Origin of the sequence: Azospirillum sp. TSO35-2, assembly GCF_003116095.1 — a bacterium.
Lineage (GTDB): Bacteria > Pseudomonadota > Alphaproteobacteria > Azospirillales > Azospirillaceae > Azospirillum.
In genome coordinates this window covers 1,017,740-1,133,082 of record NZ_LGRA01000018.1, presented here as the reverse complement: position 1 = coordinate 1,133,082, position 115,343 = coordinate 1,017,740, and the positions used below count along the sequence as shown (strand labels likewise).

Annotated in this window: 91 protein-coding genes and 5 pseudogenes (1 of these 96 cut by a window edge); 43 read left to right on the top strand and 53 right to left on the bottom strand. The window is 68.1% G+C overall.

Annotated features, from left to right (window positions below):
• Positions 1 to 1,043, bottom strand: the 5' portion of a protein-coding gene (treS, locus tag TSO352_RS16060; protein ID WP_109108267.1) for a maltose alpha-D-glucosyltransferase. Its footprint begins 2,314 nt before the window's first position; only the first 1,043 of its 3,357 coding nucleotides appear in the window; its start codon is at positions 1,041 to 1,043; its stop codon lies off the left edge, out of view.
• A gap of 293 nt (positions 1,044 to 1,336) precedes the next feature.
• Here treS and TSO352_RS16055 point away from each other — a divergent pair, with 293 nt between their 5' ends.
• The gene (locus tag TSO352_RS16055) at positions 1,337 to 2,272 is read left to right on the top strand and encodes a glycosyl transferase (RefSeq protein ID WP_109108365.1); all 936 of its coding nucleotides are present in this window, start codon (positions 1,337 to 1,339) and stop codon (positions 2,270 to 2,272) included.
• Here TSO352_RS16055 and TSO352_RS16050 read toward each other — a convergent pair.
• The gene (locus tag TSO352_RS16050; protein ID WP_109108266.1) at positions 2,218 to 3,744 is read right to left on the bottom strand and encodes a PLP-dependent aminotransferase family protein; all 1,527 of its coding nucleotides are present in this window, start codon (positions 3,742 to 3,744) and stop codon (positions 2,218 to 2,220) included. The two genes, TSO352_RS16055 and TSO352_RS16050, sit on opposite strands and share 55 nt — an antisense overlap.
• 142 nt (positions 3,745 to 3,886) lie before the next feature.
• On the opposite strand from TSO352_RS16050, the gene TSO352_RS16045 reads away from it, so the two are divergent.
• On the top strand, positions 3,887 to 4,543 hold the full coding sequence (locus TSO352_RS16045; protein WP_109108265.1) for a pyridoxamine 5'-phosphate oxidase family protein: 657 nt from the start codon (positions 3,887 to 3,889) through the stop codon (positions 4,541 to 4,543).
• Between the two features lie 122 nt (positions 4,544 to 4,665).
• Here TSO352_RS16045 and TSO352_RS16040 read toward each other — a convergent pair whose 3' ends face one another.
• From TSO352_RS16040 to TSO352_RS16010, 7 genes are all read right to left on the bottom strand, one after another.
• Complete coding sequence (locus TSO352_RS16040; protein ID WP_109108264.1) at positions 4,666 to 5,262, bottom strand: OmpA family protein; 597 nt, start codon at positions 5,260 to 5,262, stop codon at positions 4,666 to 4,668.
• A 187-nt stretch (positions 5,263 to 5,449) separates the two neighbouring features.
• On the bottom strand, positions 5,450 to 5,968 hold the full coding sequence (locus TSO352_RS16035) for a gamma carbonic anhydrase family protein (RefSeq protein WP_109108263.1): 519 nt from the start codon (positions 5,966 to 5,968) through the stop codon (positions 5,450 to 5,452).
• 183 nt (positions 5,969 to 6,151) lie between these two features.
• Entirely contained in the window at positions 6,152 to 7,213 is a 1,062-nt protein-coding gene (gene argC, locus TSO352_RS16030) for an N-acetyl-gamma-glutamyl-phosphate reductase (protein ID WP_109108262.1), read from the bottom strand.
• A gap of 120 nt (positions 7,214 to 7,333) precedes the next feature.
• Positions 7,334 to 7,822, bottom strand: a complete 489-nt coding sequence (rpsI, locus tag TSO352_RS16025; RefSeq protein ID WP_109108261.1) for a 30S ribosomal protein S9 — start codon at positions 7,820 to 7,822, stop codon at positions 7,334 to 7,336.
• A 2-nt stretch (positions 7,823 to 7,824) separates the two neighbouring features.
• Positions 7,825 to 8,289, bottom strand: coding sequence for a 50S ribosomal protein L13 (gene rplM, locus TSO352_RS16020; protein WP_109108260.1), 465 nt, complete (start codon positions 8,287 to 8,289; stop codon positions 7,825 to 7,827).
• Between the two features lie 182 nt (positions 8,290 to 8,471).
• Positions 8,472 to 8,966, bottom strand: coding sequence for a PaaI family thioesterase (locus TSO352_RS16015; RefSeq protein ID WP_247872146.1), 495 nt, complete (start codon positions 8,964 to 8,966; stop codon positions 8,472 to 8,474).
• Between the two features lie 74 nt (positions 8,967 to 9,040).
• Entirely contained in the window at positions 9,041 to 9,823 is a 783-nt protein-coding gene (locus tag TSO352_RS16010) for a hypothetical protein (protein ID WP_109108259.1), read from the bottom strand.
• A gap of 186 nt (positions 9,824 to 10,009) precedes the next feature.
• On the opposite strand from TSO352_RS16010, the gene TSO352_RS33535 reads away from it, so the two are divergent.
• On the top strand, positions 10,010 to 10,186 hold the full coding sequence (locus TSO352_RS33535; protein ID WP_199231611.1) for a hypothetical protein: 177 nt from the start codon (positions 10,010 to 10,012) through the stop codon (positions 10,184 to 10,186).
• Between the two features lie 134 nt (positions 10,187 to 10,320).
• Complete coding sequence (locus TSO352_RS16005) at positions 10,321 to 11,463, top strand: formylglycine-generating enzyme family protein (protein WP_109108258.1); 1,143 nt, start codon at positions 10,321 to 10,323, stop codon at positions 11,461 to 11,463.
• A 6-nt stretch (positions 11,464 to 11,469) separates the two neighbouring features.
• Here TSO352_RS16005 and TSO352_RS16000 read toward each other — a convergent pair whose 3' ends face one another.
• Both TSO352_RS16000 and TSO352_RS15995 read right to left on the bottom strand, forming a co-directional pair.
• Complete coding sequence (locus tag TSO352_RS16000) at positions 11,470 to 12,246, bottom strand: transporter substrate-binding domain-containing protein (RefSeq protein ID WP_109108257.1); 777 nt, start codon at positions 12,244 to 12,246, stop codon at positions 11,470 to 11,472.
• A gap of 195 nt (positions 12,247 to 12,441) precedes the next feature.
• A complete protein-coding gene (locus TSO352_RS15995; protein ID WP_109108256.1) occupies positions 12,442 to 13,341 on the bottom strand; it encodes a LysR family transcriptional regulator in 900 nt (299 codons plus the stop codon).
• Between the two features lie 111 nt (positions 13,342 to 13,452).
• On the opposite strand from TSO352_RS15995, the gene TSO352_RS15990 reads away from it, so the two are divergent.
• Entirely contained in the window at positions 13,453 to 14,085 is a 633-nt protein-coding gene (locus TSO352_RS15990; RefSeq protein WP_109108255.1) for a glutathione S-transferase, read from the top strand.
• Positions 14,086 to 14,252: 167 nt separating this feature from the next.
• A complete protein-coding gene (locus TSO352_RS15985; protein WP_109108254.1) occupies positions 14,253 to 15,119 on the top strand; it encodes a 5'-nucleotidase, lipoprotein e(P4) family in 867 nt (288 codons plus the stop codon).
• Positions 15,120 to 15,148: 29 nt separating this feature from the next.
• Here TSO352_RS15985 and TSO352_RS33530 read toward each other — a convergent pair whose 3' ends face one another.
• The 6 genes from TSO352_RS33530 to urtA all read right to left on the bottom strand — a co-directional run bounded on the left by TSO352_RS33530 (position 15,149) and on the right by urtA (position 21,131).
• On the bottom strand, positions 15,149 to 15,298 hold the full coding sequence (locus tag TSO352_RS33530; RefSeq protein WP_199231610.1) for a hypothetical protein: 150 nt from the start codon (positions 15,296 to 15,298) through the stop codon (positions 15,149 to 15,151).
• Positions 15,299 to 15,487: 189 nt separating this feature from the next.
• Positions 15,488 to 16,183, bottom strand: coding sequence for an urea ABC transporter ATP-binding subunit UrtE (urtE, locus tag TSO352_RS15980; RefSeq protein WP_109108253.1), 696 nt, complete (start codon positions 16,181 to 16,183; stop codon positions 15,488 to 15,490).
• 13 nt (positions 16,184 to 16,196) lie between these two features.
• Entirely contained in the window at positions 16,197 to 16,943 is a 747-nt protein-coding gene (gene urtD / locus TSO352_RS15975; protein WP_109108252.1) for an urea ABC transporter ATP-binding protein UrtD, read from the bottom strand.
• 3 nt (positions 16,944 to 16,946) lie between these two features.
• Positions 16,947 to 18,095, bottom strand: a complete 1,149-nt coding sequence (gene urtC, locus TSO352_RS15970; RefSeq protein WP_109108251.1) for an urea ABC transporter permease subunit UrtC — start codon at positions 18,093 to 18,095, stop codon at positions 16,947 to 16,949.
• 3 nt (positions 18,096 to 18,098) lie between these two features.
• Entirely contained in the window at positions 18,099 to 19,712 is a 1,614-nt protein-coding gene (gene urtB / locus TSO352_RS15965; protein WP_109108250.1) for an urea ABC transporter permease subunit UrtB, read from the bottom strand.
• A gap of 165 nt (positions 19,713 to 19,877) precedes the next feature.
• A complete protein-coding gene (gene urtA, locus TSO352_RS15960; RefSeq protein WP_247872194.1) occupies positions 19,878 to 21,131 on the bottom strand; it encodes an urea ABC transporter substrate-binding protein in 1,254 nt (417 codons plus the stop codon).
• Between the two features lie 411 nt (positions 21,132 to 21,542).
• Here urtA and TSO352_RS15955 point away from each other — a divergent pair, with 411 nt between their 5' ends.
• Positions 21,543 to 23,039: a L,D-transpeptidase family protein gene (locus tag TSO352_RS15955; RefSeq protein WP_247872144.1), complete on the top strand. Its 1,497-nt coding sequence runs from the start codon at positions 21,543 to 21,545 to the stop codon at positions 23,037 to 23,039.
• A 7-nt stretch (positions 23,040 to 23,046) separates the two neighbouring features.
• A complete protein-coding gene (locus TSO352_RS15950; RefSeq protein WP_109108247.1) occupies positions 23,047 to 23,427 on the top strand; it encodes a VOC family protein in 381 nt (126 codons plus the stop codon).
• Between the two features lie 3 nt (positions 23,428 to 23,430).
• Here the strand turns inward: TSO352_RS15950 and TSO352_RS15945 are convergent, their stop codons facing one another.
• Together TSO352_RS15945 and TSO352_RS15940 are read right to left on the bottom strand one after the other, a co-directional pair.
• Positions 23,431 to 24,324, bottom strand: a complete 894-nt coding sequence (locus TSO352_RS15945; RefSeq protein WP_109108246.1) for an SMP-30/gluconolactonase/LRE family protein — start codon at positions 24,322 to 24,324, stop codon at positions 23,431 to 23,433.
• 77 nt (positions 24,325 to 24,401) lie between these two features.
• Positions 24,402 to 27,428 (bottom strand): response regulator, encoded by a 3,027-nt coding sequence (locus tag TSO352_RS15940; RefSeq protein WP_109108245.1) that lies wholly within the window; start codon positions 27,426 to 27,428, stop codon positions 24,402 to 24,404.
• A gap of 330 nt (positions 27,429 to 27,758) precedes the next feature.
• Between TSO352_RS15940 and TSO352_RS15935 the strand changes: the two genes are divergently transcribed.
• Together TSO352_RS15935 and TSO352_RS15930 are read left to right on the top strand one after the other, a co-directional pair.
• A complete protein-coding gene (locus TSO352_RS15935) occupies positions 27,759 to 29,666 on the top strand; it encodes a hybrid sensor histidine kinase/response regulator (RefSeq protein ID WP_247872137.1) in 1,908 nt (635 codons plus the stop codon).
• Between the two features lie 91 nt (positions 29,667 to 29,757).
• Positions 29,758 to 30,453 (top strand): hypothetical protein, encoded by a 696-nt coding sequence (locus TSO352_RS15930; RefSeq protein ID WP_247872135.1) that lies wholly within the window; start codon positions 29,758 to 29,760, stop codon positions 30,451 to 30,453.
• A gap of 93 nt (positions 30,454 to 30,546) precedes the next feature.
• On the opposite strand, the gene TSO352_RS15925 is transcribed toward TSO352_RS15930, so the two are convergent.
• From TSO352_RS15925 to TSO352_RS15910, 4 genes are all read right to left on the bottom strand, one after another.
• The gene (locus TSO352_RS15925) at positions 30,547 to 32,043 is read right to left on the bottom strand and encodes an ABC transporter substrate-binding protein (protein ID WP_247872133.1); all 1,497 of its coding nucleotides are present in this window, start codon (positions 32,041 to 32,043) and stop codon (positions 30,547 to 30,549) included.
• 213 nt (positions 32,044 to 32,256) lie between these two features.
• A complete protein-coding gene (locus TSO352_RS15920; protein ID WP_109108241.1) occupies positions 32,257 to 33,111 on the bottom strand; it encodes a ParB/RepB/Spo0J family partition protein in 855 nt (284 codons plus the stop codon).
• Entirely contained in the window at positions 33,101 to 34,123 is a 1,023-nt protein-coding gene (locus TSO352_RS15915; protein WP_109108240.1) for an AAA family ATPase, read from the bottom strand. Before TSO352_RS15915 ends, TSO352_RS15920 begins: the two co-directional genes overlap by 11 nt.
• 104 nt (positions 34,124 to 34,227) lie before the next feature.
• A complete protein-coding gene (locus tag TSO352_RS15910; protein ID WP_109108239.1) occupies positions 34,228 to 35,175 on the bottom strand; it encodes a replication initiator protein A in 948 nt (315 codons plus the stop codon).
• A 1,121-nt stretch (positions 35,176 to 36,296) separates the two neighbouring features.
• Here TSO352_RS15910 and TSO352_RS15905 point away from each other — a divergent pair.
• From TSO352_RS15905 to TSO352_RS15895, 3 genes are all read left to right on the top strand, one after another.
• Positions 36,297 to 37,118 carry a MarR family transcriptional regulator gene (locus TSO352_RS15905; RefSeq protein ID WP_199231609.1) on the top strand — a complete coding sequence of 274 codons (822 nt, stop codon included), beginning with the start codon at positions 36,297 to 36,299 and terminating at the stop codon, positions 37,116 to 37,118.
• 557 nt (positions 37,119 to 37,675) lie between these two features.
• Entirely contained in the window at positions 37,676 to 40,336 is a 2,661-nt protein-coding gene (locus TSO352_RS34280) for a tetratricopeptide repeat protein (RefSeq protein ID WP_282183869.1), read from the top strand.
• Entirely contained in the window at positions 40,333 to 41,355 is a 1,023-nt protein-coding gene (locus TSO352_RS15895) for a hypothetical protein (protein WP_109108237.1), read from the top strand. The genes TSO352_RS34280 and TSO352_RS15895 overlap by 4 nt, the downstream gene beginning before the upstream one ends.
• 219 nt (positions 41,356 to 41,574) lie before the next feature.
• Here TSO352_RS15895 and TSO352_RS15890 read toward each other — a convergent pair whose 3' ends face one another.
• The 3 genes from TSO352_RS15890 to TSO352_RS15880 form a co-directional block, all read right to left on the bottom strand.
• Positions 41,575 to 46,404, bottom strand: coding sequence for an NAD-glutamate dehydrogenase (locus TSO352_RS15890; RefSeq protein ID WP_109108236.1), 4,830 nt, complete (start codon positions 46,402 to 46,404; stop codon positions 41,575 to 41,577).
• Between the two features lie 362 nt (positions 46,405 to 46,766).
• The gene (locus TSO352_RS15885) at positions 46,767 to 47,000 is read right to left on the bottom strand and encodes a LysR substrate-binding domain-containing protein (protein ID WP_282183872.1); all 234 of its coding nucleotides are present in this window, start codon (positions 46,998 to 47,000) and stop codon (positions 46,767 to 46,769) included.
• Positions 47,001 to 47,028: 28 nt separating this feature from the next.
• A complete protein-coding gene (locus TSO352_RS15880) occupies positions 47,029 to 47,595 on the bottom strand; it encodes a helix-turn-helix domain-containing protein (protein ID WP_282183871.1) in 567 nt (188 codons plus the stop codon).
• Positions 47,596 to 47,657: 62 nt separating this feature from the next.
• On the opposite strand from TSO352_RS15880, the pseudogene TSO352_RS15875 reads away from it, so the two are divergent.
• Positions 47,658 to 48,494, top strand: a pseudogene (locus TSO352_RS15875) (IS481 family transposase); the annotation flags it as partial.
• Between the two features lie 62 nt (positions 48,495 to 48,556).
• Here TSO352_RS15875 and TSO352_RS15870 read toward each other — a convergent pair.
• Positions 48,557 to 48,856 (bottom strand): annotated as a pseudogene (locus tag TSO352_RS15870) (integrase core domain-containing protein); the annotation flags it as partial.
• A gap of 77 nt (positions 48,857 to 48,933) precedes the next feature.
• On the opposite strand from TSO352_RS15870, the gene TSO352_RS15865 reads away from it, so the two are divergent.
• The 14 genes and pseudogenes from TSO352_RS15865 to TSO352_RS15805 all read left to right on the top strand — a co-directional run bounded on the left by TSO352_RS15865 (position 48,934) and on the right by TSO352_RS15805 (position 61,701).
• Entirely contained in the window at positions 48,934 to 50,109 is a 1,176-nt protein-coding gene (locus TSO352_RS15865; RefSeq protein WP_109108235.1) for a TRAP transporter small permease subunit, read from the top strand.
• 3 nt (positions 50,110 to 50,112) lie between these two features.
• On the top strand, positions 50,113 to 50,616 hold the full coding sequence (locus tag TSO352_RS15860; RefSeq protein WP_247872129.1) for a TRAP transporter large permease subunit: 504 nt from the start codon (positions 50,113 to 50,115) through the stop codon (positions 50,614 to 50,616).
• Positions 50,571 to 50,759: a hypothetical protein gene (locus TSO352_RS34000; RefSeq protein WP_247872127.1), complete on the top strand. Its 189-nt coding sequence runs from the start codon at positions 50,571 to 50,573 to the stop codon at positions 50,757 to 50,759. Before TSO352_RS15860 ends, TSO352_RS34000 begins: the two co-directional genes overlap by 46 nt.
• 35 nt (positions 50,760 to 50,794) lie before the next feature.
• Positions 50,795 to 51,214: pseudogene (locus TSO352_RS15855) on the top strand (recombinase family protein); the annotation flags it as partial.
• Positions 51,208 to 51,627 (top strand): annotated as a pseudogene (locus TSO352_RS33995) (DDE-type integrase/transposase/recombinase); the annotation flags it as partial. The pseudogenes TSO352_RS15855 and TSO352_RS33995, both read left to right, overlap by 7 nt.
• Before the next feature lie 472 nt (positions 51,628 to 52,099).
• The gene (locus TSO352_RS15845) at positions 52,100 to 52,621 is read left to right on the top strand and encodes a MarR family winged helix-turn-helix transcriptional regulator (protein ID WP_247872126.1); all 522 of its coding nucleotides are present in this window, start codon (positions 52,100 to 52,102) and stop codon (positions 52,619 to 52,621) included.
• Between the two features lie 37 nt (positions 52,622 to 52,658).
• On the top strand, positions 52,659 to 54,371 hold the full coding sequence (locus TSO352_RS15840; protein ID WP_109108234.1) for a thiamine pyrophosphate-requiring protein: 1,713 nt from the start codon (positions 52,659 to 52,661) through the stop codon (positions 54,369 to 54,371).
• A gap of 21 nt (positions 54,372 to 54,392) precedes the next feature.
• Positions 54,393 to 55,865: a benzaldehyde dehydrogenase gene (locus tag TSO352_RS15835; RefSeq protein WP_109108233.1), complete on the top strand. Its 1,473-nt coding sequence runs from the start codon at positions 54,393 to 54,395 to the stop codon at positions 55,863 to 55,865.
• Positions 55,866 to 55,879: 14 nt separating this feature from the next.
• On the top strand, positions 55,880 to 57,286 hold the full coding sequence (locus TSO352_RS15830; protein WP_109108232.1) for an FAD-binding oxidoreductase: 1,407 nt from the start codon (positions 55,880 to 55,882) through the stop codon (positions 57,284 to 57,286).
• Between the two features lie 42 nt (positions 57,287 to 57,328).
• Positions 57,329 to 58,351: a TRAP transporter substrate-binding protein gene (locus tag TSO352_RS15825; RefSeq protein WP_109108231.1), complete on the top strand. Its 1,023-nt coding sequence runs from the start codon at positions 57,329 to 57,331 to the stop codon at positions 58,349 to 58,351.
• A 22-nt stretch (positions 58,352 to 58,373) separates the two neighbouring features.
• Complete coding sequence (locus TSO352_RS15820; RefSeq protein WP_199231608.1) at positions 58,374 to 58,889, top strand: TRAP transporter small permease; 516 nt, start codon at positions 58,374 to 58,376, stop codon at positions 58,887 to 58,889.
• Positions 58,890 to 58,897: 8 nt separating this feature from the next.
• Positions 58,898 to 60,199: a TRAP transporter large permease gene (locus TSO352_RS15815; protein WP_109108230.1), complete on the top strand. Its 1,302-nt coding sequence runs from the start codon at positions 58,898 to 58,900 to the stop codon at positions 60,197 to 60,199.
• A 28-nt stretch (positions 60,200 to 60,227) separates the two neighbouring features.
• Positions 60,228 to 60,557 carry an alpha-hydroxy-acid oxidizing protein gene (locus tag TSO352_RS33245; RefSeq protein ID WP_109108229.1) on the top strand — a complete coding sequence of 110 codons (330 nt, stop codon included), beginning with the start codon at positions 60,228 to 60,230 and terminating at the stop codon, positions 60,555 to 60,557.
• Between the two features lie 310 nt (positions 60,558 to 60,867).
• Positions 60,868 to 61,701: a Crp/Fnr family transcriptional regulator gene (locus TSO352_RS15805; RefSeq protein WP_348770626.1), complete on the top strand. Its 834-nt coding sequence runs from the start codon at positions 60,868 to 60,870 to the stop codon at positions 61,699 to 61,701.
• Between the two features lie 20 nt (positions 61,702 to 61,721).
• On the opposite strand, the gene cydC is transcribed toward TSO352_RS15805, so the two are convergent.
• From cydC to TSO352_RS15780, 5 genes are read right to left on the bottom strand one after another with little or no spacing between them, the layout of a single operon-like run.
• Positions 61,722 to 63,449 carry a thiol reductant ABC exporter subunit CydC gene (cydC, locus tag TSO352_RS15800; protein WP_109108227.1) on the bottom strand — a complete coding sequence of 576 codons (1,728 nt, stop codon included), beginning with the start codon at positions 63,447 to 63,449 and terminating at the stop codon, positions 61,722 to 61,724.
• Positions 63,446 to 65,233 carry a thiol reductant ABC exporter subunit CydD gene (cydD, locus tag TSO352_RS15795; protein ID WP_109108226.1) on the bottom strand — a complete coding sequence of 596 codons (1,788 nt, stop codon included), beginning with the start codon at positions 65,231 to 65,233 and terminating at the stop codon, positions 63,446 to 63,448. The genes cydC and cydD overlap by 4 nt, the downstream gene beginning before the upstream one ends.
• Before the next feature lie 16 nt (positions 65,234 to 65,249).
• The gene (cydX, locus tag TSO352_RS15790) at positions 65,250 to 65,369 is read right to left on the bottom strand and encodes a cytochrome bd-I oxidase subunit CydX (protein WP_109108225.1); all 120 of its coding nucleotides are present in this window, start codon (positions 65,367 to 65,369) and stop codon (positions 65,250 to 65,252) included.
• A gap of 23 nt (positions 65,370 to 65,392) precedes the next feature.
• A complete protein-coding gene (gene cydB / locus TSO352_RS15785) occupies positions 65,393 to 66,544 on the bottom strand; it encodes a cytochrome d ubiquinol oxidase subunit II (RefSeq protein ID WP_348770632.1) in 1,152 nt (383 codons plus the stop codon).
• Positions 66,545 to 66,572: 28 nt separating this feature from the next.
• Positions 66,573 to 67,721, bottom strand: a complete 1,149-nt coding sequence (locus TSO352_RS15780; protein WP_247872125.1) for a cytochrome ubiquinol oxidase subunit I — start codon at positions 67,719 to 67,721, stop codon at positions 66,573 to 66,575.
• A 391-nt stretch (positions 67,722 to 68,112) separates the two neighbouring features.
• On the opposite strand from TSO352_RS15780, the gene TSO352_RS15775 reads away from it, so the two are divergent.
• Positions 68,113 to 68,607 carry a GNAT family N-acetyltransferase gene (locus TSO352_RS15775; RefSeq protein ID WP_109108223.1) on the top strand — a complete coding sequence of 165 codons (495 nt, stop codon included), beginning with the start codon at positions 68,113 to 68,115 and terminating at the stop codon, positions 68,605 to 68,607.
• Positions 68,608 to 68,850: 243 nt separating this feature from the next.
• On the opposite strand, the gene TSO352_RS15770 is transcribed toward TSO352_RS15775, so the two are convergent.
• The 6 genes from TSO352_RS15770 to kdpF all read right to left on the bottom strand — a co-directional run bounded on the left by TSO352_RS15770 (position 68,851) and on the right by kdpF (position 76,938).
• Complete coding sequence (locus tag TSO352_RS15770; protein ID WP_109108222.1) at positions 68,851 to 69,540, bottom strand: response regulator; 690 nt, start codon at positions 69,538 to 69,540, stop codon at positions 68,851 to 68,853.
• Complete coding sequence (locus tag TSO352_RS15765) at positions 69,541 to 72,273, bottom strand: sensor histidine kinase KdpD (RefSeq protein ID WP_109108221.1); 2,733 nt, start codon at positions 72,271 to 72,273, stop codon at positions 69,541 to 69,543.
• A 30-nt stretch (positions 72,274 to 72,303) separates the two neighbouring features.
• Positions 72,304 to 72,885 (bottom strand): potassium-transporting ATPase subunit KdpC, encoded by a 582-nt coding sequence (gene kdpC, locus TSO352_RS15760; RefSeq protein WP_109108359.1) that lies wholly within the window; start codon positions 72,883 to 72,885, stop codon positions 72,304 to 72,306.
• A 15-nt stretch (positions 72,886 to 72,900) separates the two neighbouring features.
• The gene (gene kdpB, locus TSO352_RS15755; RefSeq protein WP_109108220.1) at positions 72,901 to 74,985 is read right to left on the bottom strand and encodes a potassium-transporting ATPase subunit KdpB; all 2,085 of its coding nucleotides are present in this window, start codon (positions 74,983 to 74,985) and stop codon (positions 72,901 to 72,903) included.
• 141 nt (positions 74,986 to 75,126) lie between these two features.
• Positions 75,127 to 76,836: a potassium-transporting ATPase subunit KdpA gene (gene kdpA, locus TSO352_RS15750; RefSeq protein ID WP_109108219.1), complete on the bottom strand. Its 1,710-nt coding sequence runs from the start codon at positions 76,834 to 76,836 to the stop codon at positions 75,127 to 75,129.
• A gap of 12 nt (positions 76,837 to 76,848) precedes the next feature.
• Entirely contained in the window at positions 76,849 to 76,938 is a 90-nt protein-coding gene (kdpF, locus tag TSO352_RS15745) for a K(+)-transporting ATPase subunit F (protein ID WP_109108218.1), read from the bottom strand.
• Positions 76,939 to 77,385: 447 nt separating this feature from the next.
• Between kdpF and TSO352_RS15740 the strand changes: the two genes are divergently transcribed.
• A complete protein-coding gene (locus TSO352_RS15740) occupies positions 77,386 to 77,574 on the top strand; it encodes a hypothetical protein (protein ID WP_109108217.1) in 189 nt (62 codons plus the stop codon).
• A 401-nt stretch (positions 77,575 to 77,975) separates the two neighbouring features.
• Here TSO352_RS15740 and TSO352_RS15735 read toward each other — a convergent pair whose 3' ends face one another.
• Complete coding sequence (locus TSO352_RS15735) at positions 77,976 to 78,857, bottom strand: alpha/beta hydrolase (RefSeq protein ID WP_282183868.1); 882 nt, start codon at positions 78,855 to 78,857, stop codon at positions 77,976 to 77,978.
• Positions 78,858 to 79,023: 166 nt separating this feature from the next.
• Here TSO352_RS15735 and leuC point away from each other — a divergent pair, with 166 nt between their 5' ends.
• The 4 genes from leuC to TSO352_RS15715 all read left to right on the top strand — a co-directional run bounded on the left by leuC (position 79,024) and on the right by TSO352_RS15715 (position 83,473).
• A complete protein-coding gene (gene leuC, locus TSO352_RS15730; RefSeq protein WP_109108216.1) occupies positions 79,024 to 80,472 on the top strand; it encodes a 3-isopropylmalate dehydratase large subunit in 1,449 nt (482 codons plus the stop codon).
• Between the two features lie 34 nt (positions 80,473 to 80,506).
• On the top strand, positions 80,507 to 81,115 hold the full coding sequence (gene leuD / locus TSO352_RS15725) for a 3-isopropylmalate dehydratase small subunit (RefSeq protein ID WP_109108215.1): 609 nt from the start codon (positions 80,507 to 80,509) through the stop codon (positions 81,113 to 81,115).
• 87 nt (positions 81,116 to 81,202) lie between these two features.
• On the top strand, positions 81,203 to 82,525 hold the full coding sequence (dctA, locus tag TSO352_RS15720; protein WP_247872124.1) for a C4-dicarboxylate transporter DctA: 1,323 nt from the start codon (positions 81,203 to 81,205) through the stop codon (positions 82,523 to 82,525).
• Positions 82,526 to 82,588: 63 nt separating this feature from the next.
• Positions 82,589 to 83,473 carry a LysR substrate-binding domain-containing protein gene (locus TSO352_RS15715; protein ID WP_158284595.1) on the top strand — a complete coding sequence of 295 codons (885 nt, stop codon included), beginning with the start codon at positions 82,589 to 82,591 and terminating at the stop codon, positions 83,471 to 83,473.
• A gap of 364 nt (positions 83,474 to 83,837) precedes the next feature.
• On the opposite strand, the gene TSO352_RS15710 is transcribed toward TSO352_RS15715, so the two are convergent.
• The 3 genes from TSO352_RS15710 to TSO352_RS15700 all read right to left on the bottom strand — a co-directional run bounded on the left by TSO352_RS15710 (position 83,838) and on the right by TSO352_RS15700 (position 87,517).
• A complete protein-coding gene (locus TSO352_RS15710; protein WP_109108213.1) occupies positions 83,838 to 84,416 on the bottom strand; it encodes an NAD(P)H-dependent oxidoreductase in 579 nt (192 codons plus the stop codon).
• The gene (gene ppsA / locus TSO352_RS15705; protein ID WP_109108212.1) at positions 84,413 to 86,836 is read right to left on the bottom strand and encodes a phosphoenolpyruvate synthase; all 2,424 of its coding nucleotides are present in this window, start codon (positions 86,834 to 86,836) and stop codon (positions 84,413 to 84,415) included. Before ppsA ends, TSO352_RS15710 begins: the two co-directional genes overlap by 4 nt.
• Positions 86,837 to 86,923: 87 nt before the next feature.
• Positions 86,924 to 87,517, bottom strand: a complete 594-nt coding sequence (locus TSO352_RS15700) for an HPF/RaiA family ribosome-associated protein (RefSeq protein WP_109108211.1) — start codon at positions 87,515 to 87,517, stop codon at positions 86,924 to 86,926.
• Between the two features lie 307 nt (positions 87,518 to 87,824).
• On the opposite strand from TSO352_RS15700, the gene TSO352_RS15695 reads away from it, so the two are divergent.
• Positions 87,825 to 88,019: a hypothetical protein gene (locus TSO352_RS15695; RefSeq protein ID WP_109108210.1), complete on the top strand. Its 195-nt coding sequence runs from the start codon at positions 87,825 to 87,827 to the stop codon at positions 88,017 to 88,019.
• A gap of 55 nt (positions 88,020 to 88,074) precedes the next feature.
• Here the strand turns inward: TSO352_RS15695 and TSO352_RS15690 are convergent, their stop codons facing one another.
• The 7 genes from TSO352_RS15690 to TSO352_RS15655 form a co-directional block, all read right to left on the bottom strand.
• Positions 88,075 to 88,602 carry a BCAM0308 family protein gene (locus TSO352_RS15690; RefSeq protein WP_199231607.1) on the bottom strand — a complete coding sequence of 176 codons (528 nt, stop codon included), beginning with the start codon at positions 88,600 to 88,602 and terminating at the stop codon, positions 88,075 to 88,077.
• Positions 88,603 to 89,205: 603 nt separating this feature from the next.
• Positions 89,206 to 94,590 (bottom strand): PAS domain S-box protein, encoded by a 5,385-nt coding sequence (locus tag TSO352_RS15680; protein WP_109108207.1) that lies wholly within the window; start codon positions 94,588 to 94,590, stop codon positions 89,206 to 89,208.
• A gap of 8 nt (positions 94,591 to 94,598) precedes the next feature.
• Positions 94,599 to 95,303 (bottom strand): histidine phosphatase family protein, encoded by a 705-nt coding sequence (locus TSO352_RS15675; RefSeq protein ID WP_199231606.1) that lies wholly within the window; start codon positions 95,301 to 95,303, stop codon positions 94,599 to 94,601.
• Entirely contained in the window at positions 95,300 to 96,514 is a 1,215-nt protein-coding gene (locus tag TSO352_RS15670) for a two-component system response regulator (RefSeq protein WP_109108206.1), read from the bottom strand. The genes TSO352_RS15675 and TSO352_RS15670 overlap by 4 nt, the downstream gene beginning before the upstream one ends.
• 19 nt (positions 96,515 to 96,533) lie before the next feature.
• Complete coding sequence (locus TSO352_RS15665) at positions 96,534 to 97,592, bottom strand: ATP-binding protein (RefSeq protein ID WP_109108205.1); 1,059 nt, start codon at positions 97,590 to 97,592, stop codon at positions 96,534 to 96,536.
• Positions 97,589 to 97,987 carry a response regulator gene (locus TSO352_RS15660; protein WP_109108204.1) on the bottom strand — a complete coding sequence of 133 codons (399 nt, stop codon included), beginning with the start codon at positions 97,985 to 97,987 and terminating at the stop codon, positions 97,589 to 97,591. The genes TSO352_RS15665 and TSO352_RS15660 overlap by 4 nt, the downstream gene beginning before the upstream one ends.
• Positions 97,984 to 99,381, bottom strand: a complete 1,398-nt coding sequence (locus TSO352_RS15655; RefSeq protein ID WP_146210766.1) for an EAL domain-containing protein — start codon at positions 99,379 to 99,381, stop codon at positions 97,984 to 97,986. The genes TSO352_RS15660 and TSO352_RS15655 overlap by 4 nt, the downstream gene beginning before the upstream one ends.
• A gap of 311 nt (positions 99,382 to 99,692) precedes the next feature.
• On the opposite strand from TSO352_RS15655, the gene TSO352_RS15650 reads away from it, so the two are divergent.
• From TSO352_RS15650 to TSO352_RS15640, 3 genes are all read left to right on the top strand, one after another.
• The gene (locus TSO352_RS15650) at positions 99,693 to 100,160 is read left to right on the top strand and encodes a DUF1203 domain-containing protein (protein WP_109108202.1); all 468 of its coding nucleotides are present in this window, start codon (positions 99,693 to 99,695) and stop codon (positions 100,158 to 100,160) included.
• Positions 100,147 to 100,392, top strand: a complete 246-nt coding sequence (locus TSO352_RS15645; RefSeq protein WP_146210765.1) for a hypothetical protein — start codon at positions 100,147 to 100,149, stop codon at positions 100,390 to 100,392. Before TSO352_RS15650 ends, TSO352_RS15645 begins: the two co-directional genes overlap by 14 nt.
• A 299-nt stretch (positions 100,393 to 100,691) precedes the next feature.
• Complete coding sequence (locus tag TSO352_RS15640; RefSeq protein WP_109108200.1) at positions 100,692 to 101,444, top strand: glucose 1-dehydrogenase; 753 nt, start codon at positions 100,692 to 100,694, stop codon at positions 101,442 to 101,444.
• 279 nt (positions 101,445 to 101,723) lie between these two features.
• Here TSO352_RS15640 and torA read toward each other — a convergent pair whose 3' ends face one another.
• Positions 101,724 to 104,192 (bottom strand): trimethylamine-N-oxide reductase TorA, encoded by a 2,469-nt coding sequence (gene torA, locus TSO352_RS15635; protein ID WP_109108199.1) that lies wholly within the window; start codon positions 104,190 to 104,192, stop codon positions 101,724 to 101,726.
• Between the two features lie 93 nt (positions 104,193 to 104,285).
• Positions 104,286 to 105,449 (bottom strand): NapC/NirT family cytochrome c, encoded by a 1,164-nt coding sequence (locus TSO352_RS15630; RefSeq protein ID WP_109108198.1) that lies wholly within the window; start codon positions 105,447 to 105,449, stop codon positions 104,286 to 104,288.
• A gap of 644 nt (positions 105,450 to 106,093) precedes the next feature.
• Here TSO352_RS15630 and TSO352_RS15625 point away from each other — a divergent pair.
• The 3 genes and pseudogenes from TSO352_RS15625 to TSO352_RS15615 all read left to right on the top strand — a co-directional run.
• Positions 106,094 to 107,794, top strand: coding sequence for a cache domain-containing protein (locus tag TSO352_RS15625; protein WP_109108197.1), 1,701 nt, complete (start codon positions 106,094 to 106,096; stop codon positions 107,792 to 107,794).
• A 315-nt stretch (positions 107,795 to 108,109) separates the two neighbouring features.
• Positions 108,110 to 108,949, top strand: a complete 840-nt coding sequence (locus tag TSO352_RS15620) for a transporter substrate-binding domain-containing protein (RefSeq protein WP_109108196.1) — start codon at positions 108,110 to 108,112, stop codon at positions 108,947 to 108,949.
• Positions 108,950 to 109,105: 156 nt separating this feature from the next.
• Positions 109,106 to 109,239: pseudogene (locus tag TSO352_RS15615) on the top strand (transposase); the annotation flags it as partial.
• Between the two features lie 90 nt (positions 109,240 to 109,329).
• Here the strand turns inward: TSO352_RS15615 and TSO352_RS15610 are convergent.
• Positions 109,330 to 110,283 carry a LysR substrate-binding domain-containing protein gene (locus TSO352_RS15610; RefSeq protein WP_109108195.1) on the bottom strand — a complete coding sequence of 318 codons (954 nt, stop codon included), beginning with the start codon at positions 110,281 to 110,283 and terminating at the stop codon, positions 109,330 to 109,332.
• Between the two features lie 111 nt (positions 110,284 to 110,394).
• Between TSO352_RS15610 and betC the strand changes: the two genes are divergently transcribed.
• Complete coding sequence (gene betC / locus TSO352_RS15605) at positions 110,395 to 111,936, top strand: choline-sulfatase (RefSeq protein ID WP_109108194.1); 1,542 nt, start codon at positions 110,395 to 110,397, stop codon at positions 111,934 to 111,936.
• 58 nt (positions 111,937 to 111,994) lie between these two features.
• Positions 111,995 to 112,996: a choline ABC transporter substrate-binding protein gene (choX, locus tag TSO352_RS15600; protein WP_247872123.1), complete on the top strand. Its 1,002-nt coding sequence runs from the start codon at positions 111,995 to 111,997 to the stop codon at positions 112,994 to 112,996.
• A gap of 228 nt (positions 112,997 to 113,224) precedes the next feature.
• Here the strand turns inward: choX and TSO352_RS15595 are convergent, their stop codons facing one another.
• Complete coding sequence (locus tag TSO352_RS15595) at positions 113,225 to 114,547, bottom strand: MFS transporter (protein ID WP_247872122.1); 1,323 nt, start codon at positions 114,545 to 114,547, stop codon at positions 113,225 to 113,227.
• Positions 114,548 to 115,343: the final 796 nt, after the last annotated feature.

The following is a 115,343-nucleotide window of genomic DNA, read 5'->3' as shown; positions in this document are numbered from 1 at the left end:
ATGCCCAGGTTGATCCGCATGCGGCGGTCGGCGGCGTAGAAGTTCCAGAGATAGTCGCGCTCGCTGTCGGTGACCATCTCCAGCGTCAGCTCGTCATGGTTGCGCAGGAAGATGGCCCACTGGCAATCGGCCGGGATGTCCGGGGTCTGGCGCATGATGTCGGCGATCGGGTGCCGGTCCTCCATCGCCACCGCCATGTAGATGCGCGGCATCAGCGGAAAGTGGAAGGACATGTGGCATTCGTCGCCACCCTTCTCCGGGTCGCCGAAATAGGGCAGCACGTCTTCCGGCCATTGGTTCGCCTCGGCCAGCAGCATGCGGTCGGGATACTCCGCGTCCAGCGCGGCGCGGATCGCCTTCAGGACGTCGTGCGTCTCCGGCAGATTCTCGTTGTTGGTGCCCTCGCGCTCCTTCAGGTAGGGGATGGCGTCGAGCCGCAGCCCGTCTACCCCCATGTCCAGCCAGAAGCGCATCACCTTCAGCACCTCTTCCAGGACTTCGGGGTTGTCGAAGTTCAGGTCGGGCTGGTGCGAATAGAAGCGGTGCCAGTAATAGGCGTTGGCGACCGGGTCCCAGGTCCAGTTGGATTTCTCCGTGTCGCAGAAGATGATCCGGGTGCCCTGGTATTTCTGGTCGCTGTCGGACCAGACGTAGTAATCGCGGTGGTTGGAGCCGGGAGGCGCCTCACGGGCGCGCTGGAACCACGGGTGCTGGTCGGAGGTGTGGTTGATCACCAGCTCCGTGATGACGCGCAGGCCGCGGTTGTGGCACTCCTCCAGCAGGCGCCGGAAATCCTCCAGATCGCCGTAGGTCGGGTTGACCGAGGTGTAGTCGGCGATGTCGTAGCCGTCGTCGCGCAACGGCGAGGGGTAGAAGGGCAGCAGCCAGATCGCCGTTACCCCCAGGTCCTGGATGTAGTCCAGCTTCTGGGTCAGGCCGGCGAGATCGCCGATGCCGTCGTTGTCGGCGTCGAAATACGCCTTCACGTGAAGCTGATAGATGACGGCATCCTTGTACCAGAGCCGGTCCTGCCGATCGATCATGGGTCCAGCACTTTCGCAAGCGTTTGATGGAACACGTGTCGCGGGAACACGGGACGGAAACAAGCCAACGGGTCGAAGGTTTCACCCCCAAGGCCGCCAGACAACCCCTGACTTCCGGACAGGCGGGGCCCCGGCGGCCGGCCGTTCCACGCGATGGGGTTGGTCCGATTGGACCATTTCGGGACCGTGCCCGTCCGCAGCTATTCCGGAGTGATGGGCGGATTGACGGGGAGAGGTAATACCGGCAGGGTGGCCGCCCTATCACCATGCGCCTGGGACGCGTCGGACGGATCATGCTTGGCTCCTTCATCGTCGTCACCGGTGGCGACTCCCGCTATTACCCGATGATCCGCGAACTGATCGCGTCGCTGCGCGCGCTGAAGCCGGCGGCCGCCTGCCCGATCGGGGTGATCGACGCCGGGCTGACCGCGGAGCAGCTCGCCGAACTGGCGGCCGAGGAGGGTGTGACGGTGGTGACGCCGCCCTGGCCGGTCAGCATCCCGGCACACCGGCTGCGCAACCGCATCCACCTGAAGGCCAATCTGGCCAAGCTGCATCTGCCGACCTACTTCCCCGGCCATGACACGCTGATCTGGATCGACGCCGACGCCTGGGTGCAGGACTGGGAGGCGGTGGAGTTGCTGCGCCGCGGCGCCGCACTGAACCGCTTCGCCATCGTCGCCCAGTTCGGCCGCTTTTCCGAGACGGAGCTGCGGCTCGACTGGCTGTTCGGCCGCTTCGCGCGGGTGCGGTCCATCCTGTTCAAGAACGCCAGCCGCGCCGGGCTGACCGCGGCGGAATGCCGGGCGCTCGCCACCCGGCCGACGCTGAACGCCGGCGCCTACGCGCTGAAGGCCGACGCCCCGCATTGGGCGGCGTTCCAGCGCTGGCAGACGCGGGTGCTGCGCAAGGGGCGCCTGTTCACCTCCGACCAGTTGGCGATGGCCGGGGCGATCTACCTCGACGGGCTGCCGGTCGAGCTGCTGCCGGAATGGTGCAACTACATCGGCCCCTGGCGTTTCGACCCGGACCGGGCCGAGCTGGTCGAATATTACCTGCCGAACCGGCGGCTCGGCATCGTCCACATGGCCGGCGAGGACGCGATGCGGGCCGACCCGACGGTGCTGCGGCCGGTGCTGGACATGCGGGACGGCACGCACCAGCTCAGCCTGCGCTACCCGGCCTGGGCCGTGGCGGGACCGACGCCGGTGCGAGAGCCGGCGGAGTAAGCCTCCGCCAGCCGCGCGAGATCGCGCACGGCGCGGTCGAGCGCCGCCGGGTCATGCGCGGCAAAGCCCAGCAGCAGGCCGTTGCCGCCCTCTCCAGCGCCGCCATAGCCGGACAGCGCCGGGGTGGTCAGGCCGATGGCGGCGGCACGCTCGGACAGCCCGTGGTCGGGGCAGCGCGGCGGCAGGCGCAGCAGGACGTGCATCCCGGCCTCGCCCGCCGCGGCTTCACCGAAACCGGCGAAGGCGCGGCCGATGGAGTCGAGGATCGCGGCGCGCTTGCCGGCGTAGAGCGCCCGCATCGTCCGCAGGTGCGAGGCGAAATGGCCGTCGGCCAGGAAGCGGTGCAGCGCCGCCTGCGGCACGGTGCTGGTCCCGCCGTCGAAATGCCGCCGCGCCGCCCGCACCGGCGCCACCAGATCGGGCGGCACCACGACGTAGCCCAGCCGCAGCGACGGGAACATCACCTTGCTGAAGCTGCCGACATAGATCACCCGCCCGGCGCCGTCCAACCCCTGCAGCGCCGCCAGCGGCGGGCCGGCGTAGCGGAATTCGCTGTCGTAGTCATCCTCGACGATCCAGGCGTCGCGGGCCGCCGCCCAGTCGAGCAGCCGCAGCCGGCGCGTCAGGCTCATCGTCACCCCCAACGGGAACTGGTGCGACGGGGTGACCAGCGCCAGCCGGGCGTCGGGTCCACGCGCCACCCCGGCGGCGACGTCGATGCCCTCGCCGTCCACCGGCACCGGCACCAGCCGCGCCCCCGCCCCCAGCAGCGCCGCGCGGTTGCCCGGCCAGCCCGGCTCCTCCACCCAGGCCGAATCGCCGGGATCGAGCAGCAGTTGCGCCACCAGCGCCAAGCCCTGCTGCGCGCCGGAGACGATGACGACCTGCTCCGGTTCGCAGCGCACGGCGCGGACCGCGCGCAGGTAGCCGGCGATCTCGGCCCGCAGCGGCGGATGGCCCAGCGGGTCGGCCTCCGCCGCCAGACCGCGCCCGCCCTGGCGCCAGCAGCGCCCCAGCAACTGCGCCCACAGCGCGAAGGGGAAGGCGCCGAGGTCGGGGGTGCCGAGCGCGAAGGGCCGGCCGACGCCGTCGCGCGCCAGGGCGGGCGCCTCCGCCAGCGTCCGGCCGCGCAACGACAGGCCGACGCCGCGCCGCGCCTCCGCCCGCGGTGAGGCGCCGCCCGGCGCCGCATCGGGAAGGGAGGACGCGACGAAGGTGCCGGCACCGACCCGGCCGGTGACGTAGCCCTCCGCCAGCAGCGTGTCGTAGGCGGTGACCACCGTGTTGCGCGACAGCCCCCACTCCGTCGCCAGCGCCCGGCTGGGCGGCAGCCGCTCCCCCGGCCGCAGCCGGCCGTCGAGCACCGCCTGGCGCAGGGCACGGTAGAGCTGCCGGTGCAGCGGTTCGGCGCCGGCGCGATCGAGCGCCAGCGGTCCCAGGCTGGACAACACCGGGCGGGCGGGCCGGGCCATCGCGATCCCTCGGCGGCTGGAGAGTAATTGGTCCCAACGGAATCGACATTCCGGACCTTTCGAAGGAGCCATTCTGCCGGCAAAGCTGGGGCCTCGCAACAGCATCGGCCTTCGCGGGCTTTCCATCGACGGGATCAGGACCATGACCATCGACCACACCGACGCCCCCACCCTGCCCCAGACGCCGCGCACCCGCACGGTGCGGCTGGGCGACCGCGGCAGCCACGACGTCACCCTGATCCACGCCATCATCGACGAGGCGCCGATCTGCCACATCGGCTTCGTCGATGACGGGATCCGGGGCCAGGATGCGCCGTCGCCCATCGTCATCCCGACGATCCCCTGGCGGGTCGGCGACGAGTTGCTGATCCACGGCGCCTCGTCCAGCCGGATGATCCGCCGCTTGCAGGAGGGGGGCGAGGCCTGCATCACCGTCTCGCTGATCGACGGCTGGGTGCTGGCCCGCTCGGCCTTCCACCACTCCGTCAACTACCGCTCGGTCATGCTGTTCGGCCGGCCGCGTCTGGTCGCCGACGAGGCGGAGAAGCGTGCGGCGCTGGACGCGCTGATGGAGAAGATCGAGCCGGGCCGCAGCGCCAAGGTGCGGGCGCCCAACGTCCAGGAGCTGAAGGCGACCAGCGTGCTGGCCTTCCCGATCGCCGAGGCATCGGCCAAGCGGCGCTGCGGCCCGCCGGCCGACGATGCGGAGGACATGGCCCACCCGGTGTGGGCGGGCGTCGTGCCGTTGCGGATCGTCGCCGGCGAACCGGTGCGCGACCCGGCCCAGGCGGAGGGCTGACGCCGCCCCACCGGCACAGCACGCACGAAAAAGGCCGCGACCGGTTTCCCGGTCGCGGCCTTTTTCGTGTGGGCGTCCGGCCGTTCCGAAACCCCCGGAACGGCCCCTGCCCAAACCCGTCCTTAGGACGACGGAGCGTTCAGCAGACGCGGCAGGATCTGCGCGCGACGGTTGGACGGCTCGCGGACGTTCGGGCCGGTCTTGACCAGCAGCTGGCTCTCGCCCTTGCCTTCGGTCGTGATGTTGGCGGCCTGGATGCCCTTGGCGACCAGAGCCTTCTTGACCGCGTCGGCGCGACGGATCGAGAGCTTCTGGTTGTAGGCCGGCGACCCGGACGTGTCGGTGTGGCCGACGACGTTGATCTTGGCGCCACCGTTCTTCAGGATGGCCGACACGGCGTCACCGATCACACGATCGGCGGCCGGGGTGATGGTCGACTTATCCCAGTCGAAGAACACCAGGTATTCGCTCTGGACCGCGGCAACAGCGGCCGGGGCCGGGGCGGCGGCGGCCGGCGGGCACGGGTAGCTGCCCTGATGGATCACGTAACCGCCGTCAGCGGTGCGGGCGGCGACGTTGCCCCAACCGATGACCGGGTTGCACCATTCGGTGCCCTTGCCGACCAGGCTCGCGTCCTGGGCGTTGGCGGCCACCGACAGACCGAAAGCGACGATGGCGGCCGGAACAACCGCCAGGCCCGCGCGAACAAAAGTCTTCATGTCTTCACTCCCTTCCAGAACCCTTCCCCATCAGAGTGCCTGCGGGGGATGAACCTTGCAATCGAAGCATCCGCCCACGTGCAAGCGCGGCAGCGACCTTCCCAACATGTGGTGCGCGGTGATGTTCCGACACCTCAGCCGTTCGGCCGAACCGTACCCGTTCCTGGACCTATGCTCCACTTCCATATCAGTTTTTCCGGTAGGTTTCCGCCAAATCCGCATAGCGGTGGCTGAGAACCGGAAAAACGCCGAGATCACGCTCCGTCAGCTCGCGAACCGGCCGCGCCGGGCTCCCGGCCCACAGGAATCCGGACGTCACCCGCTTTCCGGGAGTCACCAGAGCACCGGCCGCGACCATCGCCCGCGACTCGACATAGGCCCCATCCAGGATGCAGGCCTTCATGCCGATGAAGCAGCCGTCTTCCAGCGTGCAGGCGTGCAGCAACGCCATGTGGCCGACGGTGATGTCGTCGCCGATGTAGGTGCCCTGCCCTTCGGAGGCCACGTGAATCACGGTGCCGTCCTGGATGTTGGTGCGAGCGCCGATTCGGATCTCGTTGACGTCTCCACGCAGGGTGCAGCCGTACCAGATGCTGCTGTTCGCCCCGATCACGACATCACCGATCACCGCCGCCGTTTCCGCGATGAACGCGGTCGGGTCGACGGTGGGCAGTATGCCGTTGAAGGCGCGAAGCAGGCCGGACATCAAGTCGTACCGATAAGTCATGCGTGACGGGCGGGATTGAAGCACCGTAAGGCGGATGGCACCACCCGATTTCGTAGTGACCGGCCAAAGCAGATCCCGATTGGTGCCTCTATGCAACAGTGCGGACAGGGGGCCACAACACCGTCGCGGCCCCATCCCGCCGCATCGACGACGCCTGTCCTCTTACGGGAACAGCGGCGCCTGGTCGATGCCGGTGGTCTCGCCCAGGCCCATCATGACGTTCATGTTCTGGATCGCCTGGCCCGACGCGCCCTTCACCAGATTGTCGATGACCGACACGATGATGGCGCCGCGCGGCGTGCGGTCGGCGACCACCCCCATCAGGCAATGGTTGGAGGCGCGGACGTGCCGCGTCGCCGGAACCACGCCGGCCGGGGTCACGCCGACGAAATACTCGTCGGCGTAGCGGGCGGCCAGCGTCGCCCGCAGGTCGTCGGCGGTGACGCCGTCGGCCATGCGGACGTAGATGGTCGCCATCATGCCGCGGTTCATCGGCACCAGATGCGGGGTGAAGGACACGGTGACCGGACGGCCGGCGGCCAGCCGCAGCTCCTGCTCGATCTCCGGCATGTGGCGGTGGTGGCCGACGCCGTAGGCGTTGAAGCCTTCCGACACCTCGGTGAACAGGTTGGCCTGCTTGGCGTCGCGGCCGGCGCCGGACACGCCGGACTTGGCGTCGATGATGATGCCGCCCGGCTCGATCTGGTTTTCCATCAGCAGCGGCAGCAGCGGCAGCAGCGAACTGGTCGGGTAGCAGCCCGGATTCGCCACCACCCGCGCCTTGCGCACGCCCTGGCGGTTGAACTCGGTCAGGCCGTAGGCGACCTCCTTCTGGAGGCTGACGGCGCGGTGCTCATGGCCGTACCAGGTGGCGTATTCGGCCGGGTCGGTCAGGCGGAAATCGGCCGACAGGTCGACCACCTTCAGCCCGCTCGGCAGGCCGGCGATCACCTCCTGCGTCGTGCCGTGCGGCAGGGCGCAGAAGACGAAGTCGAGCTTGTCCCACGTCAGCTCGTCGATCTTCACGAGGTTCGGCAGGCCATAGCCGCCCAGATGGGGGAACACCTCCGCCATCGGCTTGCCGGCCTGTCGCTCGGCGGTCAGGGCCGTGATCTCGACGTTGGGGTGGCGCAGCAACATGCGCACCAGTTCGGCGCCGGTGTAGCCGGACGCGCCCAGGATGCCGACGCGGATCTTCGAGCCGCTGGTGGTGATCGAGGCCATGGAACCGATGTCCTTCGCTTGACGGGAGGAGCGTGTGAGGGAAAAGCGGGCAAAAAGAAAGGGGCGCCCCGTCCGGGACGCCCCTCGCTTGTACCGTAAAGCCGCGGGCCCGTGTAGGGTTTAGCGCTTCGAGAACTGGAAGCTGCGGCGGGCCTTGGCGCGGCCGTACTTCTTACGCTCGACCGTACGGGCGTCGCGGGTCAGGAAGCCGGCGGCCTTCAACGGCGGGCGCAGGCCTGGCTCGAAGTAGGTCAGCGCCTTGGAGATGCCGTGACGGACGGCACCGGCCTGGCCCGACAGACCACCACCGGCGACGGTGGCGACCACGTCGAACTGGTCGACGCGCTCGGCGATGCCGAACGGCTGGGCGATCATCATGCGCAGCACCGGACGGGCGAAGTAGACCGACTGGTCGCGGCCGTTCACGGTGACCTTGCCGGAACCCGGCTTGATCCACACGCGGGCGACGGCGTCCTTGCGCTTGCCGGTGGCGTAGGCGCGGCCCTGGGCGTCCAGCTTCGGAGCGGCCAGCTCTTCGGTGACGGTCGCGGTCGCGGCGGCGCCCGTCAGATCCTTCAGGCTGGAGAGGGTGGTGGTGACCTGAGCCATGATTACGCGCTCCGCTTATTCTTCGGGTTCATGGCGCCGACGTCGAGGGCGACCGGCTGCTGCGCATCGTGCGGATGCGTGGCGCCCTTGTAGACCTTGAGGTGGGTCATCTGCTGGCGGCCGAGCGGACCGCGCGGAACCATGCGCTCCACGGCCTTCTCGATCACGCGCTCCGGATACTTGCCGTCCAGGATCTGGCCCTTGGAACGGCCCTTGATCCCGCCCGGATAACCGGTGTGCCAGTAGAAGAAGTCGGCATCGCGCTTGTTGCCGGTCAGCTTCACCTTTTCCGCGTTGATCACGACGACATGGTCGCCGCAATCCATGTGCGGGGTGTAGGTCGGCTTGGTCTTGCCGCGCAGGATGTTCGCCAGGATGCTGGCAAGCCGGCCGAGAACGAGGCCGTCGGCGTCGACGACGTACCACTTCTTCTCGATCTCGGTCGGCTTCAGATTGAAGGTCTTCATCGCCACACTCGTTTCTTCGAATACGGATCGGCAGGCCGCCGAATCCGGGGCGCCGAAGCGGACGGCTTTCTACGTTTCGCGCAGCCCCTCTGTCAACCGAAAAATTCCTGTTGTGGAACAAGGGGTTGCAAACGCGGTATCATAATACCAAGACCGCAAACCCATTGATCCACAACGATTTTTCAGGACGCTCCGTCTGTACGGTAGTGGGATACCGCAACGGTAACCGGGTCGTGGGGCGGGATCGAATAGGTGCCGGTGGCGTGGGCGACCGGCTCCGGATCGCCTTCGGAGAAGATCAGGATCTCGCCGTAGGCCAGCCGCTTGCCCAGCTTCAGGACGCGGGCCTCGGCGATGATGGCGACCGGCGGCGGCCGGCGCAGGAAGTTGATGGTCATGCTGGTGGTCACCGCCAGCTCGACCCGGCCGATCAGGCTCAGCACCGCGCCGTAGAGCGCCACATCGGCCAGCCCGAACATCGCCGGTCCGGTCACCGTGCCGCCGGGACGGACGAAATCGTCCTTGTAGGGCAGGCGAAGGCGGATCGTGCCGGCGCCCAGGCTGTCGATGACCACCCCGAAGCTGCCGACCAGGGGAACCCCCTCGCGGATCAGGGCGTCCAACTCGTCCTTGGACATGGCGGGGGTGGCGGCAGGGGTGCGGTCGTCGGTCGACATGGGTCCTCGAACGGTGGGCTGACGGTTGCGTCACCGGACAGTGCGCCAACTCCACCATTCGGGCAAGTATGGAGCTACTCGGCGGGCTTGCCCTCGGCCGGGGCGGCGGCGGGCGCCGCCGGAGCGCTGGCTTCCGGGGCCGGAGCGGGAGTCGGGGCCGGGGCCGCACTCTCCGTCGGCGCGCTCAGGCGGACCGGCCCGCCCCCGGTGGCCGGCGGCGTGGTCGAGGCCGATTCAGCCGGCGGGTCGAGCGGCACCGCCTTGATGTCCGATTTCGGCGCCTCAGGCTTCGGCGGCTCGGATTTCGAGGGCTCGGGCTTCTGCGGTTCCGCTTTGGCCGTCTGCGGCTTGGCCGCCTCCGCCTTGGCGGCCTCGGCCGCGGCCGGGTCGAGCGGCGTGGAATAGTCCGGCACGATGCGCGCCTGGCTGCCGGTGATGACCAGCACCTTCTGGCCGATCGGCAGCGGCGTCGGTTCCTTCTGGGTCAGCGACAGCAGCTCGCCGTTGGATTTGCGGACGATGTATTCCCAGCCGTTGGTGTCGCCGGCGATGTGCTCCATCGCCGTGCCCAGCAGGCTGCCGACGGCGGTGCCGCCGACGGTGCCCAGCGCCGAGTTGATGCCGCCCGTCCCGACCTGCGCGCCGAGGATGCCGCCGGCGGCCCCGCCGCTGACCGCACCGACGGTGCCGTTGGCGCTGATCGCCACCTGGCGGAATCCGACGACCACCGCCGGCTCGACCTTGTTGGCCTGCTGGACGGCGCTGGAGGCGTAGGTGTTGGGGGAATAGTCGGACGTGCAGCCCGCAAGGGCGCCGGCCGCAGCGACGAGCAGGCAGAAGGAAACCGATCGGAACACGGGGGGACCATCCGTAATGAAACCCGTCCCCTGTCTTACGGCAAAGCGACCCGGTCCGTCACCGGGCAAAATCCGGACGGGGCGGGATGGCTGGCTTGCGATGCCGGATTGCGGGGAGGGCCGCGGGCGGGATCATGGCGCCGCCGCGCTGTTGAGGGTGCATCGTCACAACCGGGAGACACCGCGATGAACGACGCGTCCAAGCAGCAGAAGCCGGGGCAGCAGAAGCCGGGACAGGACAAGGCCAGCCGAAGCCCGAAGCCCGGCACCGGCCAGGACCGTGACAAGACCCTGACCGAAAAGTCGGAGGAGGAGGCCGGCGGCGCCAACAGGAACACCCCCGGCCCGATCTACGACGTGTGACCACCGGGAGGGCCGGCCGGGTGCGCGGGGGGTGCTCCCACCAGGACACGGACGCGCGGTTGCGGGGTGGTCGTTGCCGGCCGGTAATGGCGCGGCCGGTCCGCTGAAACCTCCGCATCACGAGAGCCCCCGTCATGAAGCCTGCCCTGCCGCGATCGCTGAGCGTCGTCGTGGCCCTGACCGTCGCGCTCGGCGGGGTGGCGGCGTGGCGGCGGGCGGAGCCGGTCGACCTGACCGGCTGGCGGGCGGCGCGGCTGGCCGTCTTCCAGGCGTGGCAGGAGCAACCGGGCTCGCCCGATCCGGCCGGACACCGCGCTCCCCCCGCCGCGCCGGGGCCCGCCGTTCACCCGGTGTCCGGCCTGCCGCTGCGCGAGACGGTGCGCGAGATCTGGGACCACCCCGACGCGCCGGTGCTGGTGGTCGTGCCGGCCGGCGACTATGTCCAGGGCTCCCCCGACGGCGAGGCCGGGCATTTCCCCGAGGAATCGCCGCAACGCCGGGTGACGGTCCGCCAGCCGCTGGCCGTCGGCAAGTACCCGGTGACCCGCGGCGAGTACGCCCGCTTCATCGAGGACAGCGGCTACACACCGAAGACCGCCTGCTACGGCTATGCCGGGGAAACCGAGCTGCGGAAGCGCTGGCGCTTTTCCTGGCGCCAGCCCGGCTTCGACCAGACCAACCAGGACCCGGCCGTCTGCGTCGGCTGGTACGACGCCCAGGCCTACGTCGCGTGGCTCGGCCGGCGGACCGGCCAGGGCTATCGCTTGCTGTCCGAGGCGGAGTGGGAATACGCCGCCCGCGCCGGCACCCGCTCGGCCCGCTGGTGGGGCGAGGCCGCGGAGGCCGGCTGCGACGCCGCCAACGGCGCCGACCTGACCGCGAAGGACCGCTTCACCGACTGGGAGGTCGCCAACTGCCGCGACAACGCCCTGTTCACCGCCCCCGTCGGGTCGTACCGGCCGAACGGCTTCGGCCTCTACGACATGCTGGGCAACGTCTGGCAGTGGGTGGAGGATTGCGCCGGCGACGGCTACCCGGCCGATGCGGCGGCATCGGCGGCGCCGCGCCTGACCGGCGACTGCACGCGGCGGATGATGCGGGGCGGATCCTGGCACAGCAACCCGCGCTTCGTGCGCTCCGCCGTTCGCCGCGCCGACCGTGCCGACACCGGCTACGCCGCCTACGGCATCCGCGTCGCCCGCGAGCTGTCGAGCGCGACCGGCGGCGCCTCGGCGGGCCGCTCGGCCGCGCTCGGCGCCGTCGGGACGCCTCCTTGACCGGGTTTACTGCATGGCCGCGTCGAGCTTGGCCTTCCACAGGCCGCTGGCCAACGCCTTGGTCATCCACTGGTCGACCGACGCCTTCAGCTCCGGATCCTTGCGCAGCAGATAGGCGTTGTCGAAGTGGGTGAAGGGGGCCGCCACCGGCACGGCGCAGAGGACGCCGGGGTTCAGCTTGGCCTGCATGTCCGCCTCGATCCCGTCGGTGACCATGACGTCGGCCTTGTCCGCGGCGATCTGGGCGAAGATGGTCTTGTTGTCCGGCCACACCTCGATCGGCGCCTTGGTGAAGGTCGCGCGGGCGAACTTCTCGTTGGTGCCGCCGGGGTTGACCACCACGCGGGTGGTCGGCTGGTCGATCCCCTCGACGGTGGTGAACTTCTCCTTGTCGGCGCAGCGCGCGATCGGGCGCTTGCCGTCGCTGACATTCGGGACGGAGAAGTCGCCGACCGCCGCGCGGTCGGGATTGACCGTGATGCCGCCGAGCGCCACGTCGAACTTCTCGGCCTTGAAGTCCTCCATCAGCGTCTTCCAGGTGGTCGGCACGAACTCCACCCGCACCCCCAGCGTGGCGGCGAGGTCCTTGGCCATCTCGATGTCGGCCCCGACCAGCGCGCCGTCGGCGCCCTTGTAGCTGAAGGGCTTGTAGTCGCCGGTGGTGCCGACCCGGATCACCCCGGCCTGCCGGATCGTCTGAAGCACGCCGTCGGCCGCCTGGGCCGCCGGAACCGCGGTGACGGTCGCGGCGATCATCATCGCCGCGGTCAGAAATGCCCTCATCCTGAACCCCCTGTCGTTGAACGCTTCTTGTCGTCGGTGCGGCCGGTGGCCCGGACACCCTCCTTGATCGGAGTGCGCCAGTATGCCGCCGGATTTGGCAAAAGCACGGTCGAAAAAGACCGGGCGCGCGTCGAAACGCGGTGAACGGTTGCGCGGATCGGCCCTTCGGCGAACGCCTGTTCCGGCGGCCCCACGTCAGGCGCGCAGCACGGCCAGCGCCGCCAGCCCCTGCACCGCGTGGTCGAGGAAGGCGCGCACCCGGCCGGGCATCAGCCGCGCCGTCGGCACCACGACATGCACCGGCAGCGGCACCGGTTCGGTGTGGGGCATCAGGCGCACCAGGGTGCCGGCGGCGAGGTCGTCGGCCGCCTGGTAGGACAGCGGACGGGCGATGCCGAGCCCGTCGCGGGCGGCGAGCAGGGCCGGCTCGATGTGGCTGACCGCCAGCCGCGGGGTGACGCGCACCACCCGCTCGCGCCCGTCGACCAGGAAACGCCAGTCCGGCGGACCGGGCCGGGCGGTCGACAGGATCAGGTCGTGTCGGGCCAGATCCTCCGGCATCGCGGGCGTGCCGCGCCGCGCCAGATAGCCGGGGCTGGCGACCAGATAGCGCGCGACCTGCCCGACCCGCCGGGCGACGAGGCCGGAATCGGGCAGCGGGCCGATGCGGATGGCCACGTCCAGCTCCTCCTCGATCAGGTCGAGGTTGCCGTCGGACAGCACCAGTTCGACCCGGATGTCGGCGAAGGCGCGCATGAAGTCGAGGACCAGCGGCGTCACATGCTTGCGCCCGAACATCACCGGCGCGGTGACGCGCAGCCGCCCGCGCAGCGGCTGGTCGGTGCCGGTGGCGGCCAGCGCCTCGTCATAATCGGCCAGCAGCCGGCGCGCCTGCTCGGCCAGTCGCCGGCCGGCGTCGGTGGGGGCGAGGTTGCGGGTCGTCCGCTCGATCAGCCGCAGACCCAGCCGCTCCTCCAGCCCGGACAGGGCGCGGGTGACGGCGGGCGCCGACCGGCGCAGCCGCTTGGCGGCGGCGGCGAGGCTGCCGGCCTCCAGGATTGCGACGAAGATCGCCAGTTCGTCCAGCCGGTCCACAATTCTTCCAGTTTCCGAAAGGGTTCCTTGTGATCAAAGCGCATTCCTGCGTCGGCGCGCAAGTGGTTGGCTGTGGGCATCCGCAGTCCAGAGAGTAAGGAACCCAGTGCGATGAGCATCAGCAGCGAACCCGCCATCACGCTCTACGGCATGCGGCTGTCGGGCCACGCCCATCGGGTGGAAGCCTTCCTGAACATCCTCGGCCTGCCCCACCGCTGCGTCGAGGCCGACGCCGAGCTGCGGCGGTCGGACGCCTTCCTCGCCCTGAACCCCCTCGGGCAGATCCCGGTGCTGGTCGACGGCGACCTCGTCCTGCCCGATTCCAACGCCATCCTGGTCTATCTGGCCGAGCGCTACGACGGATCCGGCCTGTGGAACCCGAAGGCGCCGGAGGAGACGGCGCAGGTGCAGCGCTGGTTGTCGATCGCCGCCGGCGACCTGCGTTTCGGACCGGCGCGGACGCGTTTCCTGACGCTGTGGGGTGGCACGACCTCGTTCGCCGACGCCCAGGCGCTTACCGACCGCATCCTGCACTTCATGGACGGGCATCTGGCAACCCGCGACTGGCTGGCGGCGGGGCGGCCGACCATCGCCGACATCGCCTGCTACGCCTACGTCGCCCACGCACCCGAAGGACGGACTCCGCTCGATCCCTATCCGGCGGTCCGCCGCTGGCTGGAGCGGGTGGAGGCGATCCCGGCGCTGACGCCGATGCCGCGGAGCGCCATTCCCCAACCCGCCTGAGCGCCGCCGCACCGGGGCCTCCCCCTCCCGGCCGCCGCCGGCGGGGAGGGAACCGGGCTGGAGGAGCGTACCGGGACACCCTGACGCAAGCGTCGCAGGACCATCGCCAAGCGCCGGAAACTGTGCTTCGATGACAGTTCCATGACACTGAGCGAGTGGGTGTGTCGATGCGCAAATCCGCCGAATCCGGGCGCTGGTCGCTGCTGTCCGGTGCGGTTGTCCTCTCCCTGCTGGCCGGGCCCGCGATGGCGGCCGACCCGGTGCCGCAGAACGACCTGCTGAACGCCGAGCTGTGGATGCAGCGCTCGGTCGAATACAAGGCCAACGCGCTGGCGGTCTACGCGCTGGGCCGGATCCGGCTGGATCAGGCGCTGGCCGACAAGAACTGGACCGCGGCGACCGAGCAGAGCGGCAACTACCAGGATCTGCCGCCGGCGGTGGTGCTGGACCTGGACGAGACGGCGATGGACAATTCCGCCTACCAGACCGGGCTGGTCACCAGCGGCACCGACTTCGCGCCCAAGAGCTGGGACGCCTGGGTGCGGGCGGAGAAGGCGACGGCGGTGCCGGGCGCGGTCGAGTTCACGCAATACGCCGACCAGAAGGGCGTGAAGGTCTTCTACGTCACCAACCGCAGCGCCGACCAGGAGGAGCCGACCCGCCGCAACGCGCAGGCGCTGGGCTTCCCGATGGGCGGCAACGTCGACACCTTCCTGATGTCCAAGGAAAAGCCGGAATGGGGCTCGGCCAAGAGCGCGCGCCGGGCCGCCATCGCCAAGGACTATCGGATCGTGCTGCTGTTCGGCGACAATTTCGGCGACTTCAGCGATGCCGCCAACGGCAGCGACGCCGAGCGGCAGAAGGCCTACGAGACGGCGAAGGAGCATTTCGGGCGCGACTGGCTGATGCTGGCCAACCCCGGCTACGGCTCGTTCGAGAGCGCGCCCTACGGTCACAATTTCAAACTGTCGGCGGATGAGAAGCGGGCCAAGAAGATCGGCGCGCTGGAACCCTGGGTGGCGCCGGCCCCCTAATGGCAGGAACGGCGGGTGGTGCGCGGTTCTCAGAAGACCAGGCGCACCGCCTGCACGATGGCGACCCACGGCGTCACGATCATCACCGCCCACACCGCCATGCGCGGCAGACCATGCATCTTGCGGACCGTCGGTTCGGCGGTCGGGGCGGCGTCGAAGGAGGCGTTGTAGATCGACATGGCCTGGGTCTCCTGGGGCAGGATCGCGGTGAGGCCATCATGAGGTTTCGATCCTTAACGACCTTTAAAGAGCGACGCCCGCACCGGTGGCCCTTGCGACGTACCACGGCGGACGCACCCTACCTCCAACGGTCAGGGTGACGGGGGCGCCGGTCTTTCCTCGCCCGGTCTTTCCTCCCCCGAATGTCCTCACACCGTCAGGTACTTGCGGACCTCCTGCTCGTCCAGGCCGCTGCGGGGACCGGACAGCATCACCTCGCCGCGCTCCATCACCACCCAGTCGTCGGCGAGGTCGCGGGCGAAGTCGAAATACTGCTCCACCAGCAGGATCGCCATGGTGCCCTTGTCGCGCAGGTAGGAAATCGCGCGGCCGATGTCCTTGATGATGGAGGGCTGGATGCCCTCGGTCGGCTCGTCCAGCACCAGCAGGCGCGGCCGGGTCACCAGGGCGCGGCCGATGGCGAGCTGCTGCTGCTGGCCGCCCGACAGGTCGCCGCCTCGGCGCTCCAGCATGGATTTCAGCACCGGGAACAGCTCGAACACCTCGTCAGGGATCGAGCGCTGCGACCGCGGCAGCGGGGCGTAGCCGGTCAGCAGGTTCTCCCGCACCGTCAGCAGCGGGAAGATCTCGCGGCCCTGCGGCACATAGGCGATGCCGCGGCGCGCCCGGTCGGCCGGCGCCAGCCGGGTGACGTCGGCGCCGTCCCAGCCGATGGCGCCGCCCGACACCGGCTTCAGCCCGACGATGGCGCGCAGCAGGCTGGATTTCCCCACCCCGTTGCGGCCGACCAGACAGGTGACCTTGCCGATTTCGGCCTTCATGGACACGGCGCGCAGCGCCTGCGCGGCGCCGTAATGCAGATCGACGGAACGAACGTCCAGCATGGTCGGGGTCCTTTCAGCGGCCGAGATAGGTGTCGATGACCTGCCGGTTGGCGCTGACCGCGTCGAGCGAACCTTCGGCCAGGACGGAGCCTTCGGCCAGCACCGTCACCTTGACGCCCAGCGCGCGGACGAAGCTCATGTCGTGCTCCACCACGATCACCGAATGCTTGCCGGCGATGCTGCACAGCAGCTCCGCCGTCTGCTCGGTCTCGGCGTCGGTCATGCCGGCCACCGGCTCGTCGACCAGCAGCAGCTTGGGGTCCTGGGCCAGCAGCATGCCGATCTCCAGCCACTGCTTCTGCCCGTGCGACAGGCTGCCGGCCGGCCGGTGGCGCAGCGCCGACAGGCGGGTGGTGTCGAGGATCTCCTCGATCCGGCTGCGGTCGTCGCGGCTGATGGCGTAGGTCAGCGTCTTCAGCGGCCGGCGCGGCGCCTTCAGCGCCAGCTCCAGATTGTCCCACACCGTGTGCGGCTCGAACACCGTCGGGCGCTGGAACTTGCGGCCGATGCCGAGGTTGGCGATCGCCGCCTCGCGCAGCTTGGTCAGGTCGGTCGCGCCCTCGAACAGGATGGTGCCGTGGTCGGGGCGGGTCTTGCCGGTGATGACGTCCATCATCGTCGTCTTGCCGGCGCCGTTCGGGCCGATGATCGCCCGCATCTCGCCCGGCATCATCACCAGCGACAGGCTGTTCAGCGCCTTGAAGCCGTCGAAGCTGACCGACACGCCGTCGAGGTAGAGAAGGGTCGATTCCGCGCTCATGGGTCACACCCCCTTCTGGTCGGCGGTCTTGCCGCTGGGAAGATCCTGGCTCTTGCGTCCCGGAAGCCTGGCCGTCACCTGCGCGCCCAGCCCGAGCAGGCCCTTGGGCAGGAACAGCGTGACCGCCACGAACAGGCCGCCGAGCGCGAACAGCCACAGCTCCGGCAGGGCGCCGGTGAAATAGCTCTTGCCCATGTTGACCAGCACCGCGCCCAGGATGGCGCCGGCGAGCGTGCCGCGGCCGCCGACGGCGACCCAGATCACCGCCTCGATCGAGCTGGCGGGGGCGAACTCCGACGGGTTGATGATGCCGACCTGCGGGACGTAGAGCGCGCCGGCCACCCCGGCCATGCAGGCCGACAGCGTCCAGGCGAACAGCTTGTAGCTCTCGGTGTCGTAGCCCATGAAGCGGACCCGGCTTTCGGCGTCGCGCAGCGCCACCAGCACCTTGCCCAGCTTCGAGCCGATGACGCCCGACGCGATCATGTAGCTGACCGCCAGCGCCACCACGGTGGCGACGAACAGCGTCACCCGGGTGCCGGTGGCCTGGATGTCGTAGCCCAGGATGTCCTTGAAGTCGGTCAGGCCGTTGTTGCCGCCAAAGCCCATGTCGTTGCGGAAGAAGGCGAGCAGCAGGGCGAAGGTCAGCGCCTGGGTGATGATCGACAGGTAGACGCCGGTGACCCGGCTGCGGAAGGCGAACCAGCCGAAGCCGAAGGCCAGCGCCCCCGGCACCAGCAGCACCATCAGCGCGGCGAACCAGAAATGGTCGAAGCCCAGCCAGTACCAGGGCAGCTCCTTCCAGTTCAGGAAGACCATGAAGTCGGGCAGCAGCGGGTTGCCGTAGACGCCGCGCGGGCCGATCTGCCGCATCAGGTACATGCCCATGGCGTAGCCGCCGAGCGCGAAGAAGGCGGCGTGGCCGAGCGACAGGATGCCGCAATAGCCCCAGACCAGATCGAGCGCCAGCGCCAGCAGCGCGAAGCACAGGTATTTGCCCAGCAGAGAGACGGTGAAGATCGACAGGTGGAAGGGCGAGTCCGCCGGCACCCACAGCGTCATCACCGGGACCGCGACCGCCAGCACCGCGAGGATCGTCAGCACGATCCCGGCCTTGCGGTCGAGCCCCATCAGGAAAAAGCGCAGCAGCATCGGTCAGGCCTCCACCGCGCGGCCCTTCAGCGCGAACAGGCCGCGCGGACGCCGTTGGATGAACAGGATGATGAACACCAGCACCAGGATCTTGCCCAGCACGGCGCCCGCGTAGGGCTCCAGGAACTTGTTGAGCGAGCCCAGCGCCAGCGCGCCGACCAGCGTGCCCCACAGGTTGCCGACCCCGCCGAACACCACGACCATGAAGCTGTCGATGATGTAGCCCTGGCCCAGGTTCGGGCTGACGTTGTCGATCTGGCTCAGCGCCACCCCGGCCAGCCCGGCGATGCCGGAGCCGAGCCCGAAGGTCAGCGCATCGACCCGCGCGGTGCGGATGCCCATGGCGTTGGCCATCGGCCGGTTCTGCGTCACCGCGCGGATCGACAGGCCGAACCAGGTGCGCTTCAGCGCCACCAGCAGGGCGCCGAAGACGGCGAAGGCGAAGACGACGATCCACAGCCGGCCGTAGGTGATGGTCAGGCCGCCCAGCTCGAAGGCGCCGGACATCCAGCTCGGCGCGCCGACCTCGCGGTTGGAGGGGCCGAAGATGGAGCGCACCGCCTGCTGCAGGGCAAGCGACAGGCCCCAGGTGGCGAGCAGCGTCTCCAGCGGGCGGCCGTAGAGCCAGCGGATCACGCTGCGCTCGATGACGATGCCGACGCCGCCGGCCACGATGAAAGCGGCGGGCAGCGCCACCAGGATCGACAGGTCGAACAGGCCGGGGGCGTGGGCGCGGAACAGCTCCTGCACCAGGAAGGTGGTGTAGGCGCCGATCATCACCATCTCGCCATGCGCCATGTTGATGACGCCCATCACGCCGAAGGTGACGGCCAGCCCGATGGCGGCCAGCAGCAGAACCGAGCCGAGCGACAGCCCGTACCACAGGTTCTGCAGGGCGCCCCAGAACATCAGCGTCTGTTCGACGGTGGCGACGGCCGACGCGGCGGCGGTCTTGGCGGTGTCCGACGCGCCGGAGGTGGCGATCATCGACAGCAGCGCCAGGGCGTCGCGGTCGCCGCGCGCGGCCAGCGTGGCGACGGCCGCCTGGGTGTCGGCGTCCGAAGCGCCGCCGGCGGTCAGCAGGATGGCGGCGCGGGCCTGCTCCATGGCGCGGCGGATGCCGGTGTCCTGCTCCTTGGCCAGGGCGGTGTTCAGCGTCTCCAGCGCGGCGGCGTCGCGGCTCTTGAACACCGCGTCGGCGGCGGAGCGGCGGACGCCGGCGTCGGGGCTCATCAGGGTGAGCGCGCCGACCGCGGCGCTGAGGGCGCGGCGCAGGGAATTGTTGATGCGGATCTTGTCGATCGCCCCCGACGGCGCGTTGCCCAGCGCGGCACCGGTCAGCGGGTCGGTCAGGGTGAAGGCGTCGCCGCTCTTGCGGGCGACGACGACGGTGCCGTCGGCCTTGCGCACGAAGAGGTCGCCGGCCTGGAGCGCCTCGATCACCGGCACGGCGGCCGGGTCGCCGGCCTCCGACAGTTGGGCCAAGGCCTTTTCGGTGCCGGAATAGCCGCCGCTGCCCAGGGCCTGGACAAGCGGGCGGAGGTCAGCGGCCAGCGCGGTCGTCGAGGTGGCGACCACCACGCAAACGGCCATGAGCCAGCGGAGAGCGCGTCGCATCGCGGGTCCTTTGCTGCGGGGGGCTTACAAAGAGCGACGCTTGCCCCCACCCCGACCCTCCCCCGCTGGGCGGTGGAGGGAGAGATCCCCTCCCCTGCGGAGCGGGGGAGGGTTAGGGTGGGGGCAAGCGTCGCGACCACTCAGATCAGAGAGCGAACGCTGCCCTCACGACCCCTTGCCGCCGCACTTGCCGGTCTTCACGTTGAAGTTGCCGCAGGACATCGGCTTGCGCCAGTCGGCGATCAGGTCCTTGCTGTCCGGCAGGAAGTCCGACCACTCGTCGCCGGGGACCAGGCCCGGGGTCTTGGAGACGACGTCGAACTGGCCGTTCTCCTGCACTTCGCCGATCAGCACCGGCTTGGTGATGTGGTGGTTCGGCAGCATCGCCGAATAGCCGCCGGTCAGGTTGGGGACCGCCACGCCGACCATGGCGTCGATGACCTTGTCCGGCTCGGTGGTGCCGGCCGCCTCGACCGCCTTCACCCACATGTTGAAGCCGATGTAGTGGGCTTCCATCGGGTCGTTGGTCACGCGCTTGTCGTTCTTGGTGTAGGCCTTCCAGCTCTTGATGAACTCGGCGTTGGCCGGGTTCTCGACCGACTGGAAGTAGTTCCACGCGGCCAGATGGCCCAGCAGCGGCTTGGTGTCGATGCCGGCCAGCTCTTCCTCGCCGACCGAGAAGGCGACGACCGGGATGTCCTGCGCCTTGATGCCCTGGTTGCCCAGTTCCTTGTAGAAGGGAACGTTGGCGTCGCCGTTGATGGTGGACACCACCGCGGTCTTCTTGCCGGCGGAGCCGAACTTCTTGATGTCGGCGACGATCGACTGCCAATCGGAATGACCGAACGGCGTGTAGTTGATCTTGATGTCCTCGTCCTTGACGCCCTTGCCCTTCAGGTAGGCTTCGAGGATCTTGTTGGTCGTGCGCGGGTAGACGTAGTCGGTGCCGGCCAGCACCCAGCGCTGGACCTTTTCCTTCTGCATCAGGTAATCGACGGCCGGGATCGCCTGCTGGTTCGGGGCGGCGCCGGTGTAGAAGACGTTGCGCGAGGATTCCTCGCCCTCATACTGGACCGGGTAGAACAGGATGTTGTTCAGTTCCTCGAACACCGGCAGCACCGACTTGCGGCTGACCGAGGTCCAGCAGCCGAACACGGCGGACACCTTGTCCTTGGAGATCAGCTCGCGCGCCTTTTCGGCGAACAGCGGCCAGTTCGACGCGGGGTCGACGACCACCGGCTCCAGCTTCTTGCCGAGAACGCCGCCCTTCTTGTTCTGCTCGTCGATCAGCATCAGCATGACGTCCTTCAGCGTCGTCTCGCTGATCGCCATCGTGCCGGACAGCGAATGCAGGATGCCCACCTTGATGGTGTCGTCCGCCGCCATCGCCGGCGCGGCCATCGACGCCATCGCGCCCATCGCCAGCCCGGCGAGCGCGCCGATCCCGAACGTCGACGTCAGTTGCTTGGTCCGCATGAAGTTGCCCCCTTCCACTGGCGCCCCGGTTGGCCCGGAGCTTCACCACATCGTCGGACAGAGGCTACCGCGCATGCGAAAAGGCGTATCTACGTCAAATGACACATACCGCCGCCCCCGCCGGCCGGGCCGGAAAGACGCCGCCGGACCGTGGAATAAAACGCCGTCCCCGGCGTCGACCGTTGGTGACTAACGCCTGTAACGGCCGAGGTACCCCGGGATGACGCCGCGATGCATGGGAGCAACAGTGTGACGAGCAGAGCAGCCGACACCAAATGTCGCTTGCGGATCCCGAAGCGCTGGCTAAAGGATACACCGCTCGATCCTTCCGTTCACGATCTGGTCCAGTCCGCCATGCATGATCAAAGCCGCCTGTTCTCCCGACGCTCCGCCGCCCTCTGCCTGGTCGGCGGCCTCGTCGGTGTCGTCCTGAGCGGTCCGGTGCTGGCCGAAGCGCAGCAAAAGGAGGCGGCGCACGCCGCCAAACCGCCGCTGGTCGCCGGCTGGGCCGCCGCGCTGGAGCACCGCGCGCTGGAGATCCAGAACGCGCCCAAGGCCCAGGCAACGCGGATCGGCTATGGCGCGGTCGTCAAGAAGGACGACGGCGGCATGGTCGAGACGGTCGCCGCGGCGGTCGAGGTGCCGGTGGCCGACCAGGCCCCCACCCTGCCCGGCCTCGCCCCGGTGGAGCCGGCGCCGCCGGTCGTCTTCAGCGTGCGCTCGCCGCTGGCCGACCGCGTCGGCCGGGTTGCCCGCCGCCTGATCGAGCTGGGCCATCTGCCGGCCGACCAGTGGACCGACAAATTCGACGACAATGTCGAGAACGCGGTGCGCGCCTTCCAGACCGCCGAGGGGCTTCAGCCCGACGGCAAGGTCGGCGAGGTGACGCGGCAGGCGCTGGACCGCACGCCGGCGCAGACCGTCGCCCTGCTGCGCCGCGCCGCCGCGGCGATGCGGGCGCAGCAGGCCTCGATCCCCGACACCACGGTGCTGGTCAACCTGCCGGCGCAGTCGGTCACCCTGATCGACCGCGGCCGGCCGGCCTTCACCATGCGGGCGGTGGTGGGGCGGCCGTCGCGCAAGACGCCGCTGCTGCAGGACAAGATCACCAGCGTCACCATCAACCCGACTTGGACCGTCCCGCCGACCGTGCTGAGCGAGGACAAGCTGCCGGCCCTGCGCAAGAAGGGCACCACCGGCATCAAGAACGCCGTCGTCTATCTGGACGGGGCGGAGGTCGTCACCCAGTCGATCAACTGGTGGTCGGTCGATCCCGGCCGCATCCGCATCGTCCAGAAGCCGGGCGACGACAACGCTCTCGGCCGCTTCCGCTTCAACCTGACCAACGGCGACGGCATCTTCCTGCACGGCACCAACGACCCGAAGCTGTTCAGCCGCGACCTGCGCGCCGCCAGCTCCGGCTGCGTCCGGCTGGAGGACGCCCGCCTGATGGCCGAGACGCTGCTGAGCGCCGCCAAGCTGACGCCGAGCGGCATCGGCCAGCAGCTCGACACCGGAGAGACCAAGACGATCCGCCTGCCGAACGCCATCCCGGTGCGCTTCGTTTATTGGAACGCCTCGGTCGACACCAGCGGCACCGTGCGCGTCCATCCCGACATCTACGAGGATCCGCCCAGCACGCCGGCCCCGGCCGCGCCCTCGTCGGTTCCGTCCCCGACCGGGGCGGTGTCCACCAACGGCTCCGCCGCCCCGGTGACCCCGGTGTCGACCCTGCGTCCGCTCAGCAAGCCGGCGCCGCTGCCGGTTCCGGCGGCACAGGCGCCGAACACCCTGTCCTCCGCTTCGGTCCCGGCGGTCGCCAAGCCGGTCCCCGCCCCGACCCGCATGTGAGGACCGCATGAAGATCGCCCGCCTCGACCACGTCGTGCTGACGGTCGCCTCGATCGAGGCGACCTGCGCCTTCTACCACGACGTGCTGGGGATGGAGGTCGTCACCTTCGCCGGCGGGCGGCGGGCGCTCGCCTTCGGCGCGCAGAAGTTCAACCTGCACGAGGTCGGCCGGGAGTTCGAGCCCAAGGCCAAACGGCCGACCGCCGGTTCCGCCGATTTCTGCCTGATCACCGAGACGCCGCTGGACGCCGTGATCGCCCATCTTCAGGCGCACGGCGTCGCCATCGAGGAAGGCCCGGTCCCCCGCACCGGCGCCACCGGCCCGATGCGTTCGGTCTATTTCCGCGACCCCGACGACAATCTGGTCGAAGTCTCGAACTACCTGTAGGCGCTACACCGCCGGGTCGAACAACGGCACGGCCAAGCCAGGGACGTCGACCGCCATCGCGAACAGGCCGCCCGACTGCGGCAAGCGCTCCAGCTCATCGGCCGGCCGGCCGGCGCTGGCGGTGGTGACGTAGAGCGTCCGCAGGTCGGGGCCGCCGAACGCCACCATGGTCGGGCAGCGCGCCGGCAGCGGGTGTTCCGACAGCAGGCGGCCATCGGGGGCGAAGCGCGCCACCCGGCCGCCCTCGTACAGCGCCGTCCAATAGCAGCCGTCGGCATCCACCGCGGCGCCATCGGGACGGCCGCGGTCGTCCGCCGTCGGCTGCAGCCGGACGAAGACCGCGCCGTCGGCGATCTCACCGGTCGCCGGGTCGTAGCGGTAGCGGCGCACGGTGAAGGTCGGGGTGTCGGCGTGGTACAGCGTCCGCCCGTCCGGGCTGAAGGCCAGCCCGTTGGAGGTCAGCAGACCGCCGGCCAGCACCGCCAGCCCGCGGCGGTCGTAACGGTAGAGATGCGCCTTGCCGCCAGCCTTGGGCTCGTCCAGCGTGCCGGCGAGGTAGCGGCCGGCGGGATCGACCCGGCCATCGTTGAAGCGGCTGGCCGTCTGGTCCTCCGGGTTAGGGGCGAGACAGGCCAACGGCCTGCCCTGCCCGTCCAGCTCCCACAGGCCGGAGCGCATCCCGGCGATGAAGCCGCCGCCCTTGCGCAGGCCGACGCAGCCGATCTCCTCCGGCATTGCCAGGACGCTGTTGGCACCGGTCGCCGGATCGAAACGGTTCAGCGCCCGCCCCTTGATGTCGACCCAATAGAGCGCCTGTTCCGCCACCGACCAGACCGGCCCCTCCCCCAGCTTGGCACGGGCGTCGAGCACACAGGTGAAGGCGGGGCCGGCGGTCATCGCATGATCCTTCGGGTTTGCAACAGGTCGCCCCCAAGGTCGGTCAGAAACGCCGCGCGATCAACCCCGCCGGCCGGCTAGTCCCGAAGGCTCGGGGTGGCGCGGCGGGCGGCGACGCAGCGGGCGATCTCACGGGACAGCACGGCGCGGTCGATCGGCTTCGACACATAACCGTCCATGCCGGCGGCCCGGCAGCGGGCGATGTCCTCGGGGAAGCTGTTGGCGGTCAGCGCGACGATGGCGATCCGACCGGCCGGCGGCGGCAACGCCCGGATCGCCCGCGTCGCCTCCAGCCCATCCATCACCGGCATGTTGACGTCCATCAGGACGACGTCGAAGGGGTCGCGGCCAACCGCCTCCACCGCCTGCGCCCCGTCCTCCACCGCGGTGACGGCATGCCCGGCCTGGCTCAGCAGCGTGACTACCAGCAGGCGGTTCATCTCGACATCCTCCGCCACCAGGATGCGCAGCGCGTCCGCCGGCGGTTCCACGGCGGCCGGAGGGGTTGGCGGAGCGGCTGGGGCCGGAGGGGGCAGAGGCCGGATCGTCCCCGGCGCCGGCAGGGAGGGCGGGGACGAGGACGAAACCGGCGCCTGCAGCCGGTCCAGCCGGTCGCGCAGCTCGGCCGGGTCGTAGGGCTTGGCGATCAGGTCGTAGCCGCCCAGCGCCACGTCGTCGGCGACCACCGCGTGCGCCGCGAAGCCGGAGGCGAGCAGCACCGGCAGGTCCGGCCGCAGCCGCCGCGCCTCGCGCGCCAGCTCGGCCCCGTTCATGCCCGGCGGCATGACGATGTCGCTGAACAGCAGATCCAGCGGCTGCCCGCCGCGCAGCACCACCAGCGCCTCGCCGGCGCCCGAGACGCCGATCACCCGGTGGCCCCAGCCGCGCAGCAGCGCGCAGCCATGCTCCAGGATGTTGTGGTCGTCCTCCACCATCAGGATCGACAGGCTGGGACGCCCGGCCGGCGGGTGGGCGGGCCGGCCGCCTTCGTCCGCCAGCCGCTCCGGCGGGAAACGGATGGTGACGGTGGTGCCCTGCCCGACCCGGCTGGACAGCGTCAGCGTGCCGCCATGCAGCTCCACCAGCCGGCGGGTCAGCGGCAGCCCCAGCCCGGCGCCCTCGGTCTGGCGGTTCGCCGGGCTGTCGACCCGGGTGTAAGCCAGCAGGACGCGGCCCAGATCCTGTTCGGGAATGCCGACGCCGTTGTCGCGCACCTCCAGCAGCAGGCCGCCGTCCGGGGCCGGCGCGGCGGTCAGCGACACCTGCCCGCCGGCCGGCGTGTATTTGACGGCGTTCGACAGCAGGTTCAGCAGGATCTGGCGGATGCGGCGTTCGTCGCCGCGCAGATGGCGGGCGCCGGGCGCCACCGACGCGCCGATGGTGATGCCGGCGCGCGCCGCCCTGGGGGTCAGCAGCCGGATGGCGAAGACCGCGGCGGCGTCGAGGTCGACCACCTCGTCGTCCAGCACCAGCTGCCCGGCCTCCGCCCGGACATGGTCCAGGATCTCGTTGATCAGCTCCAGCAGATGCTGGCCGCTGTCGCGGATGTTGACGGCGAAGTCGCGGTAGGAGTCATGGCCGACCGGCCCTTCGGATTCCCGCGCGATCAGGTCGGCGAAGCCGATCACCGCGTTCATCGGGGTGCGCAGCTCGTGGCTCAGGCTGGCCAGGAACTCGGTCTTGGAGCGGCTCGCCGCCTCCGCCGCCTGCCGGGTGTCCTGAAGCTCCGCCTCCATCATCTTGCGGGCGGTGACGTCGCGCTCGACGCTGACATACTCCTGCGGCGCCCCCCAATCGTCGGCGATCAGCCGCACCGCCCCTTCGATCCACACCCAATGGCCGTCGGCGTGGCGCAGGCGGTAGGTCGTCTTCAGCGTCGGGCGGTCCAGGGTCAGCCGCGCCAGCCCGTCGGCCACCGCCGCGCGGTCGTCGGGGTGGACGCGCTCGACCAGCGGCCGGCCGAGCAGGTCGCCGGGGGCGCAGCCCAGGCTGTCGCGCGTCGCCTCCGAACAGAAGCGCCGCACCCCGTCCAGCCCGATGCGGCTGATGATGTCGGTGACGCTGCGGGCGAGCAGGCGGTAGCGCGCCTCGCTGGCGCGGATGATCCGCTCCGCCTCGTGCCGGCGGGTGATGTCGCGGGCCCCGACCGACACCATGACGATCGCGCCGGCGGCATCGCGGATCGGCACCTGGGACACCTCCCACCAGCGGGTGACGCCGCCATGGGTGTGCTGCTCCTCGAAGCGGGTCGGACCGCCGGCGTCGATGCAGGATTGCAGGTCGGCCATCACCTTGGCCGCCAGATCGGGCGCCAGCACGGTGTCGAGCGGCCGGCCCTCCGCCTGCTCCGCCGTCGTGCCCAGCATGCGGAAGGCGGCGTCGTTGGCGCGGTGCAGGGTGAAGGCCCCGCCCTCCCCCACCCGGACGATCAGCAGGCTGTCGGCCGACACATCGAACACCGCCCGGAACAGCGCCTCGCTCTCCGCCGACGCCCGTTCGTCGGCGAAACGCCGGTGCTCCCGCGCCAGCATCACGCCCAGCACGCCGATGCCCAGGCTGGTGAAGGCGGTCAGCGGCAGCGCCACCTGCTCCAGCAGGCTGAGGCCGAGGCGGGCATCGGGCAGCAGCAGGAAACCGGCCAGGGTCAACGGCGTGATGGCGAGGCCGAACAGCGCCAGCCTGCCGAAGCCCAGCGCCCCCCGCCCCGCCTCGCTGCCCGCCGCGTGCCGCGCGAACAGCCGGGCCAGCAACGGTGCGGCGACGGCGGTCAGCAGGATGCCGGCCACCCCGGTGACGGCCCCGGCCCCGCCCAGCCACAGCCGCACCGCGGCGGCCACCGCCGCCGACACCAGCGCCGCCGGCCAACCGCCGAACAGTCCGGCCAGACCGATCATCACGTTGCGCAGGTCGACGATCACGCCCGGAGCGGCGCTGTGGCCGTCCAGCATGGAGATGGCGGCCGCCACCCCGAACAGCAGGCCGGACAGAAGCACGAAGGGGCGGCGCCGGACACCCAACCGCCGCAGCACGAAGCGGTAGGCCAGCAGCACCAGCGCCAGCAGGCCGACGCCATGCGCAAGGGCGATGACTATGCCCGTTCCCATCGCCCCGCCCCCCATGGCGTCCGCATGGTCCCCCGCCTTTCGCCCCCGGTCCGGCGCCGTTTGAATTCTTCGCGTCCGCGTCGCGGACTTTTACACAGGCAACCGGGCAAGAAGAAGCATCGATTCGACACAGTCTCCTGGCCTTTTTGTATATCACCAGCCCCGTCGGCACGGCCGGATGCTTTCGCCGCACGCCGACCCGCCGGCCGGTCGGCAGTTCTCGCCACCAGTTGTTGTACCAGCATGAAGAGGATGTCGAGTTTCCGCGGCGCTTCGGCTAGGATGTTCTGGCGGATTTCTGGTGGTCGTGCTGCCCTCGAAAGCTTCGGAATGCTGTTGAACGTTTTTTCGCGGAGCCTGGTCGCCCGGACGACGGCATCGGCGGTGATGCTGGTGTCGGTGCTGATCGCCGTGCCGATGGTCGTCCTGATCCAGGCCGACGTCCGCAGCACCCGGGCCGAACTGGCCATCCGGGCCGAACTGGCGACCAAGATCGTGCTGGACGACGTCGCCAACGCGCTGTGGGACCTTGATCCGGAAGAAGCGGCGACCGCGCTCGCACCGCTGCGGTCGATCGACAGCTTCGCCGAGGCGCTGATCCTGGGCACGCGGGGCGAGCGCTTCGCCACCTACCGGAAGACCGGCGCCGGCCCGCTGACCGAGGAGGCCGCGACGGCCGCCGCGGTGCCGCTGACCCACGTCGACCGCACCGGCGCCCCGCGCAGCATCGGCACGCTGCTGGTCCGGCTGGACGCCGCGCCGACCAACGCCGCCATCCGCCACCACGTGCTGCTGCTGAGCGGCATCGGCGCGGTGACGCTGCTGCTGGTGGTGCTGGGCGTGGTGTGGGCGACGCGCGGCGTGACGCTGCCGATTGCCGGCATGACCCGCGCCATGGCCGATCTGGCGGCCGGCGACGTCACGGTGGACGTGCCGATGCGCCACCGCGACGACGAGATCGGCCGCATGGCGACCGCGCTCGGCACCTTCCGCCAGAACGCCATCGATCTGCGCACCGCCAAGGAACGCGCCGAGCAGGCGGTGGCGTCCAAGGCCAAGTTCATGGCCGCCGCCAGCCACGACCTGCGCCAGCCCGCCCAGTCGCTGCTGATGCTGACGGCGATGCTGCGGGCAACGGCGCCGAACCCGACGGTGGAGGAGTCGGCCCGCAAGATCGAACAGGTGGTGATGACGCTGAAGCAGCTGCTGGACGAGCTGCTGGAGGTGTCGCGGCTCGACGCCGGCGGCGTCCCCGCCAACAAGGGCGTGCACGAGATCGCCGACCTGTTCGAGGCGCTGGAAAGCCAGTTCGGCCCGGTCGCCCGCAACAAGGGGCTGGCCTTCAGCGTGCCGCCCTGCCGCGCGAGCGTCTTAACCGACCGTGTCCTGCTGCTGCGCCTGCTGGGCAACCTGATCGACAACGCCATCCGCTACACGCCGAGCGGTCAGGTGCAGGTCGCCTGCCTGGAGTCCGGCGACCACGTGATCGTCGAGGTGCGCGACAGCGGCATCGGCATCCCGGAAGACCGGCTGGACGCCATCTGGGAGGAGTTCCACCAGATCGGCAACCCGGAGCGCAACCGCGACAACGGCATCGGCCTCGGCCTGTCGATCGTCAAGCGGCTGGCCGCGGTGCTCGACCATCCGGTGAAGCTGCGGTCGGTGCCGGGCAAGGGGTCGGTCTTCTCGGTCACCGTGCCGCTCGCCCCCGACGCAATGGTGCCGGAGCCGGCGCTGGTCCAACAGCCCATGCCGGCGGTCACGGGGGCGCCCCTCCCCCTTCCCGTTGCCGCGGCGGCTCCTGCGATGGCCGGCGACACCGTCCGGGGGGCGGGGGACATCGCGATCCTGGTGATCGACGACGACAGCTTCGTGCTGTCGGCCATCACCCTGTTCCTCGGCAGCGCCGGCCACCGCGTCCAGGGGGCCTCCACCGTCGCCCAGGGGCTTCGCGTGATGGAGGACGGGACGATGCGGCCGGACGCCGTGATCGCCGATTACCACCTGTCCGCCACCGAGAACGGGCTGGATTTCATCGCCGAGATCTGGCGGCGGCTCGGCGTGCGCGTCCCGGCGGTCCTGATGTCGGGGCGGCTCGACGCCGAGGTGACGCGCAAGGCCGGCGAGATGGGGATCCTGGTGGCCGCCAAACCGATCCTGCCCGACCGGCTGACCGCCCTGGTCGAGACGATGACGGGCGCGCGGCAGGCTGTTCGGGCTAGTACCCCGGCCAAGTGACAGACTGTTGCCCCTGGCGGCGGCTCTAGGACCAAAAAAAACATACGTACACCTCGCTCCTGTGGCACAACATTCGAACAGTGCCCACGGATTGCTCGACGACCCGGTGAAGGGCACGGAAGAAGCAACCTGGGAGACTGTGATGCACGGTGCCACCAAGAGCGATATCACGCGCGCGCGCGACATCATCGCCGGATTCGATTTCGGCTATGTCGTGAACCGGGCGATCGCCGCGGGCATGCCCCGCCCCACCTCCAGGATCGCGCTGGAACAGTTGAAGGCGTTCCTGCTGGCCTGCGCCGAGCATCCCGACCGGGACATCGTGCCGCAATCCGCCGCCTGCGACGATCTGTGGCATGAGTTCATCGTCGCCGACACCCGCGCCTATGTCCGCTTCTGCGACGCGGTCTATGGCGAATACCTCCATCACAACGGCGTCGCCGTGCCGGCGGAGCGCATGGCCGCCGCCCGCGCCGACAGCGCCCGCCTGTTCGACACCGCGGACTGCCTGCGCGAGGCCAAGAGCGCCGACTGCTTGCGCGAAGCCAAGAGTGCCGATTGCCTGCGCGAGGCGGTGAACGCGGACTGCCTGCGCGAAGCGAAGGGGGCGGACTGCTTGCGTGAAGCGGTGAGCGCCGACTGTTTGCGCGAAGCTGCGACGGCGGATTGCCTGCGCGAAGCCAAGGCCGCCGACTGCCTGCGCGAGGCGAAAGGCGCGGACTGCCTGCGTGAGGCCAAGTCCGCCGATTGTCTGCGCGAGGCACGGACGGCACAGGACGCCGTCTGACCCTCACCGGACGCCACCATGAAAAAGCCCCTGCCCGCTTCGGCGGACAGGGGCTTTTTTCATGCCGATGCGGCGGACGCCGCAGCCGCGGCTTCAGCCGAAATTCAGGCCGCCGAACGGCGTGATGAAGTTGTCGCTCAGCACGTTGCCGCGCAACGCGACATAGTCGGGCACCACCAGCGGAAGGACCGGCAGGTCGTTCATCACCATGGCCTCCGCGTCCTTGTAGACCTCGGCCCGGCGACCGGGATCGGGAATCGCCATCGCCTGTTCGATCAGCGCGTCGAAGGCCGGGTTCGACCAGCCGACCGGGTTGAAGCGGCTGCGGCTGGTGAACAGCTCGTCGAGGAAGTTCATCGGATCGGGGTAGGTCGCGGTCCAACCGAACAGGAAGGCGTCGTAGTCGCGCCGGCGCGACCGCGCGATGAACTCCTGACGCGGCGACATGACCAGCTTCGCCGGGATGCCGGCGTTGTTCCACTGCGACACGTAATAGACGAACTCGCGCCGGTATTCGGGGATGACGTTCACGGTGAAGGGATCGATGCCGCGGCCCTCGGGGAAGCCGGCCTCCTCCAGCAACTGGCGGGCGCGGGTCGGGTCGTAGGCCAGCGGCTCCAGCCGCTCGTTCGCCAGCAGCGCCGGTGGCACCACCCCGTTGTGAACGGCGGCCACCCCGCGGAAGAAGCGCTCGGCCATCGCCTGGCGGTCGATCAACAGTGACATCGCCCGACGCACCCGGAGGTCGGCGAAGGCCGGGACCCGGCGGGGGTCCAGCGCCACCACCCGCATCTGCATGCGCGGCACGTTGGACAGCGACCGCTTGAAACCGGGATCGTCCATCACCCCGCGCAGGGCGTCGGTGTCGACGAAGGTGAAGTCGATCTGGCTGTCGTTGAACAGGGTGATGCCGTCGTTGCCGATCCCGGTGGCGAGGAAAGACACCCGCTCGAACGGCGCCGGACCACCGCGCCACAGCGGGCTGGCCTCCACATCAATGGCGATGCCGTCGTTGGTGCGCAGGAGACGGTAGGTTCCGGTCCCCGCCGACAGGGTCCGGTACCAGTCGCCACCCGCCTGCTCCACCGCCTGCATGTCGACGATGTTGAAGCGCGCGAAGGGAAACACCGCGCAGGGTTCGTCGCAGACGACCTCCAGGTTGCGGTCGTCGAGCACCGTCACGCCGGCGAGATCGCGGGTTTCCCGGGCGCGCAGCTCCCGGAAGCCGCGGACCTTGGACAGCGCCAGGACCGCGAAGTTGGACCCCTCCGTCACCAGCGCGGCTTCGAAGCTGCGCTTGACGTCGTGGGCGGTGAAGCGGCGGCCGGTGTGGAAGGTCACATTGTCCCGCACCGTCAGCCGCCAGCGCCGGGCGTCGGCCGACGCCTCCCAGGCGACGGCGAGCCCCGGCAGGATGCGGCCCTGCGGATCGACGGTCGTCAGGCTCTCGTACATCGCCCCGAGGATTTGGCGGGCGACGAGGTCATTGACCGTCAGCGGGTTGAGCGAGGCGGGCAGGGACTTGACACCGATCCGCAGCACGCCGCTGGCGGCGGCCCGGGCCGGCGCCCAAACCGGCGCTGCGGCCATGGCCCCGAGAAGACCGAGAACATGTCGTCTCTGCACAGCCGTCATCGCAAGACCTATGAGGTCGGTGAGATCAAGGATCAGATCCCGTCCTTTAGCATGAGGACGGCGAGCGGTCACCCTACCCGCTCGCCGCAGGCTTTCGCAATCGAAAGGCAACCGGACGCTGCATGATATTACGGAAGCAACCTGGGCGCGCTTTCGCGGTCGAAAGCGTCAGGTGTTCAACAGCGCGTCGATGCGGTCGCGCAGCGCCTGCAAGCGCTCGCGATGCTCGCGCTGCAAGGCCTGGGCGGCGCCGTCGATGGCGGCCAGATCCTTGTCCATGCGGTTGATCGCCTTGCCCAGCACCCGCAACGGCTCGGCCGAGGTGGAGGAGGCGGGGCGGGCGGCCCGCACCGCGCCGACGGTCAACCCGCCGGTCCGCGCCGTCTGCCACAGCCGGCGCAACTCGCCCTCATCCTCGACGAAGGCCAGTTCGACCAGGGCGGAGCGTGACACCGCGTCGGGGTTGGCGCGGTAATCGGCCAGGATGTCGTCGGGCAGGCGGAGCACCTTCAGGCGCTTCGACACCTCGGCCTCCGAACAGCCGACGGCGGCGGCGACCTCGGCCTGGGTGTAGCCGTGGGCGTCGATCAGCTGGGCCAAGCCACGGGCGAGGTCGATGGCGTCGAGATCGACCCGCTGGACGTTCTCGATCAGCGCGATCTCTTCCGGCCGCCCCTTGGTGATGATGGCGGCGATGGTGCCGCGACCAAGCAGCCGGTGGGCGCGCAGCCGCCGTTCGCCGGCGACCAGGCGGTAACGGCCCTTCTCCGCCCCCTCCTGCACCAGCACCGGCTGCTGCAGCCCATGGCGGGCGATCGAGTCCGCCAGCGAGCGCAGGGACTCGTCGTCGAAGACGGTGCGCGGCTGGCCGGGGTTGGTGTCGATGGCGTCGAGGTCGGCCTCGATCAGCCGGGGCAGCACGCCGCTCAACCCGAACATACGGTCGGTTTCGGCGGCGAAGCCGGCCTCCTTGGCTTGCAGGACGGCGGCGGCGGTCTGGCGGGTCAGCTTCTTAGGCGGCATCGACGGTCTCCCGCAGGCGTCCCATGGCGGTCAGCAGGGCGTTGGCGATGGCGGCGTAGCTCTCCACCCCCGGCGCGCCGATGTCGGCGTCCAGCGTGATGACGTTGGCGCCCGCCGCCTGGGCGTAGATGGTGGCGCGCGGCACCGGCGGGAAGACGTGGCGTTCGGTCCCCCACAGCCGCTGGATGTCCTCCAGCGACGACCGGTCCTGGGTCTGGCGCGGGTTGACCATGGTCGGCAGGATGCCCAGAACCTGCAGCCGCGGGTTCAGCCGCCGCTGGATCTTGGCGACGGTGTCGAGGAAGGCGCTGACGCCCAGGATGGCGTGGGGCTCCGCCTGGCAGGGCACCAGCACATAGTCGGCGGCGGTCAGCGCGTTGATCGTCACCGCCCCCAGGTTCGGCGCGCAATCGATGACGATGACGTCGTAGCGCGCCCGCACCCCGTCCAGCATCTCGGCCAGCGCGGTCTGGGCGTTGGTCAGGTTGCCCGGCAGTTCCGTGTCGGCGCTGGCGAGCGCGATGCTGCTCGGCACCACGTCCAGCCCGGCGACACTGGTCGGCAGGATGACGTCGTCGAGCGGCGTCTTGCCCATCAGCGCGTGGTACAGCACCTTGCCAGTTTCGGTCAGCGCGACGATGTCCGACTGCGGCACGCCGACATGGACCGACGCGTTGCCCTGCGGGTCGGCGTCGACCAGCAGCACGCGGTTGCCCGCCCGCGCCAGGATGAAGGCGAGGTTGATCGAGGTCGCGGTCTTGGCGGTGCCGCCCTTTTGCAGCCCGACGGCAACGGTGGTGCCGCGGCGGGGCAGGGCGCTGTCCGGCCGTTCCAGGTCCAGCAGCAGCAGCCGGCCCAGCACCTCGCGCGGGAGGGCCTCCTTGCCGGTTTCCCATTTGCTCAGGCGCTGCTTGTCGTATTTGCGGCCGGTCAGTTCGTTGACGAACGCCGCCATCTGCGTCTGGGTCAGGCCACGCCGTTCCCGCAACGCCTTCAACTGGTCCCCTGTCACACCCGTTCTCCTGCCGCCGGCACCGGTTCCCACACCGGTGGGTCCGACCCTAGCAAGTCGTCGCCACTCCGGCAACGGGTGTCTACCGTCCGGGCAGGGCGGGGTTACACCGTCTCGTCGTATTCCACCTTCGGCGCGTCGATCCAGGAGGCGGGCTGGCCCTGGTCCTTCTTCCAGAACAGCACCGGCAGGTCGGCGTTCAGCACGCGGCCCAGCACGGCCCCGCGTGCCTTCATCGTCTCCTTGTACTCGGCCGTCTCGACGATGCGGACGCCGTAGCCGGGGATGCGGTCGGCCGCCAGCACCGGCACCAGCGCGTTCTTGAACTTGCGCAGGTCGTTGTCGGAGCCGACGCGCTTGCGCAGCGGCTCCAGCGCCATCCAGAAGGCGTGGCCACGCGCCAGATGGGCGCGCGCGATCTCGTACAGCCGCTTTTCCACCGGCTTCAGCGCGAAATACTGGTCGTGGTAGCTCAGCAGATTGTGGCCCAGCGCCGCGCGGGTGACCCAGCCCGACAGCGTCAGCTTCAGCCCGCGCACCGCCCGCTCGCCGTCCTTCTTGCGCTGGTAGAGCAGCTTGTAGTCGGAAATCCACGAGAAGGCGCCGCTCTCGCCCTCGCCGCCGGTTTCCAGGTTGGTCTTGATCTGGGTGCCCTGCAGCCGCTCCAGCGCGCCTTCGATCTTGTCGTAGGCGCTGCCGCCCGCCGTCTTGCCGACGATGCGCTGCAGGTCGCTGGTGGTGAAGTGCAGTTCACCCAGCTTGGCCGGCCCCTTGCCCTGCTCGATCTTCTCGCGCAGCAGCGAGATGGCGTAGAGCAGCACCGCCTTGTCCCAGATCGTCGCAACGCCGACGTTCTTCGGCGCCCGCACCTCGATCCGCACCTTGCCGTCGTCGTAGGTCGGCAGCGATTCCGCCTTGTCCTTCGACAGGCCGAACAGGCTGTAGACCATCATGTGGCGGTCGTTCTGGACGTCGCCGGTCAGCGGAGAATCCAGCCGCAGAGCCAGTTGCAGCGGCCGGTCGAGCAACTCGGCGTTGGGGGGCTGGTTCATGCCGTCTCTCCGCAGGTCCTGTCCGGCTTGAGTAAGGTCGGCCGCCCGGCGAAGGCCGTCGCCGAGTGGTTACAGCCATAATCCACAAGCCCGCCGCCCTGTTCCACCGCTCCGGCTCAAACGTCGTCGTTCTGCCGAAAGATTCCCGCTTTTCGCCCGGAAGCGGCGGGGCGAACGTCGCCGTTCTGCCAGTTTTTCGGCAATCGCGGCCGGACAGCGGATGCACGCCGTCTGCCGCCGTTGGTTCGGACCGTGGGCAGAGGGCACCGTCTCCGTTCTGCCGTGCCGGGCCAGGGCGGAGGGTGGCGGACGACGGCTAACCCATTGGAATTGCTTGGTTCATTCCGATGAGCGCCCCGCAAATCACCACCCCTGGCCCTCCGATACGGCCTTTGACTGGCAGAACGGCGACGTTCGCCGCGATCGCCCCGGCGCCGATTCCGGTCCGATTCTCCGCCGATTCCCGGCCGCGAACGGCGGTGAGGGGGCAGGGCGGGCCCCATCATTCGGCAGAACGGCGACATTCCGGCCTTCCAGCCGTCGCAAGCCAAGGCGCCACCGCCGGGAATCTTTCGGCACAACGGCGACGTTCAGACCCGAATCTTTCGGCACAACGGCGACACTTGCTGCCGACCGGCGGCGCTGATCCGGTGCCAAGATGCTGAAATACCTCGGAAAGTCGGAGCCGCCCGGCGTTTCGGACCCCCGATCCGCCTTTTCCCAAAGATCGTGGACAGGAGCGCAACGACACGTACACATTTCAAAAAAGGGCGAAAACCGCCCTGACGCCATCATCGTGCGCCATCGCCAGTTGCTGGCCGGCGCCACGGGGTTGTGCACCCTTGTGCACCCTTGAAGGAGAGCACCATGACGTAGCGGAGGACCGACCTCCGGAAACACAAAAGGCCCGGATTGCTCCGGGCCCTTCGTGTCGGACGGAGGAGACCGAGGGACACTCGGCCACCCCACATCTGGCGGTTTGGCGACTCCATGATGGCAGGGCAGGCCCACGAAGCCAAGCGGATTCACTGCGAGTCCGTTGACGTTGTCCCTTTGTCTTCACCCGTCCGGGGATGGCCCACACAACGGCCCCATGCAGGGGACCGACAGACGGGTGAGACATGAAGCCGTACATCGACATGTACCGGCACTGGATCGCCATACCCGGCATTCAGGCCGCCGACATCGCGGTGCTGTCCGCGCTCTACGCCCACGCCGATCGTGATGGTGTCTGCACCGCCACGCAGGGCGAGCTGGCGGAAGAGCTGGGGCAGAGCCGCGCCTGGTTCAACGCCGTGCTGAAAGGCCTGCAAGAGCCGCCGGCCGCGCTGGTCTGCGCCCAGCCACGCCGCGGCTTGCGCGGATTCGCTTATCGATTGGCGGGATCCGTCGGTGGAACCTTCTGTCAGCCGGCTGACACCGGCGGTCCGCCAGCCGGCTTTTCCTTGGACTCAGGGAATCCTGAATCCTCCTCCTCCCATCCGGACGAGGGGAGGGCGGATGGAGCCTCGGACGGGGCCTTGCCGACCGACTGGCAACCGGATGCCGACGATCTGGCCTGGGCGGCGCGGGAACGCCCCGACGTCGACCCGGCCCGGGTGACGGCCAAGTTCGTCGCCTGGTGCCGCAAGGCCCATCGCCGCAACGGCTATCGCCCGGCCGATCCGGGTGCCGCGTGGCGCCGCTGGATCGGCCGCGAGCTGGTGACGCCGCCCCCGGAGCCGGCCGACCGGTCGGTTGCCTCGCCCGCCGCCCCGCCGATCTCCGCCCCCCAGTTCCGCCGGGAGCCACGCCATGCCGCCCACCCCGACCGACGCGCTGGTCGCAGCGATGCCCAGCGCCAATCCACCCGCAGCGGAGGCGCTTCCTCCGGTTCCGACGCCGGCAACCGCAACCGCGACACCCTCGCCGCGTTGCGCCTTCGCCTCGCTGGCCCGGCTTGAGGTCGCCGACCTGCGGTTCGAGACGCAGGATCTGTCGCCCGACGAGCTTGGTGCGCTGGCCGACCGGGTGGAACGGGCGCTCGACGGGCTGACGCCGCCGATCGGGCTGGAGAATGTCCTGACCGGGCTGGAGAAGCTGGCCGACCGCTTCGCGCTGGATCTGCCCGACGCCGACCTGCTGGAAGCCGATGTCCGCGCGATGGCGCAATGGCCGGCCGACCGCTGGATGGCGGCGTTCGACGCGGTGTGGGCGGGCTTCCGCAGCGGCTGGAGCCGCTTTCCGACGCTGGGCGACTTCCGCGAGGCGCTGGCCGCCGCGCCGGCGCCGCCGGAAAGCCGCGCCGCCGAGGATCTGCGGCGGCTCGCCGCAAGGCTGCGGCAGGAACAGCGCCTGCGCGCCCGCACCGAGGAGCAGCGCCGCCGCAGCCGGGCGCGGGAGGCCGCGCTCGCCGACCGGCAGCGTGACGCGGCGGCCCGCGTCCTGCCATCGCCGCTGTTGCAATCGGCGCCCGCCGCCCAGCATTATCCGGCCGACCACCAGCGAGCGCGGAAGGCCGATGAAACCGAACCATCGCCCACCGGGGCGCCCACAGGGCAGCGCCGACGCGACGACTCTGCTGAACCGGGCAGTCGCCCATCATCAGAACGGACAGCTGGCGGAAGCCGCAACCCTGTACGAGCAGGTGCTGAAGCGGCTGCCGAAGCAGGCCGACGCGCTGCACCTGTCGGGCCTGATCAAGGCGCAGACGGGGGCGCTGGCGGAGGGGATCGAGCGGATCCGCCTTGCGGTGAAGGCCGACGGACGCCAGCCGCTGTTCCACACCAACCTGGGCCGGCTGCTGGAGGCGGCGGAGCGCTGGGAGGACGCGGCGACGGCCTTCCGCAACGCCGCCCGTCTGACGCCGCTCGACCCGGCGCCGCACCGGATGGAGGCGGCGGCGCGGACGCGGCTGGGCCAGCACGGACCGGCGGCGCGGGCGCTGCTTCGGGCGATGGCGCTGGAACCGGCGGAGGTGGAGTCCGCCGCCGCGTTGGGCGATGCGCTGTACGACGATGGGGCTTTCCTGCCCGCCGCCGCCTGGTACGGCCGGACGGCGGTGCTGGAGCCGCAGCGGGTCCTAGCGGCCTTCAACCGGGGAGCCGCCCTGCGCGATGCCGGCCGGTTGGCGGACGCGGCGAACGCCTTCCGGGCGCTGTCCCTGCGCGCCCCGCTGATGGTGGAGCCGTGGGAACAGCGGATGCAATTGTGCCACCATCTGGGCGAGGGGACGGCGGCGACGGTGGCGGCGCGGACGCTGCTGGCGCTGGTGCCCGGGCATGGCGCGGCGGCCAAGATCCTGGGGGCGCACGCACCGAAGGACACGGGGGAGGATACGGGCTGGCTGGCGCGGGCGGCGGCGCTCGACCCGCTGGCGGAGGATGTGGCGCTGACGCTGGCCGGCCGGCTCTACGCCAGGGGCCGGGTCGCGGCGGCGGAGCGCTGGTACCGCCGTGCGCTGACGGTGGCGCCAGCCGCCGGTCTGGCCCTGTCCGGGCTGGGGTTGGCGCAGGCGACGCTTGGAATGGAGGGGGCGCTGCGGGCGGTGCGGCGCGCGGTGCGGCTGGCGCCCGACGACGCGGCGCTGGCCGCCAACGCCGGATCGGCCTTCCAACTGGCCCGGCAGCCGGAGGCGGCGCTGGTCTGGCACCGCCGGGCGCTGGCCCTGCGGCCGGAGGACGCCGCCGCCTGGGTCAATGTCGGCAGCCACCGGCTCGACGCCAACGCCACGGAGGAGGCGATCCCGCCGCTGGAGCGGGCGTTGCGGCTGGACGACCCGGGCCAGGGGGCGCTGGCCTGGTCCAACCTTGGCGTCGCGCTGATGGCGCTGGGCCGCCATGCCGAGGCGGTGGCCGCCTTCCGCGCCGCGCTGGACCGGGCGCCCGGCGACGCGGCGATCCGCTCCAACATGCTGTTCTGCCTGTGCTTCGACGACGGCGCGGATCCGGCCGCGGTCTTCCGGGAACACCGCCGCTTCGAGGAGCATCTGCCGCGGCCGCCGGCGATGCCGCACGCCGTGGCCGACCCGGATCCGGACCGTCGCCTGCGCGTCGGCTATCTGTCGCCGGACTTCCAGCGCTACCCGGGGCCGGGCTACCATTTCCTGCTGCCGCTGGTCGAGGGGCACGACCGGGCGGCGGTCGAGGTGACGTGCTACCACAACGACCGCAACCGGGATGCGACGACCGAACGCTTCCAGGCGGCGGCGGACCGCTGGCGCGACGTGGCGGCGCTGTCCGACGAGGAGTTCGACCGCCGGATCCGGGCCGACGGCATCGACATCCTGGTCGACGCGGGCGGCCACATGTCGCGCAACCGCATGCCGCTGATGGCGCGGCGGCCGGCGCCGCTGCAGGTCAGCCTGCCGCTCTATCCCAACACCACCGGCTTGAGCGCGATCGATTACCAACTGGCCGACCCGCGTCTGGCGCCGCCGGGCGTCGACGCGCTGCACAGCGAAAAGCTGATCCGGCTGCCCGGCTGCATCCTGTGCTACCGCCCGGCGGAGTCCGGCTTCGCCCCGCCGGACCGGCCGCCGCTGGAGCGCAACGGCGTCGTCACCTTCGGCTCGTTCAACAACGTCACCAAGGTCAACGCCGCGACCATCGCGCTGTGGGCGCGGCTGCTGTCGGCGTTGCCCACGGCGCGGCTGGTGCTGAAATGGCGGGGCCTGGGCAGCGGCGGCGGGCTGGACCGCCGCCTGCTCGACGCCTTCGCCCGCCACGGCGTCGGGGCGGAGCGGCTGGAGCTGCGCGGCATCACTGCCGACCCCTACCAGGATTACACGACCATCGACGTGGCGCTGGATCCCGTCTTCGCCAACGGCGGCACGACGATCTGCGACGCGCTGTGGATGGGGGTGCCGGTGCTCAACCAGGTTGGGCCGACCAAGATCGGGCGCTGGGGCGCGACGCTGCTCGCGGCGGTCGGGCTGGAGGCGCTGGTGACGCACAGCGATGACGATTATCTGGCGCAGGGTGTCCGGCTCGCCACCGACCGCGCGTTCCTTGATGCCCAGCGCGCCGACCTGCGCGGGCGGATGCGGCGGTCGCCGCTGATGGACGAGGCCGGCTATGCCCGCGCGGTGGAGGCCGGCTACCGCAGCGCGTGGCGCCGCCGCTGTGCCGGGCTGCCGCCGGTGGCGATCGATCTCCAGCCGGACGGGGAGGGGAGGGCATGAGCGATCCCATCATCCATGTCTCCTTCCCGATGGCGCCCGACGCCTATCCGACGACGCTGCACTGGCACGCCCAGCTCAGCCGCCATGTGTTCGCCGCGCTGTCGGCCCGCTTCGGCGCGCGGGTGCGCTTCTCGCCCTGGACGGCGCCGTTGGAACCGGCCGGGCGCGACGTGCTGGTGTCCTTCCAGCCGCACCCGGCGCTGACGCGCTGGAAACGCTCGGTGCTGATCGAGAATTCCAACTTCGACGTCGACAAGTGGCGGCACGCCGCCTTCCGCCGCTTCGGCCTGAACGCGCCGACCGACGCGGTGGCGGCGGGGGACGCGGCGCTGCGGCACCAGTACGCGCTGGTGGTGCTGAGCAACGACGTCGCCATCCGCCGGGTCGCCGCCCGCGATCCCCAGGTCGCCGCCTGTTACGACCACATGGCGTCGCTGGCCCGGCACCTGTCGGTGCATCCGCACCCGATCGACAAGGTCGAGTTCTCGCGGCTGGCCACCGGCTTCGCCACGCCGGCCAAGACGCGGATGCTGGTCTACCACGCCGGTCCGCGCAAGAACTCGGCCGAGTTGATCGCCACGCTGCGCGACATCGGCCTGCAGGAAAACAGCGACTTCAGCGTCGCCGCCCATGTGCCGAAGGACCGCGCCGACCTGATGGCCTTCCTGCGCCAGAACTTCCTGGTCGTCGCCAACACCTCCTATTCCGAAACCGGGCCGATCAACATGATCGAGTATCTGCTGTCCGGCTTCGCCGTCTACGGCCATGACGACTGGTGGGACGGGGCGGGCAACCCGCGCTTCACCTGGAGCTACGACCCGGCGGCGCAGGAGACCAACCGCGCCAACCTGCGCCACATCTTTCACGAGCTGGGCCCCGACGGCGTCGCCGCCGAACGCGACCGCGTGCGCACCGCTTTCCTGGAGCGCAGCGACAACGACTGGCCGGCGCTGCTCGGTCCCGTCTGCGCCCATGTCGAGGCGCTGCTGGACAGCGACCATCCCGGACGGGTGGATTGAGGGCGAACGGGCGGGGAGGCAATGCCCGCCAGAGTTGCTTTCGAACAAGAAAATGGGCGGACCCACCCGCTTTCACGGGGTGATCCGCCCAAGGCCAGGAGATACGGCGCCGACGCCCGAACGTGCCTGTAAAGGCGCCGACGCTCCGGGGGCCCCGCCGCGCGACGTTGCGCGGCGGAACCGTCCGAACCGAGCCGTCTCCTATTCCATAAGCCTCCGTCAGCCGGCGATCAGGCCGCGCAGCTGCCGGTTGGCGACCGCCAGCATGGCGAGGTCGACCGCCGGCTGGGCGCGCAGTTCGGCCAGAAGCTGTTCGACGCGGTCCACCACCAGATGGCGGCTGGCGATCCAGGCATCGACCGCCGCGGCCTCGTCGCCCTCGCTTTCCAGCACGCGCACGGTCAGCGCGCTCTGGTGGGCGAACAGGTCGTCGACGATGGCGGCAACCGCCTGGCGCTGCCAGTGGTTGTCGACCTTGGCGCCGCTGGCGCGGTCGCGCAGCCACTCCAGACCGAAGCGGCGGCCCAGCCCGAAGTAGATCGAGGCGACGCCCTCCACCGCGCGGCCGGTGCGCTCGGCGATGCGCACCAGATCCGGGGCGGCGGCCAGCACCGGCAAGGCGGCGATCCGGCGCGCCAACTCCTCCGGCACGCCCTGGCCGGTGGCGTCGGCGACGCGGGCGGCCAGACGGCCGGCCTCCTCGGCGTCGAGGAAGTGGTCGAGACCGGCGGCCAGCGCCTCCACCCCCGGACGGAAGGCGGCGGACTCGCGGCCCAGATCCAGCGGGTGCGGGCTGTGCGCCAGGAACCACGCCACCGCGCGGTCCATCAGCCGCACCGTGTCGAGCACCAGCGCCGTCTGCAGCGCCGCCGGCACCACGTTGTCCAGCGCGTCGATCGCGTCCCACAGCGGGCGGAGCTGGAAGACGTCGCGGACGATGGCGTAGGCGCGGGCGACGTCCGCCGGACCGAGGCCGGTCTTCTCCATCATGTCCTTGACGAAGGTCGGGCCGACCCGGTTGACCAGGCTGTTGGTGACGGAGGTCGCCACGATCTCGCGGTGCAGGCGGTGGCGGAAGATCGCCTCGCGCTGGCCCTCGCGCAGCGGCTGCGGGAAATAGCGCAGCAGGTCCTCGACGGTCGCCGGGTCATCCGGCAGTTCGGAGGCCAGCAGCTCGTCGTACAGCGTGATCTTGGCGTAGGCCAGCAGCACCGCCAGCTCCGGCCGGGTCAGGCCGCGGCGTTCGGCCATGCGCTGGGCCAGCTCCTCGTCGGTCGGCAGATACTCGATGGCGCGGTTCAGCCGGCCGGTTCGCTCCAGGGTGCGGATGAAGCGGGACTGCGCCTCCAGCAGGGCGGGCCCTTGCGCCTCGGCGATGGTCAGCGCGCTGGTCTGGCGGTAGTTGTCGGCCAGGACCAGGGCGGCGACCTCGTCGGTCATGCTGGCCAGCAGGCGGTCGCGCTGCTTCAGGGTCATGTCGCCGCGCGCCATGACGTCGCCCAGCAGGATCTTGATGTTCACCTCATGGTCGGAGGTGTCGACGCCGGCCGAATTGTCGATGGCGTCGGTGTTCAGCCGGACACCCTTGCCGGCCGCTTCGATGCGGCCGCGCTGGGTGACGCCGAGGTTGGCGCCCTCGCCGATCACCTTGGCGCGGATCTGGGCGCCGTCGACGCGCAGCGCGTCGTTGGCCTTGTCGCCCGCCTCGGCGTTGGTTTCGGTCGACGCCTTGATGTAGGTGCCGATGCCGCCGAACCACAGCAGGTCGACCGACGCCGTCAGCAGCCGCCGCATCAGCTCGGACGGCGACAGGTGGTCCTGGTCGATGCCGAACAGCGCCCGCACCTCCGCCGTCAGTTCCACCGTCTTGGCGGAGCGTTCGACGATCATCGCACCCTTCGACAGCGTGGAGCGGTCATAGTCGGCCCAGGAGGAGCGGGGCAGGGCGAACAGCCGGTTGCGCTCCTCCCAGCTCGCCGCCGGATCGGGATCGGGGTCGAGGAAGATGTGGCGGTGGTCGAAGGCGGCCAGCAGCCGGATGTGCTTGGACAGCAGCATGCCGTTGCCGAACACGTCGCCCGACATGTCGCCGACGCCGACCACGGTGAAGTCGGTGGCCTGGATGTCGGTGCCCATCTCGCGGAAATGGCGCTTGACCGATTCCCAGGCGCCGCGGGCGGTGATGCCCATCACCTTGTGGTCGTAGCCGACCGAGCCGCCCGAGGCGAAGGCGTCGCCCAGCCAGAAGCCGTGGTCGATCGACACGCCGTTGGCAATGTCGGAGAAGGTCGCGGTGCCCTTGTCGGCGGCGACCACCAGATAGGGGTCGTCGGCGTCGTGGCGGACGACGTCCTTGGGCGGGACCACCGTGCCGTCGGCGGCGAAGTTGTCGGTGATGTCGAGCAGGCCGCGCATCAGCGTCTTGTAGCACTCGATGCCTTCGGCCAGCGCCGCCTCGCGCCCGGCGCTGGGCGGCGGCGGCCGCTTGACGACGAAGCCGCCCTTGGAGCCCACCGGCACGATGACGGTGTTCTTGACCATCTGGGCCTTCATCAGCCCCAGGATCTCGGTGCGGAAATCCTCGCGCCGGTCGGACCAGCGGATGCCGCCGCGGGCGACCTTGCCGCCGCGCAGGTGGACACCCTCCATGCGCGGGCTGCAGACGAAGACCTCGACCCACGGGCGCGGCAGCGGCAACTCGTCGATGGAGCCGCTGTCGAGCTTGAAGGACAGATGCGGCTTCGGCGCGCCGTCCGGGCCGGTCTGGTAGGCGTTGGTGCGCAGCGTGGCGCGGACCAGGGTGACGAAGCGGCGCAGGATGCGGTCGTCGTCCAGGTTGGTGACGCTGTCCAGCGCGTCGTCGATCGCCGCCAGGATCGGCGCCTCGTCGGCCTTGATGGCGTCCACCCGGTTGGCCGGATCGAAGCGGGCGGCGAACAGACGGGCCAGCAGCCGCGCGGTCTGCGGGTGGGCGGCCAGCGTCGTCTCGATGGTGTCCTGGGCGTAGGCGAAGCGGGCCTGCTTCAGGAACTTGGCGTAGGCGCGCAGGACCGAGACCTCGCGGCCGGCCAGCCCGGCGCGCAGCACCAGCCGGTTGAAGCCGTCATCCTCCATCCGGCCGTGCCAGACGTCGGCGAAGGCGTCCTGGAAGGTCTGCTTGACCTTGACGCAATCGACCGCCGTGCCGGTCTGGGTGCGGGCGGCGAAGTCGTGGATCCACACCGCCGGCGTGCCGTCGGCCGGCCGCACCTCATAGGGCTGCTCGGTGATGACCTTCAGGTCCATGTGCTCCAGCATCGGCAGCACGTCGGACAGCGGCACCGGCCGGCCCTGGTGGTAGATCTTGACGTGCAGCTCGTCGCCGTCCGCCTCCAGCGGGTGGAACAGCACGATGCCGAGGCGCTGTTCGGCCAGCGCCCGCTCGATGCGGTCGATGTCGTGGACCGCGGTTTCGGCGGTGAAGGCCTCGCGGTAGCCGGCGGGGAAGGCGTCGGCGTAGCGGCGCAGGCGGGCGTTGCCGATCTCCTCGCCGTGCGCCTCGATCAGCGCGTCGCGCAGGCGGTCGGCCCAGCTGCGCGAGATCTGGACGAGCCGGGCCTCCAGCTCCTCGATGTCGACGGTGGGGACGCGGCCCTGCTCGGTCTTCACCGTCAGGTGCAGGCGGGCGAGCGCGCTGTCGGACAGCTGGGTGAAGGTCGAGGCGCAGGTGCCCTGGAACGCCGTTTCCAGCATCGCCTGGATCTTGCGGCGCAGCGCGGTGTCGTAGCGGTCGCGCGGCACGAAGACCAGGGCGGAGACGAAGCGTTCGAACGGGTCGCGGCGGACGAACAGGGCGAGGCGCTGGCGTTCCTGCAGATGCAGGATGCCGAGCGCGGTCTCGTACAGCTCGTCCGACGGGGTCTGGAACAGCTCGTCGCGCGGGTAGGTCTCCAGGATGTTCAGCAGGGCCTTGCCGTCATGGCCCTGCGGGTCGAAGCCGGCGCGGCCCATGACGCGGGCGACCTTGCGGCGCAGGAACGGGATTTCGCGCGGGCTGCGGTTGTAGGCGCCCGACGTGAACAGCCCGACCGCCAGCGTGCCGCCCACCACGTTGCCTTGGTCGTCGAAGCGCTTGACCAGCAGCGCGTCGAGCGGGACGGAGCGGTGCACGGTGGCCTGCCGGGTGCCCTTGGTCACCAGCAGCGCGCGGGGCTGGTGCAGGAAGGCGCGGATTTCGGCGGGCAGGATGGCGGCGTGGCCATGCTCGTCGAACACGGTGGTTTCCGGGTCGCGCAGCACGCCCAGCCCGCTGCCGTCGACCAGCTCCAGCCACGGTTCCGTCCGGTCGTCGCCCATGGTGGCGATGTACTGGCGGCTGCCGAGCAGCGTCATGTTGCCGTCGTCGACCCAGGCCAGGAAGTCGGCGGCCTCGTGCGATTCCTCGCTGTCGGGGGCGTGGGCGATGTCGTCGCGGGCGGCGCGGATGCGTGCCCGCATCGGGCTCCAGTCCTCCACCGCGGCGCGGACGTCGCGCAGGATGCGCTCGATCCCCTCGCGCAGCCGGGCCTGGGCGGCCGGATCCGACAGCGGGTCGATCGAGCAGTGCATGAAGGATTCGTCGCGCGCGCCTGCCTGCTCTTCACCCGGCTCCAGCAGTTCGACGATGCGGCCGTCGGCGTCGCGCACCACCCGGGTGACCGGGTGGATCACCAGATGGACGGTGACGCCCTGCCGGTTCAGCTCCGCCGTGACGGAATCGACCAGGAAGGGCATGTCGTCGTTGACGATCTCCACGACCGAACGGTCGGACTGCCAGCCATGCTCGTCCAGCCGGGGCGCGTAGACGCGCACCTTGGCGGTTCCGGGCTGCCGCTGCTGCCCCCATTGCCACATCGCCAGCGCCGCGCCGTAGAGCTGTTCCGGCGTGGCGCGCAGCAGGTCGTCGGGGGGCACGTTGGCGTAGAAGCGCTTCACGAAGCGCTCCGCCCGCGCGTTCGGAACCCGGCTGCGCACCAGTTCGGCCAGTTGCTGCCGCAAGTCGCCCGCCAGATCCTTCGTCGCCGTCCGCATGATAGTGCTCGACTCCCTCTCGGTTTTCTTTGATTGGTAGTACCATCGTAAAACCGACAATTCGACGGCAAATAAACGGCAGGACTTCTGACTAAACGGAGAATCCTGCGCCTTTGGGGTATTTCGCCATAGATTCGGACAACCCAGTCACATAACCGCCGAATCTGTGCAAATGGCGTTGACATTCCACCGCACGGACGGAGCGCGACAAAGCGGCGCCGCGCCGATTCGCCACAGTGCGAACCGCCGGAACCTGCCCGAAGCCGGGGGTATGTCGACTCGGCGCCCGCTGATGACGGCAACGCGGTGTCGCGGCCGGTCGCCCGGTGCCGGACCCGCCAAATAAACGGCAGTGTCGCTGACTAGACGGCGTTTTCCGCCGCGGCGGGGGCGTTTTCCGAAAGATTCTCGACAAGATGGCGGGCATGGGCGGGCAGATCGTCGAAGCGGCGGGCACACAGCATCAACAGGCGCGGTGCCCAGGCGTCGCGCAGCGGCATCACCCGGATGGTGCCGCTGTCGAGCGCGCGCATGGCCGCGGTTTCCGGGACGACGCCGACCCCCACCCCGCGTTCGACCAGACGGCAGAGCGCCACCAAACCGGGGCAAGATCAACGGGTGGCCTCATCGATCCGCTGCAACAGCGTCGGTTTTCGGCAATGGGAGACATCCGTATCCCGAATGTTCCGGCTGCATCCGCGCCCTGGCTGCTTTCAGGTCGCGGGCCGGCGGCAGCCGGAACATTCGGCCATAGTCGCGCGTGAACTGAGTGACACTTTCATACCCGACCGCATAGGCGGCACTGCCGATCGGTTCACCGTCCGCCAGCATCATCCGGCGCGCTTCAATCAATCTCAACTGCTTCTGATATTGGAGCGGCGTCAGGGAAGTCACGGACTTGAAGTGCTCATGAAAGGTGGAGGGGCTCATGCCGGCCACCTCGGCCAGATGTTCCACCCTGAGCGGTCGGGCGAAGCCGTCACGAATGACGGCGACCGCCCGCGCCACCCGGCGTGCGTGGCTGTTGGTGACGCCCAGGCTGCGGATGGCTCCCCCGTGCCGCCCCGCAAGCAACCAGTAATGCAGTTCGCGAAGCAGCTGCGGCTGCAGGATCGGCATCGAGGCCGGCCTGTCGAGCAGCCGCAGCAATCGCAGGGTGGAGTCGACCACCTCCGTCTCTGTCGGATAAATGCTAGATGTTTAGTCCCGGCATTTGATGGTGCACCCTACCTGCAGGAATGGAGGGATGCACTATGGGCCAAGTACTCCATGGGAGCGCCACGACGACAGAGGCGATCCGTCGAGCGATACAACATAGTCAAGAGAGCCTGAGGTCTCTGGCCAAACGCTACGGGATCAACCCGAAGACGATTGCCAAGTGGAAAGCGCGGCCCACGGTAACCGACAAGAAGACTGGTCCCAAGGCACCTCGTTCGACGGTGCTGTCGGTGGAAGAAGAGGCAGTCATCGTCGCTTTCCGGCGCTATACCCTGCTGCCGCTCGATGACTGCCTCTATGCCCTGCAGCCGACAATCCCCCACCTGACGCGGTCTTCACTGCACCGCTGCCTGCAGCGCCATGGCATTGCCCGCCTGCCTGATGTCGAAGGAGACAAGCCGGTCCGCAGGAAGTTCAAGGCCTATCCCATCGGCTTCTTCCATATCGACATCGCCGAGGTTCGGACCGAACAAGGCAAGTTGCACATGTTCGTCGCCATTGATCGAACGTCGAAGTTCGCCTTTGTCGAGCTGCATGAGACGGCGACGACAGCGACCTCCAGGGACTTCCTGCTGCGCCTGATCGCTGCCGTTCCGTACAAGATCCACACGGTGCTCACTGACAACGGCATCCAGTTCACCACACCGGGCGGCGGCGGATCGGCCGTCCCCCTGATCAAGGAGTCCATCGCCAAGGGCGAGCGCTTCCGGGCCCATGCCTTCGAACTTGCCTGTGCGCGTCATGACATCGACCACCGCACGACCAAGCCCAAGCACCCGTGGACCAACGGCCAGGTCGAGCGCATGAACCGCACCCTCAAGGACGCCACGGTCAAGCGCTTCTACTACGAAAGCCACGACCAGCTCCGGCAACTGAGGTGGTCCCCGTTTCCCGGACAGTTTGGCGGCTGGAATAAGCTTGGTTCAGGTTCCTGCTATGCCGCCAATCTGATCCGGTCCAGTGTGCCCTCATAGGCCTCTGCCGGGGTTCTGCCGCCGAGCGCCGAGTGCGGGCGTTCGGCGTTGTAGTAATCGATCCAGCGGCCGATCCGGGCTCTGGCCTCGCTGCCCGTTTCGAAGGCATGGAGGTAGACGCACTCGTATTTCAGTGATCGCCACAGCCGTTCGATGAAGACGTTGTCCATCCACCGGCCGTGCCGCGCCATCGCCTCCTCGATGGCCTCAATGCAGAACTCGACGTCCATGGTGTTCGACAGACGCCAGCTTAGGGTCCGGACCCTAGTCCTGGATCGGCGGGGCGCCCGAACCGGGCGCCCTTTCCTTTGCGGCTCTCCCCATCAAGGACGGCGCCATGCCCGGTCTCGGTTTCGTCATGCCGCACTGGCTCTATTGGGCCGGTCTGCTGCTGTTTCCCCTGTTCGCCCTGCTCATGGTGCGCCGCGAACTGGCGCGCGGCGGGTCCTCCAGGGTGTCCCTGCCCGTCGCCTACCTGTTCCTGCTGTGCGGCGGCTTCGCCGGCCTTCATCGGCTGTATCTGAAAAGCCTGCTCGGCCTGCTGTTTCTTCCGCTGCTGGCCGGGATCATCTACGGCAACACCCAGGTGCGCGACATGCGCGAGACGCTGTCGACCGCGCGGGCCGACGCGCAGTCGCTGGAGCGCGTCGTCCACCGCGAGGAGGCCGCCGTCGCCCGCAAACGGTCGGGCGCCCAGGAGCGGCTGGACAAGGCCGCCGCGCAGCTGGCCCAGGCGCAGGGCGTCCTGGCCGGCGTGCAGGAACGGTCCGACCGCTGGCATCGGGCCACCGGCATCGTCGCGCTGGTCATGCTCGGCGGGCTGCTGGTCGATGCGGTGCTGCTGCCCGGCCTCGTCCGCCGGACCCGCGCCCGTGAAAGTGCCGGGGGCCAGCCCGACCTCGCCCCTCCGGTGGTGCTGCCGGAGGAGGACCGGCCTGACCATCCGGGCCGGCGGGTCGCCAACCGTCCGCTGTCCCGCGCCATCGACCGCATCAACCTGTGGGTCGGGCAGTTCGTCGCCTCCTGGACGGTGATCGCCGTCTTCGTCTACTACTACGAGGTCGTCGCCTGGTTCCTGTTCAACTCGCCGACCAACTGGGCGCATGAGAGCATGTTCCTGATGTTCGGCATGCAGTATCTGTTGTGCGGCGCCTACGCCTTGCGCACCGAAAGCCATGTGCGGGTCGACGTCTTTTACGTGAAGATGCCGCCGCGGGCACGGGCGGCGGCCGACGTCCTGACCTCGTTCTTCTTTTTCGCCTTTTCGGTGACGCTGCTGGCCACCGGTTGGCGTTTCGCCGCCGACGCGGTGGCGGTCGGCGAGACCTCCTTCTCGGAATGGGGAATCCAGTACTGGATCGTCAAGCTGTCGATCCCGGTCGGCGCCGTCCTGCTGCTGTTGCAGGGGCTTACCCACCTGCTGCGCGACGTCGATCTGGCGCTGGGCCGTGCGGCGGAGCCGGCAACCGGAGGCGCCGGCACGTCCGGCGACGCGCACGAGGAAAGGGCTTGAACCATGGCGTTGCCGATCACGATCGAACTTCTGACCGTCCTGATGTTCGGGTCCCTGGTGGTGGTGCTGCTGGCCGGGCTGCCGATGGCCTTCGTCACCGGCGGGCTGGCCAGCGTCTTCCTGTTCCTGTTCGCCGACACGGCGATGCTGAACATGCTGCCGTCGCGCGTCTTCCCCTTCATGACCGACTATCAGCTGTCGGCGATTCCGCTGTTCATCTTCATGGCGGCGATGCTGGAACGTGCCGGCATCATCGAGGACCTGTTCGAGGTCATCCACACCTTCATCGGCCGCATCCACGGCGGCTTGGCGTCGGCGACGGTCATCGCCTGCACCGTGCTCGCGGCCATGGTCGGCGTGGTCGGGGCCACCGAGGTCACGATGGGGATGATCGCCCTGCCGGCGTCGCCTCGGAGGACACGCCGTTGTGGTAGGGCATCATCTTCATGGTCAACATGCAGATGGCGTTTCTCAGCCCACCCTTCGGCTATTCGCTGTTCTACCTGAAAAGCGTGACCCCGCCGCAGATCAGCATGGCGATGATCTTCCGGTCGGCGGTGCCCTTTCTCGGCCTGCAGGCGTTCGGGGTATTCCTGTGCATCCTGTTCCCCGGCATCGTCCTGTGGCTTCCCCGCCTGGTCTATGGCTGACGTGGCGGCTGCTCCGGCGGCGGAAGTTGACGGCCATCAAGGAAGCGTGGACCGACAGGGAGGTGATAGCGGGTTCGGAAAGTTGTCCTGGCGCGAGAGCTGACGGAACCCTGGCGGCGGCTATCGCTTTCGCACGGGCCGGCGACAGTCTGGCGGTCTGGAAGCTGGACCGTCTCGGCCGATCTCTTCCGCACCTGATCGAAACGGTGAACCAGCTGGAGGTTCGCGGTGTGGGCTTCCGCTCTCTGACCAAGGCGATCGACACAACCACCCCCGGCGGTCGGCTGGTGTTCCACATCTTCGGTGCTCTCGGCCAGTTCGAGCGTGAGCTGATCCGGGAACGGACCCGTGCCGGTTTAGCCGCTGCCGTCGCCCGTGGCCGGAAGGGCGGGCGCAGGCCGGTGGTAGCAGAGGATAAGCTCCGCCGGGCAAAGGCGCTCCTCGCCCACGGTGTGCCGTCGACACGCATGGCAACCCCATCGACTTCTACCTCTCTCCCACGCGATACCGCCGCCAAGCGCTTCCTGTCCAAGGCGCTGAACGGTCTGAAGGCGTGGGAGACGCCAACGGTCATCAACACCGACAAGGCGCCAACTTATGGGCCGGCCTTGGCGGAGCTGAAGCCGCTGATCCGCCCGTTGCGGGTCTCCAAGACCCTCAAGACGGCTTGTGCGCGACGATCAAGGGCTTTGAGGTGATGCGGGCGCTCCGCAAAGGCCAGGCGTCCAGCTTCAACATCACCCGTGACATACCGGGCGAGGCGCGCCTTGTCGAACGGACCTTCGACGTTGGACCCTGCGTGCCCGCCGAGGCTGTGCAGTTCATCAGCCGGCAGCTTGAACTTCAGGCAGCGCAGCATTGGCAGTGATGCCGATGCCCATCATCACGCGCCAATACGAAAAGTTTGCAACAGAGCCATCCCGTACCTCGCTGCGCCAACGCTACGCTTCGACATCAGGGTTCGCCACGAATGTCGACATGACGCGCAGGCGGCGGGCGCCACCCACATCGGATCGCGCGCTCCGGCCGGCTCGCCAGGAGAAATCGTTTTGCTCCCAACAGTAGGGAGTCAAACTATCTTGCAGACGAACAAACCTGATGCTACGCTCCGCTCACAATGAAGCAGGGGGACCCTGCGCTGTGCCACCTCACCGGTGGTGCGTAGGGAGGCAGAGGACATGATCCATCGCATGGACTGTCCTTGCCGGGCTGCGTGGGGCCTGCGTGTTTGGCGCGCGGAATCCCTTTACCCGCATTCTTTCAGGGTGCGGGAGGACACATCTCATCGAAGCAGGTTCACAGGCGCTTCACGCAAGCGGCGCACAGGGGAGGAATCTGTTATGGCGGAACGCGGCACGCGCCCCAGGCCGGAGCCTGACGACATTGAAACCACGGGTTCACCCGCCGACGGCGAGGTGTGGCTGGGGATGCTCGGTGACTTCATCGGCTTTCATCTGCGGTTGGCGCAGGAAGCCTCGTATCAGGCGTTCTTCCAGCGCATCGCGCGGGATGAGGGACTGGAGGGGCTGAACATCAAGCCCGGACACCTGACCTTCATGGCGCTGATCGCCGAAAACCCCGGCATCACCCAGACGGCACTGAGCCGAGGCTGCGGCCGCGACAAGTCCAGCCTGACCCCGATGGTCGAGGATTTCGTCCGGCGCGGCTACGTGAAGAAGCGCCGCCTGCTCAACGACCGGCGCAGCTACGCCCTTACCCTTACCCCGGCGGGGGAGGAGCTGAGCCGTACGCTGTCCGCCCACGCCCGGGCGCACGACGACGAGCTGGACCGCATTGTCGGCATCGACGCCAAGCCCGAGCTCATCCGCCTGCTGCGCCGCATCAAGATGTCCCTGGGCTGACCTCCCCGGCAAAGACCGGGCAAAATGAAGGCACACCATGTACACCACCAGCACGGCTTTTCTCGACGCGCTGCAAGACGCAGGCGTGTCCATCATCTTCGCCAACCTCGGCAGTGACCATCCGGCGTTGGTCGAGAGTCTGGCCGAGGCGCGCGCCACCGGCCGCCCGGTGCCGCGGCTCATCACCTGTCCCAACGAGATGGTGGCGCTGAGCGCCGCGCACGGCTACGCGCAGGTCAGCGGTCGCGCCCAGGCCGTGGTGGTGCATGTGGAGTGCGGCACCCAGGCGCTGGCCGGCGCCGTCCACAACGTCGCCAAGGCGCGTATTCCCGCACTGATCTTCGCCGGCGCTTCCCCCTTCACCCAGGAGGGCGAGCTGAAGGGCAGCCGCAACGAGTTCATCCAGTGGATCCAGGACGTTCACGACCAGCGTGGCCTCGTGCGCGGCTACATGAAATACGACAACGAGATCCGCACCGGCCGCAACGTCCGCCAACTCGTCAACCGCGCCTTCCAGCTCGCTTACAGCGACCCCAAAGGTCCCGTCTACCTGATGGGCGCGCGAGAGGTGATGGAGGAGGCGGTGGAACCGACCGGCCCGCTGGCCTGGACGCCTCCGCTGCCGCCGGCCCCGCTGCCCGAGACGGCGGTCGAAGCCATCGCGGGCAGGCTGCTGGCGGCGCGCCGGCCGCTGGTCGTCACCTCGTACCTTGGCCGTCGGCACGAGGCGGTGGCGGAACTTCTGCGCCTGTGCGACCGACTGGCGGTGGGTGTGCTGGAATCCGTGTCCAACTATATGAACTTCCCGCTCACCCACCCCATGCACCAGGGCATCGCCTGGAACGAGCCGGTGCAGAACGAGGCGCTGGCCGAGGCGGACTACGTCCTGGTGCTGGACAGCGACATCCCCTGGATCCCCACCGTCAACCGGCCGAATCCCCAGGCCACCATCCACCACATCGATGTGGACGCGCTGAAACAGCAGATGCCGCTCTGGTACATCCCGGCGGCCGGCAGCTTCCAGGCCGACGTGGCGACGGCGCTGGCGCAGGTGAACGGCCGGCTCGACACGCTCCCTGCGGACGAGCGCCTGGTCGGCGAGCGGCGCGCCCACTACGGCGCCCGCCACCAGCGGCTCGACGGCGCGCTGGAGGCGCTGGAGCGGCCGACGGACGGGGGCGGTGTCACCCCGGAATACCTGGTGTCGCGGGTGCGCCGCTTCGTTGACGACAACACCATCGTCCTCAACGAAGGCATCACCAACTATCCCGTGGTGATGAAGCACCTGCGCTCCGGCCGGCCGGGCGGCGTCTTCACCAGCGGCGGCGGCTCCCTGGGCTGGAACGGCGGGGCGGCGATCGGGGCCAAGCTGGCGTTCCCGGACAAGACCGTTGTCGCCCTGACCGGCGACGGGTCGTACATGTTTTCGGTGCCCTCCTCGGTGCATTGGATGGCGCGGCGCTACGAAACGCCGTTCGTGCAGATCGTCTTCAACAACGGCGGTTGGCGTGCGCCCAAATTCTCCACGCTGGCTGTGCACCCCGACGGCTACGCCAGCCGCGCCGACGACATTGGCGTGTCCTTCGACCCGCCATCCGATTACGCCGGCATCGCCGCCGCGTCAGGCGGCGCGCTGGGCCTGACCGTGCACGCCGCAGCCGATCTCGATTCCGCCCTGGAGGAAGCCTTCGCCTGCGTGCGCACGTCCAAGCGCGCGGCGGTGCTCGACGTCCAGGTGCCCCACCTCTGATCCGGTTTGGAGATGCCCGCCATGACCACACAAGCGACCACCCCGTTCCTGGATGAGGCGCGCTGGCACGGCCGCCTGTTCGACGGCGCCTGGAACACGGCCGACGCGCGCATCGACGTGCTGGAGAAGGCGACCGGCGAGACGCTGACCCGCCTCGGCCACGCCACGGCGGAGCATGTGCGCGCTGCCTGCGCCAGCGCCCACGCCAACCAGACGGCCTGGGCGGCCACCTCCTTCGAGGAGCGGGCTGAGGTCATGCGTGCGGCCGCCCGCCTCGTGAAGGAGAACGAGGCGGAGCTGACTGGCTGGATCGTCCGTGAGACGGGTTGCATCCCGCCCAAGGCCGGCGTCGAGTTGAAGATGGCCAAGGGCATCCTGGAAAAGGCGGCCGCCATGCTGGGCGAGCCGCAGGGCTACGTCCTGCCCAGCGTGGACGGCCGCATCAGCCTCGCCAAGCGGGTGCCACACGGTGTGGTGGGCGTCATTTCCCCTTTCAACTTCCCATTGATCCTGTCGATCCGCGCGGTGGTGCCGGCGCTGGCGACCGGCAACGCGGTGGTGCTGAAGCCCGACCCGCAAACCCCCGTCACCGGCGGAATCATCATCGCCCGCGTGCTGGAAGAGGCTGGGCTGCCCAAGGGGGTGCTGCACGTGCTGCCCGGCGGCGGCGACGCAGGCGAGGCGCTGTGCACGGACCCGGACGTCGCCATGATCTCCTTCACCGGTTCCACCGCTGCCGGCCGGCGGGTGGGCGAACTGGCGAGCCGGCACCTGAAACGCGTGCAGTTGGAGCTGGGCGGCAAGAATGCGCTGATCATCCTGGACGACGCCGACCTCGATCTCGCCGCCTCGAACGCCGCCTGGGGTGCCTATCTGCACCAGGGGCAAATCTGCATGGCATCCGGCCGCATCCTCGTCCACGAATCCCTGGCGGCGGGGTTGGTGGAGCGGCTGGCCGAGAAAGCACGGCACCTGCCCGTCGGCAACCCAGCTCTGGAGTCGGTGGCGCTCGGTCCCTTGATCAACCAGCGCCAGTTGGAGCGCGTGCACGCCATCGTGACCGACACGATAGCGGCCGGCGCGACGCTGGTCGCCGGCGGCACCTATGAAAACCTGTTCTATCGGCCGACCGTGCTGTCCGGCGTCAGGCCCGGCATGCGCGCCTTCGAGGAGGAGATCTTCGGCCCGGTCGCCTGCGTCACCAGCTTCGCCAGCGACGATGAAGCAGTGCGGCTGGCCAACGCCACGGAATACGGGCTGTCGGCGGGCGTCATCTCGGCTTCGGTGGCGCGGGCGCTGGCCGTGGGTGAGCGGCTGAACACCGGCCTGTTGCACATCAACGACCAGACGGTCGCCGACGAGCCGTACATCCCCTTCGGCGGCCGCGGCCATTCCGGCAACGGGGAGAGCGTCGGCGGCCCGGCCAACTGGGACGCCTTCACTCAGTGGCGCTGGATCACCATCAAGGGCGAAGCACCACGCTATCCGTTCTGAGGGGAGGATCGGCCATGACCACGGCCATCACCACGGGGATTGTCGCCGCCTTGCAGGCGGCGCTCGGCCCAAACGGGGTGCGCATCGGTGGCGACATCGACGCGCGCCACCGCCGGGATTGGATGCTGGCGCTGCCCGAGGGTGGGCGAATCCTGGCCGCCGTCTACCCGCGCGACACGGCGCAGGTGTCGACCGTGCTGCGCCTCTGCCATCAGCATTGCCAGCCGGTGGTGCCGCAGGGCGGCCTCACCGGGCTCGCCGGTGGCGCCACCCCGGTGGAGGGCTGCGTCGTCCTGTCACTCGAACGGCTGCGCGCCATCGAGGACGTCGACACCGCCGGCGCCACCATCACCGTGCAGGCCGGCGTCACCATGCAGGCGGTGCAGGAGGCAGCGGACGCGGCGGGGCTGTTCTACCCGCTTGATCTCGGTGGGCGCGGTTCGTGCCAGGTGGGCGGCAACATCTCCACCAACGCCGGGGGCAACCGGGTGCTGCGCTACGGCATGGCGCGTGACCTCGTGCTCGGGCTGGAGGTGGTGCTGGCCGACGGCACTGTGGTGTCGGCGCTCAACACCATGCTGAAGAACAACGCCGGCTATGACCTCAAGCAGCTCTTCATCGGCAGCGAGGGAACGCTGGGCGTGGTGACGCGCGCCGTGCTGCGCCTGCATCCAAAGCCCCGCGGCGTGTGCTCGGCGCTGTGCGCGCTGGCCGGTTTCGACGCTGCCGTCGATCTGCTGAGGCTGGCGCGGGAGGAGCTGGGCGGCACGCTCTCCGCCTTCGAGATGATGTGGCCGGACTTCTACCGGCTGGCCGGCTCCGCTCTGTCCCGCGCGCTGCCGTTGCCGCACGGCCATGAAGGCTACGTGCTGGTGGAGAGCATGGGCACCGACCAGCAGGCGGACCAGGAGCGGTTCGAACGCTTTCTGGAGCGCGCGTTCGAGGCCGGCGTGGTGGAGGACGCGGTGATCGCCCGCTCCGGGGATCAGGCGCGCGCCTTGTGGGAGGTGCGCGACACCTCGGGCGCCTTTCTGCGCACGTTGTGGCCGCACGTGGGCTTCGACGTCAGCATCCCGGTGGCGCGCATCGGCGCCTTCGTGGAGACGTTGCGCGGCCGGCTGGCGGCGCGTTGGGGTGATGCCGTGACGCCGGTGTTCTTCGGCCATATCGCCGACAGCAACGTCCACGTCTGCATCAAGGTTGGCGACGGCCCGCAGCCGGAAGAGGAGGTCGAGGACCTCGTCTACGGCACGGTGCGGGAGTTCCGCGGATCGGTGTCCGCCGAGCATGGCATCGGCCTCTTGAAGAAGCCCTACCTCGGCCATTCCGTGGCGCCGGAGGCGGTGGCGCTGATGCGCACTCTCAAGGCCGCCCTCGACCCGCGCGGCATTCTCAATCCGGGCAAGGTGTTCGACCGCTGACCCGGTGCGGGCAGCGGAACAAAAAAGGTGGGAGGAAACCCGATGAAGACCGTACAGGCGGTGACGCTCGGCCTGCTGGCCATGCTGGGTGGGATCGCGCCGGCGCTGGCGCAGGACAAGCCGGTGAACCTGAAGATGTCCACCTGGGTGCCGCCGACGCACCCGCTCCAGGCCTCCATTCAGGCATGGATCAACGACATCACCAAGGAGTCCAAGGGCACCATCACCGGCACCATCTACCCGGCCGAACAGCTCGGCAAGGCGTTCGACCACTATGACATGGTGCGCGATGGCATCGCCGATTTCGCCTACATCAGCCCCGGCTACCAGCCCGGCCGCTTCCCGATCATCGCCGCCGGGCAGATCCCCTTCACCTTCGCCGACGGCACGGCCGGCACGGCGGCGCTCGACGCGTGGTACCGCAAGTACGCTGCGCGCGAGATGAAGGACGTCAAGGTCTGCATGTCCTTCCTGCACGACCCCGGCACGCTGCATTCGCGCAAGAAAATCGTCGTGCCGGAGGACATGAAGGGCCTGAAAGTTCGCCCCGCCCACGGCACCATGGGCGAGTTCGTCACCCTGCTGGGCGGCACCAACGTCAAGGCCTCCGCCCCGGAGGCGCGCGACATCCTGGAGCGCGGCGTTGCCGACGCCATCAGCTTCCCCTGGCAGTCGGTCATCCTGTTCGGCATCGACAAGGTGGTGAAGTACCATCTGGACGTGCCGCTCTACTCGACCTCCTACGTCTGGGCGATGAACAAGGACGTCTACGACGGCATGTCGGTGGCGCAGAAGAAGGTGATCGATGACCACTGCACCACCGACTGGGCGGTGAAGTTCGCCGGTCCCTGGGCCGATTTCGAAGCCGGCGGACGCGCCAAGATGCGGGCCATGCCGGACCACGAGGTGGTGCCCGTTACCCCCGACCAACTCGCCCAGTGGAAGAAGGCGGCAGCACCCCTGCAAAAGAATTGGGCCGATGCCGTGCGCAAGACCGGTGCCAACCCCGACACTGTCTGGGCCGAACTCCAGGCCAGCCTGACACGATACAAGGGCGGCCTCTGAGCCGAAACCGGGGAGCCGATCCATGGAATCCAGCGTGATCGACCGCGTGATCCACGGCATCGAGCTGACGGCGGCGGGATTCCTCGCCGCCGTCACGGCGCTGATGTTCGTGTCGGTGTTCCTGCGCTACCTGTTCGCCTGGTCCATCCCGGACAGCTATGACCTCAGCTGCCTGATGCTCGGCATCCTCATCTTCTGGGGCATGGCCGGGGCGGGGTATCGCGGCGAGCACATCACCGTGGACCTGTTGTGGAGCGTCTGCGCCCCGCGTGTGCAGGAGGCGATGGACCTGTTTGCGGCGCTCGTCACGCTGGTCGCCATGGCGGCGTTCGCCTGGATGATGGGGAACAAGGTGCTGGGGACCCTGCGCGACAACGTCCTCACCTACGACACGCAGATGCCGGTGTGGGTGTTCTACGCCGTCGCCTGGGTGGGGCTTGCCGCATCGGTGCTGCTGCTGGTGGTGCGCGCCGTGCGCCTCGTCCTGCGGTCGGATGCGTTTGCTCGCCTGTCGCACCACCTCACCACCGCCGAATGAGGGACCACATGAGCACCGACCTCGTCGCCATCACCGGCTTCGCCACCCTGTTCGGCCTGATGATGCTGCGCGTGCCCGTGGGCATCGCCATGGGGATGGTGGGGGTGTGCGGTTTCGGCTACCTCAACGGCTTCACGCCGGCCTTGAAGCTGCTGGCGCAGTCGCCCATCCGCACGGTCACCGACGCCAACTTCGCCGTCATACCTTTGTTCCTGCTGATGGGCGCCTTCGCCTCCACCTCCGGCATGAGCCGGGAGCTGTTCCGCGCTGCCAACACCTTCCTGGGGCACATGAAGGGCGGGTTGGGGATCGCCACCATCGCGGCGTGCGGCGGCTTCGCGGCGATCTGCGGCTCATCGGTCGCCACTGCCGCCACCTTCTCCACCGTGGCCTATCCCGAGATGCGGCGCTACGCCTATCCCGAGGGGTTCGCCACCGGCGTCATCGCGGCGGGCGGCACACTGGGCATCATGATCCCTCCCTCCACCGTGCTGGCGGTGTACGGGCTGATCACACAGCAGGACATCGGCCGGCTGTTCATCGCCGGCATCGTGCCGGGGCTCGTCGCGGTGTCCTTGTACATGGCCACCATCACCGCCATCGGCCTGCTGCGCCCCGGCTTCCTGCCCGCCGGCCCGCGCGCCACATGGGGAGACCGGCTGGCGGCGCTGCGCGACGTGTGGGCGGTGACCTTGTTGTTCGCCTTCGTCATCGGCGGGCTGTACGGCGGCCTGTTCACGGCGACCGAGGCGGCGGGCATGGGGGCGGGCGGCGCCTTCATCATTGCGGTGCTGCGGCGCAAGCTGTCGTGGTCCGATTTCTGGCGCTGTCTCTTGGAATCGGTGCGGACGACGGCGGCGGTCTTCACCATCCTAATCGGGGCGCTGCTGTTCGGCTACTTCCTCACCATCACGCAGACGCCGCAGCGGGTGACGGAGCTGCTGACCGGCACCGGGCTGGGCCCTTATGGCGTGCTGGTGCTGATCTTGCTGATGTATCTGGTGCTGGGCTGCGTCATGGACGCCATGGCGATGATCATACTGACCGTGCCTATCATCTTCCCGGTCATCCAGGCGCTGGGCTTCGACCCGATCTGGTTCGGCATCATCATCGTCATGACGGTCGAACTCGGCCTCATCCACCCGCCGGTTGGGATGAACGTCTTCGTCATCAAGAGCGTGGTTAAGGACGTGAAGATTTCAACGATCTTCTATGGAGTGCTGCCCTTCGTGGTGACCGACATCGTGCGGCTGGCGATCCTCATCCTGTTCCCGACGCTCGCCACCTTCCTGCCGACGCACATGGGCTGAGCGCCATGTCAGCCCTGGATCATGTTGCCTGCCTCGACGATCTGCGCGCACTGGCGCGGCGGCGGCGCATCGTCTTCGACTTTCTGGAGGGCTGGGCAGGGGACGGGGGCAACCTGCGCCGCAACCCCCACGCTATCTTCGCGCCGTGTCGGCGCGCGACACCGCGGTCACCCTGTTCGGCCGCACCTACGCCGCCCTCATCGGCCTGGAGCCGGTGGGGCTGGGCAACCTCATCTGGCCGAGGGTGGACCGGCTGCTGGCGCCGGCTGTGCACGACGCCAACGTGCCCTGCATTCTGTCCACCGCCGGCCTGACATCCATCGAGGACATTGCGGCCCTGGCGCCCGACCACGTGTGATCCCAGCTCTATGTGGCGGAAGACGAGCGCATTACCATCGACCTGATCCGGCGCGCGAGCGTAGCCGATATCGGCGCTCTGGTGGTCACCGTGCGCATGCCGGCCGCCCGCAAGGTGGCCTGATTATCGCTGCATGCAGGCGGACGCCGCCCTCGTGGCGATTTGTGCGCCAAAGCCGGCGCAGGCAGCACGTTCCGTGCGTCTCAGCGACGGGCATCCATGCCCAATGGGCCGTCGCTCTGCGCGACATGCTCGCCGTCGCCCAACTCATGGCGTCCGCTCGCCGACCCTTGGCGTCGTCAGCTCAGACTTGGCGCGACACCTGACGGAACCTCTCAAACTGCGCACCGGCGTTCGCGATTTGAGCTTCGCAGCCTTGCCAAAAGAAGGCGAGTGTCACAAGTTCCAGGTCCTCATCGCTTGTGAAGGCAACATCGTGCGCCACAGTCAGATCGAGGCTGCGTGGAAGGGTACGGCCGAATGCCGCAGCTGCGGCATCCGCGACCTCGTGCTTTTCGCCGATCTCACGGAACCGGATTTCAAGCTGGTCCACCTGCCGATCGACGAATTGGTCTTTCAGTCCGGCTCCAACCTGTATGATGCCGGGGAGGACGGGTGGGCGCTGTTCACCGTCCGCGCCGGATTGATCAAGCTGGTGCAATATCTGCCGGACGGAACGCAGCGCATCGTCCGCCTGCTGCGCCGTGGGGCGATTGCCGGGCTGGAGGTTCTGGTCGGTTCGGCTTACGAGCATTCGGCGGTGGTCCTGCAGGAGGCTGCGGTCTGCCGGATACCACGGGAGGTCGTCGATCGTCTGAACCGCGAGACGCCACGCCTGCACCGTCAATTGATGCAGCGGTGGCACCAATCGCTTCGCCAAGCCGACGAGTGGCTGACGGAACTGTCGACCGGCAGCGCGCGGGAGCGGCTGGCCCGCTTGTTTCTCCAACTGGCAGGCGATGCCCCGGAGCGACCCGTGCGGGTGTTCGGACGGGAGGATCTGGGGGCGATGCTGGGGATCACTACGGAAACCGCCAGCCGGACCGTGGCCGAGTTCAAGCGCAACGGCCTGATTGCGGAAACGATGCCGAATATCGTGACCTGCAACCTTCCGGCGTTGCGCAAGGCGGCGATGATCGAATAGCACCGCCGTCCGGCGGGCGCTCAGACGAAGGAGCGTTCCAGAAAGCGACGGAAGGGGCCGTCGCGCCCCGCCAGCGTCCACGGTGCGCCCTGGTCGAGCAGTTGCCCCCGGTCGAGGACGGCCACATGATCCATGTGCTCCAGGCCGGTTGCGCGATGGGTGATCAGCAGGACCGTACGCCCTCCCGCCGCTTCCAGCAGGCGATCCATCATCGCCCGTTCGGTCGCCGGGTCCAGCCCCTCGCCGGGCTCGTCGAGCACCAGCAGCGGCCCGGAACCGAGCAGCGCCCGCGCCACGGTCAGGCGCCTCGCCTCGCCGCCCGACAGCGGCCGCCCGCCGGCACCGATGACGGTGTCCAGCCCGTCCGGCAGGCCGGCGAGCCAGGAACCGAGCCCGGCCGTCGCGCAGGCGCCCAGCATCGCGGCGTCACTCGCATCCGGATCGGCGACCAGGAGATTGCGGCTCAGCGAACCGGCGAGCAGATGCGGCGTCTGCGGTGCTGTGGTCAGCAGGGACGTCGCACACCCGTCGCGTCCGGCGATCTCGATCCGCCCCGTCTCCACCCCCAGGAAGCCGGCGAGCAGAGCCAGCACCGTGCTCTTGCCCGATCCGCTCGGGCCGATCAGCGCAATCCGCGCGCCCGGCGGCAGGTCGAGCGTCAGGTTTCGCAGTGCCGGCGTCGTGGCGCCAGGGTAGCGGGCCGTCACATCGATCAGCCGCACAAGGGGTGGTGTCCGGTTCACCGGCGTGGCCGCCGCGGGCTTGTCTGCGGGCTGGCTCGCTGCTGTCGCAGGCGACAGCAACGGGCGGACGCGGTCGCAGGACGCAGCCACCGCGCCCCAGGCCTGGAAGGCGCCGGCCAGCGGTGCGATCGCTTCGGTGCTTGCCAGCGCCAGGAATGCGAGCATGACCAGATCGGTCGCCGCCACTGCGCCGGCAGCCACCGTCGGCGCTCCGGCAAGCACCACCGCCCACATCAGCAACGAACCGAGCGCCTGTGTGCCGGACGCGGCGAATGCCTCCTGCCGCGCGGTGCGCCGCTGTGCCGTCGCCAGGCGGTGCTGCATCCCTTCGAGCCGTCCAGCATGGCGTCGGGTTGCCGCGAACGCATCGAGTTCTTCCCGGCCGTCGGCCATGTCCACCGCCCAGGCGCGCAGGTCGGACAATGCCTCCACTGCGGTCCGGCCGGGTACCCGTCCGGCTCGCGCCAGCAGGGCCGGCAGTCCGGCGCCGCCCAGCAGCAGGCCGACGGCGAGCACCGCCGCGGCGGTTCGATTGACCCCCCAGCCATAGGCAACCACCGCGGTTCCCACCAAGCCGGCGGCGGCGGCCGGGACAAGCAGCTGGAGATAGGCCCGTTGCAGGCTGTCGAGGTCGCCACCCAACCGGGCGGAGAGGTCCCCGCTGTGGACGCCCGGCAGGCCGAAGGGCAGGCGGGGAGCCAACGCCCGGAACACCCGCGCCCGCATCCCGCCGATCAGGCGGAAGGTCGCCTCATGCGTCGCGAGGCGTTCCAGATAGCGGCTGCCGCTGCGCAGGATGGCGAGGGCCCTGATCGTCGCCGCCGGCACGAAGTAGTTGAAGGACGCCCCCGCCGCCCCCGCGATGGCCATGCCGGTCAGGAAGCTTCCGGACACCGCCATCAGGGCGATGTTCGCGAGCATCGACACCACCGCCAGAGCCAATCCCGCCAGGGCCCAGCGCCAATTGCCCGAAAGAAGCCGGAGCAGGAACAGGAGCGTCTTCATGTGCGTCTCCGAACCGCAGGGCCACCGGCCGCCGTTCCCCCAGGGGGCGTGCGTCCTGCCATCACGGCGGCCAGCAGCGGCGAGGACGCCCCGGCCAGCCGGGAGAAGGGGCCATCGCTCCGCGACAGCGTCGCGAAGGGGCCGTCCTGCACGATGCGACCACCCTCCAGCACCATCACCCGGTCGGCGGTGCGGATCGTGGTCAGCCGATGGGCGACCACCAACAGCGTGCGGTTGCGTCGAAGCTCGTTGAGGGCGGCGACCAGTTCAGCCTCGCTCTCGTGGTCGAGGCTGGCGGATGGCTCGTCGAGCAGCACCAGCGGCGAGCCCATCAGGAAGGCACGGGCGAGCGCGATCCGTCGCGCTTCGCCGCCGGACAGGCCGGCGCCGCGTTCGCCGAGACGGGTGGCGTAGCCGTCGGGCAGCCGTTCGATGAAGGTGGCGGCATTCGCCCGGATGGCGGCGTCCCGGACCGCGCCGTCGTCGGCGTGCGGGGCGCCCAGCCGGATGTTGTCGGCGATCGTTCCTGCGAACAGGTGCGGGGCCTGCGGGATCCAGGCCGGCGGCGGCGACAGGGCGCCCGGGGCCGTCCCGGCGATGCGGATGCTGCCGCTCCAGGGGGTGAGCCGCCCGCGCAGAAGGGCCAGCAAGGTGCTTTTCCCCGCGCCGCTGGCTCCGACCAGGGCGGTCAGGCTGCTTGGCTCCAGTGAGAAGGACAGGTCGTCGAACAGCGCTTCCCCGTGGCGATGTCCGAACCGCAGGCCGGCGACCTCGACGCGTGGCGGGGCGGTCAGGAAGGAGGCGGGTGCAGCGGGCGGAGCGGCCTCGGCTTGGGGCCCGGTCCCGCCGGCCAGCAGCGCCGCCATCGGCTCCGCGGCGGCCAGCGCCTCCATGCGGGCGTGGTAATGGGCGCCGAGCGAGCGCAGCGGCAGATAGAACTCCGGCGCCAGCAGCAGGATGAACAGCCCGCGCCGGTAGTCCATCTCGCCCCACAGCAGGGCGAAGCCGATGAACACCGCGACCATTGCAATGCTGACCGTCGCCAGGAACTCCAGGACCAGCGCCGACAGGAAGGCGATGCGCAGCACCCGCATGGTGCGCTGCCGGTAATCCTCGGCCGCGTTGGCAACCTGCCGCGCCTCCCGGTTCACAGCGCCGAACAGGCGCAGCGTCGGCAACGCCTGCACGGCATCGAGCAGATAGGCCGACAGCCGGGCGAGCGTCGCCCACTGGTCGCGGTTCAGCGCCTCCGCTCCCTGGCCGATTAGGATCATGAAGACGGGAATCAGCGGTGCGGTCAGGGCGAGAATAAGCGCCGACAGCCAGTCGAGCGGCAGCACCGCCGCCAGGACCGCCAGCGGCAGCAGCACCGCCTGCCCGATGGCCGGCAGGTAACGGGCGATGAAGGGGCCGAGCGCCTCCACCCCGTCCACCATCATGCTGGCGAAACGACCGGCGCCCGGGGCGTCCGGGTTCCCCGGCCGGCCGGCGGCGTCGCACAGCCGCCGGCGCACCTCGCCCTTGACGGCGATGGCGGCATCGCCAGCCAGCACGCCGGCAAGCCAGAGGGCGACGGCCCGGCCCAGCAGGACCGGCAGCACGGCCAGCAGGCGGGCGGGCGTCACCGTCCCGTGCCCGAACACCAGATCGTCCAGGATCCCGGCCAGCAGCCAGGACTGCAGGATCAGCAGTGCTCCCGCCACTCCATGGGCGGCGACCGCCAGGGTCAGCCGCCCGCGGTGGCGGGGCAGGGTGTCGGCGAACGGGACCGGCAGACGGGCCATGGCGACGCCGGCCCGGTCAGGACCGCGGCGGCGTCAGCCGGTTTCCGGCCCCGTCCTCCGCCTCCAGCCACAGCACGTTGATGATTCCCAGCGACAGCGCCGCCGCCAAACCGAGAATCCAGGTGAAATACCACATGATCGTCTCCCTCTCCGCAGGTCTCAGTAGGCGTTGGAGCCGTGGGCGGCGACGGCGTCCACGGTCACCTTTCCCCACATCCGGGCATAGCACCAGACGGTGTAGGCCAGGACCAGGGGCAGGAAGATCACTACGGCCCAGAACATCACGGTCAGCGTCAGGTGGCTGGACGGCGCGTCCCACACGGTCAGGCTCGATCCCGGATGGGTGCTGGACGGCATGATGAAGGGGAACATCGACAGGCCGGCCGTGCCGATGATGCCGGTCATGCCGAGCGCGCTGGCGACGAAGGCGAAGCCGGGCCGCCCGATCCGGCTCAGCAGCATCGCCAGCGCCACCCCGCCGAAGCCGCCGGCCGGCGCCAGCATCGCCACCGGCATGCGGGCATAGACGTCCAGCCAAGCGCCCGGTGCCACGATCACCTGCTTGGCCAGCGGGTTGGGCAGGGCATCCAGTGCGGGCTGGCTGACGATGCGGTAGCCATCGATGCCGACCGCCACCCACAGGCCCGCCAGAGCGAAACCGGCCAGCGCCACGGCGCCCATCGCCGCGACCGCGTTGCGGGCGCGGCCGGCGATCGGCTCCTCCGTGCGGAGTTGCAGCCAGATCGCCCCGTGCATGGTCAGCATGGCGACGCTGATGATGCCGGACAGCAGTGCGAAGGGGTTCAGAAGCGGCAGCAGCGCGGTCAGCAGCGAGCCTTCGTAATGGGCGCGCAGCAGGGAGTCGAGGTGGAACGGCACCCCCTGCAGCAGGTTGCCGAAGGCGACGCCGAAGATCAGCGAGGGCACCGCGCCGCCGGCGAACAGCCCCCAGTCCCAGGCCCGCCGCCAGCGCGCGTCGCCGATCTTTGAGCGATAGTCGAAGCCGACGGGGCGGAAGAACAAGGCGAACAGCACCAGCAGCATCGCCATGTAGAAGCCGGAGAAGGCGGCGGCGTAGACCGCCGGCCAGGCCGCGAAGATGGCGCCGCCGGCCGTGATCAGCCAGACCTGATTGCCGTCCCAGTGCGGGCCGACGGTGTTGATGATGACGCGCCGCTCCGCATCGGTGCGGCCGAGGAAGGGCAGCAGGTTGCCCACCCCCATGTCCATGCCGTCGGTGACGGCGAAGCCGATCAGCAGGGCGCCGACCAGCACCCACCAGACGAGCTTCAGGGTTTCGTAGTCGAGTATCATGATCGTGTCCTCGTCGCTGGTCCCGTCACTCGGCCGGGTGGGGAAGGCCGTGGCCGATGTGCGGGCCGCCGGATGGCTGGCTGTCCCGCTCGCCGTGATAGCGGCCGGTGCCGAGCGACGCCGGCCCCTTGCGGGCGAAGCGCACCATCAGGAACATCTCGATCGCCAGCAGCATGGTGTAGAAGGTCAGGAAGCCGGCCAGGCTGAAGATCAGGTCCCCCGTCGTCAGGGACGAGGTGGCGAGGAAGGTCGGCAGCACCTCGCCGATGGCCCAGGGCTGGCGGCCGAATTCGGCGACGAACCAGCCGAGTTCGCAGGCGATCCAGGGCAGCGGGATCGCCAGGACCAGCGCCCGCAGCAGCCAGCGCTGTTCCGCGATGGTCCGCCGCATGTTGAACCAGAAGGCGGCGGCGATCAGGAACAGCATGGTGAAGCCCAGCGCCACCATGATGCGGAAGCCGAAGAACAGCGGCGCCACCGGTGGGATGGTGTCGCGGGCGGCCAGGGCGATCTGCGCGTCGGTCGCGTCGACCACCGCGTCGGTGTAGCGTTTCAGCAGCAGCCCATAGCCGAGGTCGGCCTTGTGCGCCTCGAAGGCACCGACCACTTGGTCGGACCGGTCGCCGGCCCGCAGCTTTTCCAGGTTGGCGTAGGCGATCATGCCGCTGCGGATGCGCTGTTCGTGCTGCTTCGTCAGGTCGATCAGGCCGGTCACCTCACGGTCGGTGGAGCGGGTGGCGATCAGGCCGAGCAGCCAGGGCAGCTTGATCGCGTGCTCCGTCTCCATCCGCTCGTTGTTGGGCAATCCGATCAGGGTGAACCCGGCGGGCGCCGGCTCGGTGTGGCACGATGCCGGTGGTGTCATGGACGTTCGCCGGCGACGCATCGATCGCTGAGGGAAAACCGTATTTTCGACGGCGATGTGGAGCTTCACGCCGCGGAGCTTCTTGCCGCCGTCCACGCCGCGCGCGAAGCACGTCGGAACCGAGCGGCAGGTGCGGCTGTCGGTCACGACGGTGTTTGGTTTCGCCATGTCGCCGCAGGTCAGCCGCCACGCCCGGCGCAGCCGGTCGAGCAGCCGGCGCGACAGCCCGAGCCGGGTCCAGCGGGCGAACAGCGTGTGCAGCGTGCCGAAGGGGATGCCGGAGAGCTGGCCGATGGCGCGCCACGGCATGCCACAGCAACAGACACACCAAATGGCCATGATCGCTTTGCGCAAGGGCGCACCGGTCTCAGCGCCGGCTTCGGTCCCGAGCGGGTCGCCCGCGTGCCGTCCGCCGCCATCGCCGTCAATTCGGTCAGCACTTCCTCCACGAAGGCATCGACGTCCGAGAGCGCATCCCCCGAGGCCGGCGTGGTGCTTGCGGGATGAACGGCAGTGCCCATAAAATGTCGACCTGATGGCTGTTGACGAGGGCGATAGCCCGACCAGACTATGCCCACGGCGCAACACATCTCCTCATCTTGAAGTAGCATGCCGGTCAGCACCGGGGGGCACACCCGCCACGAACAAACTCTTAGAATCAGCCGCTGAAGAGGATGTCGCGAAAGGGAGACCGTGACGGATGGCTTTGGTCAGACAACTCGGGCCGGCGGATGCCGAGGCCTTGCGGATGCTCCGTCTCGAATCCCTGGAGTTGCACCCGGAGGCCTTCGGATCGAGCCATGCCGAGGAGAGCGCCCGCTCCGTCGATGCGTTCGCGGCATGGACCACGGGCGGCTATATCGCCGGTGGGTTTGTCGATGGTCAGTGCGACGCGATGGCCGGCCTATCCATTCCCAGGACGGCTAAGCAGATGCACAAGGGCATGCTCTGGGGCGTCTATGTCCGGGAATGTCGGCGGGGCAGCGGCCTTGCCGAAGCGGTGATAGACGCCGTTCTCGACCATGCCGGAACGCGAGTCGAGCAGGTCCACCTCTCCGTCGCCACCACCAACGGACGCGCCGTCAACCTTTACGGGCGCTTGGGCTTTGAGCCGTACGGCACTGAGCCGAGGGCGCTGATGGTCAATGGCATTTACATCGATGAACTCCTGATGGTGAAGTTCCTGAGCCGCTAGGCGAGGCAGCGTTTCGGTCCAGTATGATCTGGGCGACAATGGCAGTCGCGGCCGCCCCGGTGCTGTTGCGAAAGGGAGCGGTGACCGCCATGGAGGAGGTCGTCGCTCTCCCTCCGGAGGCCCTTCCTGCTTGTCCGGAAAGCCGTCGTCGACGCGGGTTTCCGGACAGTTTTGCGGCTGGCCGTCAAAGGGCGGCATAACGGACCTTTCTTGGAAGCTCCGGACAACAGGCAAAAGAGGCCGCTACTCTTCTGACGTTTGTTTGAACCGATATCCTACTCCCGGCTCCGTCACGATCAGTTTCGGCCGGTTTGGATCGCTCTCCAGTTTATGGCGAAGCTGCTTGACGTAGATCCGTAAATACACGGTGTCATGAACATGCGCCGGTCCCCAGACCGCCCGCAGCAGTTCCGCGTGCGTCAGCACATGATCGGCGTGACGCGCCAGCACCGCGAGCAATTCGTATTCCTTGCGCGACAGGCGAACCTCCGCGCCATCCTTCCCGACCACGCGCCGAGCGAGGTCGATGGTTACCGAACCAGCGGTCACGATGGTCGGCGGCTCCCTGTCGGCCGGGCGCTGACGCAAGGCGGCGCGCACGCGGGCCATCAGTTCGCCGATGCCGAACGGCTTGGCCACATAGTCGGTGGCGCCACGGTCAAGCGCCTCGACTTTGTCGTATTCTTGGGCGCGCACCGACAGCACGATAATTGGCACGGGTGACGTTTCGCGGACCGCGCTGATCACCTCCTGCCCGTCGAGATCGGGCAGGCCGAGGTCCAGGATGATGAGGTCCGGCCGTTCCCGCCGGTGGGTTTCGATCGCGCCGCGTCCGTTCTCGGCCTCGACCACGTCGTAACCGTTGGCCGACAGGCTGATCCGCAGGAACTTGCGGATCTGCGGCTCGTCGTCAACCACCAGGATCTTCGCCATTCATCCCTCTGCTTGCAAGCCGCGATCCTGGTCCAATCCCCCGATTTCCGGTTCGGCCGGAACCGGCAAGGTCACGGTGATGCAGGTTCCGGTTCCGTCATGCCCGGCTCCCGCCGTGATGGTGCCGCCATGCGCCGCCACGATACCACGGCAGATGGCGAGGCCAAGGCCGGTGCCGGCCGCTTGGGCGTCGCCGGCCTCGACGCGGTAGAACATGTCGAAGATGCGCTCGCGGTCGGCCTCCGGGATGCCCGGCCCCTGGTCGCACACCTCGACCAGAACCGTGTCGTCCCGGCGGCGCGCCCGGATGGTGACCGGCCGGCCCTCGGGCGAGTGTTTGCAGACGTTGTCGATCAGGTTGAAGAACACCTGTTCGATCAGAACCGGGTCGAGCCGAAGCAGCGGCAGCCCCGCCTCCAGATCCACCGACACCGGACGGTCGCCCAGCATGCGGCGCGCCCGGCCCAGCGCCGCCCCGACGATGTCGGCGAGGTCGACCCAGTCACTGCGCGGCCTCAGGGTGCCCGAGCCGATCCGCGTCATGTCCAGCAGGTTCTGCACGAAGCGGTTCAGCCGCTCGGCCTCCTCCTGGATGGTCTGCGCAAGGTCCTGACGCTCGGCCGGCTTCAGGGTGTCACCGTAGCTGTGCAGGCTCGACGCGGCGCCCAGGATGGAAACCAGCGGCGTGCGCAGGTCGTGCGACAGGGAGGACAGCAGCGCCGCACGCAGCCGCTCGGTCTCGGCGGCGACGCGCGCAGCCTCGATGTCAGCGACCAGAGCCGTGCGTTCGATGGCGACCGCCGCCTGATCGGCCAGCGTGTCGAGCAGCCGTCCCTGCTCGGGCGACAGCAGGGCTTGGCCGTCCTGAAGCTGGACGCCCAGAATGCCCATCGGCAAGGCGCCAGCCGCGTTGCGCCCGGTCCTCAACGGCAGGAACAGCCAGTCGGCGGCGGGCAGCGTCGTCGATCCCCGACCGGCCGGCTTTCCGTTCCCCCAGGACCAGCGCGCGGCGGCCATCGATTTTTCGTCGAGTGTGTCCTCGGGCGGGTAGCCGGCCACCACCTCCAGCCGGCCGTCGCGCGGCAGCAGGACGAGCGAGCGGCCGTTCATGGTGGAGGCGACGTGATGGACCACGGCCCACAGCACGTCGTCCAACCCGACCGCCGCCGAGATGCGGCGGTTGAAGTCGTAGAGGTTGGCGGTGCGCCGGGCGCCGAGCCGCGTCGCCTCGACCTGCGAGCGGACGCGGGCCGCGAGATTGGAGGTGATGACCGCCGCCACCAGGAAGAAGAACACCGTCAGGATGTTCTGCACATCGGAGATGGCGAAGGTGTATTTCGGCTCGGTGAACAGGAAGTTGAAGGTCAGAAAGCTGAGGACCGACGCGTAGATCGACGGCGCCAGCCCATGCCGGATGGCGACCAGCAGAACGCCGACCAGATAGGCGACCGAGATGTTGGGCAGCGGCAGCCAGATGTCCATGACGAGGCCGAGGGCGGTGGCGGCGGCCACGGTCAGCGTCGCCATCGCGTAGGCCAGCCCATCGACGGCGGCGGGGATCGGTCTGGTGTCCAGGCCGCGTGGCGGGCGCTCGTCCTCGCCGGCCACCACCAGCGTGTCGAAATCCTCGTTCCGCGCCAGCAGGTCGGCGGTCACCGAGGAATGCAGCGCGCGGAACCAACGCTTCGGGTGCGCCCGCCCGACGATGATCTGGCTGACGTTGCGGGCGCGGGCGAAGGCCAGGATTTCCTCGGCGACGCGTTCAGCCTGGACCACCGCCGTCTCGCCGCCAAGCTGTTCGGCCAGCCGCAGGGCCTGCGCGATGCTGTCCTTGTCCTCTTCGGCCAAGGATTGGTGACGGTGCGTCTCGACATACAGGACCACCCAGGGGACATCGCGCCGCTCCGCCGCGCGTTTGGTCGTGCGCACCAGACGCATGGCCTGCGGGCCGTCGCCGATGCAGACCAGGATGCGCTCGCGCGTCGGCCAGGGGCCGGAAATCGCGTGGGCGCGCATGTAGCGCAGCATCTGCGCGTCCACCCGCTCCGCCGCCTGACGCAGCGCCATCTCGCGCAGCGCCGTCAGGGTGCCGGTGGAGAAGAAATGGTCCACCGCACGCCGGGCCTGGTCGGGCACATAGACCTTGCCTTCGCGCAGGCGCTTGATCAGCTCCTGCGGCGGCAGGTCGATCAGGGCGATCTCGTCGGCTTTCTGAAGCACGCCGTCGGGCAGGGTCTCGCGCACCCTCACCCCGGTGATCCGCTCGACGACGTCGTTCAGGCTTTCCAGATGCTGGACGTTGAGGGTGGAGCAGACGTCGATGCCGGCGTCGCGGATTTCCTCGACATCCTGCCAGCGTTTGACGTGGCGGCTGCCGGGAATGTTGGTGTGTGCCAGCTCGTCCACCAGAACCAGCCGGGGACGGCGCGCCAGGATGGCGTCGAGATCCATCTCGTGGAACGCGCGGCCACGGTGGACGATCCGGCGGCGGGGCAGGATCTCCAACCCCTCCAATTGGGTTTCGGTGTCCTTGCGGCCATGCGTCTCGACGATGCCGACGACCACCTCGACCCCCTCGCGCCGCCGGGCCTGGGCGTCCTCCAGCATGGCGTAGGTTTTGCCGACGCCGGGGGCGGCACCGAGAAAGATGGTGAGGCGCCCGCGCCGTTCGCGGTTCGCCTCCTCCAGCAGCGCCTCGGGGGACGGGCGGTCGTTGGTGTCGTTCTCGGCCATGGCCCTTCACCCACAAGGATTTCTCGCGCTCTACTTCATCGCCGCCCGCGCGTCGAGCGCCATGTTGAGCGCCAGCACATTCACCCGCGCTTCGCCGAAGATGCCCCATTGCCGGCCCTCGGTGTGGGCCGCGACCAGATCGCGGACGGCGTCCTCGGACAGGCCGCGCGCCTTGGCGACACGCGGCACCTGATACGCGGCGGCCGCAGGGGACAGATGGGGGTCCAGACCGCCGCCCGACGCCGTCACCAGATCGGCGGGAATCGGCCCTTGGACGTCGGGGTTCTCGGCCCGGAGCGCCGCGACCCGCGCAGCCACAACGTCCGCCAGCTGCTTCGACGTCGGGCCGAGATTCGACGCGCCGGAAGACGCCGCATCATAGCCCTCCGCTCCCGCCGCCGAGGGCCGCGGATGGAAATAGCCCCGACTGGTGAAGTTCTGCGCAATCAGGGCCGAGCCGATGACCCGGCCGTCACGCTCGACCAGGCTGCCGGCGGACTGCCAGGGGAAGACGAGTTGGGCGACGCCGGTGACCGCCAGCGGATAGACGAGGCCCGTCAGCACGGTCATGACGACCAGGAGCATCAGGGCCGGACGCAGTTCCTTGAGCATGGACATCTCCCGGTGTCAGGCGAGGCCAAGGGCGGTCACGCCCAGATCGATGAGCTTGATGCCGGCGAAGGGCACCGCCAGCCCGCCGAGGCCGTAGACCAGCAGGTTGCGGCGCAGCAGCGCCGCCGCTCCCGCCGGACGGTAGGCGACGCCCTTCAGGGCCAGCGGGATCAGGGCGATGATGACCAGTGCGTTGAAGATGATCGCCGACAGGATGGCGCTTTGCGGGCTGGCCAGCCCCATGACGTTCAGCGCGCCAAGCTGCGGCAGGCCGAGAAGGAACAGTGCCGGGATGATGGCGAAGTATTTCGCCACGTCGTTGGCGATGGAAAAGGTGGTCAGCGCGCCACGGCTCATCAGCAGTTGCTTGCCGATCATGACGATCTCGATCAGCTTGGTCGGATCGCTTTCCAGATCGACCATGTTGCCGGCCTCGCGGGCGGCCTGGGTGCCGGTGTTCATGGCGACGCCGACGTCGGCCTGGGCCAGGGCCGGCGCGTCGTTGGACCCGTCGCCGCACATGGCGACCAGCCGCCCGTCCGCCTGATAGGACCGGATCAGCTCCAGCTTGCGCTCCGGCGTCGCCTCGGCGAGGAAGTCGTCGACCCCCGCCTCGGCGGCGATGGCGGCGGCGGTCAGCGGGTTGTCGCCGGTCACCATCACGGTCTTGATGCCCATGCGCCGCAACGTCTGGAAGCGGTCGCGGATGCCCGGCTTGACGATGTCCTTGAGGTGGATGACGCCGAGCGCGCGGTCGTCCCGCGCCACCACCAGCGGCGTGCCTCCGGCCTTAGCGACGCGCTCCACCGCCAGGGTCAGGTCCCGGCTGGCGTTGCGCGCGCCGATGCGGGCGACGATGGTGTCCGGCGCGCCCTTGCGGATCTGGACCGCCGCCACCGCCTGGGCGCCGACCGTCGCCGAGCCGCCGGCCGGACGATCGACTCCGCTCATCCGGGTCTGGGCGGTGAAGGGGATGAAGACCAGACCGGCCCAGTCCGTGGCGTCGGCGCTGAAGCCGAAGCGTTCGCGGGCCAGCACCATGATGGATTTGCCTTCCGGCGTGTCGTCGGCCAGCGAGGCGAGGAAGGCGGCCTCGGCCAGATCGCGCTCGGTGACGCCCGGCATCGCGAGAAACTCGGCGGCCTGGCGGTTGCCCAGCGTGATGGTGCCGGTCTTGTCGAGCAGCAGCACGTCCACATCCCCCGCCGCTTCGACCGCACGGCCGGATTTGGCGATGACGTTGAAGCGCACCAGACGGTCCATGCCGGCGATGCCGATGGCCGACAGCAGCCCGCCGATGGTCGTCGGGATCAGGGTCACCAGCAGGGCGATCAGGAACACCACCGGGATGACGGTGCCCGACGGACTGGCGAAGGCCGGCAGGGTGACGACCACCAGCAGGAAGATCAGCGTCATGCCGACCAGCAGGATGGTCAGCGCAATCTCGTTGGGGGTCTTCTGCCGCTTGGCGCCCTCGACCAGCGCGATCATGCGGTCGAGGAAGCTTTCGCCGGGGTTGGCGGTGATGCGGACGACGATGCGGTCCGACACCACCCGCGTGCCGCCGGTGACGGCCGAGCGGTCGCCGCCGGATTCACGGATGACCGGGGCCGATTCTCCGGTGATGGCGCTTTCGTCGACGGTGGCGATGCCGGCCACCACGTCGCCGTCGCCGGGGATGACGTCCCCCGTCTCGACGAGCACCAGATCGCCGGTGCGCAGGCTGGCGGCGGGAACCTCCGTCCAGGTCGCGGCCTCGGGATCGGCGGCTTTTTTCGCCGGGGTTTCGGTCTTGGTGCGGCGGAGCGAGGCCGCCTGCGCCTTGCCGCGCCCTTCGGCGATGGCTTCGGCGAGGTTGGCGAACAGCACCGTGAACCACAGCCACGCCGCGATCTGACCCTCCACCGCGACGTTGCCGCCGCCGGACGCCGCGTCGCGGACGAACAACACGGTGCAGAGCAGGGCGACCACGCCGGTCACGAACATGACCGGATTCTTGACGAGGTCGCGCGGATCGAGCTTGCGCAGGGCGTCGCGCCCCGCCTGGCGGAGGATGGCCCGGTCGAACAAGCCAATGTCCCGTTGGGAATGATGGGTCATGACGAACCTCAGAAAAGGACCGCGCAGGCGGCCAGCGACACGAGCCAAACCCCCGCCACCGACAGGCCGATGCGGAAGAATGGTTCCGACCAGGGCAGAGTGCGGATGGATGTCTTCAGGGACGGCATGGGATGACCTCCGTCAGAACAGCGTTCCGCTGCCGAGCAGCAACTGTTCGGCGATCGGACCGAGGGCCAGGGCCGGGAAGAAGGTCAGGCCGCCGACGATCAGGATGACGCCGACCAGCAGCCCGACGAACAGGCCGCCATGGGTCGGAAAGGTCCCGGTCGAGGCCGGAACGGTCTTCTTGGCGGCCACCGCCCCGGCGATGGCGAGCACCGGCACGATGATCAGGAAACGCCCGATCAGCATGGCCAGGCCCAGCATGGTGTTCTGGTACAGCGTGTTCGCCCCGAAGCCGGCGAAGGCCGACCCGTTGTTGGCCGTGGCCGAGCTGTAGGCGTAGAGGATCTGAGACAGCCCGTGCGGCCCGCCGCTCTGCACCGAGGCAAGGCCCGCCGGCAGCACCGTGGACAGCGCCCCCAGCCCGAGGATGCCGACCGGCAGCACCAGAATGGCGAGGACGGCGAGCTTGATCTCCCGCGCCTCGATCTTCTTGCCGAGATATTCGGGCGTGCGCCCCACCATCAGCCCGGCGATGAACACGGCGAGCACGACGAACAGCAGCATGCCGTACAATCCGGCCCCGACGCCGCCGACGATGATCTCGCCCAGCATCATGTTGACCAGCGGTATCATGCCGGCCAACGGCATCAGGCTGTCATGCATGGCGATGACCGCGCCGCAGGACGCGGCGGTGGTGACGACGGCGAACAGCGTGGAGACGGCGACGCCGAAACGGACCTCCTTGCCCTCCATGTTGCCGAGCGCCGGATCGAGACCCAGCGCCGCGAAGGTCGGGTTGGTCTGCGCCTCCGCCCCATAGGCGATGAGGACGCCGGCGACGAACAGCACGCCCATGGCGGCCAGGATGGCCCAACCCTGCCGGGTGTCGCCGACCATGCGGCCGAAGGTGAAGGTCAGGCCGGCGCCGATGGCGAAGATCGCCACCATGTGGATCATGTTGGTGAGCGGCGTCGGATTTTCGAAGGGATGGGCGGCGTTCTGGCTAAAGAATCCGCCGCCGTTGGTGCCGAGATGCTTGATCATCATCTGCGAGGCGACCGGGCCTTGCGCGATGATCTGGCGGCTTCCCTCCAGGGTCGTGGCCTCGGTGTAGGCACCGAGATTCTGCGGCACCCCCTGCCAGACCAGGACCAGCGCGCCGAGCACGCAGATCGGCAGCAGGACATAGAGCGTGGCGCGAGTCACATCGACGTAGAAATTGCCGAGCGTCCGCGCCGAACGTCGGGCGAAGGCGCGGATCAGCGCCACCGCCACGGCGATACCGGTCGCGGCGGAGACGAAGTTCTGCACGGTCAGCCCGGCCATCTGGGTCAGATAGCTCAGCGTGCTCTCGCCGCCATAGGCCTGCCAGTTGGTGTTGGTGACGAAGCTGACCGCCGTGTTGAAGGCGAGGTCCGGCGCCACGGCCGCCATATGGGCCGGGTTCAGCGGCAGCACGCCCTGAAGGCGCAACAGCCCGTACAACAGCAGCACGCCCAGCAGGTTGACCGCGAGCATGGCGGCGGCGTAGCGCGTCCAATGCTGCTCCTGGTCGGGGCTGACCCCGCACAGGCGGTAGACACCGCGTTCCACCGGCCCAAGGAGCCGGGTCAGCAAAACGCGCTCGCCGCTGAAGATGCGGGCCATCATGCCGCCGATCAGCGGTGTGAGGGCGACGATGACGGCGCAATAGAGGGTGATTTGAAGGATGCCCGCGGCGTCCATGGGGCGGCCTCCTCAAAAACGCTCGGGATGGATCAGGGCATAGGCGAGGTAGCCGAGAAGCCCCACGGCCACCAGCCCACCCAGGATGAGTTCGACGGTCATGATGCGGCGCCTTCCCGGATCACATCCGGTCGCAGGCGCGGATCGCGGCGGCGTTCAGCCCGAAAAAGGCGAGCGTCACGGCGATGAACAGAAGGTCGAGCATGCGAACGGCCCTTGGTTGTTTCCCAGGCCTCTTCAATTGCGCGTGGCTGCATAAAGGGTCGATATGGATTTGCGCGCTCCGCATAAAGAACCTGTAAAAGCGTCGGTGATGTGTTCGGCATCACCGAGCCATGCTTACAGTCCAGCCGAGCTTTGTGCCTGTCCGTCAAAGGGTGGCAAAGCGGACACTCTGATCCAGGTGGATCAGAGTGTCGCGAACAGGAGGAGCCTTCACCTCCCCCTGATACCGTCCGGGCGAAACGGCCCAGGATAGAGGGTCCCTGAGCGGAAATGTCGGCGCCAGCGTTAATGGGAGTAGGAAGTTAGTTAACGGAGTACAGCGGCATGACCACGGCTACCTACCATGTCATTCGGTACACCGACGGCCGGCTGTTCTATGAGGGGGAACCCATCACGCTTGCTGAAGCTCAGGTGATGATCAATGAGGCCATTGCTCGTGGCACCCTTGAAGTGAACTCATTCTTGCACATCGATGAAGACCTATTGGTCATCGAGCTTGACGCCGCACCTTGACGAAGCGGCCCTGCTGCCCGGCCGCTGTCGCGAAAAGGGCCGTGAGGCGGCACCGGGGGAACTCCTCTGGATGGAACCATAAAACCTTACGAGAGCACCCATAAACCGCACTCGCTGGAACCGGACGACAAAACTCTCTAAATTCCCGGTCTGGAAATACCATCGCCTCGATCCGGATCGGCTCGGTCGCATCTTCCTCGTGGTCCGGCGTCCAGTCCCTTCGCCTGCTATCCCGTCATGGGCGCACCACCTGGGCAAACCGTTTGCCTGCGCCCGAAATCGTTCGCGCCACTCCTTCGGACTGCCGCGTTGCGGTCGCAACGATGGCTCCAGACGCGAGGAGAGCCGGCGCAGTCAACTCGTTGGCCCCACCGGTGCACGATGTCTCCTACTGCAGAGGGTCAGTCTCCCTTGTCGGTGAGGAAGCGCAGGATCTCTTCGGCAACGAGGTCCGGCAACTCCTCGGCAAGGTAATGGCCGCCGGGCAGGCTGCGGCCTGAGACGTTCACGGCGCGTTTGCGCCATTCAGCCAGCGCATCGAAGCATCGCTCGATCACCCCATGCTCGCCCCACAGCACACGGAGCGGGCATTCCACCCTGGCGCCGCCGTCCTCCTCGTCATGGCGCAGGTCGATGGTCGCCGCGGCCCGGTAATCCTCGCAGGAGGCGTGGATGGTCCCCGGGGTCCAGGCGGCGAGATATTCCGCCAGCGCCTCCGGGGTGAAGGGTGAGAGGCCGGCACTGCCGGAGCCGCATTTCTTCAACCAGTAGAATCGTGGATCGCCACCGATCATGCGCTCCGGAAGCGGGGCGGCCTGGCACAGGAAGAACCAGTGCCAATAGGCCTGCGCGAAGGCATCGGTGGTGCCCGTGTACATCTCCCGCGTCGGCGCGATGTCCAGCAGGACGGCGGCGACGACCCGGCTGGGATGGTCGAGCATCAGCCGGTGCGCCACCCGCGCGCCGCGGTCGTGGGCAGCGATGAAAAAGCGGTCGTACCCGAGCGCGGCCATAACCTGCACCATGTCGGCGGCCATGGCGCGCTTGGAATAGGGCGCATGGTCGGGTGTGGTCGCCGGCTTGGCGGAACCGCCGTAGCCGCGCAGATCCGCCACCACCAGGGTGTGGCGGTCGCGCAGCCGCTCCGCCACCTTGTGCCACATGGCGCCGGTCTGCGGATAGCCGTGAAGCAGCAGAAGCGGGGCACCCTGGCCGCCGCGGCGGACCCGGATGTGCGCGCCCTCGGTCGGCACCTCGAAATCGTCGAAACCCTCGAACATCATGACGGAGCCCCCCTGATCGATTTGGAATGCCCGATCCTGGCCCGGCGACCGGCCGAGCGGCGACACGGTTTCATTGAACAATCAAACCCGCTCAATCGGTCCACCGTCCGGCGGATAGGATGACGGCACGCTTCAGCCGCGCCTCCAACCGAGACAGGACCCGCCCATGCCATCGCCAGAGCCCCTTTTTCCACACGCGCCCGACCGTCAGGGGCCGCGCACGCTCTATGACAAGCTGCTCGACGCGCACACCGTCTGTTCCCTGGACGGGGAGGAGCGGCTGCTCTACGTCGATCTGCACGTCATGAACGAATACACCAGCCCGCAGGCCTTCACCGGACTGCGCGAGGCCGGACGCCGACCGTGGCGGCCGTCGGCGCAGCTGGCCGTGGTCGATCACGTCAATCCGACGGCGCCGCAGCGGACGGAGGATGTCGCAGACGAGAGCGCCGCCGGTCAGATCCGCTATCTGCGGCGCAACTGTGCCGATTTCGGGATCGAACTGATTGATCTCATGGACCCGCGGCAGGGCATCGAGCATGTGGTGGTGCCCGACCTCGGCCTCGCCCAGCCGGGAATGACCATCCTGTGCGGCGACAGCCACACCACCACCTATGGTGCCTTCGGCGCGCTCGGCTACGGCATCGGCACGTCGGAGGTGGAGCATGTGCTGGCGACGCAGACGGTGGTGCACCGGCGGCTGGCTCCCATGCGGGTGATCCTCGATGGCATTGCAGGCGACGGGGTCGGCGCCAAGGATCTGATCATGGCGGTGATCGCCTCCCTTGGGGCCGACGGGGCGGCCGGCCACGCCGTCGAGTTCGCCGGGGCGGCCATCCGCGCCCTGGGCATGGAAGGCCGGATGACCGTCTGCAACATGGCGGTGGAGTGCGGCGCGCGGGTGGCGCTGATTGCTCCGGACGCCATCACCGCCGATTATGTCCGAAGCCGCCCGCGGGCGCCGTCCGGCGCCGATTGGGAGCGGGCGACGGCGCTGTGGGCCCGGTTCCATAGCGACGAGGACGCCCACTTCCTGCGCGAGGTCCGCTTCGACGCTGCGGCCGTCCGGCCCCTGGTGACCTGGGGGACCAGCCCGGACCAGGCCGTCGCCGTCGACGGCACCGTTCCCGATCCCGGCACCGAAATCGATCCCACCCGTCGCCGCGCCATGGTGCGCGCGTTGGAGTACATGGGTCTGGCCCCCGGCACGCCGGTGAGGGACATCGCCATCGACCATGCCTTCATCGGCTCCTGCACCAACGCCCGCATCGAGGATTTGCGCGCGGTGGCGGGCGTGGCGAAGGGACGGCGGGTGGCGCCGGGCGTGCGGGGCATGATCGTGCCGGGATCGGGGGCCGTGCGACGGCAGGCGGAAGCCGAGGGGATTGACCGCGTGCTGATCGCCGCCGGCTTTGAATGGCGCCAGCCCGGCTGCTCCATGTGCCTCGCCATGAACGACGACGTGCTTCCGGATGGCGCGCGCTGCGCCTCCAGCACCAACCGCAACTTCGAGGGCCGGCAGGGCCGCGGCGCCCGTACCCATCTGATGAGCCCCGCCCTCGTCGCCGCCTCGGCGATCGCCGGGCGCCTGTGCGACCCGCGCGATCTTCCCTGACCAGACTGGCCTGACCCAACCGGAGACCATGCCCATGGAGTCTTTCACCATCGTCAGCGGAACCGCCGCCGCCATTCCACTGCCCAACATCGACACCGATGTGATCATGCCCAAGCAGTTCCTGAAGGGAATCGATCGCAGCGGCCTCGGCGAGGGTGCCTTCCATGACCTGCGCTTCGACGCCGGCGGGCGGGAGCGCCCCGATTTCATTCTCAACCGGCCGGGCTGGCGCGATGCCGCATTCCTGGTGGTCGGCCCCAACTTCGGTTGCGGCTCGAGCCGCGAGCACGCGGTGTGGGGTCTCAAGCAGCGCGGCGTGCGTGCCCTGCTGGGCACCAGCTTCGCCGGCATCTTCTTCGACAACTGCGCCCGCAATGGCCTGCTGGCGCTGACGCTCGACCCTGCAACCGCCGACGCCCTGATGGAGGTGGCGGCGGGGCCGGAGCCGGCACGGCTGACCGTCGATCTGACCGGTTGCAGCATCGCGACGGCCGATGGCCGCCGCTGGAGCTTCACCATCGATGCCGGCCGCCGCGAGGCGCTGCTGCACGGCCGCGACCACATCGCGACCACCCTGACCCGTACCGGCGCCATCGCTGACTTCGAGGCCGGTCACCGGATGCGGACCCCCTGGCTGCCCTAGCGGCCTGACGGTCCCCCGCTACCAGTCAGCAACCCGACAACGACAAACCCGCGCGCCCCAGGACGCGGGAACAGGGAGGATTTTGCCATGACCACGCTTGCCGACATGGCGCCGGCCACTCCGGACCGACGCCGCTGGTACGGAAATCTGACCGTCCAGGTGGTGCTTGCCATCATGCTGGGCATCGCCACCGGTCATCTGGCGCCGGCCTTCGGGCAGGCGATGCAGCCGCTGGGCGATCTCTTCATCCGCCTCATCAAGATGGTGGTGGCGCCGATCGCCTTTCTGACCATCGTCTCCGGCATCGCCGCCATCGGCGACCTGCGCCGGGTCGGCAGGATCGGCGGCATGGCGCTCCTCTACTTCGAGTTGGTCACCACGCTGGCGCTCGGCATCGGCGTGGTGGTGATGAACCTGCTGCGTCCGGGCGATGGCTTCGACCGCGCGGCCTTCGGCGCCGGCGCGGTGGATGTGACGAAATACAGCCAGATGGCGGGCGAGCATTACATGCTCGACTTCCTCACCCATCTGGTGCCCGACAACATCGTGGCCGCCTTCGCCAAGGGCGATCTGCTGCAGATCGTCCTGTTCGGCATCCTGTTCGGCTGCGCCGCCGCCCTGGCGGGCGACCGGGTGAAGCCGGCGCTCGAGGCCATGCATGCGCTGGCGGACATCCTGTTCAAGATCATCGCGCTGATCATGCGGTTGGCCCCGATCGGCGCCTATGGGGCCATGGCCTTCGCCGTTTCCAAATACGGGCTGGGCTCCGTCCTGGTCCTGGGCAAGCTGATGATGGCGGTCTACGTCACCTGCGCCCTGTTCGTTTTCGTGGTGCTGAACGCCATCGCACGGATGTGCGGCTTCAGCCTGCGGCGCTTCCTGCGTTTCATCGGGCAGGAGATCATGATCGTTTTCGGCACGGCCTCGTCGGAAAGCGTGCTGCCGCGCCTGATGGCCCGGCTGGAGCGGCTGGGCTGTTCGGCCCCGACGGTCGGGCTGGTCCTGCCGACCGGCTATTCCTTCAACATGGATGGAACGTCGATCTACCTGTCGATGGCGGCGCTGTTCATCGCCCAGGCCTATGGCATCGACCTGTCGCTCGGTCAGCAGATCGGCCTGCTTCTGCTGCTGATGGTGACCTCGAAGGGGGCGGGTGCCGTGGCCGGAGCCGGCTTCGTGACGCTGGCCGCGACGCTGTCGGCCACCCACGTTTTGCCGGTGGAGGGGTTGGCGCTCTTGATTGGCGTCGACCGCTTCATGGCCGAGGCGCGCGCCGTGACGAACATCGTCGGCAACAGCCTTGCCACGGTCGTGGTCGCCAAGATGTGCGGAGAGTTCGACGGGACCGCGGCCGATGCCGCGTACCGGGAGCATTTCGGCGAGGACGCCCACTTCCACAGAAGTCGCTGATCGTGAGGGGTGCCGTGCTAAGCTCCGCACCATCCATGGCCCCCCTTGCTGGAAGACCCGCTCTTGGAACTGCGTCAGGTCCGTTGTTTCATCGCGGTGGCTGAGGAACTGCATTTCCGCCGCGCGGCCGAGCGGGTGGCCATGGCCCAGGCGGCGCTGTCGCATCAAGTGCGTCTGCTGGAGGCGGAACTGGGCTGCCCATTGCTGTTCCGCACCACGCGGCAGGTCAGCCTGACCGCCGCTGGCGTGGCCTTCCTGACCGAGGCGCGGCAACTGCTGGAGCAGGCGGAGCGGACCGTCCGGGTGGCGCGGGCGGCGGCGGATGGCGGCGGCAGCCTGCGCATCGGCGGCATCGACGAGGCGCTGGTGGCGGTTCTGCCGCCGGTGCTCACCCGTCTGCGCGCCGAGCACCCGACGCTGAGCATCACCCTGACCGAAGGCAGCTCTGCCGAGCAGGAGGCGGATCTGATCCGCCAGCGCATCGATCTGGCGTTCCTTCGCCCCCCGGTGACCGACCCCGACCTCGCCTGCGTCCACTTGTTCGACGAACCGTTCATCGCGGCACTGCCGGAAGCATCGGCCTCCCAAGCCAGCGACGTGCCGTTCTGGGAATGGCTGGCCGCACAGCCCTTCATTGGCTACCCGAAACACAGCCGCCCGCTGCTGCACGACTTGACCGTCCGACAGTTCGAGGCACACGGCCACCGCCCGCAGGCGGTGCAGGAGGTGACGGAGAAGCTGACCATGCTGCAGCTGGTGGGGCAGGGGCTCGGTATCGCTCTTGTGCCGCACTGGGTTTCGCGCTTTGTCCTGCCCGGCGTGGCCTACCGGCCGTTGCCTGATGCAGCCCCGGTCCTGGCCTTTGGCATGGCGTGGCGCAAACGCGATCCGTCACCGGCGCTGGCCAGGGTGCGCGCGGCTGTTCGCGCGAACATTGGGCAAGATTGAGAACTTGTACGCAGCAGGCACATCTCAGCCAGTGGAGGGCACTTGAACCATGCAGAGGCGGTCGCTCAGTGAGTTGATGAGGTGGACGGCCCTTTCACATTCTGGGACCGGCGGCAGGATCGCAAACGCCGCGAAGCTGACTTCCCGTCACGCGTGTACAAAAACGCGCGCAGAATTCACATTAAATAATTGTGTATTATGAATTTTCACTGAACCAAATTATGGTTCCATCCAGAGAGACGCCCATCCGACGAACCTCAAGACTATGGGAAACGGAGTGGCGCGGATCGGATCGGCGGCGGAATGGTTGAGAAGCGGCTTCGGCATGCGGCCCGGTCCGGCGGGGCCGAGCCGCATGCCCCATTCAGAAATGGTCGCGTACGGCCGCGCGGATGCGGCGGATGTCGTCGTCGACCTGCGCGGGCGTGGTGTGCGGCCCCAGATCGTCGAAATGCAGATGCTCGACCACCTTGATGCCGCATAGGCCCATGATCGCAACATCCTGTGTCACCGTGAAGGCCTGCCTCTCACCAGTCGTTTCCAGAAATGCCATCGGGGCGCCGGAACTTGTGATGATCAGCCCTTTGCGCCCATGCAGTTTGCCCTCGATCTCCTCGCCCCGCATTTCCCAGGCAAATCCGTAACTGAAGACACGATCCACGTAGCCTTTCAGCATCGCCGGCATGCCAGCCCACCAGATCGGAAACACGAAGGAAACCGCCTTACAGGCGGTGATGAGATCCTGCTCGCGCTGGATGTCTTCGGGTATCGGACCGTTGCCGGCCAGTTCCTCCTCCGAAAGAACCGGGTTGAAGCCCATGGAGTAGAGGTCGCGCACGGTGACCGCGTGCCCGCATTGCTCCAACTCATCCACATAGGCCCCCACCGCCTGCCGGATGAAGCTGCCGGAGCGCGGATGCGCGAAAACGACGATGTGCTTCATGACGATCCTCCCGTTCCGGGCTCGCGCGGTGCGCGGCCGAGTTTCTGTTCCAGTTCCACAACCGCGCGCAGCGTCCTGAGCACGCTGTCGGGCGTCAGGCTGATGGAGTCGATGCCGAGGCGCACCAGGAACTCGGCGATCTCCGGATAGTCCGAGGGCGCCTGTCCGCAGATGCCGCAAGGCCGGCCATTGCGCCGCGCGCCCTCCACGGCCTGGCGCAGGAAAGCCAGCACGCCGGGATCGCGCTCGTCGAAATCGAAGGCGACCAGAGGGCTGTCTCGGTCCACCCCGAGCGTGAGTTGCGTCAGGTCGTTCGATCCGATGGAGAAACCGTCGAACCTTTGGGCGAACTCATCCACCAGCAGCACGTTGTTGGGGATTTCACACATCACGTAGACCTCGAGGCCGTCACGCCCGCGCTCCAGCCCGTGGCGCGCCATGGCGGCGATCACACGGTCGGCTTCCTCCAGACGGCGGCAGAAGGGCACCATCACCTTCACGTTGGTCAGGCCCATCTCGCCACGCACGCGGGCGAGTGCCCGGCATTCCAGCGCAAAGCCTTCCTCGTAGGCGGGGTGGGCGTAGCGCGCAGCCCCCCGGAAACCCAGCATCGGGTTCTCCTCGACCGGCTCGAACCACCTCCCGCCGAGCAGGGAAGCGTATTCGTTCGTCTTGAAATCGGACAGCCGGACGATCACCGGGCGCGGGAAGAAAGCCGCCGCGATGGTGCCGATCCCCTCCGACAGGCGCTCCACGAAATAGGCGCTGCCGTCCGGGTGGTTGCGGGTCAGGCGGGCGATGCGGGCCCGCACGTCGACGTCCTCGACACGCTCCGGGTGGACGAGCGCCATCGGATGGACCTTGATGGCCTCGTTGACGATGAACTCCATGCGCGCCAGCCCGACACCGTCCACCGGCAGCCGTCCGGTCTGGAAGGCCTGATCGGGGTTGCCGAGGTTCACCATGATGCGCGTCTGCGGCCGCGGCAGCCGGCCAAGATCCAGGCGCTCCACGCGAAACGGCATGGCGCCGTCATAGACCTTGCCGGTTTCACCCTCCGCGCAGGAGACGGTGACCGTCTGCCCGTCGCGCAGGACCTCCGTCGCGCGTTCGGCTCCGACCACGGCTGGAATGCCCAGTTCTCGGGCGACGATGGCGGCATGGCAGGTGCGGCCACCCCGGTTGGTGACGATGGCGGCGGCCGTCTTCATCACCGGCTCCCAATCCGGCGTCGTGGTGTCGGCCACCAGCACCTCACCCGGACGGAAGGCGGACAGCTGGTGGGCGTCGGTCACCACGCGCACCGTCCCGGTGGCCATGCGTCCGCCCACCGCGCGTCCCGACGCGAGCACGGTCCCCTTCGCCTCCGACACGAAGCTCTCCAGTTCCAACGCCGCCCGCTGGGAGGCGACCGTCTCCGGCCGTGCCTGGACGATGTAGAGGCCGCCGTCCAGTCCGTCCTTGGCCCATTCGATGTCCATGGGCTGGCCATAATGGTCCTCGATCCGGATGGCGTATCCGGCAAGCCGCAGCACCTCCTCGTCGGTCAGACAGAAGTGCTCCCGGTCGGCGTCGGGGGTGGGGACGGTGCGCGTCGGCTCGCGCGTGCGGCCCGGCCGGTATACCATCTTCACCTGCTTCTCGCCCAGCCGCCGCCGCAGCACCGCGCGGTGGCCTTGCCGGAAAGTCGCCTTGTGCACATAGAACTCGTCGGGATCGACCGCCCCCTGGACGACCGTTTCCCCCAGCCCATAGGCGCCGGTGATGAACACGGCGTCGCGGAATCCCGATTCCGTATCCAGCGTGAACATCACCCCGGCCGAGGCGAGGTCGGAACGCACCATTTTCTGCACGCCGACCGACAGCGCGACCTTGAAGTGGTCGAAGCCCTGGTCAATCCGGTAGGAGATCGCCCGGTCGGTGAACAGCGAGGCGTGGCAGCGCCGCACCGCGTCGAGCAGCATGGCCTCCCCGGACACGTTCAGATAGGTCTCGTGCTGGCCGGCGAAGCTGGCGGTCGGCAGGTCCTCCGCAGTGGCGGAGCTGCGGACTGCGACGGTCAGTTCCTCCCCGTACTCGGCCAGCAGGGCCCGGAATGCCGTGCGCAGTTGCGCCTCCATCGCCGGCGTCAGGCCGGCTGAGTAGACGATGTCGCGCGCACGGGCTCCGGCGCGGGCAAGCCGGGCCACGTCATTCTTATCCAGCCCGTCGAGCAGCGCGTGGAGGTCCTCCCACGCCTTGGCCGTGGTCAGCGCATCGCGAAAGGCCGCCGCGGTCAGGGCGAACCCGTCCGGGACCTCGATCCCCATCGGCTTCAGGTGCCGGTACAGCTCACCGAGCGAAGCGTTCTTGCCTCCGACCAGGGCCACGTCGTCGCGGCCCAGGTCGGAGAACCAGCGGATGTATGTGGCGTCCTGCATATCCGGCCTCCTTGTTCCGGCCCCCTTGTCCCATCGGCACGGCGTTGCCGGGTGGCGGGTTCGCCTCGTGCTCGCGGGCGTGACGGGTCACGGCGCCGGGACGGTTCCCTCGCCGACGACATGATGCTTGCCGACCGGCGAAACCGTGGTCGCCTGCGGGCCTTGGGCGCTTTCCTTCTCAGCGATGCTCAGGCGGACCTCCTGGTCAACCTTCAGGGCGTCGAAGGAGCCGCCCGCCACGCTGTTGCGGTGGAAATAGATCTCCTGCCCGTCCGTCGTTTCGATGAAACCGTAGCCGTCTCCGGCAAACAGGCGGACCACGCGGCCGTGCACGGGAACCTCATGCGTCTTCACGTCCAGCCGGCGGCGGCGCGCGTAATCCTCCAACTCCCGGCGGGCCGCGTCGAACGCATCGCGCACGGCGACCCTTGGATTTTCGTGAGCGTGGTCCTCGGGCTTGGCGTAACGCACGACCAGCTTTTCCCCTGGCACGGTCAGGTCGATCCGGACCGCATAGAGCTTGCCCTGGTGCTGGTGCCGGTGCGGCGCGTCGATGGTCACATGGCACGCCATGATGTGGTCGAAGAACCGCTCCAGCTTGGCGGCGTGCTCCCGCACGACCGTCTCCAGGGCGGGTGACGGTTCCAGATTGTCGAAGGTGATCTGCACCGGGAATTGCATGGCATTCCTCCTGTCGGTTGCCACCGGTCAGCGGCCGTACACCCCCCTTGAGTTTGGCGTCCATCAGGGTGTGCCGGCGAGCGGCGCGTTCCGCGACCATCACCTCGACCGTAACAAGCAGACCGGCCACCCAGGACGCACAGCGCGCTGGCAACTATTCTGGCGGCTCCAGGAGTCCCGGCGTTAACCTGGATCAAGCGGCGCATCAAAGTCTTGCGGTCTAATGATCCCAGCCAACAATCCCGCAGCCAACCATCCAGATTTGCTCGGTTCTCCCAGGAGAGCGATACGATGGGAGAGGCGCGCCATGCACTGTCCGGCCGTGTCGAACGGCTGCATGCCCTGCGCGGTGGAGGCGCTTACCGACCTCACCGCCTGTCCGATCCCGCGCCAGTCGCTGATGCGGTTCTGCCAGACCGCGCCGGAACTGACACTGCGGATGTGGTCGCTTCTGGCGGCGGAGACGGTTTCGGACTGGCGTCTGCCGGGCGGGCAGGATTGACCCGCCCCGCATGATCCGCGTTGCCTGTGAAACTTCACTGCGGCCGGCAGGCCTCTCAATCCGCATGCCAATTTGCCCGCAGGAAGCACTCGCCCTCGGCGTACTTCCACGTCACTTCACCCTGATGATGGCGATCGAGCGCTTCGGCGATACGCCGGGGCAAGTGAAGATCCGTGGTCGTCACGTCGATCCCGTCGGCGGTGTCGTGGATGTCAATGATCCTGTTGAGCGGATGTTCGGCGGTCTCGAGCTTCTCCTGATGACGGACCTGCGCCATGATCTCGGCACGATGGGCTTGGACGAAGGCGCCGCTCATCGTCAGGATGCCGGCCGGGATCCGCTCCTCGATGCGCTGGCAGGCTTGGCAGACGGTCTCCGTCGCGTCGGCCGGCCTTGCGCCCCAATGCCAGCGACCGTCCTCGTAGACGGCGTGGCAGCGTGAACAGACGCTGGGATCGGCGGCTTTGAGGTCCGACTTGTAGGGGTCGTGCTCCTTCTCCTGGATCAGCCGGTCTCGCCGTTCCGGTTGCAGGTGGTTATCGATGATCGAGCGGCTGTTCTGAGGCTTTTGTCCCATGGCCATGTCCTCCCCGGTGAGCGGAAAGCGGTATACTCGCGCCTGGGCAAAACGCCGCCTTAACCTGGATAAACCCGTTTGCGATTGACCGAAGCGGCACCGTCAAGTTGCCGCTGGGCAAGGCATTTGGGTAACGGTATAGGGCTGGGATGACGACGCGCCCCGATCCGATCGGGCGTGACGGGGAGCGTGCGTGGCCACCTTCCTCACGTCCCGTGCCGACGGCTTCGCGGGCGCCAGGGCGAGGGCAATGTGGCGCTGAATGTCGACGAGGCGCTCGGATCGTCGGGCGGAGGGCTGCACAATCCCCGGCAGGCGCTCGGCGAAGGTGCGCTTCGGGCAACTGGCCTCTCGGCACAGGAATCGGCGTGCTTGGAGGCGAAGAATTGCGGGCTGGCCTTGCCATGGCAGATCGGCCAACCGGCGCTCATGACGGCTGTGCACGTGCGACGAAGACAGGTGGCAACGCGGGCACGGAACTGACGGGCGCCGAGGGCGGACGAAGATGGTGATGCGGTCCGGCTCCGGCAGAACATGCTCGACGCAGAAACCGGTTGGGATCATAGGGAGGAGGCGCTTGGTCACGGTGAACTGAATCCTCTTTTTTACTCATTCACCATCTCCCAGACACTTGACGACACCGGCCCGCAGGGCGTTGAGAGCCTCATCGAAAGCGAAGTCTTCAATGAGCCGTGCGACGGCGTCGGCATGGTGGCCGAGCACCAAACGCAATTCGCCCTCATGTGCGTGAAAGAGGGGGGAGGCCGCCATATCATCAGCCGCAAGAAGTGCCTCAAGGTCCTTGATGACCATACGCATCCGTGATCGGTCAACGGACGACGCCAAAGGTTCCTGGCCCGACGCCGACGTCGGCAGGACCACCGCGATCGCGGCTTTCAGCGTCTCTACGCTCTGACCCACGGCTCGAGCGCGCGCCATGAGGTCGTTCAAGGCTTCCGGGCCGGCACTGGGTTCAGGCGAGGCAGGAATGGTGGCTTCCAGTAATGCCGCCTCATCGCGCAGGCGGAACGCACCAAGGGTTGCGGCCACGCCCTTCAAAGTGTGTGCTGCCCGCCGGGCCCCGAGGAAATCGCCGATGACGAGAGACGCAGCCGCCGCATCCGCTTGGTGGTCTTGGACGAAGCGGGACAACAGACGCAGGTAAAGGTCCAGCCGTCCGTTTGCCGCCTTCAGTCCCAACCCGACATCCAGCCCCGGGACCACTTCCAACTGCCTGCGCACGGCATCCGATAGACCTTCGTCAGGAGAATCGACAGCCCGATCCGACGATGGTGAGCTGCCTTTCCCCGCCGTGGCAGTCCGTTGCGGCAACCAACGGAGCAGCGTCGCGTATAGCGCCTCAGGATCGACCGGTTTGGCGATGTGGTCGTCCATACCCGCGTTCAGGCAGGCCTGCCGGTCCTCGTCGAAGGCGTTCGCCGTCATCGCCAGGATCGGGGTCCGAGCGTGCAGCGGAAAGCCGCGGATGGCGCGCGTGGCGGCCAAGCCATCCATTTCCGGCATCTGCATATCCATCAGGATGAGGTCGTAGGCCGCAGCCTGCGCCATATCCACGGCTTGCCGTCCGTCCCGGGCGACGTCGACCTCAAGGCCAACCTCGTTAAGCAATTCGAGTGCCACCTCTTGGTTGACCGGGTTATCCTCGGCCAGAAGCACACGGCTGCCCGGCTGCTGGCGCAGACGCGCTTCAGCTTCGCCAGGCGCCAGGTCATGGACGGGGACTGTCCGTCCCGACAGCAGTTCCTCAAGAGCGTCGGTCAAGCGCGAGGAAGAAAGCGGCTTGATGAGGACCGTCGCATAGCCGGTGCGGACCAGCTCGTCCCTGGACACGCCGTCGCCGTACGCGCTGACCAGCAGGCACGAGGGCGGCCGTGTCAGCGGCATGGCCATGAGGCGGCGGCCGACCTCCAGCCCGTCCATCCCCGGCATCTGCCAGTCCACCAGCATAAGGTCGAACGGCCTGCCAGCCGCCTCCGCGGCGGCCACACAGGCCAGTGCGTCCTGGCCGCTCGATACCGCCGTGACCAGGATACCGATCTGGTCGAGCATGTCGGTGAGCGACTCCCGCGCTTCCTGCAGATCGTCGACCACCAGCACCCGCCGCCCCTTCAGGTCGACCGCGGGCGTCCGCGCCGGCGGGACGCTCCTCACAATGCCCAGAGGCAACTCGATCCAGAAGGCACTGCCCACGCCCAAGCTGCTCTCGACGCCGATGCGCCCGCCCATCAGCTCCGCAAGGCGGCGGCTGATTGCCAGCCCCAGCCCCGTTCCACCGTACTTCCGAGTGGTCGAGGTGTCGGCCTGCTGAAAGGGTTGGAACAGGCGATCCTTCTGCTCGGCGGTCAACCCGATGCCGGTATCGGTGACCTCGAAGCGGACGACAACGCCTTGTGCGGTGGTTGCAACGACCCGGCCACGCAGGCTGACGTTGCCGGTTTCCGTGAACTTGACGGCATTGCTCATGAAATTGAGCAGGATCTGTCCAAGGCGCAGTTCGTCCCCGCGCAACATGTGCGGCACATCCCGCAGATCGATGACGATTTCCAAACCCTTGGCCGCGGCCTTGTCGCGAGTCAGGGCACAAACCCGTTCGACAACCCGCTCGACGTCGATGTCGGCCAGTTCGAGTTCCAGTTTCCCGGCGTCGATCTTCGAGAGATCCAGAATATCGTTGATGAGCGTGAGAAGGTGGTGCGCGGCATCGGATATGGTGTCGAGCTTCTTGGCCTGATCCGGGTCGGCGCTTTTCCGGCGCAAGAGATGGGTGGTGCCGACGATGGCGTTCATCGGCGTGCGGATCTCGTGGCTCATGTTGGCGAGGAAATCCGACTTCGCGCGGGCCGCATCTTCGGCGAGCGCACGGGCTCTGGCCATTTCCTCAATGGCTTTGCGTTCCGCCGTGATGTCGTCGATGACCCACACCGATCCGCGTTCGGGATCGCAGGCATCGACCGCACGGGCGTTCAACCGCGCCCAGAACAGACTGCCGTCGCGGCGCATCAGCTGCTGTTCGCGCTGGTGGGCTTCACCGCGCCAGATCTGGCCATAGCACGCGTTGCCCAGGTTCCAGGCATCCTCGTCCGCGTACCAGATGCGCGTCGGCTTGCCGATCATTTCACCCGGCGGCCAGCCGAACATCTCATGCAGCCTCATGTTGCCCTGCTGCAGGATGCGGTCCTTGATCAGCACGATGCCCGAGGTGGCGGACTCGAGGATGGCCTGCTGTTCCGCCGCGAAGATGCGCAGGGCTTCGGCGGCGTCGCGTTCGGCGGTGATATCCTCGAAAATGGCGACCAGTCCCCGGTCCAGGTCGGTCGGATCGATCGCGCGGGCGTAGATGCGCGCCCAGAACCGGCTGCCGTCATGGCGCATGTATCGCTGCGCGCGCACATGGGTCTCGCCACGCCGGAGCTGCGGATAGATGTCATCGCCCGCCGCCGTCCACGCCGCTTCGTCTTCATACCAAGTGCGGGTGGAAACCCCAATCATTGCGCCAGCCGGGCAGGCGAAGAGTTCTTCCATGCGGTGGTTGCAGCGCTCGATGTGGCGGTCGCGGATCAGGGCGATGCCAACACTCGCGGCGTCGAAGATGGCTTCCTGCTGTTGGCTGGCGGCAAGAAGCTCGGCCGTGCGCTCGGCAACCAGCCGCTCCAGCTGATGGCGATGCTGGTCGAGTTCTTCGGCCATCCGCTTCTTCTCGGTGATATCCTCCTTGATGGCGAGGTAATGGCTCACGCTGCCGTCGGGCTGCCGGACCGGGGCGATGTGGGCCAGCTCGATGTATTCGCTGCCGTCCTTGCGCCGGTTGATCAGTTCGCCGTTCCAGGCGTTGCCGGCGGCCAGCGTGTCCCACAGCGCCCGGTAGGCGGCCGGGTCGGTCCGGCCCGACTGCAGAACGCGCGGATTCTGTCCGATCACCTCGTCGCGGCCATAGCCGGTGTTGCGGCAGAAGGCGTCGTTCACATACTCGATCCGGGCGGCGAGGTCGGTGATGACGATGCTTTCGGGACTCTGGTTCACCGCCAGGAACAGCTTGCGAAGCAGATCCTCCTGCCGACGGCGTTCGGTGACGATCTCCTTGACGGCCACGTAATGCGTGACCACGCCGGCGTCGCCGCGCAGCGGCACGATGGAGGCCGCTTCGATCTCCTCGCGGCCGTCGCGCGTGCGGTTGACGAACTCGCCGCTCCAGGCCTCGCCACGGGTCAGCGCACTCCACATCGCCTCGTAGGTCGCGCTCGGGGTCTTGCCAGACTTTAGGAAACGCGGATTGCGGCCGAGGGCCTGCTCGCGGCTGTAGCCCGTGGCACGGGTGAAGGCGTCGTTCACATAGCTGATGTTCCCCGACAGGTCGGTGATCACCACCAGGTTGGGGCTCTGCTCCACCACCAAGGAGAGTTTGCTGATTTCGTCACGCGCCGCCTTGGCCTGGGAGATGTCCTCCCACAGCGCCAGCAGATACTCGCGATCACCCTGCCGGAAGGCCGAGACGTTGACGCGGACGTCGAAAACCGAGCCGTCCTTCCGGCGATGACGGCTTTCCAGTTGAAAGCCACCGGCCCTGAAGGCCTTCTGGGCATTGCGCTGCAACTGGTCGCGCGGAAGCTCATCCTGGATGGCCGGAAGGTCGAGCGCCAGAAGCTCCTCCTCGCTGTAGCCGAGCTGGCGGCAGGCTGCGGCGTTGACCTTGAGGAACCGGAGGGAAACCGGATCGATCACTTCGACGGCAAGCGGCGAGAATTCGACGACGGCGTTTATCAGCGCCTGCTGGTCCTGCTTTCTGGTTTCGTCCCGCTTTCTGCGGACCGCCATCTGCAGGCGCAGGGCAACGGCCTCGATCAGGGCGGCTTCCTCGTCCAGGAACGGAGCGCCGGCCTCGGCGGGCAATGGAGCGCGGTAGATAACGGCGACCGTACCGGCCACGCCGTCTCCGTCGACGAACGTGGCAGTCAGCCGCTGTCCCTCCACCTCCTCACCGAACACCACAGTCCCGTAAGCGATCTGCCCGACGGCATGCTCCGGATAGCGCATGGCGGCAGGCAGCGACGCCGCAACCATTTCAAAGATCGTCGGCACGTCCAGATCGGTGCGTTCGGTGATGCGGGCGACCTCGTACAGGCAGGAAAGCTCCTTCATGCGCTCACCCAGGTCGGCTTCGGCCTTCTGGCGCAGCATCAGGGAATCCCGGAAGCTGAGCACCGCCCGGCCCATGTCGCGCAGCACGCTCCGGTTATCGGAGGCGATGGACCGCACGCGGTCGAACCCGGTGGGATGGACGTTGCCGTCGGCCAGATCGAGCAGAGCGCGGCTGATCAAGCGGACCCGGAGGAACGTCCAGCGGGCGAGAAGCAACCACATCACCACGAGCCCTAGGTTCAGGCCGACTCCCGCGATCATCAGGCGGGAGGTCCGGTCATGCAGCATCCTGGTCCGGCGCGCTTCGCGTTCGCCGGAGGAGCGGACGATTGCCTCGACGACGGCATGGGCATGGTGCGACAGGTTGGCGAAAATGGCGGCCGCGTTATAGGCGAACGCGCGCGCACGGGGAGGGTCGATGGCAGCCAGATCGGTTGCCATGATGATGTAGTTGCGGTAGTCGTCGAACCAGCTGATCGCCATTTCCGTGTGTTCGGAAACCCGCTCCAGTGACTTCAGCTGGTCCGCCATGGTGGCCAGCGTCTCGACGAACCCGGCATGGATGCGATAGACCTCGCCTTCATCCAGGCGCCCGCCGGCGGCATCGTCCAGGGTTGTCACCACCTGCGCCTGCACCTCATCCAGGGCGGCATTGAAGTGGCTGGCCGCCTCGATGGCCTGGCCATCGCGTTCGGACTCCCGATTGACGGCCTGTTGGCTCTCGCTCAGGCTCCAGAAGGACAGCAGGTTGATCGCCACCGACAGCGCCACGATCACCAGGACCGGGAGCAGCAGCAGGCGGAAATACGGGGTGGACGAGGTCCGGCGCGTCGGCATGCCCTCTCCTACTGTGCGAGTTCAAGCCATCGGGAAGCCGGTATGCTGGCAACGTAATCCATGGCGCCGTTCCCCTTCGGGCGGAAGATGACCAGGGTCGCTTCCTTGGGGAAGTAGCCGATCAGGTCCATCAGGTTGGGACCATGCGCGAGAACCAGCGAATTGCTTCCCGGCGGCGGCGGGGTGGACAGCAGACGACGGGTCTCCGCCAGGATCGGGCGCTTCTGGGCAGCCGTCATGTTGGCCGTATAGATCAGGTTCGGCACGACGATGACGGCCTGGTGCCTGGGGAACGCCAAGGCGGCACTCTCCTTGGCGCGGCACAGCGGGCTGACGTGGACGGTGGCGACGGGGATGGAAAATTGCCGCAGATACTCGCCCACCGTCGCGATCATCGCCCGCCCCTCATCGTTGAGGGGACGTTGCGTCGAGCAGTCCGCGAGATCGACCTGCGGAACCCGGTCGGGACGCGAGGTGTCGCTCGGTCCGTGGCGCAGGAAAAGTGTGAACCCTCCGTCCCGAAGGTCGCGGAGCGTCTCAGGGGTCGCGGGCACCTCTGCGAACCTGGCTGTGGTCGGCGGCGGCTGTGCGACGGCCGGTCCGGCGGCGATCATCGCCGCGGCCAGCAGCATCAGCCCACATGACGAACAAATCCGTGCGGCGATACCCCATGGCGACGCCATGGACCGATTCCGTCCGTTGATCGTGTTCATTCGCGACTCACTGCGTTTCCACTCTGAGGTTTGACCGTCATGTCCGTCTCGGGATCGGCAAAGCGCCGGGCGATGTCGGCGAAGCGCTCGCGGCAGGCCAGGAAGGCGTCGACCACATCGGGATCGAAATGCGTGCCGCGCCCCTGCATGATGATCCGGGTCGTTTCCTCCAGGCCCATGGCCGGCTTGTAGATGCGCCGGCACATCAGCGCATCGAAGACGTCGGCCAGCGCCATCAGGCGGGCCGACACCGGGATGGCGTCGCCCGCCAGCCCCGAGGGATAACCGCTGCCATCCCATTTCTCGTGGTGGCGGAGGGCGATCTCCTGGGCGACCCGCATGAAGGCGAAGGCGCCCGAAGCCTGCTCCACCGCCGCGTCGTCGGCGCTGGCCAGGGTGTCCCTCATCGCCTTTTCGATGGCGTCGGCCCCGATCTTGGGGTGCTCCTTCATGATCGCAAATTCGGCCTGATCGTAACGGCCGGGCTTGCGCAGGATGGCGTCGGGTACGCCGACCTTTCCGATGTCGTGCAGGGGGGCCGCCTTGACGATCATGTCCAGAAGCGGGCCGGCAAGAGCATCCCGGAATCGCGCGTGCCCGGCCAGATGCTGCGCCAACACCTCGACATAGCTCCGCGTGCGGACAATATGGAGCCCGGTCTCGTTGTCGCGCGCCTCGCCCAGGCAGGCAAGGGCGCGGATGCCAAGGTCCTGGATCAGCAGATTCTCGCTCATCCGCCGCGCCACTTCGGCTTCCAGCCAATCGTTCTCGCGAGCCAGCCGGTCGCGGGCGTGCTTCAGTTCAAGGTGGGTGCGCACGCGTGCCAGCACGATGGCCGGGGTGATCGGCTTGGTGATGTAGTCCACGGCGCCGAGCGACAGGCCCAGTTCCTCGTCCCGGGTCGCGTCCATTGCGGTGATGAAGATCACCGGGATGCCGCAGGTTGCGGGATCGGCGCGCAGGCGGCGCAGCACGTCGTGCCCGTCCAGCACAGGCATCATCACGTCCAGCAGGATCAGGTCGGGACGCGGTTCGCTGCGCGCGGCACGAAGGGCCCGCTCCCCGGAATTGACGGCCCGGACACGGTAATACGGCTGCAGAAGCTCGCCCAGGATCAGCAGATTCTGCGGCGTGTCGTCAACAATCAGGATCGTCGAGGGCGGGGTGGCCCCGTCCGCGGCGGGACGATCGGTGTTCATGGGCTGCTCCATCGAACCGGCCAGGGCATCGTCATGGCTTCCCTTCCGTCGCAGCAGGCAGGATGACCCGCAAGGTGGTGCCGCCTGCGGCGCTGTCGATTTCCAGCGCCCCGCCCGCGGCGTCGGCAAGGCCCTGGACCACAGTCAGGCCGAGGCCGGCGCAGGGGTCCGACGGCTTGGTGGTGAAGAACGGCTCCCGGCAGCGGGTCAGCACCTCCGGCGTCATGCCGGGGCCGGTGTCCTGCACCTCCAGGATGGTTGTGCCGTCCCCGCCCTTCAGCGTGATGGTGAGCGCTCCGCCGGTCTGCGCCATCGCCTCCAGGCCGTTGATGGCGAGTTCCAAGACGATCTCCGTCAGCCCTCCCGGCGGCAGGATGACACTGGCTGTCTCCGATGCCAGAAAGGTGTGCAGGGCTACCCCCGGCTGCGGTCGGAAGCGCAGCAATGCGACGGCCCGCTGGACCTCCGCCATGGGATCGACCGGCCGCGGTGCGCCGCCCCGCTGCCGCGCCAGCCCCAGCAGATCGTTGACGACGGCGCTGGCCTGCTTGCCGGCGTCGAAGACCAGGGTAAGGTTGCGCGCCTCGGCCGAGTCCGCCGGAAACTTGCGGCGCACCGAGAAGGCCATGCCGATGACCGGCTGCAGCAGATTGTTGATCTCATGACCCAGCGGACGGGCCATGGCGCCCAGCATGTGCAGGTGACGGATGCGACCGACGAACGCTTCCATCCCGTCTGACCCGGCCCCGTGCGTGCAACTCTCCAGTTCCAACGCGTCGAACGCATGGATGAGGGCGTCATCGAGACTGTCGCGGTCGGGTGCGGCGAAGCCGCCGGAGCGCAGCAGGTGGCGGCACGTTTCCCGGCAGCGCTTCAGGGCGGCGAGGTGCGTCGCCAGGGGCACCCCGGACCCCCGCCACGGCGCACCGCCGGCGTGGAGGAGCGCGATCGCGTTCGTCCCGCCCGCACGCAGGTCAGCCGCGAGTGCGGCGCACAGACCGCCGGTGTCGAGCAGCGGTTCGTCGATCATACCTCCCGCTGTCGTCTCCAGAAGGTGGGCGAAGCGTTCCGCGGCGGCCGGAGAGATCATGGGACGGTATCCTTTGGACGGTTCCGGTGGCCCAAAACCGCATTGCGCACCGCTTCGGCGAAGGCGCCGTGATCGAAGGGCTTGCGCAGCAGCACATCGGCGCCCGCCCGCTCCGACAATTTCAGCAGTTCGAAATTACCGGTGCGGCCGCCACCGGACATTCCGATCAGGGCGAGGTCGGAGTGTTCGCGCCGCAGCAGCGTCATGGTCCGGATTCCGTCCTCGTCGGGCATGATCACATCGACCACCGCGACATCGAAGGGCGCACGCCGGCAGGCTTCCCGCGCCGCCTTGCCGGACGTGACGGCAACCACGGAGAAGCCCTCGTCCTCGGCCATCTGCCGGACGGTGGCGCGGACCATCGCGTCGTCGTCGACCACGAGCAGACGTTTCATGCTTCATTCTCCGTCGTCGATTCTGGTCGGAAGAAGATACCTTCCAGCCCCAGGCGGTGCGCCGCCTCCGGCTGTTCCGTCACCGAGGCGACGGTCTCGCCGTCCACATAGTCGAATCCGGCTCCGAGCGCCGCGGTCAGCAAGCTGGGTGAACTCAGGCCGTGCACGTACTTCTGCTTGTGCACGCGCTCCGCCTCTTCGCAGAAGCGGTTGAACTCCTTGAACAGCAGCGCTTCGGCCATGGTCGGCTCATCGACCGCGAGCCCGCAGGCGGTGGCCTGCGTCTTGCCGACCGCGTCGAAATCCGTGAAGCCGATCGGCAGGCGGATCAGCAGGGCGCGGCATTCGGCGCACAAAGCCGACGTCAATTCCATCAGTCGCCCGGACGGAATGCCGTCCTCGACACCGACCAGTTCCAGGACCAGATAGCGCCGCAACTCCTCGGGGATATCGTGGCAGTCGTTGATGTATGCGACGCGGCTGCGGGTCCGCGCCAAAGTTTCGAAATGCACGGGGATGGCCAGCAGCAGCGGCTTGTCGGCGTTTCGCAGCCACGTCAGCTCCTGCGCGGCTTTGCGCAGCAGCAGCCCGTCAAGCCTGGGGATGAAGCGCGGCGGGGCATCCCGCGGGATGACGTCGTAGCCGACCAGCATACCGCCGTCCTCGCCGGACCGCGTCGGCAGGCAATGGTAGGTGGTCACCGCCTGCGAGCGGACAGTCCACATGGGACGGTAGATGTAGCCGATCTGCTTGGCCAAAACCTCCCAGGAGCGCTCCATATCCTCTTCGGTGACCCACTGGAGGGCGGCCCGCTGAACGTCGTTCTCCACGGCCTTCTGCTCGGCCCAACGGGTTTCGAATTCCCTGACCAGTGCGTCGAGGTCGCCGAGGTCCTCGAATATCAGGCGGCCATTTTCCTTCATGGAAACGCAGCTGACCTGCATCAGCTTGGCCGCCGCCTGTGTGCCCAGCAGCTTCTCGGCGATCTCGCGGGCGATCAGCGCGCATTTCACCTGCGCGTCGGCCCGGCCGAGGTTGCCGAACACCAGCAGATAGCTGAGGTCGCCGAAGCGTGTGTAGAGGTCGGTGGGATTGAGCCGCCGCTCGATGGCGAGCTTGGCGATCTCGTGCGCCTTGTCGGCCACCTGAGGCCAGCGGGCGCCGAAGGATGGCTTGACCTTTTCCAACCCGATCATATGCAGCCGGCCGGAAATGACATCTCCGCGATCAGAAAGAACATTGCGCAGCCGATGCAAGAACTCATCCTGCTTCGCTTCGAAAGCGGAGTCCCCCGCCCCCTCATCGTCAGAGGGAGAGGCAGAGCTTTCCCGGCCCTGCGTCGGGTAGGGCTTCGTGCTCTTTCCCTGTCCGAACAGGCGATCAAAGATGTTCATCTTAAGGTCACGCTCTCGGGAGCTTCCCACTCTCGTCAAGCATCCCACCAACCAATGAATGAAGCGTAAGCGTGACCGCTCTATTGCAAAGTTGGCCGGCACGCGGCGGAATGGCTGGAGGTTGAATGGAGCCAAGCGGTGTCGGACTTTGACCGGCCCCCTCTCCATGCACCAACACCGTTCCAGCCGGCTGATGGTCGCTCCCGGCCGCTCGATACCGTGTGTGGATTTCAGCGCAAGAACCGGGATGCGGCGTGTCGCCAAGCGTGCGAGATGGGGTGCCTGCAGCAATTCAATCACGGGAGTTCGCCATGTCGTTCCGCGTCACCGGCCTCAGTGCCAAACCGTTCCGTCATCTCTACGGCCTGTCGGACATCGAACTGCGCAAGGCCGGGGTCATCCGATACGTCGTCGGTGATGACGGCCACTTCCCCGACCGTGTCGAGTTGCGCGACGCGGCGCCGGGTGAGGCCGTGCTCCTGCTCAATTACACGCATCAGCCGGCCAACACTCCCTATCAGTCGAACTACGCGATCTTCGTGCGCGACGGCGCCCATGACACGTACGACCGTGTCGGTGAGATCCCCGAGGCTTTCCGTAGCCGGCCGATGTCGCTGCGGGCTTTCGACCGCGACCACCTTCTGGTCGACGCCGAGCTCGCGAACGGCCACGAGATGGAAGGGACGATCGTCCGGCTGTTCGCCAACGACCGCGTCGCCTACATTCACGCGCATTTCGCCAAGCCCGGCTGCTATGCGGGACGCATTGATCGGGTTTAGCGCGGGGGAAGGGACGGACTTCAGCCGAACATGTGTTTCTCTTTCCGGCCTGTCGCGCGGCGACCTTGAGGCCCTGACCGAACGCCTGCTGGCGGACAACGCGGCCCTGAAGCCGGCGGTCGCGGATCGGCGGGCGGAGGTCGCCGCGCTCAAGGGCGTGCCGGGCCGGCCGGCGATCCGGCCCGGCGGCATGGGGCCGAAGACCGAGCCCCAAGCCGGTGAACAGCGGTAGGTTCCTCCGCCATCGGCTCGGCGTGCCGGGAGTGCAAGCGCCGTACGTGCCCGATCTCGTCAGGATGCGCTCAGTTCCCGCCTGACGGCCCGGACTTTTGCCCCTCGCACGTTGATCTGTATGGCTGTAGCTGGACGCCGATCCACAGAACAGGGAAGCTTGACAGTGTCGATTTGTCGGCCAACCAAGATCCTCTTCTGCAATGGGCAGCTTGACTACGATCAAGGACCATACAAGTCCGGTCATGGATCTTGGCGTGCCAGGATCATCTTGGTCCACACCTTTGGGAGCTGCACGTCATGACGAAACGTCTGGATGGCAAGATCGCCGTCGTCACCGGTGCCAGCAGCGGCATCGGCAAGTCTATTGTCGAGCGCTATCTGGCGGAGGGTGCCAAGGTCGCTGTGTTCGCGCGCAATGCCGACGCCCTGCGGGACCTTGCTGCCAAGGCGCCGGATCGAGTCCTCGTGGTGCCCGGCGATGTCACCGCACACGCAGATCTGGAGCGCTTGGTAAAGGCAACGGTCGAGCGCTTCGGTGGGGTTGATGTTGTGGTGCCGAATGCCGGAATCGCCAAGGTGGTGTCCTTTGCCGACAGCGACGAGCATGCCATCCACGAGCAGTTCTCCGTGAATTTCGTTGGTGCCCTCCAGACCGCACGTCTGTTCCTGCCGCACATGCGGCGGGGCGGCTCGATCGTCTTTGTGACCACCTTCCTGGCGCAGGTGGGTTTCCCCGGTTTGGCGATCTACAGCGCCAGCAAGGCTGCGCTGACCTCGGCAACCAAGACACTGGCCGCGGAGCTGGCACCGCAGGGCATCCGCGTCAACGCCGTCGCGCCGGGTCCAATTGCGACGCCGATTTGGGGCAAGGTCGGCCTGCCCGAGGACGTGCTGGGCCAAGTGGCCTCCACCGTCACCGCTCGCCTGTTCCCGGGTGCGTTCGGCGCACCGGAGAGCATCGCCGACGCCGCCCTGTTCCTCGCCTCCGATCAGGCGAGCAACATCTACGGCCACGAGTTGGTGGTTGATGGTGGCTATACCGTGGGCTGAACGGACTGATCGTCGGGGCTGAGGCACCGTGAATGACCAGGCTGGACTTTGGCTGAATTCGCAGCGTTCGGACCAAGCATGGGGCTCGAAGTCCAGCCCATTGGCGACGTGGTCGCGCGCGCGGTCGAGCGCATGGTGGCGACGCCGAAGCGCTTGGCCGCCTTGGCGTTGCGCCGGCTCACCGAGGAAATTGCGCTCCCGGAACGGGTGTTCCAGGAGCGCAACGCCAGCGTCCTCAGTAATCCATGTAACGCTTGCGGTACCGGGGCGATGGCGCCCTCAGCTCACGGCCCCCTTCGGCACATCAAATGCTGTAACGGGCATGTCAGGACCCACATAGCGCTCGACCTGAACGATGCCCGATTGTCCGCAGTTTCCCATCGCAAGGCCGGAGGTTGGGATATCCCTCACCAGAACGTTGACGCTGCCGTTCTTGCAGAGCGAGCCGGCGACGCCGGGCTCGGCCGGGTCGTACCAGCCGCCTTCGGCGAGACGAACCGCACCAGGCATGATGTCGTCCGTCACGGCGGCCCCGGCGAGCACCTGCCCCAAGTCATTGAAGACCCGGACGGCGTCGCCGGACTTGATGCCGCGGGCGGCGGCATCCTGCGTGTTGATCAGCAAGGGCTCCCGGCCGTCGACCGCGTATTTCTTTCGCAGGGACGGTGCGTTTCCAAGCTGCGAATGCAACCGGTGGGCCGGGTGGGAACTGATCAGCGACAGCGGATACCGGCTGGCGCGCTCGCTTTTGTGCCAATCGATCGGTTCATACCACTTCGCATGGCCGGCACAATCCGCATAGCCCATGCCGGCCACCTTCTTGCTGTACAGCTCGATCAGGCCGGACGGGGTGCCAAGCGGGTTCAGAAGCGGGTCGCCGCGGAAGTCGCCGTGGCGAACCCATTTCCTGGCGCTGTCCGGGATTGGGAACTCGACGTAGTCGCCGGCCTTCCAGAACAGCTCGAAGGGCGGCAGCGCCACGCGCGACGCCCGGGCTCCGACCATGGCCCCCTTGTAGAGGTCCTTCAGCCACTGCATCTCGTCGCGGTCTTCGGTAAAGGCGGAGCGGTATCCAAGGCGCTCCGCGATGTCCGCGCAGATGTCGAAGTCGTTGCGCGACTCCCCGATCGGGTCGATGACCTTGTGCATCGGGAAGATGTACTTGGCCGAGTAGTCTCCTCCCATTTCCAGGTCGTTGCGTTCATAGCTCGTGGTGGCGGGAAGCACGATGTCCGCGTGTTTCGCCGTCGCGGTCCAGTAGGGCTCGTGGACGATGACCACCTCGGGACGATGCTGCCAGGACCGGACGAGCTGGTTGATGTCCTGGTGGTGGTGGAACGGGTTGCCGCCCGCCCAGTAGATCATCCGGATGTCGGGATAGGTGATGTCCTTGCCGTTCACGCTGATCGTCTTGCCGGGGTTCATCAGGCAGTCGAAAATCCGCGCGGCGGGGATCGGCGGCGGCAGCGGTCCCGTCGGGGTGCCGGCGCCAAGCCCCTTGAGCATTCCACCCCGGGCCGTCGGCGAACCGCCCGACGAGTAGTGGTACGAGAAGCCGATGCCGCCGCCGGGCAACCCGATCTGGCCGAGCATCGCCGCCAGGGTGACGAGCATCCAGTGGGCCTGCTCTCCATGCTGCTGCCGCTGGATCGACCAACCGGCCATGAGCATGGTGCGTTTGCCAGCCATCTCACGCGCAAGCCCACGGATCTTGTCGGCGGGAATGCCGCACAGGCCGCTGGCCCATTCCGGCGTTTTCGGCACGCCGTCGTCCTTCCCCGTGAGATAGGCCTCGATCTCCGGGAAGCCGACCGTATAGGTCTTCAGGAACTTCGGGTCGTAGAGCTTCTCAGTGTACAAGGTGTGCATCAGCCCGAGCATCAGCGCCACATCGGTGCGCTGCCGGACCGGCACCCATTCGGCATTCAGTTGCTTTGCGGTATCGGTATGGACGGGATCGATCGTGACGATGCGGATTCCCTTTGCCTTCAGGGCTTCGAACCCGCTGTAGCCTTCGAAGTCCGGGATATTCCACGAGTTCTTCAGGGTGACGTAAGGATCGGCGCCGAAGATGACGACGAATTGGGTGTTCGCCAGAACCGTCGGCCAGACCGTCTGCTGGTCGTAGACTTCCAGGGCCCCCATGACGTGGGGCATGATGATCTGGGCCGCACCGGTCGAATAGTCTCCGAAATAGCCCTGGCAGCCGCCTCCCAGATACATCAGGCGCCGGACGGCATTGCGTGAGTTGTGCAGCAGGCCCACGCTCTTCCAGCCGTACAGGCCGGCCAGGATGCTGCTTGCCCCATGCTCGGTTCGGACACGTTGGATTTCGGAGGCGACGATGTCCAGCGCTTGCTCCCAGGAGACCCGAACCCATTCGTCCCGTCCACGCAGAGACGGATCACCCTTGCTGCGCTTCTCCAGGAAGCCACGCCGGACATGCGGATATTTCACCCGTGTCGGGGAATAGACCTGGTCGGGGATGGCCCGGATCATGTCATCCGCCGGGGATTGAATGAGCGGAATCGCCTCGACGAACTTCCCGTCCTTGACCACGGCACGGAACGGCCCCCAGTGGGCGCCGGTCAGGATGCCTTCCGCCTCCCGCAGGTTCGGGTTCCGGATCGCTGCCAGCACGGTTTTGGATCCTGCCGCCATCGGCAGCGCGGCCCCGCCGACACCCAACGCCGTCAGCAACCGGCGCCGGGACAGATCCATCTTTTCCTCAGTCTCGCGGATTTTCATAATGCACTCCGTTTCCGCTGCTTGCCCTGTCCCCGGCGCCATTTCTGTCGCTCACGGAAAGCGCAATGCAAATCTCCAAGCCGGCCGCATCTCTCAATGCGCGGCGCTCTCTGCCATATCGCGTCCGTGCTTCTGCACGTACTGCATCAGCAAGCGCTTCTGCTCATCGTTCATCGCGGTCCGGATCTGCATCGACTGGACGACGCCGATCCACTGGTTGGCGGTGAAATGCGTCAAATCCGGCTCTGCGTGACAGTTGCCGCAGTTGCTGCGCAACAGTTGGCCCGCAGCGTCCCAGATCAGCTTCGGTGCGCCGACCAAGCGGCCCGGTTCGATCCAGGCGTCGACGGAGACCGCCGTCCATTTCTGACCGCTGGCCGTGTCGTCGATGATCTGGCCGAGCTTCGCGTGCTCGACAGTATCCTGGGACATCACGGCGTTGACGACGCGCTTGCCGACCGAGAAATAGGCGATCTTGTCGACGCCTTCCTGTCGCCAGCCGTCGATGCGCACCTTCACCATGCCCTTGTCTTCGCCGATCTTGGTGACCGGCGCCGAGGGCATCAGCGTGCCGTCGTTGGCATCCCGGCTGTCGGCGGAAAGGTAGAAGGGCGTCGTCTCGATGGCGTAGAGGGCCACCGTCTGGGGCGATTCGCTTTTCGCGGCTTCGCGGAGCTTGGAGGCCCCGGTATCGCCGTCGTTCGACAGTGGCAGGAAATGCGCGATGCCCTTGTGACAGGTGATGCAGGTGGTCTGCTCCTTGATCGCCACCTCATGGTAGCGGCGGGAGGCCGGACGCTGTTCCAGCAGATCCATGTTCGAGAAGTTGTGGCACGACCGGCACTCGCGGGAGTCGTTTGCCTCCATGCTCTTCCAGACGGACTCCGCCATGCGATGGCGTTCGGTTTCGAATTTCTCTTCGGTGCCGATGGTTCCCAGAAGCTGGTGCAGGACGTCCTTCGACGCCCGGGCCTTGGCCCACAGCAGTTCAGGTCCGCTGGAGGGGACGTGACAGCTTGAGCAGCCGGCCTGGATGCCGACCCGGTTCTGGTAGTGGAGGGTTCCTTGATACTCGACGTAGTTGCCCTGCATCGTGTGGCAGGATGTGCAGAATTCGTTCGATTTCGTTTCGTGAACCACGACGTCGAACCCGACGAAAAGGGTGGCGCTGAGCGCGGCACCTGCAATGAAGATTCCTAGAAGTATCTTCGCAGCTTTTCTCGTCCGGCGACCGGAACTGTTGTTTTCAGGCTTCATGCTCCACCTCGACTCGGTTTCGAAGGTCAGGCCGCACCCGAAACTCCGGTCTGGGGCTTGGAGCGCGAACGATATCGGCCTTCATTGCCGGGGGCATGGGAGCCCCCTCCCTTGCGCCCGATGGCTTTTGCGCCCCGACAGGCGAATGCAGTCGGGAGCCACCGGCTTCGAAAATTCGATATGAGTTTCCAGGTGTCTTGATAATTAGAACCAATCCACCTCTTTCGTTTCTGCAACAAAGGGGGAGGTTACAGTCAATGGTATTATGCGATAGCCAATAAGGACGCATGTCCGACCTGCGCAGCAGCACATGCGTCTTGTTGTCACGTTACGCTCTCAACCTCGGCTGGACTTTGGCTAAGGTCCGTACTTGTATATTTTTGCGGGAAATAAGCGAGGAGAGCCGAGAAAGCGCCGCCTTCTTCTGTTATCATCCACTACCCAGGTGGCTAAATTCGTATTATCGACACTACTCCCGGACGCAAGCTGTGGGCGAAACCAAGCCGAACACGGGAGTTGTGCTGAACAAGAACCACATTGATTGAAGACCATAATTCACATATTCCCTTAACTAATCGCGTACAGGTTATTCGGCGGTTGGAGGCTCCGCCGGTCGGAAGCTTCCCCTATCAGGATCATGCGGAATGAAGAACTTGTCGATGTTTTGGCGTCTGGCCATGATCATCGGGATCTCCGCGGTTGCATTTTGCGGAGTTTCGATCAACCAGATCATGGGCCTGAGGCAGACCATCCTGACGGAACGCCAGGACAAGCTGCGCGACATGGTTGGCAGCGTCGTAAAGATGGTCGCCACCTACGATGCAGAAGCGAAGGCTGGCCGTCTGACGCAGGAGCAGGCCCAGGATGCAGCCAAACGCGTTCTGCGCTCGATGAGATGGGGTGATGGCGACTATTACGGCGTCTACCAGTTCGACGGCATCACGCTTGTCCATGGCAACCCGAAGAACGAGGGCGTGAATCGTCTGGACTACAAAGACCCCAGCGGTCGGCGCCTCGTCTACGACATCGTCGAGCTTGCCAAGCGGGGCGACGGCTTCACCGAATATTCCGTCCCGCGCAGTGGCGGCAGCGAGCCTCAGCCCAAGCTGTCTTATGTCGGCGGCTACGCGCCGTGGCAGTGGGCGATCCAGGCCGGCGTTTACGTCGACGACATCGACGCGGCGGTGCGCAAGAAGGCGATCGAGCTGGGCACCACGGGTCTGCTGGTTCTTCTTCTGACCGGTGGCGGCGCGGCCTTTCTGGGGCGCGGCGTTACCCGTCCTCTCCACGTCTTGTGCGGGACGCTGGACGACTTGGCCCGTGGCGATCGTTCGGCGGCGGTTCCCTTCACCGACCATCGCAACGAAATCGGGCGCATCGCCTGTGCGGTGGACGTGCTGAAGAGGAATGCGCAGGAGGCCGACCAACTGCGCGAGGAGCAGGAGCAGAACAAGCGGCGGGCCGCGGAGGAGCAGCGGGCCTCCATGGACCGCGTGGCCCGGGATTTCGAAGAAAGTGTCGGTGCCATTTCCCGCAACCTGACGGTTGCCGCGTCGGAGATGCAGGAGACGGCCGAGGCGATGTCGGTCACCTCCAACCGCGCAAGCGAACAGGCTACCGTCGTGGCGGCGGCGGCGACGCAGGCGACGACGAACGTGCAGACGGTTGCCGCGGCGTCCGAAGAGTTGACCGCATCGATTGGCGAGATCAGCCAACAAGTCACCCGTTCGGCGCAGATCGCCGTCAAGGCGGTTGACGAGACCCGCCGCACCAACGCCACGGTCGAGGGGCTTTCGGTTGCGGCTCAGAAAATTGGCGAGATCGTCGGCCTCATTCAGTCCATCGCCTCGCAGACGGACCTGCTGGCTTTGAACGCGACCATTGAGGCGGCCCGGGCCGGAGAGCATGGCAAGGGGTTTGCCGTTGTGGCAAACGAGGTCAAGGCGCTGGCTCGCCAAGCCTCGCAGGCCAGTGGTGACATCGCCCAGCAGATCGCCGCCGTTCAGGGAATCTCCAAGGAGGTTGAAACCGCAATTCGCGATATCGGGGGCACCATAACCGAACTGAACGGGATCGCCTCGACCATCGCGTCGGCGGTCGAGGAACAGGCCGCGGCGACTCATGAGATCGCCCGGAACGTCAACCAAGCCGCTCAGGGCACGGGCGAGGTGTCGGCCAACATCTCCGGTGTGACCCAATCGTCGGCCGAGGTCGGAGGCGCGGCGACCTCGGTTCTCTCCGCGGCCAAAACCCTGGTGCAACAGTCCGACCTTCTGCAGGAAAAGGCCGAGCGCTTCCTGGTTTCTATTCGCCAGTCCGAGGAGAGCGCGATAGGCGTTGGGTAAACAATGAACCGCTCCGAGATTGTCGGCGGCCATTGTTTGTGAGTCATGCTGCTGTGGGCATCGGCTTCCGGTCAGCATAATAACGTCGCTCGGCCTCTGCTGGCGGAATATTTCCGATCGGGTCAGCAGGCGCCTGTTGGAATGGCCGGACGCCTCCCGCCGCGCCAACGGGGGTGCGCCACGGAAGCGCAGGGACTTTCGCGTTCGCGAGGATGACGGTCGACGGACGCATGTGCCAAAGTCCGTCGCTTCGCGGCCGGTACAGATCACAAGGGCCGGCCCTGAGCGGACAAACGAAAACAGGAATCCAAACCAATGAAGAAGATCCTTTTGGCGCTGGTGCTGGGCGCCCTGGCGACCGGAGCCGCCGATCTGGCGATGGCCAAGGACGCGAAGAAGATCCGCATCGCATCGGAAGGCTCCTTCGCCCCGTGGAACGGCATGGATTCGTCGGGCAAGCTGGTCGGCTTCGAAATCGACCTCGCCTGGGACCTGTGCAAGCGCATGGAAGCGGAGTGCGAGCTGATCGCCCAGGATTGGGACGGCATGATACCGTCACTGCAGCAGGGCAAGATCGACGCCATCATGGCCGGCATGACCATCACCGACGAACGCAAGAAGGTCATTGCCTTCGCTGGTCCCTACGGCACCGAGCAGTCCACCTTCGCCGTGTTGAAATCCTCCAAGCTGAACGGCGCCGCCTTCGGCGCCGACCGCCTGGACCTCGCCGACGAAGCCGGCAGCAAGGCAGCGCTCGCCAAGCTGGCGGAGCTGCTGAAGGGTAAGGCGGTGGGGGTCCAGACCTCGACCATCCAGGTCGACTTCCTGGAAAAGCATCTGCCGGACGTGGCGGTGCGCAGCTACGACAAGATCGACAATGCCGCCATGGATCTGGCCGCCGGCCGGGTGGATGCGATCTTCGGTGACCGCTCGCCGATCGAAGCGATCATCCGCAGCATGGGCAAGGACAGCATGACGCTGGTCGGCCCGACCATGACGCGCGGCGTTCTGGGTGAAGGCATGGGCGTCGGGCTGCGCAAGACCGATGCCGAGCTGAAGGACCGCTTCGACAAGGCGATTGCCGACGCCAACAAGGACGGCACGATCGCGAAGCTCAGCCAGCAGCATTTCGGCTACGACGTTACAGTCCGGTGACGCCGACGCTGGACCTCCACACCTCCGGATTGCACGGCCGGGTGCCGCAGCTCTGACCTGAAACCGGATAATTCCTCCAGCACTGGGGAGCGTCCGTCATCGGGAGGCGACGGACGCGTAAGACGCAGCCGGTGCAGCGGGGAGCAGATCATCGGCATGCTGAAGGAGCAGGAGGCTGGTCAGAAGCCGGCGGACGTGTGTGCCGCCGGCATGGGATCAGCCAAGCGACCTTCTACACCTGGAAGGCCAAGTATGGTGGGCTGGAGGTTTCCGAGGCGCGGCGGCTGAAGAAGCGCAGAATGGCTTCGTGGAAAGCTTCAACGGGCGGCTCTGGGATGTATGCCTTGTGGGGGGCCGATTTCACGAACGTCGCGAGGCGGCTAATCGCTGTCCCTGCGGCCATCGTCCCGGCGACTTTCCTCGACCACCCAGCGGCGGAAGCGGTCGCGACGCTCATCCGGCTTCCGCCGGCTGGCGATGACGAGGAAATAGCCCCGTTCCGTCTGAACCGGCCGGTCGAGCAGGGCGACCAGATGCCCGTCCCGCATCAGCTCGTCGATCAGCGGGCTCCAGCCCAGCGCCACCCCCTGGCCCATCAGGGCGGCCTGCAGGACCAGCGGGTAATTGTTGAAGGTCAGGTCCTGGCCGCCGGCCGGCACCGCCAGCCCGTGCAGGGTGAACCAGTCTCCCCAGGACAACCAGGCGGCCGGCCCGACGCTTTCCAGATGCAGGAGCGGCAGGGACGCCAGATCGGCCGGGTCGGCGGCGGTGCCAGCGGCGGCCCTGGCGACGAACGGGGTGCGGCTCGCCCGGAAGGCGGGGCTGCAGACCGGCAGGACCCGTTCGGGGAACAGGAGTTCCGCCTCGCAGCCGGGCCAATGGCCGTGGCCGAAGGTGATGGCGATGTCCGCCGCCTCGCGGCGCAGGTCGATCGCGTTCTGCATCGTCACGATCCGCACGTCCAACTCGGGCAAAAGCTGGCGCAGGGCACCGAGGCGCGGCAGCAACCAGCCGGCGGCGAAGCCGAAATCGGTGGCGACGTTCAGCACGCCCGGCCGCTGCCGGTCACGGATGCGGGTCACCGCATCGCCGATGCCGTCCAGTGCCTCGCGCGTCGCCTCATAGAGCCGCACGCCGTCCGGCGTCAGCGCGACCCCGCGGTGAAGGCGGCGGAACAGTGCCGTCCCCAGATCCGCCTCCAGCCAGCCGATCTGATGGCTGACGGCCGACTGGGTGCAGGCAAGCTCGCGGGCGGCGGCGCTGAAGCTGAGCAGCCGGCCGGCCGCCTCGAAGAAAAGCAGGGTGCGCAGCGGCGGCAGGCGGTCCTTTCCCATGAGCACCTTTCATACCGATATGATCAGACAGGGGCTTCACGACCGCTGTCGGGTGCGTGAATTCTATCCTCATCGAACAGTCTGTCCACAAACGGTATGAAGCAGACGGATATGGCACGGCGTCCCAACATCCTCGTCCTGATGGCCGACCAGTTGATCCCGCAGGCGCTCGGTGCCTATGGCAACCCGACGGTGCGGACACCGCACATCGACCGGCTGGCGGACGGCGCAGTGGTGTTCGACAGCGCCTATTGCAACAGCCCGCTCTGCGCCCCCTCGCGCTATGTCTTCCTGTCGGGGCGGTTGCCCTCGGCGATCGGCGGCTACGACAACGCCGCCGAATTGCCCTCCGCCGTCCCCACCTTTGCCCATTACCTGCGGCTGGCCGGCTACCAGACCATCCTGTCCGGCAAGATGCATTTCTGCGGGGCCGACCAGCTTCACGGCTTCGAGGAACGGCTGACCACCGACATCTATCCGGCCGACTTCGGTTGGACGCCGGACTGGACCCGGCCCGAGGAGCGGCCGAGCTGGTATCACAACATGAGTTCGGTGCGCGACGCCGGCCCCTGCCTGCGCACCAATCAGCTCGACTTCGACGAGGAGGTGGTCTTCACTGCGGAGCGCAAGCTGTACGACCTCGCCCGCGGCCGGCGGGAGCGGCCCTTCGGCTTCGTGGTGTCGCTGACCCATCCGCACGACCCCTACGCCATCACCGAGCGCTACTGGAACCGCCACACCGACGCGGAGGTGCCGCTGCCGCGCGTCACCCTGGCGCCGGACGCGATGGACCCGCATTCGCGGCGCCTGCGCCATGTCTGTGCGATGGACGAGATGCCGCTCAGCGAACGGCAGATCCGCAACGCCCGTCGTGCCTATTACGGCGCCGTCGCCTATGTGGACGACCAGATCGGCCGGCTGCTGGGCGTGCTGGAGGAAACCGGGCTGGCCGAGGACACCGTCATCGTCCTGCTGTCCGACCACGGCGACATGCTGGGCGAACGCGGGCTGTGGTACAAGATGAGCTTCTTCGAGTCCGCCTGCCGCATCCCGCTGATCATCCGGGCGCCGGGCTGGTTCCCGGCCGGGCGGGTCGCCGCTTCGGTCTCGTCGATGGATCTGCTGCCGACCCTGGTCGATTTCGCCCATGACGGGGCGGCGCCAAGCTGGCGGACGCCGATCGACGGGCGCAGCCTGCTGCCACACCTGCAGCGCAGCGGCGGCCACGACGAGGTGATCGGCGAGTATCTGGCCGAAGGGGCGGTCGCCCCCATCGTGATGATCCGACGCGGCCGCGACAAATTCATCCATTCGCCGGCCGATCCCGACCAGCTCTACGACTTGTCCAGCGATCCGGACGAGCTGGTGAACCGGGCGGAGCAGCCGGTCGTTGATGCGGTGGCGGCCGATACCGTACGACGCTACCGCGCCGAGGTGGAGCAGCGCTGGGACCTGACGCGCCTGCACGGGGAGGTCGTCGCCAGCCAGCAGCGGCGGCTCCTGGTGGCCGATGCGCTGCGGCAGGGGCGGCACCGCCCCTGGGATTTCCAGCCCTTCACCGACGCCGGCACCAGCTATATGCGCAACCATCTGGATCTCGACGATCTGGAAGCCATGGCGCGCTTCCCGCGCCCCGGCGCCCCGGCGCACTGAGACGGCGCGCCGGCGCACCGGACGTCGACCACCACCACCCGACAGGAGGGACAGCAGCATGCGTGCACTGGGGGTTGCGATGGGCGGAATGGCGATCGGGCGTGCGGCGATCAGGCATAAGGCGTTGGCCGGCCTGATGGCCGCGATCGGGATGACCGCGGTCGTGTCGGCGGCATCGGCGGCGGAACCGGCCAGTTGCCAGACGGTGAGGATGGCCGATCCCGGCTGGACGGACATCACCGCGACCAATGCGGTGGCGGGAACGCTGCTGGGCGCGCTGGGCTACCAGCAGAAGGTCGAGACGGTCGCCGTCCCGATCATCTTCCAGGGGCTGAAGACCGGGCAGATCGATGTCTTCCTCGGCAACTGGATGCCGGCCCAATCCGGCTTCCTCGACAAGCTGATCACCGAGAATGCGGTCGAGATCGTGCGCCCGAACCTGGAGAACGCCAAATTCACCCTGGCGGTGCCGACCGCGGTGGCCGATGCCGGCGTGCACAGCTTTGCCGACCTCGCCCGTTTCGGCGACCGGTTCGAAAAGAAGATCTACGGGATCGAGCCGGGCGCGCCGGCGAACCAGAACATCCAGCGCATGCTCGACAAGAAGGATTTCGGGCTGGAGGGCTGGACCCTGGTCGAATCGAGCGAGCAGGGGATGCTGACACAGGCGCTGCGCCGGACGCGCAGCAAGGATTGGGTGGTCTTCCTCGGCTGGCAGCCGCACCCGATGAACACCCGGATCGACATGACCTATCTCAGCGGCGGCGACGCCTATTTCGGCCCGAACTACGGCAGCACCACGGTCAACACCCTGTCCCGGCGCGGCTACGGCAACGACTGCACGAATGTCCACCGCCTGTTCGGCCAGCTCACCTTCACCGTCGGGATGGAGAACGAGATCATGGCCGCCATCACCGACGACAAGAAGGCGCCCAAGGACGCCGCGGCCGGCTACCTGAAGGCGCATCCCGACCTCCTCGGCCCCTGGCTGGCCGGCGTGTCGACCCGCGACGGCAAGGACGCCGCCCCGGCGGTGCGCGCGGCGTTGGGCCTGAAGTGAGGCAACCGAGCACAAGGAGGCAAACAGCCATGCTGGCGGCGTTGCGCGCATGGATCCGGGCCCGCTTTCCGTCCTGGTTCCGGCCGGCCTACCGGCCCGAACGCCACTACATGCGGGGCCCCTCCGGCTTGCGATGAGGCCGGAGGGCGCCGCCGACTTGGTGACGCCGGCGGGAGATGCTTGCCTGCGTCACCAGCCCACGTGTCCGCGACATGTGCGTGTGTTCTCTCAACCTCCTCCCGGAGGGGGTGTCGCCACAGGGGCGTGTCCATCCAGGTCGGTGCGATGCCATTGATTCGGAGCCGAGGCGCCACCTCCACGGCCCGTCCCTCCACCAGCGTCCGCTGTCGAACCGTCCAAAGGGGCTGCTATCGGGGTCTGTGGGAGGAAGGGGAGGCGCCGATCCACGGGGACCGGAGGCCGGACCGTCATGCGCCAGAGCGCGAACGACAGCGCGACCGCCGCCACCAGCGCCGAGTAGAGGAACAGCCCATCCTGTTCGAACGCTGCCATCAGCAGAGAGGCCAGGAAGGGGCCGGCGATGGCGCCCATCGAGAATCCCAGGACCATGCCGCCGCTTGCGGGCACCATCTCGGCCGACGTCAGGAAGTCGTTGGTGTGCGAGACGCAGATCGGATAGATGGCGAAGATGATCCCGCCGAACAGCGCGATGCCGCCGACCAGCGGCAGGAACCCAATCGGCGGAAGCATCGTCATGCCGATGCTGACGACGACCAGGGCGGCGAACAGGCCGACGAGGACCAACCGCCGGTCGAGAAGGTCCGACAGCTTCCCGAACGGCCACTGGAGGACCATGCCGCCGACGATGGCGGCGCTGACGAAGGTCGCCGACTGGCCGAGATCATAGCCCAGGTGCCGGATATAGACCGGACCCAGCCCATAGAAGGCGCCGACCACCAACCCGCTGATCACCGTGCCGGCAAATCCCAACGGACTTGCGCGATAGAGGTGACCGATGCGGACGGGCGCCAGCTTTTGAAGGAGGGGCGGGGCCTTGCGGGTCAGCGCCACCGGGAGAAGGGCCAGGGAGATCAGGATCGACACCAGGACGAACTGCCTGAAGCCGTGCGGATCGTCGACGACCATCAGATACTGGCCCGCCCCTTGGGCCCCATAAAGGGCGATCATGTAGAGGGCCAGGATCCGCCCGCGTGTGCTGGACGTGGCGCTCTGGTTCAGCCAGCTTTCGATGCAGACGAACAGGCCGGCCATGCAGCAGCCCTCGACCAGGCGAAGGGCGATCCAGGCCAGGGGGTCGGTTCCGAGGGCATGTCCCAACGTCGCCGCAACGAGAACCGTCGCGGAGGCGCTGAAGGCGCGAATATGGCCGACCTGCCCAACGAGCCGGTATGCCTGCGTCGACCCGATCGTCAGCCCCAGATAGTAGGCGGCGGTCAGGGCGCCGAGCAGGATGGGCGATGCGCCCGCGGCATCCAGGCGGACGCTGACGAGCGTCGTCAGCGCTCCCGTGCCGCCCATCATCAGGAACACCGCGACGAGCAACGAGACGATCGGTCGGACGAGGAGCATCGCTTGATCCGCCAGAGGGGGCCAGTCCGTCAAATGTCGAGGCTGACGCTTCCGATTGGGCGGGAGCAGCAGGCGAGGATGCAGCCCTTGGCGATGTCCTCGTCGGAAACACCGCCGCCGTGGACCATGTCGACCTCGCCGGACAGCGTCCGCAGAAGCCGGTGCCGCTGTTGCCGATCAGGCGCGCGCCCTCCGGGAAGGTCCGGCACAGGGCGGGATGGTTGCCGGCGCAGTGATGGCTCTCGCGGTCGTTCTCCCGGACCAGCGCCCAGTTGCCCTTCTCGACGATGGCGCTCTGGTGGGCGACCTTGGAGTTCACGAGGTCGTGCGGCGCCGGATAGCGGACGGCGTTCGGTCAGGACTGCGAGGATGTCCGCATCATGCAACATGGTCGATGCTCCGGGAGGGGCGGGGCCTGTCGGTTGATTCTTGGCGCAACGTGCCGCTTGCCGGCGTCCATTGAAGGCGGCTTGCAGGCCGTGCGGGCGTGGGGAATTGACGGATCTGGTCGGTTCGCCGACGATCGGCTTCAGGCCATCGGCCGTTCTGCCGGCCGCTCCATCATTCGAGCGCAGCTTACCGGATGATCGCGGATCGGGCTGACTGAAAAAAAATCGACGGCGCGTCGAGAAAAACTCACGCCGTCCGGGTCACGTCGGAGGTCTCTGCGGCGGTCTCTTCGGCGGCCTGTCCGACGATCCAGTCCCGGACCGTCCGCACGGCATCGCCCATCGCGAGATTGCGGTTCCAGGTCAGGTAATAGGCGCCGGGCGCGCGCAGCGTCAGGCCGGCCAGC

Excerpts from the sequence above, each read along its gene's own strand:
- TSO352_RS15905 (WP_199231609.1), top strand. The coding sequence starts at position 36,297 with ATGAAGCCGTACATCGACATGTACCGGCACTGGATCGCCATACCCGGC.
- argC (WP_109108262.1), bottom strand. The coding sequence starts at position 7,213 with ATGGCCTCGATCACCACCAGCGGCTCGAAGATCCGCGTCGGCATCCTG.
- TSO352_RS15920 (WP_109108241.1), bottom strand. The coding sequence starts at position 33,111 with ATGCCGCCTAAGAAGCTGACCCGCCAGACCGCCGCCGCCGTCCTGCAA.
- TSO352_RS15840 (WP_109108234.1), top strand. The coding sequence starts at position 52,659 with ATGTACACCACCAGCACGGCTTTTCTCGACGCGCTGCAAGACGCAGGC.
- TSO352_RS15655 (WP_146210766.1), bottom strand. The coding sequence starts at position 99,381 with ATGAACATCTTTGATCGCCTGTTCGGACAGGGAAAGAGCACGAAGCCC.
- TSO352_RS15865 (WP_109108235.1), top strand. The coding sequence starts at position 48,934 with ATGCCCGGTCTCGGTTTCGTCATGCCGCACTGGCTCTATTGGGCCGGT.
- kdpA (WP_109108219.1), bottom strand. The coding sequence starts at position 76,836 with ATGGACGCCGCGGGCATCCTTCAAATCACCCTCTATTGCGCCGTCATC.
- TSO352_RS16000 (WP_109108257.1), bottom strand. The coding sequence starts at position 12,246 with ATGAGGGCATTTCTGACCGCGGCGATGATGATCGCCGCGACCGTCACC.
- urtA (WP_247872194.1), bottom strand. The coding sequence starts at position 21,131 with ATGGGCGCGATGGCGTCGATGGCCGCGCCGGCGATGGCGGCGGACGAC.
- kdpB (WP_109108220.1), bottom strand. The coding sequence starts at position 74,985 with ATGACCCATCATTCCCAACGGGACATTGGCTTGTTCGACCGGGCCATC.
- ppsA (WP_109108212.1), bottom strand. The coding sequence starts at position 86,836 with ATGCAGGACGCCACATACATCCGCTGGTTCTCCGACCTGGGCCGCGAC.
- kdpC (WP_109108359.1), bottom strand. The coding sequence starts at position 72,885 with ATGCTCAAGGAACTGCGTCCGGCCCTGATGCTCCTGGTCGTCATGACC.
- TSO352_RS15780 (WP_247872125.1), bottom strand. The coding sequence starts at position 67,721 with ATGCCGTGGCGCGCCATCGGCCAGCTCTCCGGCATCCCCTTCGGCACG.
- TSO352_RS15640 (WP_109108200.1), top strand. The coding sequence starts at position 100,692 with ATGACGAAACGTCTGGATGGCAAGATCGCCGTCGTCACCGGTGCCAGC.
- TSO352_RS15775 (WP_109108223.1), top strand. The coding sequence starts at position 68,113 with ATGGCTTTGGTCAGACAACTCGGGCCGGCGGATGCCGAGGCCTTGCGG.
- TSO352_RS33530 (WP_199231610.1), bottom strand. The coding sequence starts at position 15,298 with ATGTCGATCTACAACGCCTCCTTCGACGCCGCCCCGACCGCCGAACCG.
- TSO352_RS34280 (WP_282183869.1), top strand. The coding sequence starts at position 37,676 with ATGAAACCGAACCATCGCCCACCGGGGCGCCCACAGGGCAGCGCCGAC.
- TSO352_RS15950 (WP_109108247.1), top strand. The coding sequence starts at position 23,047 with ATGAAGATCGCCCGCCTCGACCACGTCGTGCTGACGGTCGCCTCGATC.
- TSO352_RS15740 (WP_109108217.1), top strand. The coding sequence starts at position 77,386 with ATGACCACGGCTACCTACCATGTCATTCGGTACACCGACGGCCGGCTG.
- TSO352_RS15595 (WP_247872122.1), bottom strand. The coding sequence starts at position 114,547 with ATGCTCCTCGTCCGACCGATCGTCTCGTTGCTCGTCGCGGTGTTCCTG.
- kdpF (WP_109108218.1), bottom strand. The coding sequence starts at position 76,938 with ATGACCGTCGAACTCATCCTGGGTGGGCTGGTGGCCGTGGGGCTTCTC.
- TSO352_RS33535 (WP_199231611.1), top strand. The coding sequence starts at position 10,010 with ATGAACGACGCGTCCAAGCAGCAGAAGCCGGGGCAGCAGAAGCCGGGA.
- cydD (WP_109108226.1), bottom strand. The coding sequence starts at position 65,233 with ATGGCCCGTCTGCCGGTCCCGTTCGCCGACACCCTGCCCCGCCACCGC.
- rpsI (WP_109108261.1), bottom strand. The coding sequence starts at position 7,822 with ATGGCTCAGGTCACCACCACCCTCTCCAGCCTGAAGGATCTGACGGGC.
- TSO352_RS15735 (WP_282183868.1), bottom strand. The coding sequence starts at position 78,857 with ATGATGTTCGAGGGTTTCGACGATTTCGAGGTGCCGACCGAGGGCGCG.
- leuC (WP_109108216.1), top strand. The coding sequence starts at position 79,024 with ATGCCATCGCCAGAGCCCCTTTTTCCACACGCGCCCGACCGTCAGGGG.
- dctA (WP_247872124.1), top strand. The coding sequence starts at position 81,203 with ATGACCACGCTTGCCGACATGGCGCCGGCCACTCCGGACCGACGCCGC.
- cydX (WP_109108225.1), bottom strand. The coding sequence starts at position 65,369 with ATGTGGTATTTCACCTGGATTCTCGGTTTGGCGGCGGCGCTGTCGCTG.
- TSO352_RS15630 (WP_109108198.1), bottom strand. The coding sequence starts at position 105,449 with ATGAAGCCTGAAAACAACAGTTCCGGTCGCCGGACGAGAAAAGCTGCG.
- TSO352_RS15680 (WP_109108207.1), bottom strand. The coding sequence starts at position 94,590 with ATGCCGACGCGCCGGACCTCGTCCACCCCGTATTTCCGCCTGCTGCTG.
- TSO352_RS15825 (WP_109108231.1), top strand. The coding sequence starts at position 57,329 with ATGAAGACCGTACAGGCGGTGACGCTCGGCCTGCTGGCCATGCTGGGT.
- TSO352_RS15945 (WP_109108246.1), bottom strand. The coding sequence starts at position 24,324 with ATGACCGCCGGCCCCGCCTTCACCTGTGTGCTCGACGCCCGTGCCAAG.
- TSO352_RS15925 (WP_247872133.1), bottom strand. The coding sequence starts at position 32,043 with ATGGCCGCAGCGCCGGTTTGGGCGCCGGCCCGGGCCGCCGCCAGCGGC.
- urtD (WP_109108252.1), bottom strand. The coding sequence starts at position 16,943 with ATGAGCGCGGAATCGACCCTTCTCTACCTCGACGGCGTGTCGGTCAGC.
- TSO352_RS15675 (WP_199231606.1), bottom strand. The coding sequence starts at position 95,303 with ATGAACACGATCAACGGACGGAATCGGTCCATGGCGTCGCCATGGGGT.
- TSO352_RS15940 (WP_109108245.1), bottom strand. The coding sequence starts at position 27,428 with ATGGGAACGGGCATAGTCATCGCCCTTGCGCATGGCGTCGGCCTGCTG.
- TSO352_RS15820 (WP_199231608.1), top strand. The coding sequence starts at position 58,374 with ATGGAATCCAGCGTGATCGACCGCGTGATCCACGGCATCGAGCTGACG.
- TSO352_RS15695 (WP_109108210.1), top strand. The coding sequence starts at position 87,825 with ATGCACTGTCCGGCCGTGTCGAACGGCTGCATGCCCTGCGCGGTGGAG.
- TSO352_RS15990 (WP_109108255.1), top strand. The coding sequence starts at position 13,453 with ATGAGCATCAGCAGCGAACCCGCCATCACGCTCTACGGCATGCGGCTG.
- urtC (WP_109108251.1), bottom strand. The coding sequence starts at position 18,095 with ATGCTGCTGCGCTTTTTCCTGATGGGGCTCGACCGCAAGGCCGGGATC.
- TSO352_RS15660 (WP_109108204.1), bottom strand. The coding sequence starts at position 97,987 with ATGAAACGTCTGCTCGTGGTCGACGACGACGCGATGGTCCGCGCCACC.
- TSO352_RS15770 (WP_109108222.1), bottom strand. The coding sequence starts at position 69,540 with ATGGCGAAGATCCTGGTGGTTGACGACGAGCCGCAGATCCGCAAGTTC.
- betC (WP_109108194.1), top strand. The coding sequence starts at position 110,395 with ATGGCACGGCGTCCCAACATCCTCGTCCTGATGGCCGACCAGTTGATC.
- TSO352_RS15620 (WP_109108196.1), top strand. The coding sequence starts at position 108,110 with ATGAAGAAGATCCTTTTGGCGCTGGTGCTGGGCGCCCTGGCGACCGGA.
- TSO352_RS15890 (WP_109108236.1), bottom strand. The coding sequence starts at position 46,404 with ATGCGGACGGCGACGAAGGATCTGGCGGGCGACTTGCGGCAGCAACTG.
- TSO352_RS15765 (WP_109108221.1), bottom strand. The coding sequence starts at position 72,273 with ATGGCCGAGAACGACACCAACGACCGCCCGTCCCCCGAGGCGCTGCTG.
- TSO352_RS15815 (WP_109108230.1), top strand. The coding sequence starts at position 58,898 with ATGAGCACCGACCTCGTCGCCATCACCGGCTTCGCCACCCTGTTCGGC.
- leuD (WP_109108215.1), top strand. The coding sequence starts at position 80,507 with ATGGAGTCTTTCACCATCGTCAGCGGAACCGCCGCCGCCATTCCACTG.
- rplM (WP_109108260.1), bottom strand. The coding sequence starts at position 8,289 with ATGAAGACCTTCAATCTGAAGCCGACCGAGATCGAGAAGAAGTGGTAC.
- TSO352_RS15910 (WP_109108239.1), bottom strand. The coding sequence starts at position 35,175 with ATGAACCAGCCCCCCAACGCCGAGTTGCTCGACCGGCCGCTGCAACTG.
- TSO352_RS16005 (WP_109108258.1), top strand. The coding sequence starts at position 10,321 with ATGAAGCCTGCCCTGCCGCGATCGCTGAGCGTCGTCGTGGCCCTGACC.
- TSO352_RS15610 (WP_109108195.1), bottom strand. The coding sequence starts at position 110,283 with ATGGGAAAGGACCGCCTGCCGCCGCTGCGCACCCTGCTTTTCTTCGAG.
- TSO352_RS15935 (WP_247872137.1), top strand. The coding sequence starts at position 27,759 with ATGCTGTTGAACGTTTTTTCGCGGAGCCTGGTCGCCCGGACGACGGCA.
- TSO352_RS15625 (WP_109108197.1), top strand. The coding sequence starts at position 106,094 with ATGAAGAACTTGTCGATGTTTTGGCGTCTGGCCATGATCATCGGGATC.
- TSO352_RS15665 (WP_109108205.1), bottom strand. The coding sequence starts at position 97,592 with ATGATCTCTCCGGCCGCCGCGGAACGCTTCGCCCACCTTCTGGAGACG.
- TSO352_RS15710 (WP_109108213.1), bottom strand. The coding sequence starts at position 84,416 with ATGAAGCACATCGTCGTTTTCGCGCATCCGCGCTCCGGCAGCTTCATC.
- TSO352_RS15860 (WP_247872129.1), top strand. The coding sequence starts at position 50,113 with ATGGCGTTGCCGATCACGATCGAACTTCTGACCGTCCTGATGTTCGGG.
- torA (WP_109108199.1), bottom strand. The coding sequence starts at position 104,192 with ATGAAAATCCGCGAGACTGAGGAAAAGATGGATCTGTCCCGGCGCCGG.
- urtB (WP_109108250.1), bottom strand. The coding sequence starts at position 19,712 with ATGCGACGCGCTCTCCGCTGGCTCATGGCCGTTTGCGTGGTGGTCGCC.
- TSO352_RS16055 (WP_109108365.1), top strand. The coding sequence starts at position 1,337 with ATGCTTGGCTCCTTCATCGTCGTCACCGGTGGCGACTCCCGCTATTAC.
- TSO352_RS15650 (WP_109108202.1), top strand. The coding sequence starts at position 99,693 with ATGTCGTTCCGCGTCACCGGCCTCAGTGCCAAACCGTTCCGTCATCTC.
- TSO352_RS16015 (WP_247872146.1), bottom strand. The coding sequence starts at position 8,966 with ATGTCGACCGACGACCGCACCCCTGCCGCCACCCCCGCCATGTCCAAG.
- TSO352_RS15830 (WP_109108232.1), top strand. The coding sequence starts at position 55,880 with ATGACCACGGCCATCACCACGGGGATTGTCGCCGCCTTGCAGGCGGCG.
- TSO352_RS16040 (WP_109108264.1), bottom strand. The coding sequence starts at position 5,262 with ATGAAGACTTTTGTTCGCGCGGGCCTGGCGGTTGTTCCGGCCGCCATC.
- cydC (WP_109108227.1), bottom strand. The coding sequence starts at position 63,449 with ATGAAGACGCTCCTGTTCCTGCTCCGGCTTCTTTCGGGCAATTGGCGC.
- TSO352_RS34000 (WP_247872127.1), top strand. The coding sequence starts at position 50,571 with ATGGCGTTTCTCAGCCCACCCTTCGGCTATTCGCTGTTCTACCTGAAA.
- TSO352_RS16035 (WP_109108263.1), bottom strand. The coding sequence starts at position 5,968 with ATGTCCGGCCTGCTTCGCGCCTTCAACGGCATACTGCCCACCGTCGAC.
- TSO352_RS15670 (WP_109108206.1), bottom strand. The coding sequence starts at position 96,514 with ATGGAGCAGCCCATGAACACCGATCGTCCCGCCGCGGACGGGGCCACC.
- TSO352_RS15955 (WP_247872144.1), top strand. The coding sequence starts at position 21,543 with ATGCATGATCAAAGCCGCCTGTTCTCCCGACGCTCCGCCGCCCTCTGC.
- TSO352_RS15835 (WP_109108233.1), top strand. The coding sequence starts at position 54,393 with ATGACCACACAAGCGACCACCCCGTTCCTGGATGAGGCGCGCTGGCAC.
- TSO352_RS15700 (WP_109108211.1), bottom strand. The coding sequence starts at position 87,517 with ATGCAATTCCCGGTGCAGATCACCTTCGACAATCTGGAACCGTCACCC.
- TSO352_RS15895 (WP_109108237.1), top strand. The coding sequence starts at position 40,333 with ATGAGCGATCCCATCATCCATGTCTCCTTCCCGATGGCGCCCGACGCC.
- TSO352_RS15845 (WP_247872126.1), top strand. The coding sequence starts at position 52,100 with ATGGCGGAACGCGGCACGCGCCCCAGGCCGGAGCCTGACGACATTGAA.
- TSO352_RS16045 (WP_109108265.1), top strand. The coding sequence starts at position 3,887 with ATGACCATCGACCACACCGACGCCCCCACCCTGCCCCAGACGCCGCGC.
- choX (WP_247872123.1), top strand. The coding sequence starts at position 111,995 with ATGCGTGCACTGGGGGTTGCGATGGGCGGAATGGCGATCGGGCGTGCG.
- TSO352_RS15690 (WP_199231607.1), bottom strand. The coding sequence starts at position 88,602 with ATGGCCATGGGACAAAAGCCTCAGAACAGCCGCTCGATCATCGATAAC.
- TSO352_RS16050 (WP_109108266.1), bottom strand. The coding sequence starts at position 3,744 with ATGGCCCGGCCCGCCCGCCCGGTGTTGTCCAGCCTGGGACCGCTGGCG.
- urtE (WP_109108253.1), bottom strand. The coding sequence starts at position 16,183 with ATGCTGGACGTTCGTTCCGTCGATCTGCATTACGGCGCCGCGCAGGCG.
- TSO352_RS15985 (WP_109108254.1), top strand. The coding sequence starts at position 14,253 with ATGCGCAAATCCGCCGAATCCGGGCGCTGGTCGCTGCTGTCCGGTGCG.